This is a genomic window from Micromonospora sp. NPDC049004 (assembly GCF_040649315.1).
Taxonomy (GTDB): domain Bacteria; phylum Actinomycetota; class Actinomycetes; order Mycobacteriales; family Micromonosporaceae; genus Micromonospora.
Genome location: NZ_JBEZFG010000003.1, coordinates 516,839 through 632,181 on the forward strand (window position 1 = coordinate 516,839; position 115,343 = coordinate 632,181).

A 115,343-nucleotide genomic window follows, 5' to 3' on the forward strand; every position below is an offset into this window, starting at 1 on the left:
GACTGCTGAACTGGCGTACCGGCGATCTGCGCGCCGCCCGCGCCGAGTACGAGGCGGTCGCGGCGCTCGCCGCCCGAGCCGATTGGCAGGTCGGGGCCTCGGCGGCACACTGCAGCATCGGCATCGCACTGGCCCAGCTGGGCCGGCCCCGGGCCGCGATCAGCCGGTTCGAGCAGGCCCTGGTCATCGATCGGGAGATCGGCGACCGCCGAGCCGAGGCCGGCACGCTGGCAAACCTGGCGGCCGCCTGCGAGGAGGTGGGCGAACTGGCCGCGGCCGCGCGGCACGGCGAACTGGCGATGAGGTTGCTGCGTGCCACCGGCCAACATCTGGGCGCCGCAGTGGCCAGCGAGAACCTCGCGCTGGTGGCCCGCGAGCTCGGCCGGCTCGACGAGGCACGGACGGCAGCGGAGGAGGCGGTGCGCGTCGGCCGGTCGATCGGCGCCCGGCACGAGGAGGCCGCTTCGCTCACCACGCTCGGCCGCGTGCACGGTGACGCGGGACGCTACGCGGAGGCCGAGGAGGTGCTCCACCTCGGCCTCGACATCGTCCAGGGACTGCCGGACGGCCGGCTGGAGGTGGTCACCCAGGCCGCGCTCGCCGAGGTACTGCTGCGGCAGAACCGACTGGCGGAGGCGAGCAGCCGGCTCGATCTGGTGCGTGACCTGGCGGATCGGACCGGCAACGAGCGCGCCCGGGTCGAGGCGCTGATGCTGCTCTCCGATCTCAGCGCGGCCGCCAAGGAGTTCGACAGCGCCCACGAGCACGCCACAGGTGCGATAGCGGCGGCCCGCGCCGGCGGGTACCGGCTGGTGGCCGGTCAGGCGCGCAGTCGCCTCGCCGCCGCGAGACTGGGCCTCGGCGATCCCGAGGGGTGCCTCGTCGAGGGCCGCCAGGCGCTGCGCGTCCAACGCCGGGCAGGTCAACGTCTCGCGTACGCCCGCACGTTGATGACCGTCGGCAGCGCCTACGCGGCGCTGGGCCGTCCGTCGGCGGCTCAGACCCGGTGGCGGGCGGCACACGAGCTGTTCCGGGAGATCGGCGCCGCCGAGGCGGCACCGCTCGGCTAGCCGGGCCGCCGATCAAGACTCTCTCAAGTTCGATCGCGACGCCTCGACTGCGAGTCCGGCACCGAACAGTATTCCGTGCGGAGCAACCATGGCTCGCGCCCTCGACGTCCGCCCGTCCGATCGCCACCTCAGCGAGAAATCAGCGCCGGCTCAGCGCTGTCGGCTGTTATTCGCAGCGGAACGACCCCCCGTCGTTCGGGACTGACGAGATGCATCGACGACGTCGCCGGCCGCCCTGGCCGCCGGCGATCCCGCTCTCGCCCCCGCGGCGGGTGGGCACCGCGACGACGACAGGCGGGGCGATGCGGATCTTGCTCGTGGAGGACGACCGGTGGATCTTCGCGGTCATGGGTTCGACGCTGCGTCGGCAGGGTTATCAGGTGGAACAGGCGTCGAACGGTGCCGCGGCGCTCGTGGCAGCCCCCTGCGACCTCGTAGTACTGGATCTCGGTCTGCCGGACGGCGACGGTTTCGCCGTGTGCCGGGCACTGCGGGAACGCAGCGCCGAGCTGGGCATCATCGTGGTCACCGAACGGGGCGAGGAGCGCGGCGGCATCGTCGGCCTGCGGATGGGCGCCGACGACTACGTCGTCAAGCCGTTCGCGATGGACGAGCTTCAGGCGCGCATCGAGGCGTTGCTGCGGCGGACGGCGCGGCGGGGTCCGCAACCCTCCGACGTCATCGACGTCGGAGGGTTGCGGATCGACCTCTCGGCCCGAACGGTCCAGGTGGACGCCCGGCCGGTGTCGTTGACCCGCAAGGAATTCGACATCCTGGCCTCGCTCGCCCGCCGGCCGGGCCTCGCGCTCACACGCGAGCGCATCATGCTGGACGTGTGGCAGACCACCTGGTCGGGCCGGCACACCCTGGCGGTCCACGTGGCGGCGCTGCGCGCCAAACTGGGTCGGCCCGAGTTGATTCAGACGGTACGAGGGCTCGGCTACCGCCTCCCCGTCGAGTGAGGCCGCCCAGATCACGCGAACCGGACACCCAACGATCACCAGTTTTGCGTGACACGCATATTTGCGGGGTACGCAACTAGTGTTAGGGTGGCGACATGACGGGGCTGCGGGAGCGCAAGAAAGCCGAGACGCGGGCGGCGCTCGGCTGGGCCGCGATCCACCTCACCGCGGAGCGCGGCTACGACAACGTCCGCGTCGAGGACATCGCCGAGGCGGCCGGCGTCTCCCCGCGCACCTTCAACAACTACTTCTCCAGCAAGGCCGAGGCGATCGCCTCGCGTCACCTCGACCGCAGCCTGCGCACCGCCGCCGCGCTGCGCGAGCGCCCCGCCGACGAGCCGCTCTGGGCAGCTCTCACCCAGGCCTCGCTGGAGCAGTTCACCCGCGGCCCCGAGGTCGACGCCATGCCGTCTCCCGCGCACGCCCAGTGGGTGGCCGGCGTCCGCACCATGCTCGCCGAGCCCGCCCTGCAGGGCGAGCGACTGCGTGCCGTCGCGATCGCCGAGGCCGAGTTGGCGGCCGCGGTCGCCGAGCGCACCGGCACCGACCTCGCCACCGACATGTATCCGCGGCTCGTCGCGGCCGCCGCCAGCGCCGCCGTCGCCGTCGCCATGCAGCACTACCTCGACAGCCCCGACCCGCCCACCCCGATCGAGCACCTCATCACCGACGCCTTCACCCAGGTCGCCGCCGGCCTCCCCGCGCCACCCCGCTGAACCCCGACCCTCGCTCGGGGCACCGCCGCACTTACACGTCTCCAGAAGCAGCGTCCCACCCCACGGTGAGCCGGCCGCGTGCCGCGCCCGTCGGGGCGATGACGCACGCCCCGAAGGGATCACTGTCATGATCGACGTCCTCATCGTCGGAGCCGGCCCCAACGGCCTCATGCTCGCCTGCGAGCTGGCCCTGGCCGGCGTCCATCCCGTCGTCCTGGAACGCCACGTCACACCCACCGGCGAGCCCCGCGCCAACGGCGTCGTCGGCCAGGTCGTCCGCCTGCTCGACCGGCGCGGCCTCTACACGCGGCTCAGTGGCGAGAGCACCCCGCCGTCGCCCCAACCAGCCTTCGTCTTCGGTGCGTTCCCGCTGGACCTCACGATGCTCGCGGAGAACCCGCACTACGTGCTCGGCGTGCCGCAAGCCCAGCTGGAGGCCACCCTCGCCGCCCGGGCAACCGAGCTCGGAGTCGACCTGCGCCGCGGCCACGAGGTGGTCGACCTTCGCCAACGCCCCGACGCGGTAGAGGTCTGCCTTGCCGACGGTACGCAGCTCACCGCCCGCTTCGTCGTCGGTGCCGACGGCGGCCGCAGCGTGGTGCGCCGCCTCGCCGGCATCGACTTCCCCGGCGTCACGAACGACCGGTCGGTCTCGCGCACCGCCACGGTGACCGTCCCCTCCTCATCCCTCGATCCCGAGACCGGCGGCCTGTGCGTCCCCGGTCACGGCGTCGTCGCGCCGTTCCAGCACACCCGCACCGGGCGTGGCCTGATCGCGTGGGCCCCGTTCCCCGGCCGCCCGGCGATCCTGAGCACGACGGAGTGGCCCGACGTCCCGACGAGCGACGAGACCCCGATGAGCCTGGCGGAGCTCCGCGCCAGCGTCGCCCGGGTGCTCGGCGCCGACGTTCCGCTCGGCGAACCGGACGGACCCGGCCTGCTGCGGCGGCTGGCCGGCCAGAACACCCGCATCGCCGCCCGCTACCGCGCCGACCGGGTGCTGCTGGTGGGCGACGCCGCACACGTGCACCCGGCGATCGGCGGCCCCGGGCTCAACCTGGGCCTGCAGGATGCCGTCAACCTGGGTTGGAAGCTCGCCGCCACCGTGCGCGGCTGGGCGCCGCAGGGCCTGCTCGACACGTACGAGACCGAGCGCCGCCCCGTCGCCGAACGGGTGGTCATGTCCACCCAGGCGCAGTCCGCGCTCATCGGCCCCGGAGACGAGATCACCGGCCTGCGGGAACTCTTCGCCGAACTGCTGCGCAAGCCGGAGGTGACCGGGCACATCGCGGCGCTGATGTCCGGCGCGGACATCCACTACCCCGCCGACCCCGCCGATCCGTTGGCCGGCCGGTGCGCCCCCGATGTGGTCGTGCACGGCGACCACGGCGCGGTACGCCTCGCCGAGCTGACCCGCACCGCCCGGCCATTGCTCCTGGATTCCACGGGTGTCTACGCCGAGGTGGCCGCGCCCTGGCGCGACCGGGTCGACGTCGTCACCGGCGCGTTGCGGGGCACGACCGCGACCGCCCTGCTCGTACGCCCCGACTGCTTCGTCGCCTGGTCCGCCGGGGATGCGGACACGCTGCGCGCCTCGCTCACCCACCACTTCGGCCTGCCCGGGTGACCGGAGAACACAGTCCTTCGGCAGGCTGGGCTCCCGCTCTCGTGCGGCACGCCCGACGGGCCGTATCGTGGCACGCAGCGACGACGATCCGCGGTCTTCGATGAGACACCACCTGCGGCGGTCGAGGAGAACATGATGATCGGTGCGGCGACCATCGGTGCGATCGCGGCGGTCCTGCTCGTCGGTGTGGTGGTCGTCGTCGGCAGACCGGACGACGCTCGACGGGTCCTGCGCTGGTCGGCCCTGGCCATCACCGTGCTGGTCGCCGCAGTGCTGACCCCCTTCACCGTCGACGACTCCGGGGGCGCGGCCGGCTATCTGCTCGGGGTGCCTGTCGTCGCCGCGTCGCTGCCGGTCCTGGCACAGTGGATCGGCCGGCCGAGCCTGGTCGTCGACCTGACGGCCGCGCTGATCATCGTCGGGTGGGGGCTGCTGCTCGGGCTGGGCGTCGGCGGCGCGTTCCTGCCGGCCGCGGCGCTGCTCATCGCCTGCGCCGCGAGCGCCGGGGCATCCCGAGCGTCCACCACCGCCTGACCGCACGCGTCCCCGGGACGCCGTTGGCGTCGGTCGCGTCCATCGCCGAGTCCATGGCCAACCCGGCGACGTGGAGTGGCCGGGTGCCGGCAACGCTGTCGGGCGCTGGTTGCCGGCCACCGACCACACCGACGACGGATCAGCCGGTGATCACCGGCCAGGCGTAGGCGAGCAGGGCGCAGGCGGCGCCCAGCAGCGCGAACGAGACACCCCGAGTGGGCAGCGGCAGTGCGGCGAGCACGATCAGGATGACCGCGATGATGTAGAGGAATGCCTGGGCCGACATGTGACTCTCCTGGAATCGATGAGTTGGGGGGACCGACGGTGACCGCCGGGGTGACACCCCGCCCGTGCGCGAACGCCGCACGGGCGGGCCGGGCGTGCGGGCGTGATCAGCCGTCCGGCGTGAAGAGCCCCTGAATGCCGACGACGATCGCGATGAGACCGAAGATCGCGAGCAACAGGCGGACGCCTGTCGCGCCGTCCGACCGCTCCTCGCGGGACGCCGGCCGGCCGGTCAGCCGGCCCCACAACAAGGCGAGCCCCACACCGATCCCCACCACCTCGAAGTGGAACACCCGAGGGCCGGACACCAGGTGGACGATGAGGTAGTAGCCGCCGGTCACGAGCGCCACGAGGCCGACCACCCACGCGATCGGGGCCGCCCGACCAGCGAGGCGACCCAGGTCGTCACCGACGCGTGGCAACAGCCGCAGCACAGGGACGGCGAGCAGGAAACCGCCAACGATGTTGGCGAGGTCGAGCAGCAGAGCCATGATCACGAGGGTCTCCGTCGATCGGATGATCAGCCGGTGGGAGCGTACCCACGGACCCGGTCGGTTGAAACGAGATCGAGCGGCCGACGGCTGCCGGCGGTCGACGGGCCGGTGGCCGAAAGGCCCCGGTAGGATGGGTCCCGGTGCGCCGGGAAGTCTGGTCGGCAAATGGTTCCGACCCGTCTCTCGAAAGTTGGCCCGCCTGTGCCGTCGAACCCCCAGTCACCCCCTCGTGTCCTCGGCCGTGGTTCCTGGGCTGAGGCCCGGCGCATCGCCGACGTGCTGCGCAAGGAGACGATTGGCGGCGCGCTGCTGCTGATCGGTGCCGTCGTGGCGCTGATCTGGGCGAACTCACCCTGGGCGCACCGCTATGAGGCGATGACGGCGTTCACCGTCGGGCCGCACACGCTGCACCTCGACCTGTCGCTGGCGATGTGGGCTGCCGACGGGCTGCTGGCGATCTTCTTCTTCGTCGCCGGTCTCGAACTCAAGCGCGAGTTCGTCGCCGGCGACCTGCGTGATCCCCGCCGGGCCGCGGTCCCGGTCGCCGCCGCGGTCGGCGGCGTACTCGTGCCGGCCCTGCTGTACGCGGCGGTGAACTGGGGCGGCGCGGTGAAGGGGTGGGCGGTTCCGACCGCCACCGACATCGCGTTCGCCCTCGCCGTGCTGGCGGTGATCGGCAGGCATCTGCCGAGCGCGCTGCGCACCTTCCTGCTGACCCTGGCGGTGGTGGACGACCTGCTGGCGATCGTCATCATCGCGGTCTTCTACACCGCCCACCTGTCTCTGCTGCCGCTGCTGGCCGCAGTGGTGCCGCTGGGCCTGTTCGCTCTGCTGGTGCAGCGTCGGGTGCGCTCCTGGTGGCTGCTCCTGCCGCTGGCGTTCGCCACCTGGGCGCTGGTGCACGCCTCCGGCGTGCACGCCACCGTCGCCGGGGTGCTGCTCGCCTTCGCCGTGCCGGTGCTGCGCTCCACGGGGGCCGGCCCCGGGCCCGGCCTGGCCGAGCACTTCGAGCACCGGTTCCGGCCGATCTCCGCAGGCGTCGCGGTACCGGTGTTCGCGCTGATGTCCGCCGGGGTGGCCGTCGGCGGGCTCGACGGCCTGACGCAGGCATTCATGGACCCGATCGCCGTGGGCATCATGCTCGGCCTGGTCGTCGGCAAGCCGATCGGCATCCTGCTGGCAACCTGGCTCGTCGCCCGGTTCACCCGGGCCCGACTGGACTCGGGGCTGGCCTGGATCGACGTGGCCGGCTTGGCCGTGCTGGCCGGCATCGGGTTCACCGTCTCGCTGCTGATCGGCGAACTCGCCTTCGGCATCGGCACCGACGCCAACGGCCGGGTCAAGATCGCCGTGCTGGCGGGCTCCGTGATCGCCGCCGCGCTCGCCACGATCATCCTGCGGGCCCGCAATCGCGTGTACCGGCAGATCTACGAGGCCGAGCAGGTCGACAGTGACCGTGACGACGTTCCCGACGTCTACCAGCAATAGGCCCGCCGCCCCACGGGCTGCCAGGGCGCATCAGCGCGGGCGACGCGGCGTCCGGGCGTATCGTCGGTGCATGCGCGCGAGCGATGTGGCCATCCCGATGGAGACCGTCACCGAGGACATGCCGGCCCGCGAGGCCGCGCGGATCCTGGCGGCGCAGGACCTGCCCGGTCTGATCGTGGTGGACACCAAGGGCCGTCCGTCGACGGTGCTGGCCGGCACGCAGGTGCTGCGAATGGCACTGCCGTCCTACTGCCAGGACGATCCGACGTTGGCCCGGGTGATCGACGAGGCCGCTGCCGACGTGATCCTGGAGGGAATCGGCGACCGCACCGTCGCGGACCTGCTGCCCCGCAACCGCCCGGACCTGCCGGCCGTCGGCGCCGACGCCACCCTGCTCGAGGTCGCCTCGGTGATGGCCCGATCGAATGTGCCGCTGGTCGCGGTCGTCGACCGCGACCGGGTGATGACCGGCGCGATCACCCTGGACGGGCTGCTCGACCGGATGCTCGGCACCTGAGCGTCAGAAGAATCGCAGCCACAGGTACGGCACCGCGATCGCCACCGAGATCACTGTGACGATCAGACCGTACTTCGTGAATCCCCAGAACGTGATCTTGTGCCCGGCGCGTTCGGCGAGGCCGAGCACCACCACGTTCGCCGACGCGCCGACGGCAGTGGCGTTGCCGCCGAAGTCAGCCCCGATGGCGAGCGCCCACCACAGCACCTGAGCCTTGTCGAGCCCACCTTCGGCGTTCACCAGCTCGCTCACGATCGGGCTCAACGTCGCCACGTACGGGATGTTGTCCACGATCGCCGACAGCCCCGCCGACGCCCACAGCATCAACATGGTGGCCGGCCACAGTTTGCCCCCGACGGCCTCGGTCGCCGACCGGGCGATGCTGTCGATCACCCCGGTGGCGACCAGGGCTCCGACCATGATGAACAGGCCGGCGAAGAACACCAGCGTCGGCCACTCGACGTCCTTGACCACGTCTTCCGTGTCCAGCCGCGACAGCGCCAGCAACAGCAGGCCACCGAGTATGGCCACCACCGACGGCTCCAGGTGCAGCACCGTGTGCAGGCTGAACGCGAGCAGCACCGTGCCGAGCACCACCAGGCTGATCACCACGAGGCGGCGGTCGCGAATCGCGTCCGCCTCCCGCAGCGCCATCACCCGGGCCGCGCGCTCGGCGTCGTAGCGGAACGCCGTGCGGAACATGATCCGGCACAGGCCGATGAACACGACGAGCACGATCAGCACCAGCGGGGCCATGACGTTCAGGAAGTCGGTGAAACTCAGCCCCGACCGGCTGGCGATGATGATGTTCGGCGGGTCGCCGACCAGGGTGGCGGCACCGCCGATGTTGGACGCCATGACCTCGGCGATCAGAAACGGGATCGGCGGCACGCCGAGCCGCTCGCAGACCAGCAGCGTCACCGGGGCCACCAGCAGCACTGTGGTGACGTTGTCCAGCGCCGCCGACACCACGGCGGTCACCACGACCAGGATCACCATGATCGGGAACGGACGGCCCCGGGCCTTCTTCGCGCTCCAGATCGCCAGGTACTCGAACAGGCCGGTGCGTTTCAGCACGCCGACGATCAGCATCATCCCCAGCAGCAGGAAGATGACGTTCCAGTCGATGCCCGCCTCTTCGGAGAAGAACGCGTGCTCGGCATCGGTCGCCCCGATCGCCAACATGATCGATGCGCCGCCCAGGGCCACCGTCACCCGGTTGATCTTCTCGGTGGCGATCAGGACGTACGCGGCGACGAACACGGCCACCGCGATCCAGGCCAGGATGCTCATTCGGCGCTTCTCCGGTTCTGGTCAGCCGTCATCGCAACGCCGACCAGGCTTCCCGGCACACCTGAGATCAACCTATCAGCCTGGGCGATCAGCATCGGGCGTGGTGCCAGGCGGGCGATGCGCAGGGTGCACGACGGCTCACCGTGGGGTGATCAGCGGAGCATAGTCGGTGCGGGTGAGCGGCTGCTCGGACAGCGATCCGTCGGCGCGGGGCACTCCCAGCGGCCTGCCGTCGCGAAGGAACGTCACTGAGGTGACGTCGTCGCGGCTGGTGAGGGTGCAGACGATCTGTCCGAAGGCAAGGACCTCGTCGCTGCGGCCGGCGTCGTCGGCGGGTTCGTCGACCGCGACCCGGGCCTGGGTGCCGGTCACTGTCACACCGGCGGCATTGACCGCTCCCGGCAGCGCGCTGGTGAGGTCCGCGTCGCGTTCGACCCCGGTGGGCCCCGAGAGCAGATGCCGCAGCTGGTCCTCGATGCCGCGTGAGCGCTCGACGCGCCGGAGCACCGGGACGATCCGGTTGTCGCGGACCAGGCAGAGTGTCTCGGTGGCCGGGCCGACCGGCGCGGTCTCGGCGGGCGCGGAGGTCGGAAACGGCCCGCGTGGCGGTGCCACCGCGCGAGGCGCCTCGTCGGTGGGGATGCCACAGCCGGCCAGTAACGCGACAAGCCCTACGGCGAGCAGGTGACGGCGCTTCACGTCAGGCTCTCCGGCAGCGTGACGCGAAAGCGGGCACCCCCGCCGGGACGGTCGGTGACAGCGACGTGTCCGCCGTGCGCGGTGGCGTGCTGGACGACCAGCGCCAGACCGAGGCCGGTACCGTCGCCGGCACCCCGGGTGTGGGCAGCTCGCCCGCGGACGAAGCGATCGAAGATCGCTTCTCGGTCCTCGACGGGGACGCCCGGGCCGTCATCCTCGACCTCGATGACGCCCGCGCTGCCGTCGCGATCGAGCAGGACGGACGTCGGGCCACCCCCGTAGGTCACGGCGTTGTCCAACAGGTTCGCCAGCACCTGCGTGACGCGTCGCCGCTCGACCCGCCACGTCGCGGGCACCTCGGGTGCGAGGCGAACGACCGACGCGGGCAGGTCGAGAGCGTGGCAGGCGTCCCGGGCCAGCGCCACCACGTCCACGGGGGCGCGGTGGGCGGGCCGGTCGCTACGGGCCAGGTCGATCAGGTCGTTGACGAGCCGCTGGAAACGGTCTATCTCGTCGGCGACCAGCCCCGCCGCGATCGCCGTCCGCTCGTCCTGCTGTTCCCGACGGCGAGCCAGGACGCTGGCCGCGGCGGCGAGGGTCTGCAGCGGCGAGCGCAGTTCGTGACTGACGTCGGCGGCGAAACGGCGGTCGCGCTCGATGCGGTGGGCGAGCCGGTCGACCATCTGGTTGAACGAGGAGGACAACCGGGTCAGGTCGGGGTCGGTGGCCGGGTCCAGCCGGGCCGTGAAGTCACCAGCGGCGATTTTCTCCGCCGCGTCGGCGACCGCCGTCAGCGGGCGCAGTCCGTGCCGGGTGGCGTACCAGCCCAGCGCGGCGCCGGAACCGGCGATCATGATGGCCACCGTGGTCAGGGCGAGCGCCAGGACCTGGACCGTCTGCTCCAACTCGCGCAGCGAGTTGACCTCGAAGTACGTTGCTGTGGCCGACAGGGGGACGCCGACCACCAGGACGGGCTGGCCGTCCACCCGCACCCGCTGCACCGCCGGTTGCCCGGACGCCACGGTACGTCGCAGGTCGACGGGAATGGCGGTGGTGGGGCCAGGGTCGGCGGTGCGGGCGTACCACTCGCCGTTGAGGTGCAGCACCGGACGGCGACCGCCCCCTGTGTCCAGGGACCGCAGCACCGCCACGACGTCGGGAGTGTCGGTGTCGATCCCGGCACGAACGACTGTCGCATCGAAGTACGCGGCGCGCAGGGCCGTGCGTTCCCGCTCACCGATCAGGGAACGACGAGTCAGCTCGTAGGAGACCAGGGCCATTGAGGCGGCGAGCAGGAGCGCCCCGACGGCGAACGCCGCGGTGACCCTGGTCCGCAGTCCGAGGCGCCTCATCGCTGCAACTTGTAGCCCAGGCCCCGCAGGGTGACCAGATGCCGCGGGTTCGTCGGGTCCGGCTCGATCTTCTGCCGCAACCGGCCGACGTGCACGTCGACCAGTCGCTCATCACCGATGTCGTACCCCCAGACCCGCTGCAGCAACTGCTGGCGCGACAACACCCGGCCGGCGTGTTCGGCCAACTCGCACAACAGCCGGAACTCGGTGCGGGTCACGGCGACGGGCTGGCCTCCACGGCTTACCTCGCCCGCATCGGGACTGATCTCCAGCTCGCCGAAGGCCAGCACGGGCACCCGGTCCGATGCCGATTCCCCGAAGCCGGTGCGAGCGCGGCGGCGCAGTGCGCGCAGTCGCGCCGTCAGTTCCTTGATCGCCACCGGCTTGACGAGGTAGTCGTCGGCGCCGGCTTCGAGGGCGGCGACGATGTCGTGGGTGTCGTCGCGGGCGCTGATCACCACGATGGGTACGTCGTCGTCGCGGCGGAGCTGCCCGATGCACTCGAAACCGTCGAGTCCGGGCAGCATCAGGTCGACCAGCACGTAGTCGGCGGGGTCACGGCGCTGCGCGCGCAGACCCTCCTCGGCGGTGGCCGCGCCCACCGCGTCGTAGCCCTCGTCCTCGAGTGCGAGCAGCAGCGCCAAGCGGATCCGGTCGTCGTCCTCGATCACCAGTACGGCCGTCATGACCGGCATCATCCCCAGGGCACCGGCACCGCAGCCAATCGCGGCCGGTGGCCTGCTGATTTGTCACGCAACTGTCATAGATCCGCGCGGGAACCGCCAAGCCCGCCCGGCACGGTACAGGCGTCCAGGACCACGACGAGAGGGGTACGACCGTGACCGGCCCACTGCAACCGAGGTCGTACGCGCTGCCGCTGGTGGAGGTGTCCATCAACCAGCTCGACCTGGCCTGCCTGGCGGAGACCGGAGCCGCGTTGGACGAGCTGCTCGCGCTGCGCCCTCGGCGGGTCGTGGTCGACCTGGCCGGGTGCCGGTACATCGATGCCGCCGCCATCGGCCTGCTGCTCGACGTGCACCGACGGCTGACCCGCATGGACGGGGTCCTCGTCGTACGCAACCCGAACCACCGGATCCAACGCATTCTGCACCTTGCCCGTCTGGACCAGGTCCTGCCGATCGTCACCGGAACGTCGCCGGCACCGCGCGGCGGACCGACGCCACAGGACGAGTCGGGGCCCGCGGAGCCGACGCTTGTCGCTGTCGGCAGAGCCCGCGTCGACCACTCGGGCTCGTCGCGGTCCTGAGATTTCGTTCCCACCACCGCCGGCCAGACATCCCGGGCACAGGAAGGACCAGCAGCATGACAGTCGTCCCGGACGACCACCTGATGACACTGATCTGCGACACCTGCGGTGACAGCATCACGGCCGCCGCGTGCGTGCTCCCCGACGCGGAGGTGGTGTGGACGCTCGTGTCGGAGCACGGCTGGAGCGGCTCCCCGTTCGCCACCGGCCCGCACCGCTGCCCTCACTGCAGCCTGCTTCCGCCCGCCCGTCCCGGGCACTCGTGGGGCGAGGGCCACGGTTCCGGCGGGGTTCTCGGCATCGACCACCTCGACGACGCGACAGTCGTCACGACCACCGGTGACATCGACCTCCATACGGGCGAAGCGCTGCGCGCCGCACTCCGCGACGCGGTCGACGCGGACGGTCCCGTGGTCGTTGACCTCAGCCGGGTGCACGTCATCGACTCCACCGGCCTCGGTCTGCTGGTGCGGGCACACCTCGACGCCCGCGAGCGGGGTGTCACCCTCTGCCTCGCCGCGCCGTCGCGGTTCATCCGCACCGTCCTGCACACGATGCGCCTTGACGGGGTCTTCCCGATCTTCGACAGCCGCGACGACGCTCTCGCCCGAACGCCCCGGCCCGCGCTGTCCACGCCGACGGCCAGCGGAACCCAGGGCTGACGGGTCGTACGCGGACACGCTGAGCGCCAAACTCGGCCAACACGTCGGCCAGAGCGGCAGCGGGCGACCCGGAGCGTCGTAAGAGATCCGAAAGGGTTCGCGACCAGTTCGACGGCTGCGGCGGTCGTACGCTGCCGGTGTGGGAAAAAGGATCTTCCGGTCGCGCGTGGCCTGGACCGCTCTCGCCTCCGCTGTCCTCGTGACGGCTCTGGCCCTCTACTGGTTCCAGCCGTGGAAGCTGTTCACCGACACGTACGTCGACGAGGCGGTTCCCCCCGCGCCGACGACATCGACCACGCCGACGCCCACTCCCGCGTCCGCGGCTCCCGTGGCACCGACGGCGACACCGGCGGGCAACGAAATCCTGACCGCCGGCGAGTTCGTCACCCACGAGCACCGCACGACCGGCAGCGCCGAGATCCACCGGCTCGCCGACGGGCGCCACCAGCTCGTCCTGCGGGACCTGAGCACGTCGAGCGGGCCGGACCTGCGCGTGTGGCTGACCGACCAACCGGTCACCCTCGGCAGGGCCGGGTGGCGGGTGTTCGATGACGGCGAATGGGTCGAACTGGCCAGGCTCAAGGGCAATCAGGGCAACCAGGTGTACGAGATTCCGGCATCGGTCGACCCACGCGACTTCCGGAGCGTCTCCATCTGGTGCAAACGGTTCGCCGTCTCCTTCGGCGCGGCCGACCTCAGGGCCGTCTGACGCGCGGATCGCGAGGGCTCATCCGTTGCGACGCCCACGGGGGTGGCGTCGGTGCGGCACACCCCCGGCACCGGTCAGCTCGGTACCGGGGGTGCGGGCCACCGTGGGTCGGTAGTCCGGCGCAACGATTGTCAGACGGCCGTGCGCGACCACTGCTGGTTGGCGCCGGTGTTGCACGAGTACTGCTTGAGGACCACCCCGTCGGCGGTCGACGCGGCCGGTACGTCCACGCACTTGCCGCTGTGGCGGGCACGGAGTTGGAAGTAGCTGCCGTTGGCGACCATCTGGAACTGCTGGTTGGTGCCGGTGCCACAGGTGTACTGGACGAGTTCGGCGCCGTCGGCGGTCGAGGCGCTCACCACATCGAGGCACTTTCCGCTGTGTCGGCTGATGATGCGCCAGTAGCCGCTGCCGGCGTCCTGGAACTGCCACTGCTGCCACGCGTTGCCGCCGTACGTGTACTGGCCGACCCGCGCGCCGTTGTCGGTGTTCGGCTGCTGGACGTCCATGGCCTTGCCGCTGTGCCGCACGGTGAGCCGGTAGAACGTTCCCGTCGTGGGCGGAGGCGTCGTCGGGTCGCCGCCGCCGATGGTGTCGCCCCACGCGTACCGGATCCGGTCGGCGCCGGAGGTGTTGCGGATGGTCAGGGTGAGGTTGGTGCCGCTGCCACCGAGGGCGAACATCGAGTACCAGTCGTATCCGATGGTGCCCGGCTTGCCGCCGAGGGCGGGCCAGTAGGTGCCGCCCATCTGGTTGTCGCGCATGACCTGGGCCATCGCGCGGATGTAGCGCACGAAGTTGTCGGTGCTGCCCGCGTCGGCGTAGTTGCGGCCGTCGTTCATGGGAGCGCCGAACTCGGTGGCGACCGCGCGGGAGGCGCAATTGCCCAGGCGGGTCTGGATGTGGCTGCGGAAGGCGTCGTACGTCATCGCGCCGTAGAAGAACGCGTAGTAGTGAAAGGACAGCAGGGTCGAGTTGAAGCGGCTGTCGTTGCAGATGTCGCGCAGGTCCTGGCTGAAGCCGGTGCCACCGATGAGCACCCGGCCGGGCACCGCGGAGTAGTGGTAGCTCAGCCAGTTCGCGGCGACGGTGCGCCACTCGGCCGAGCTGTAGCCGTGCGGCTCGTTCATCGGTTCGAAGTAGACGTTGGGGTTCGAGCCGTACGTGTTGGTCACCGTGGACCACATCGCGTTCCACGCGGCGAGGTTCGTGATCCTGCCGCCGGAGGCCGCGCCGTCCTCCCAGTAGGCGAGGATGACTTTGAATCCGCGGGCGGTCGCGGCGTCGATGGCGCCGCGGTACGCCTCCCACCACGCCGTCCCCACGGTGTGGGTGTTGATGGGCAGCCGCACGGTGTTGACCCCCATGGTGGAGGCCATGGTGTCGTAGAGGGCGTTGGCCTTGGCCCGCACCGTCGCGTTGCTGTCGGACGAGCTGAGGCCCTGCACGACGAGCGGACCGGTGCTGAAGTTGTCACCCAGCACGGCCCAGTTCATTCCGCGGAACTGGCTGGTGGCGGCGGTGGCCGGCGACGACGTGACGACGACGACGCCAACCAGCGCGGTCATCGCGCTCACCAGCGCGACCAGGAGGCGGTGCAGGGACCGGGTGCTGACAGGCCCGTGTGACGGCCTTTTCCGTTTCATGACAGGTCCAATCGGTGGTGGGGAGACATCGGTGTTCAGTTGGTGATGCGGAAGGTGGCGTCGGCACGGCTCTGCGCATCGGAGAGCGGGTCGAGCCGGAGCAGGTAGTTGTAGTGCCGGATGTAGCGGTCCGGGTGGCTGTATGCCTGAAAGGACGTCCACGACGAGTCGGCGACACCGGCGACCTGCCGGAAGGTGCTGTCGGCGGCGAAGGTGGCGGTGCCGTCGTTGGCTTCCAGCCGGAAGTCGAACCCGTAGTGGCGCAGGTAGTAGCCCGGATAGTTGACCGACTGGATGGAGACGGTGCCGGAGCCGGCCAGGCCGGGCACCAGGCGCCACTGGCCGTCCGGGGCCGGGCTGACGTTCGGGTCGATGCGGACGTCGTAGTCGTAGTGCCGCACGAAGCGGTCCTGGAAGTTGTACGACTGGATCCGGTTGACCGCCGTGGCGGGCCAGCGGGCGAGCACGCGGTTCTGCTCGGCGGCGGTCAGGTTGAGGATCGAACCGTGCCGCTTCTTGGTGCCGCCCAGGTCGTACGAGCCGGACGCCGGCAGCCGGAAGCTGGCCGGGCTCGACGGATTGGTGGTCAGGACGGGCAGGTAGCCGCGCCCGCTGGCGTACTGGTCGAGGTAGAGGACCCACTCGTTGCGGGAGTTGAACCGCATCCACATCGGACCTTCGACCTGGGAGCCCGTCAGGCCGATGCCCGAGAGGTTCCCGAGCGTGGTCCAGGTGCCGAGGATGGAGTTGCTGCCTTCGAGGGTGATCTGGCCGTCGCGGGAGGCCCGGACGTAGCGGTAGGCGCCGACGCCGGCCGGCACCTCGACGATCTGGGTGTCGATGATCTCCTGGCTGCCGGGTCGGCTGAGGTAGACCTGCGGCGTGGTGATGCTGCGGAAGTCCGCCGTGCGCGCGTAGTAGATGCGGTGCTTGGTCACTCCGTTGAGCGGGACGTTCGTCGCCCAGTAGAGGACGTAGTCGCCGGTGGCCGGGTTCCAGATCGCCTCCGGAGCCCAGGCGTTACGTCCGTCCGGGATGGGGCCGGCGACGTTCAGCAGCCACGGCGCGGACCAGGTGACCAGATCGGTGGACTCCCACACGACGAGGTTGCGGCTGCCGTTGTTGACCGCGGTCGACCAGTCCTGGCCGCAGCCGATGCACAGGTCCGTGGCGATGATCCAGTAGCGGTCACCGGCGGGCGAGCGAACCAGGGCGGGGTCGCGGACGCCGCGGGTGCCGACGGTGGATCGCAGCACCAGCCCGCCGTTGTTGAGGTCCGTCCAGCGTAGGCCGTCGGTGCTGTGGGCCAGGTAGATCTGTTGACCGGTCGAGGACTCGCCGGTGAAGTGCGCCATCAGGTAACCGACGGCCGGGTCGAGCGCGAGGGCTTCCTTCGGCGTCGTCACCGACCAGGTGGTGAAGAGCAGGCACGCGGCGAGCGACACCGCGTAGAGCCGGGCGAGGACTCTCGACATGGTCCTTCTCCTTCGCGGAGGGGCGGGCGATCGACCTACATGTGAGCGTTAACAGCTCTGAGGGGACGCGTCCCAGGGCGGCGCGGTGGGGAGCGGTTCGCGACGTGCTGTGCCGGTATCGCCGACGAGGCAGACGCCATGTGTCCAGATCATTAAGTACGTGTTGCGGACAAGTGTTAGCGATCGCATCTGGGGTGTCAAGGCATCGAAGATGCTCGTTCGACCTGGCCGGACGGAGCACTCCGGAGGGTGAATCCACCCCGCGGGCACGCGCCGCCACAATCACGAACGTCATACGTCACACCATGATGCTAGTCTATGTGTTGCGTGGCTCATCGCCAGCCGTCGTCCCGGCGACCAGAACCGGCTGTCGCGGCATCGGCACCACCCTGGACGGCCTGCGAAGGACCGCCTCGCGGCTCCCTCGCCGGCCGGTGACGGCCCACGCCAACACCACCAATGGATCTTCGTCCACCACAAGGAGGCGCAACCGTGCCACTTCGCAGACTCTCCAGCCCCTGGATAGGGGCCGCGATGGCTGTCCTGGTTCTCGTCGCCGTCGGGGCGTACGTCGTCATGGCTGGCGGGCCGGCGACCGCCGCCACCACCGCCGGCTGCGGCAAGACGCCCGGACTGAACAGCGGCACCCACACGATCCAGAGCAGCGGAAAGAACCGCAGCTTCATCCTTCGGCTGCCCGACAGCTACAACAACACCTACGCCCACCGACTGGCCTTCGGGTTCCACTGGCTGGGTGGCACCGCCGATCAGGTCGCGTCGGGCGGCACCGACGGGGCTCCGTGGGCCTACTACGGCATGCTCTCCCAGTCGAACAACACCACGATCTTCGTTGCCCCGCAGGGCCTCAACAACGGCTGGGGCAACTCCAACGGCGAGGACGTGACCTTTACCGACGACATGGTCCGCGTCATCGAGAACGCTCTCTGTGTCGACACGACGCAACTCTTCTCGGTGGGATTCAGCTACGGCGGCGCGATGAGCTACTCGTTGGCGTGCTCCCGCCCCACCGTGTTCCGCGCGGTCGCGGCGATCGCGGCGCCCGGGGCGATCAGCGGTTGCAGCGGCGGCACCCAGCCGGTGGCGTACCTGGGGATTCACGGCATCAACGACAACATCCCCAACGGACGGGCGCTGCGCGACAGGTTCGTCCGCAACAACGGCTGCGCCGCGCAGAACCCGCCGGAACCGAGGGCGGGCAGTCTGACCCACATCACCACCGCCTACTCGTGTCAGGCCGGCTATCCGGTGGTCTGGGCCGCGTTCGACGGCGGCCACCAGCAAGGTCCGGTGGACGGCTGCGCCGGCTGTGAGAGCGGCGCGCGCAGCTGGGTCAAGCAGGAGGTGTGGCGGTTCTTCACCCAGTTCGGCTCGACGGTGCCGCCCACCAGCCCTCCGCCCAGCACTCCCCCGCCCAGCACTCCCCCGCCGTCCGGCCAGCAGAACGTGCTGATCGTGGGCAGCCAGTCCGGCCGCTGCATCGACATCCCCAACTCGAGCACCACCAACGGGACCCGCGCGCAGCTGTGGGACTGTCACGGTCGCACCAACCAGCGCTGGACCCATACGGCGAGCCGCACCCTGACCGTCTACGGCAACAAGTGCCTCGACGCCAGCGGGGCGGGAAGCAGCAACGGCACCGCGGTCATCATCTGGGACTGCAACGGCCAGCCCAACCAGCAGTGGAACCTGAACGCCAACGGCACCATCACCGGAGTCCAGTCGGGGCTCTGCCTCGATGCCGTCAGCTCCGGCACCGCCAACGGGACGCAAATGCACCTCTGGGCCTGCCACGGCGGCGCCAACCAGCAGTGGACAACGCGCACCTAGTACCGCTGAGCCTGTCGACGACGCGCCGCTCGGGTCAGGTCCCGGGCGGCGCGTCGCCGTCAGGCGGTGCGGATGGCCGAGCGGGGTGGCCATCGCTACAGGCCCACACTGCGCAGGGTCGGCACGGTCTGGCCCACCCAGGCGAGCGCGGCGTCCTCGCGGGCGCCCTGGGTGCGTTGTGCACCGGCCAGGAACCACAGGAAATAGGTGGTGTAGCCGGGCGCGCTGACCACTGTGTGGTACCCCTCGGGCATCATCTGCATCACGTGCTCGCGGATGGTGACGTTCTCCTCGTACCCCTCGTCGGTGTAGACCCGGCTGATGCCGAACCCGTCCGCCGGGTTGACGCGGTAGTAGTACATCTCCTCGTGCGCGGCCTCGGCGGGCAGGTCGTCGACCTTGTGCCGGTGCGGCGGGTACGTGCTCCAGTTGCCCGAGGGCGTGTAGGTCTCGCCGACGATGAGCCGGCGGGCGGGCAGGTCCGGTTGCGAGACCTCGGTGAGGATCTGGTGGTAGGTACGGCCGAAGTTGGCAGCTCCCCAGCGCCCGCTGACGACCTGGTCCGGCGAGATGACATAGGGGTCGGTGGCCAGCTCGCTGGGTGCGCTGGGGAGGGCTATCTCCACGGCGGTGACCGCCTCGACGGTCACCGCGGAGCCGGCCGGGATGTAGACCGAGTGCGGCTTGCCGGAGAAGACGTCCGGGCGTCGACCGACCTGCGGGAAGTGGCGGCCGGCGACGGTGAAGCTGGCCGTGCCTCCGAGGATGACGGCCAGGATCTCCCGGTCGCCGGACTCGCCGGTCCAGGACTCGCCGGCCGACAACCGCAGCAGGGTGAAGTCCAGCAGCCGGCAGGGATTGAAGGGCAGCGTGTTCCGGCCGTCGGCGGCGGGAATGGCGCAGTGGTAGCGGTAGTCCATGATCACCTTTCTTCAGGATGCGGACGGTGCGGGACGATCGCGGTGGTCACCAAGGGCTGGTCCAGCCAGGGATCGTGGCGCGGGTGAGGGCTTCCAGGTAGAAGTAGTCGCCCCACAGGGTTCCCTCGTCGACTCCGATGCCCTTGGGCTTGTCGTAGACGCCATGCAGGATCAGCGCGTTCGAGACCGGATGGCCGCCGGTGGAGTAGTGGCTGATGAGCGAGCGCAGGATCTCGGTGGCAGCTGTCCGGTACCGGTCGGCGCTGGCCGTGTCGGTGAGGCTGTCGGCGAGTTCGACCAGGCCGCAGGCGGCGATGGCCGCGGCCGAACTGTCCCGCTCCTGACCGCTGCCGTCGCCGAATTCCAGGTCCCAGTACGCGACGTGATCGTTCGGCAGGCGGGCGAGGAAGCGGTCCGCGCAGATCCTCGCGGCGGCGAGCAGCGCGGGGTCGCCCGTGTGTCGATGGTTGAGACTGAACCCGTAGATGCCCCATGCCTGCCCGCGGGCCCAGCAGGAGTGGTCGGCGTGGCCCTGCTCGGTTTCGCCCCGTAGCGGCACCCCACTGTCGGGGTCCCAGTAGAAGGTGTGGAACGTGGTGCCGTCCGGGCGCAGGAGGTGCCGGCGTAGCTGGGCAGCGTGCCGGCGGGCCGCCGCGGCGTAGCGGTCGTCGCCTGTCGTGTGGCTGGCCCAGAAGAGCAGCGGCGTGTTCATGAGGCTGTCGATGATGGTGCGGCCACGTTGCCGGGGGTCACTCAGGTCGCCCCAGGCCTGAATGATCCCGGCGGGTTCGAGGATGCGCGTCATCAGGTGGTCGGCGGCGGCGAGAGCCGCGCCCCGGGCCCGCGGATCGCCGGTACGGCGGGCCGAGGTGACGCAGGCGAGGGTATAGAGGAACCCGAGGTCGTGGGTGTCCAGGTCGATGCCGCGGGTCATCCGGGTCACGAAGCTGTCCACGTGGGACAGCGCGGCCCGCCGGTGGCTCTCCGCACCGGTCAGATCATGTGCCAGCCAGAGCATCCCGGGCCAGAAGCTGGTGGTCCAGCCGATGTTGGCGCCCTCGGGCTGGCCACCGCCCGCCGGCCGCAGCGGGTAGCGGTTGGCGGCGGTGGTGTCCGCGGGGTACCGGTCGCCGAAGGTGGCGATGTTCGCGTCGATGGTGCGTATCGCGGCGGCCACCGCGGCCGCCATGGCGTCTGCGTCGGAGCTGGGACGGACGTCGGTCGCCGTCATGGATGCTGTTCCCCCTCGTGGGTACGGGCCGGTGCCGGGCAGGTGTGCTGTCGGCGTCCCGGCTCGGTAGCCGGTACGTGGTGCTCAGGTGCTCTGCGGTGCGGTCGTCGGTGGGTCGAGGGCGGCGCGCATTGTGAAGCGGCTGTTGGCCCACACGACGTAGAGCAGTGGCGCGGCGGCGAGGCCGAGCGCGATCGCGGGGCGGGCCGCCAGGATCTGTGCGAGCAGCACGAGGACGAAAAGAGACACGGCGGTGAGGTACCACCGGCGCACCGCCAGATACACGCAGGCGCGGGCCACCTCACGCAACCGCGCGGTGGGTCGCTCGGCGACGGTCACCAACCCCAGCAACGTGGTGGCGACGGTGAGGACGATCAGGGTCGCCAGCACCGGCAGTGCGAGTGCCCCGACCCGGTGGCCCCACGCGGCGCGGGCGTCGACGGCGAGCACGACCAGGGCGGCCATGGCTGTCGCCGTCCAGAGCATCGCCGGCCGGGCGGTGGCTCGCCAGGCGCGGCGGTAGGTGCGCAGTACGCCGCCGGTGTCGCCGGCCGAATAGGCGGACATGACCGCGAAGACCGCACAGAGCCCGGGCGCGCAGAGCGGGGCGGTCAGCGCGTACAGCGGCCAGGAGCGCGCCGCCTCGGTGGTGAACGCGAGCGTCACCAGTGGCAGGCAACCGAGCACCAGCAGCAGGTTGCTGACGAGCGCGACGTAGAACCCGTCGAAGACGGCGGCGATGGTGTGGTGGCGCGAACGCATGGGCCTCAACCCTTCAGTCCGGTCGTGGCGATGCCCTCGATGAAGTGGCGCTGGCCGAGCAGGAAGATGACCGCGACGGGCAGCACGGACAGCACGGAGCCCGTCATGATCAGCGCGTACTCGGCGTTGTACTGCGAGATGAAGGTGTTGAGCCCCAACTGGATGGTGCGCAGCTCCGGGCTGCGCAGGTAGACCAGCGGGCCCAGGTAGTCGTTCCAGGTGGTCACGAACGTCAGCAGGGCGAGGCTGGCCAGCGCCGGTCGGGACAGCGGCAGCATGATCCGTCGGTAGATGCCGAACTCGCTGAGCCCGTCCACCCGCGCCGACTCGCTCAGCTCCTCGGGGATCGTCTCGTAGAACTGCTTCATCAGGAACACGCCGAACGCGCCGAACGCCTGCAGCGCGACGATCGACCACAGCGTGTTCGACAACTGCAACTTCGACATGAGGATGAACTGCGGAATCATGTACGACTGCCACGGCACCGCGATCGTCCCGACGTACGCCAGGAAGAGCGCGTTGCGGCCGGGAAAGCGGACGCGGGCGAAGCCGTACGCGGCGAAGCTGCCGGTCACCACCTGGAGGAAGCTGACGAGCACCGACAGCAGCAACGTGTTTCCCAGCCAGGTCGTCATGTCCGAGCGCTGCCAGATGTCGAGGTAGTTCCGCCACACCACCGGATCGGGGAGCCAGGTGATCGGGATGGTGAAGACGTCGCTGTTGGTCTTCAACGACGCCACCACCATCCAGTAGAACGGCAGCAGCAGCCCGGCCGCCGCGAGCACGAGGGCGGCGTACCCGACGAGCCGCCAGCCCCGGGACCGGGCCTGCCGGCCGGGTGCGCTGCGGTCTCCGGGCGCGGCGACGGCCGGGGTGGGCAGGGAGAGGTCGGTCGCGGTCATCAGCTGTTCCTCCGCTTGTTGACCATGAACTGGATCACCGTGATGCCGAAGCAGATGGCGAACAGGACGATGGAGACCGCCGATGCGTAGCCGAACTGGTTCTCCTCGAAGCCCTTCTGGTAGATGTACTGCGAGAGCACCAGCGTCGACTGGCCCGGTCCGCCGCCGGTCATCACGAGGATGAGGTCGAAGACCTTGAAACTCTCGATGGTGAGCAGCACCGTGACGAAGAACGTGGTGTGTCGCAGGCCGGGGACTGTCACGTGCACGAACCGCTGCCACGCTGAGGCGCCGTCGGTCTCGGCCGCTTCGTATAGCTGGGCCGGGATGGTCTGCAGGCCGGCCAGGAACAGCAGCATGTAGTAACCCATGTACCGCCAGGTGCCGACGATGATGACCGCCGGCATCGACCAGGTCGACGACGTGGTCCAGCCCGGGGCATCGTCCACCCCGACGGCACCGAGGAGAGCGTTGATCGGGCCGTACTCCGGGCTGAACAGCTGGTTCCAGACGATCGCGATCGCCACGATCGAGGTGATGTACGGAAAGAAGGCGACCGTGCGGAAGAACCGCACGCCACGCAGTTTGCGGTTGAGCAGCAGCGCCAGCCCGAGTGCCGCCGCGAGGGTCAGCGGGATGTGGAAGACCGTGTAGTAGACGGTGTTGCGCAGAGCGGTCCAGAAGCTCGAGTCGTCCCACATGCGCCGGAAATTGGCGGTGCCGGTCCACTCGGCCACCCCGAAGACGTTCCAGTTGGTGAAGGCCACGTAGAACAGCACGACGACGGGTAGCAGGGTGAACCCGGCGAAGCCGACGAAGTTGGGCAGGATGAACGACCAACCGGCGACCGTGTTGCGCGACACCAGCCGCCGGCGCCTGGGCCGCGTGCGCGGCAATGTTGTCATGGGCAGTCTCCGGGAGCGTTCGGCTCGGCGGCGGATCCGGCGCGCGGCGAAGGCGCGCGCCGGACCCGCCATCAGCTCACTGGTTGAGGACCTCGTTCTTGGCACGGGTCTGCGCCTTGCTCAGTTCCGCGTCGACGCCCTTGCCGTCGGAGAGGATCGCCGAGTGCGTCTCGTTGAGGAGGTTCTGCAGGCCGGCGGTGTGCTTCGACACCGGGTTCTCCGGCTTGACGGTGTGCTTCGCGTAGGCGAACTTCGACAGGTCGTCCTGCGGTACGCCGTCCAGCCCGAACAGCGTCGCGGTGACCGCGTCGGTGACCTGGGCCGGGGTGATGCCGATCCCGGCCAGCGCCTTTGCGGCGTCCGGGCCGCCCGCGTAGCGGAGGAAGGCCTTGGCCGCGGCGACCTTCGACTTGCTGATCTTCGGGTTGATCCCCAGGCCAGTCGGGTCGCCGAAGGTGACAGGAGTGGCGGAGGTGCCGGTGGTGGACTTGTCGAACTGCGGCGCCGGTGCCATGCCCCACCCGAACGTGTCGGCGTCTCCGCTCTTGCGCTGGTTGAGCAGCGTGGCCACGTACCAGGTGCCCATCAGCAGCATCGCCGACTGCTGCTTGCCGAACTGCGCCTGGTAGGTGAGTTTGTTGGTCTTCGCCGTGCCGAAGGTCGGCTGCGCGCCGGCCGCCTGCAGGTCCAGTGACCGCTCGTAGTACGGCTTCAGGTAGCCGAAGTCCCCGGAGAGCAGATCCGCGTTGGGGGTCTGGGCGAGCGCGAATCCCTGCACTGTCGACTGGAAGGTGTGCTGGTACGCGCCCGTCGCGTTCGAGCCGGCCCCCTTCAGCCCGGTGTGCAGCCGCTTCGCCGCGTCGGTGTAGTCGTCCCAGGTCCAGCTGCCGTCCGGCGGGGCCACCTTCGCCTTCGCGAACAGGTCCTTGTTGTAGAACAGCACCCACGAGTCCTGCCGGTACGGCACCGCGTACGCCTTGCCGTCCACCTGGTACGGCGTGAGCGCCGGGCTCGAGCCGAGACCGGAGGTGACGTCGGAGACGTCGAGCAGCTGACCACCGCTCTGGTACGTGTAGAAGTTCTTGAGGGTCTTCATGACGTAGACGTCCGGGGCGGTGCCGGCGGCCAGGTCCGTGATCATCTGGGTGTCGTAGTCGTTGCCTGCGGCGTACTCCTTGAGCTGCACCGTCACGTTCGGGTGGGTTGCCTTGAAGCCGTCGGCGAGCGTCTTGAACTCGGGCGTGGACGACAGGGTCCAGCCGGCCAGGGTGATGGTCACCGGGGCATTGGGGTCGACCGGCTCGTCTCCGCCGCCGCAACCGGCGAGAACAAGCGTCAGGGCCGTCGCAGCGCTGATGACGGCGGGTATCGCACGCTTCATCCCTTTCTCCTTAGGTCAGGGGCCCGGTCGGGCCCGCACTGCAACCAGGCCGCGTGGCTGGGCCTGGGGTGCTCCGTGTCCAGATGGGTCGACGTGCTGATCCCGTCGGGCCAGTCCACCGCCAGGTGGAGGCCCCGCGCGTCCTCGGTGATCACGGCCTGGCAGGCCTGCCCGACCCGGGACGCCGGCACCGTGGACAACTCGAGGAGGGCCGCGGCCCATGCGCCCGGCCGGACGGGGTGCTCCAGCCAGGGCACGACCAGCCCGCCGGCCAGGGGCCCGCCGTGCGCAAGGGTGGTGGCGCCGGCGGTTCCGCCGCCGTGCACGCTCTCGAGCCGACTGGTCAGGCCGGCGCCGGTCACGGCCGCCGCGTCGCCGCGAAGGGTTGCCGTCGCGTCCCCGGCAATGGCCCAGCCGCCGATCCGTAGCCGCAGCGCATCGGCCTCGATGCCGTCGGCGAGGTCGTCGACGCGGGTCAGACGCAGCTCCCAGGGGCCACGGACCACCGAGTACACGGTGAGGTGCCCGGCCGGTCGGGACCGGCCCGCCCGGCCGCCGCCATGATCGCGTTGGCCCGGGTCCGGGTCGACCCAGCGGGCGAGGCCACGTGACCCGGCCACGCCCACGCCGTCGGTGTCGACGTGCACGGTCAGCAGGCGCATTCCGGCGCGGTGGGTGGCCCGGCCCGCGCCGTCGACGAGAGTGACGGACTGGTCGAGTGGGCTGGCCCAGCCGCTGTCGTCGAGGACGGGGCTGGTGGCGGTGGAGTAGCCCAGTCGCGCGTAGAGCGGGGAGTCTCCGACAGTGGCGCCCTCTACGGCGTGGTCGGTGCCGTGGTTGACGACACGGACGATGCCGTCGGCACGGGTGCCGGAGACCAACCAGCCTGGCGCGCGCACCGCCCGCACCGCGTCCCGCTCCTCGACGGGCAGCGGCTCCTCGGGAGCTGTCCACACCGGATGTTCGGCGGGTAGCGCGATGCCGAGCAGGCCCTTGCTGGCCCAGTACGGCGAGCCCGGTCCGGAGTAGGACTGCGCCAGTCTCGGCCACGACCGGTGCCAGCCGGTGGTGAGCAGTCCTCGTTCGTCCGGGGCCCCGTTGGCGACGAAGTGGCGCACGATGCGGGTGGCCGCGCCACGCAACTGGCCGAGGCTGACCGAGGGCACGCCGGCGATCGCACCGACCCAGAACGGCGCCGCCGCGGCGAAGCGGTAGATCAGGCTTCGCCCCTGGATCAGCGGCGACCCGTCGGCGCCCACGAGCGCGACCGCGTCGCTCAGGAAGCGGTCGAGGCTGGCCAGGTCCCGATCGCGACGCTGCTCGGCCAGGTCCGCAGCGCCGGCCATCCGGGCCCACAGCGTCGGATACAGGTGCAGGGCCCAGCCCACATAGTGGTCGTACGCGCGGTGTGGCCCGTCGGACATCCAGCCGTCCCGGCGGGCGAAGCCGTCGTGCGTGCTCAGGTCCGCGGCCATCTCGTCGAGCGAGTGCGGCCCACCCACCGAACGCAGGAACGTCTGTACGACCAGCCGGAACCAGACCCAGTTGATCTGTGGATACGTGTCGTCGCCGACCGCCGGGCGCAGGTAGTCGACCACCCGCTCGTGCACCGCGGACGGCAGCCGGTCCCAGATCCACGGGCGGGTCAGGTCCAGGACCAGCGCGATGGAGGCGGCTTCCACCTTCGCCTGGGGGTGCTCGTCCAGGCGCACCCAGCGGTCCGGGGAGCCCGGATCGGTGCCGGCGGCGATGCCGGCCGCGTACCTGTCGACGAGCTCGTCCATGCCCACTCCCCTGGCCCCCGCGATGCGGAAGCCGGCCAGGAGGAAGGTGCGGGCGAAACCCTCGAGGCCGTCAACGGCCCGCCCGTAACCGCCCTCCGGCCCGGGAAGGTTGACGAGGGCGTGGCCGGGCGACGCGAACGGCCGGACCGCGGCGAGCATCCGGTCGGCCAGGCCCAGCCAGTCGTCCCGGCTCCAGGTCGCGGCCTCCGAGGCCGTCCCCGGCGTTGACCGGCCGGCCGTCCCGGACGTCATCCCAGATCCTGTCGCATCGATCCGTCTCCGTGGAATGTGGCGAGCGAGGGCGTTGCCAGGAATGTGACGCCCCGGCATCCGTAGGGTTTCCGAAGTAAAACGCTCACATCAGATCAAGTCAATGCTGTTCTCAAACCAGACGAACACATACGATCAAAAAGGCACACACCGTCACCGGGGTCGGCCTGGGCCGGAGCTACCAACATTTGCCCTCAATGTGGACAGAAAGCTCCCATTGGAGATCGTTCCACCGCCTGCGGCCCGGGCAACCCTGCCCGCACACTGATCCATCACCACTCTGGACGCCATAACCGCTCTGATACGATCACAATCGATCACAGCCGCTCGGGTCGACGGCGGGTCACGACCGTCGCGTTCCTCGGAGGTCCCCCATGACCAAGGACAGTCCTGTCATCGCCACGGCGGAGGCTTCCCGCGCACCGCTTCAGGTCGCCCGCCGCCAGCAACTGTTGGCAGCGCTGCAACGCGACGGCTCGATGCGCATCTCCGACCTGTCGCACGTGCTGGGCGCCGCGCCGGTCACCATCCGGCGCGACATCGCGGAACTCGCCGCCGAAGGGTTGGTTCGCCGGGTCCACGGCGGGGTCGCCCTGATCCTGCCGGACGACGTCCCGGCACCCGACGAACCGCCCGCCGCAGCTCGGAACCCGCTCGTCGGACGCGTGCTCGGCATGCTGGTGCCCTCATTGGACTACTACTGGCCGGACGTGGCGCGCGGCGTCGAGGGCGCCGCCCGCGAGCTGGACATGCGTGTGGTGCTCCGCGGCTCCTCGTACGACACCGAGGACGACCAGCCGCAACTGGCCCGCCTGGTGGAGCGGATGGACGTGGACGCGCTGATCATCGCGCCGAGCATGGACTCGCCGACCGCCGAGCGCACCATCGAGTGGCTCGACCAGGTCGGCGTCCCGGTCGTCCTGCTGGAACGCACCGCCACGGTGGGCAGTCATCACGCCGTCCTGGAGTCGGTGGTCACCGACCATGCGCTCGGCGCGGCCATGGCCGTACGCCACCTCACCTCGCTCGGTCACCGCAAGGTCGGCCTGGTGCTCGACGCCAACAGCCCCACCAGCCAGCACGTGCGGCGTGGCTGGCTCGACGCCACCACCGAGTGCGGCCTCGATTCGGACGCGACGGTGGTGGCCGTGGTGCCCGACACGCGGTCACCGGAGCGGGACACGGTGCTCGACGACGTGCTCGACCAGTGCCAGGCGACCGGGACGACGGCACTGCTGGTGCACGCCGACGCCGAGGCGATCGCGCTGGTGCAGCGCTGCGAGGAGCGGCACCTGTCCGTTCCCGGCGACCTCTCCATCGTGGCGTACGACGACGAGATCGCCGGGCTCTTCAGCCCGCCGCTGACCGCGGTCCGACCGCCGCGACGCTCGATCGGCCGGGCTGCCGTACGCCTCGTCGCCGACCGGCTCGCCGACCCCGACCGCCCCACCCACCGGATCGTCATCAGCCCGTCGCTGCGGGTCCGGGGGTCGACCGCGCCACCACCCGCGTAGGGGCTCTTCGCGTTCCCGCCTCGGGAACGTTCAGCCGGTCGAAGACGCGCCGCTCGGGTCAGGTCCCGAGCGGCGCGTCGTGTTGGGACCCGGCGGGGGCCGCGCGCCGCTCGATTGACCCGTAACAGGCCCGAAACTACCGGTTGAAAATCCTGGAACATTCTGCGAGCCTGAGAGCCATCGATCGCTGTGAACGTTAACATGATCCACTCAGCTCTGGAGGCCCGAGCGTGACCGTCGAGCCCACCCCCAGCGGATCAGCATGATTTCCCGGAACCGTCCCCCCGGGCGTACCGAATCCGGACGCCCACTGTTTCCGGAACAGCCGCGATAGTTGCCGCTCTGATTGCGTCGCTGCTGGCCAGTCTCAGCTCCCGCGGCGACTACGGCCTGCTGCCGTACCGGGCGGGTCGGCTGACGCTGCAACGCCGACGATCGGACAGCGTCGGGGCACTCATCCACCACCAGGAGGTACCGACAGTGCGAGGACCCGCAGACCACCCCCCGCCCCCGGGTGACACCCATGCCGACCGAACGTCCCCGCGTTCGCGCGGACGGCTCCTCAAGCTCGCCGCGGCCGGGATCGCCGCAGCGGTCGGGCTGCTCACCATCACCGTGGCGACGGGGTCGGCATCGGCCGCCGACAACCCGTACCAGCGCGGCCCGGACCCCACCGCGGCCAGCGTCACCGCAGTGAACGGCCCCTTCGCGAACACGTCGGTAAGCGTCCCGACCGGGTACGGCTTCAACGGTGGCCGGATCTACTACCCGACCGACACCAGCCAGGGCACCTTCGGGGCCATCGCGATCTCCCCGGGTTACACCGCGTTGTTCTCCGCCGAACTGGCCTGGATGGGCCCGTGGCTGGCCTCCCACGGCTTCGTCGTGATCGGCATCGAGACCAACAGCCGCAACGACTTCGACACGGCCCGCGGCACCCAGTTGCTCGCCGCGCTGGACTACCTGACGCAGCAGAGCCCGGTACGCGACCGGGTCGACCCCAACCGGTTGGCGGTCGCAGGCCACTCCATGGGCGGCGGCGGGGCGCTGAGCGCAGCCACCAGGCGTCCGTCGCTGAAGGCGGTCGTCGGCATCGCGCCGTACTCGCCGTCGTCGAACCTGGCCAACGACCGGGTGCCCACCATGATCTTCGCCGGCCAGGCGGACACGGTGGTCACCCCGTCCTACGCCACCGGCCTGTACAACAGCCTCCCGACCACGACCGAGAGCACGTACCTGGAGGTCGCCGGCGCGGACCACGGGTTCATGGTCGGACGGTCGAACCCCGTGCTGGTCCGGACCATGCTGCCGTTCGTCAAGATGTTCCTCGACAACGACGCCCGGTACAGCCAGTTCCTCTGCCCGCTGCTGGACAACAGCGGCGTGGTCACCTACCGCAGCACCTGCCCGCTGCTGCCGTCGACGCCGACCAGCCCGACGCCGACCACCACCCCGACGAGCACCCCGACACCGACGCCCACCGTCACACCCACCACACCGCCCGGCTCGGCCAGCCAGATCGTCGGCACGCAGTCCGGCCGGTGCGTCGACGTGCCCAACGCCTCGCGCACCAATGGCACGCGGGTGCACCTCTGGGACTGCAACAGGCAGACCAACCAGGCGTGGACCTACACCGCCAACAAACAACTACAGGTGTACGGCACCATGTGCCTGGACGCGGCGGGCACCGGTAACGGCGCGGCCGTGCAGATCTACAGCTGCCACGGCCAGACCAACCAGCAGTGGAACGTCAACTCCAACGGCACCATCAGCAGCGTCCAGTCCGGACGATGCCTGGACGTCTGGAGCACCGCCAACGGCGCCCAGGTCCAGCTCTACGACTGCCACGGCCAGACCAACCAGCAGTTCCGGCTCACCGCCCTGAACTAATGATCACGGTTGGACCGAACCGGGCGGGCTCGGCGTCACGCCGAGCCCGCTCGGGCGGGCGGCGGGTCACAGTCGCTCACGTGCCGCTCAGCGGCGCTGTGCTCGCACGCACCACGAGCTTGGGGACGACCAACGGCAGTGGCTGCGGCGCCGTGTCGTCGATGGCCTGGGTGACGGCAGTGATGGCCCGTTGACCTACCGCGCCGAAATCCTGCTGGATCGTGGTCAGCGGCGGAATCAGGTACGCCGCCTCGGGGACGTCGTCGAATCCGACGACGGAGATGTCCTCGGGCACTCGCCGTCCCCGTTCGTGCAGCGCGCGCAGCACCCCGATGGCCATCTGGTCGTTGGCGGCGAAGACCGCGGTGGTCCCGGGCATCTCGCAGATCCGCAGTCCGGCGACATAGCCGCTGTGGGCCATCCAGTCACCCTGGACCGGCTCGGGCGGGCGTAGGCCCGCCGCACTCATCGCCGCACGCCAGCCGTCGCGGCGGGCGCGAGCCTCCGCCCAGTTGAGCGGACCTGACACATGCACGATCTCCTGGTGCCCGAGGCCGAGCAGGTGGTCGGTCGCCATCCGGGCGCCGAGCACCTGGTCGACGCCGACGGTGACGCTGGCCCTGGACAGATCGCCCTCCACGACCACGAAGGGGACACCGGATCGGGTCATCCGCACCACCTCGAGAGCCTCGTCGTTGCCGGCGATCATCACGACGCCCTCCACGCCGACGCGCATGAGGTGTTCGGTGGCGTCGCTGAGCGCGCGTACCGTCACCTCCGAGAGGCTCACCGAGGTGGCGAAGTAGCCGGCGGCGCGGGCGGCATCCTCGACGCTGCGGTGAATACTCGTCGGACCGAACAGCGTCCTGGCCGTACCGATGATGCCGATCATCCCGGAGCGTCCGCGAACCAGCGCGCGGGCTGCGGTGTTGGGGCGGTAGTCGAGCCGTCGGATGGCCTCGAGAACCCGCTCCCGCGTCTCGCGCCTGATGGCGGGTGCCCCGTTGATGACCCGGGACACCGTCTGGTGCGACACGCCCGCCAGCCGGGCGACGTCCGCCATCACCGGTGGCCGATGGGCGGCGGTCACCGCTTTCTCCGTGTGAACTCGCACTGGCGGGCCGTCCGTTCTTCCATGAGTCGTTTCCTCGTACGTTCCGGGGCCGTCAGTGTGAGTGACGGGGCACTGCGCTGCCACTGCCACCGACGAGGAAGTCGAGGTCCGCGCCGCTGTCGGCCTGCAGAACATGCTCGCTGTACAGCCGCGTCCACCCTCGATCGGCCACCGGCGGTGGCGGTTCCCAGGCGGCACGGCGTTCGGCGAGTTCGGCATCGTCGACCAGGAGGTCCAGGCGACGCGTGGTGACGTCGACGTGGACCAGGTCGCCGGTGCGTACCAGCGCGAGAGGCCCGCCCACGGAGGCCTCCGGCGCCACGTGCAGGACGCACGTGCCGTAGCCGGTGCCGCTCATGCGGGCGTCCGAGATCCGCACCATGTCCGTGATGCCGTCGGCGAGCAACCGGCGGGGCATGGGCACGTTCCCCACCTCCGGGAAGCCCGGGTAGCCACGTGGGCCGGCATTGCGCACGACGATCACCGTGTCGGCTGTGACGTCGAGGTCCGGGTCGTCGGCGGCGACGACGTACTCCTCGATCCGGTCGAAGACGAGCGCCGGGCCGGTGTGCGTGAGGAGGTGGGCCGAGGCCGCGGAGACCTTCAGCACCGCCCCGGACGGCGCGAGCGACCCGCGCAGCACGACGGTCCCCGAACCGGCGGCCTGGAACGGCTCCTCCATGGTGGCGATGACGTCCCGGTTCCAGCACTGCGCGCCGTCGACGTTCTCCGCCACGCTCCTGCCACTGACGGTGATGTGGTTCGTGTGCAGCAGCGGCGCGAGCTCCTTCATCACCACCGGAAGGCCCCCCGCGTAGGCGAAGTCCTCCATCAGGTACGCCCCGGACGGCATCAGGTTGACCAGCAGCGGCACGTCTGCGGTGAGGGTGTCGAAGTCCTCCAACGACAGGGGCACGCCGAGGCGGCCGGCGATCGCGAGCAGGTGCACGACGGCGTTGGTGGAGCCACCGATCGCGGCGTTGACCCGGATCGCGTTCTCGAACGCCTCCCGGGTGAGCACCGAGGACAGCCGCTGGTCCTCGCCGACCATGGCGACGATCCGGCGGCCTGCGGCCTGGGCGAGCGCGTACCGCCGGGAGTCGACTGCCGGCACGGCGGCGGCCCCCGGCAGTTGCACGCCCAGCGCCTCGGTCACGCACGCCATCGTGGAGGCGGTGCCCATTGTCATGCAGTGGCCCCGGCTGCGGGACATGCCGACCTCCGCCTCGGCGCAGTCCGCGGCGGTCATCCGGCCGGCCCGCATCTCCTCCGTGAAGCGCCAGACGACGGTGCCCGAGCCGATGTCCTGACCGCGGAACTTGCCGTTGAGCATCGGCCCGCCGGTCATCATCAGCGTCGGCAGGTCGACGCTCGCCGCCCCCATCAGCAGGCCCGGAGTGGTCTTGTCGCAGCCGGAGAGGAGGACCACCCCGTCGAGCGGGTTGGCGCGGACCGACTCCTCCAACTCCATCGCCAGCAGGTTGCGGTAGAGCATGGTGGTGGGTCGCATGAGCGGCTCACCCAGGCTCATCGCGGGGAATTCCAGCGGCAGACCGCCGCTCTCCCACACGCCCCGCTTCACCGATTCGGCCAGGTCGCGCAGGTGGGCGTTGCAGGGCGTCAGCTCCGACCAGGTGGTGGCGATGCCGATCACCGGGCGACCGTCGAAGACGTCGTCCGCGAAACCCTGGTTGCGCATCCAGGACCGATGGATGAACCCGTTACGGCCTTCCGCGCCGAACCACTGCCCGCTACGCAGCGCTCGATCCGTCGTCGACATCAGCACACCTTTCTGTTCATCCGCCCGGGCTCCTGGTGGGAAGGGCGGCCTACCGGAGGCCTCCGACGGACAGTCCGCCGCGCCAGTGTCGTTGCAGGCTGAAGAACGCGATGACCAGTGGGATCACGGACACGAGCGAGCCCAGGATGATGAGGCTCCACAGCGAGGTGCCTCCCGAGTTGTTCGCCGACGCGATCCCCTGCCAGAGGCCTAGGCCGACGGTGACCGGGAAGAGCCGGTTGTCCGAGAGCATGGCCAGGGGCAGGAAGTAGTTGTTCCAGGACGCCACGGCCGACAGGAGCAGCACGGTGACCACCGCGGGGCGCATCAGCGGAAGGGCGATCTGGATGAACGTCCGCACCTCTCCCGCCCCGTCGACCCGCGCCGCGTCCAGGAGTTCGTCCGGCACCGCGTCGCGCGCGTACACGTGCATCAGGTAGACGCCGAACGGGTTGAGCAGCGACGGGAGGATCACCGCCCAGACCGTGTTCGTCATGCCGAGCCGGGAGAACATGATGAAGGTCGGGATGACCAGGGCGGTGGCGGGCACCATCAGCGCGCCGAGCACGACGGCGAAGCTGAAGCGCCGCGCGGCGAACCGGTACTTGGCGAAGCCGTAGCCAGCCATGACCGACAGGACCGTGGCGCCGATTCCGCCGGCGATGGCGTACAGGGTGGAGTTGAGGATCCACCGCAGGTAGATGCCACCGTCGTAGGTGAAGAGCTGCTTGAGGTTGCCGAGGTAGTCGATCTGGTCGGTGAACCAGAGGGTGTTGCCGCCACCGAACAGGCCCGGCGCGTCCTTGGAGCTGTTGACGATGACCCACCAGAACGGCACGAGGAAATAGATCACCAGGAAGCCGAGGAGGATCTGCAGAGGGAGATAGCGCTGCGGGCGGCGAGAGCCTGCGCGGACGCTTGTGTGGTCGGTCATCTACAGGAAGCTCCTCCGCTTGCGGGTGAAGAACAGGAAGGCGTACACGCAGATGAACACGATGCCGCCGAGGGCGAACGAGATCGCGGACCCGTAGTTGAAGTTGGCGAGCGAGAACGCCTGTTGGTACGCGTACATGTTGGGCGTGAAGTCGGAGCCGATCGTGCCCGCGGCGAGGTAGCGCAGGATCTGCGGTTCGTTGAAGAACTGCAGGGTGCCGATGAGCGAGAAGACCAGGATCAGGATCAACGCGGGCGCGATCAGCGGGATCTTGATGCGGGTCGCGATCTGCCATCGTCCGGCGCCGTCCATCCGGGCGGCCTCGTAGAGCGTCGGGTCGACTCCCTGCAACGCCGCGTACAGGATGATCATGTAGTAGCCCGCCCACTGCCAGGTGACGACGTTGAGCAGGCCATAGAAGATCAGGTTGCTGCCCAGGAAGTCGGGCGCGGTGGCGCCGAACAGACCGAAGATGTCGGTGAGCGGGCCGAAGCCCTTGCTGTAGAGGAACCCCCACATCACCGCCCCGATGACGGTGGGGATCGCGTACGGCAGAAAGATCATGAGGCGGGAGAAGCGCGCGAACAGCGTGGTCACCGAGTCCAGGATGAGGGCCATCACGAGCGCGAGGACGATCTGCAGCGGAATGGAGACGAGCGAGAAGCGGATGACGAACCACGCCCCGGACAGGAAGCTCGGGTCGGTGAACGCCTTCACGTAGTTGTCGAAGAGGACGAAGCTGGTGCCGCCGATCAGCTTCTTCTGAAAGAGGCTGAGGTACAGCGCGTACGCCAGCGGCGCGATGAGGAACGCCAGGAAGACGACAGCGAATGGCCCGACGAAGAGCCACCCCATCAGGTGCTCGCGGAGGTGCACCTTGCCACGGATCTTGCGCGTCTCATTCTGGGGACGCCGTGCGCGCTTCTCGGTCAGGAGTGTCATCTTTGGTCTCCGGGACGTGGACGCTGGGGACCGTGGGTGGGCCGGCCGGTGCCGGCCCACCCATCGGTGTCACTGAACGGTGAAGCCCTGTTCCTTGGCGTACTTCGCCACGTCCTCCTGGAGCTTGTCGGCAGCCTGCGACCCGGTGACGGAGCCCTTGATGATCTCGCTGACCTGCTTCGTCATGGCGTCGAGGTAGTACTGACCGAAGGGCGCGTAGGCGACACCCTTGTAGGCCTCGGCGGCGGGAAGGTAGACCTCCTTGTTCGCCTGCTGGCCGTCGAAGAACGCCACCTTCAGGTCGACGAACGCGGGATCCTTGAGCGCCGTGAGGTTCAGCGGGAAGATGATCTGGTTGGTCCAGCCGTCGGTGAGTGACTCCTTGTCGGCGTAGAGCCCGTAGGCGACCTTCGCCGCCAGCTCCGGCTTCTTCGCCTGCTTGGTCACCGAGAAGGCCGACCCACCCCAGTTCACCTGCACCGGGTTGGCCGGATCCCACTGCGGCAGCGGCGCCACCGCGAACTTGCCGGTGTCCTGACCCTTACCGACACCCGCGCCGGTGAGGTAGCCGGGCGCCCAGGCCGCCGAGATGTACGTCGCGTACTTGCCGTTGATCACGCCGGAGATGTACTCCGGGGTGAACTGGTCCTGCGTACCGACCAGGCCCTTGCGGGCGAGCCCGCCCCAGTAGTCGAGCACGTCCTTGGACGCCTGGTCGTTGAGCTTCACCCCGATCGACTTCGGCTGCGCCGGATCGAAGGTGAAGGGCGCGGCGCCCTTCTGGATCTGCAGCGCCATCAGGACCGCCGGGACGTTCGCGCCGAGGTCCCCGAACAGCGGACCACCGGCGTCCTTGACCTTCTGCGCGGCCTGCTCGTACTCGGCCCAGGTCTTCGGCGGACTGATCTTGTACTTGTCGAAGATGTCCTTCCGGTAGATCATGCCCATCGGGCCACCGTCGACCGGAACGCCGTAGACCGCGTCGCCGACCGACACGTCCTTCCAGGCGCCCTCGCCGTAGTTGGCCTTGACCGCGTCGTAGCCGTACTGCTTGATGTCGACGAGCGCGCCCTGGATCTGGAAGGTCGGGATTCGGTCCGCCTCGACCATGATCACGTCGGGAGCGCCGGTGCCCGCCGAGATGGCCGTCTGGAACTTGTCGTACTCGTCGCCGCCCTGCCCGACGTTGGTCCAGCAGACCTGCACGTCGTCGTGCAGCTTGTTGAAGTTGTCGACGACGAGCTGCGTGTTGGGGTACCACCCCCACATCGTCACGACCGGCACGTTCTGCTTGGTGATGGTGTTCGTGCAGTTGCTCGCGTCGCTGCCGCCCTCGTCCGAGGAGCAGGCGACCAGGCCGCTCCCGACCGCGAGCATGGCCACCGTGGCGAGTATGCGACTTCTCTTCATTGAGATGGTTCCCTTCGGTGGTGGCGGTGCACAGGCATCCGTGCGCTGGGCGGGCGCCACCGGGGCAGGAGAACCCTGCTCCCGGTGGCGTCGCCGGGGGGCTCCTAGCGCTTGAACAGACGCGGCGCCAGGTCGATGAGGTTCTTCTGCCACACGTCCCAGCCGTGCGGGCCGGGGGTGACGCCGTCGAACTCGTAGCGGATACCGAGGGTGTTCAGCGTGGTCAGCGAGGCCATGAAGCTCGGGTACACGAAGTCGGTCTGGTCGCCCACGTACAGGCGCAGCATCTTCGTCCCGTTGTTGATCGCGGCCACGTCGACGCCGGTGCCGCTGCCGAACCCGGCCGAGAGGGCCGCCACGTAGGCGAACTCCCCCGGGTAGGCCCGCAGCACGCCCAGCGCCTGCCCGCCGCCCATCGACAGGCCGGCGAGGGCCTGCTGGGACGGATCACTGGAGACGTGGTAGCGGGCCCTGGCCGTCGGCACGATGTTCTCCAACAGCTCCTTGTTGAAGTTCGACGAGTTGCCGTTGCCCATCACCACGACCATGGGCGTGAGGTCGCCGTCGAGGAACTGATGGTCGAGGATCTGCTTGGCGCGTCCCATCTCGACCCAGTCCGTGTAGCTCTGGCCGCTGCCGTGCTGGAGATAGAGGACGGGATACGGCTGTGCCCGGCCCGGGTCGTACCCCGGTGGGGTCCACACCAGCGCGGTGCGGTCCTGCCCCGCCACCGTGCTGGTGTAGGTCATGCTCTCGACCTTCCCGCCCTGGCCGGCGGGGACGTCCGACAGCAGTCGGGCGCCCGGCCCCGGGAGGAGGAAGGTGCTCCACATCGGTTCGGAGGTCACAGTCGTCGGGTTCGAGACGTCCTTGAACGGGACCCGGTCGACGATCAGCCGGTAGTAGTAGAACCAGGGCTTCAGCGGCCCCACTGTCGCCCGCCACCGGTCGCCGTCCCGCGTCATCGGCACGCGCAGCCAGCTGCCGCCCGGCGCGATGTTGGCCCACACCGTGACGTGCTGAGCGTCAGTGAAGTCCGTGGTCGTCTCGAAGGTGACGAACCCGCCCTCGCTGACGAAGGGCGTCGGGGTGGTGCCGGCCGGCGGCGGGTTGAACTCGCGCTTCAACGGCTGGTGACCGGCACTCGGGCCGTGATCCGCCACGTGCCGGAACAGCCGCGGCAGGAAGTCCACCAGGTTCTCCTGCCAGGTGGTCCAGTTCGCGCCGCCGTCCGGGTCGACCCCGTCGAACTCGAACCTGACGTCGGCTCGATCCAATGCCTTCATCAGCCGGTAGGTGGTGTTGTACGCGGGATCGGTGACGTTTCCGGTGTAGAGGCGCAGCAACCTGACGTCGCGGTTGATCGCCTTGGCGTCCCTGCGGTCGATCGCCGGAGCCGCCGTGCCCGAGAACGATCCGACGTAGCCGAACTGGCGTGGCGTGGCGAGCGCTGCCGCCAGCGCCTGCGTGCCCTCCTCGGACACTCCCGCGATGGCCTGGTGCGCGGGATCGCGAAGGACCCGGTAGTGGTCGGCGACCGCCTTGCGCAGATCCTTCAACTCCCGATCGTCCGCGCTGTCGGCGATCACCACCACCATCGGCTGCAGGACGCCGGCCGCCGAGAGATTGTCGAGAATCTGCTTCGTGCGCCCGAGGTCGAGCCAGTCGGTGGCGGCCACACCGTCGCCCGACTCCAGGAACAGCGTGGGGTAGCCCTTCGGTGTCCTGGCCGCGTACCCCGGCGGAGTCCAGACCAGGGCCGAGCGCTGCTCGCCGCGCACCCGGTAGGTCAACGTCCCGACCGCACCGCCGGTGCCGGCTGGGACGTCGGCCAGCCAGCGTGCCGAATCGCCCTCGACCAGGAAGGTGCTCAGGAGCGGGTCGGACGCCACGCTCGTGCCGTTCGTCGGGTCCTTGATGGTTTTGGTGTCGTCGGCGGTGAGCTGGTAGTGGTACAGCCCGGGCTTCAGCGCACCCAGCACACCGGACCACACGTCACCGCGCCGGGTCAGACCGAATTCCGCCCAGGCGGCGGACGGTCCAAAGTTTCCCTCGACGACGACCTGCGAGACAGTGCCCAGCTTCTCCTGGACGTACGCGGCCGGCACGGAGAACGAGGCGTAGCGGTCCGGGGAGACGGCCAGCCACGGCGTGTCCGCCGCTGCCGGTTGCGGCGCGAGGAGCACCGCCGCGGCGGCGATGACGCCTGCGGTGAACGCCGCCGACAGCCGTCGGCGTACGCCCGGGCGGCGTAAGCGCCCGTGATACTGTTCGGTAGTCACACTCCACTCCCTTCAAGGTGCCGGCAGCGGATGCGACCCGACTGACCGGCGCAACTCAACGGTGGATCTGACCGTGTGTGCTTCGTGCACCTCCTTCAGGCTGCTCCCACGGGCACACCTGACCTGCTCGCCCGGTCGGGAGCGATCAGGCTCGGGCACCCGTTGGCGGATGTCATTGTCGTGCCGCGCTCTTCGGTGCTGCGGTCGAGCTGCGGACCACGAGGCTGGTCGGTAGCACTAGTTGGTTCGGTTCGTCCCACTCGCCCGTCACCAGTGACTTGAGCATCCGCGCGGCCTCGTAGCCGAGCTGATACATCGACTGGTCCACTGTGGTCAGACCCGGCTCGGTCGACGCCGACTCGGGGATGTTGTCGAACCCGACGACGGACAGGTCCCCCGGGACGGAGAGCCCCAGCTCCCTGGCGACCTCCAGGACCTTGAGAGCCATCCCGTCGCTCGCCGCGAAGATCGCCGACGGCGGATCCGCTCGGCGCAGCAGCGCTCGCGCCAACGGAGTTGCGGACTCGGGGTTGAAATCCCCCCTGCCGATCAACGTCGGGTCGACCGGGACGCCGGCCTCGGCCAGCGCCGCCCGGTAGCCCTCCTCCCGCGACCACGCCGAGGCCAGACTGTCGCGACCCGCGATGAACCCGATGCGCCGGTGGCCCAGACCGAGCAGGTGCTCGACCGCGGTGGTCGCGCCCACGAGGTTGTCGGCGGTGACCGAGGGCGCCGTCGAGCCCCGTACCGGGTCGATGGCCACGACCGGCGTCCGGCTGCGCACCTCACCCCAGGGCGTGACGACGATGCACCCGTCGGTGAGGGTGCCCGACAGGCGGGTCAGGTGCCGCTGCTCCCAACCCTCCGAGTACGACCCGTAGAGGTCGCTGTTGGCGTAGATGATGAGGTCGAAGCCGGAGCGACTCAGGGCCTTCATGACCCCCTTGAGCACCTCCGCCGTGAACGACTGGAAGCTGTGCGCCACGAGGCCCAGAACGTTGGTGCGGCTGCGTCGGAGGCTCGACGCCACCAGGCTCGACTCGTAGCCGAGCTGCTCGATGGCGGTACGGACCCGAGCGATCGTCCGGGCGCTGACGCCGTAATGCCCGTTGACCACGCGCGAGACGGTGGCTGTGGAAACGCCTGCGACCCGGGCGACATCACTCATTGTTACCGGCGCATTGGCTTCAATCATGCGGCTCTCTCTGGACTGCAATCGTTATCGGTTACGTTTCCAGGATGTTGCCAACGTAACGGACACCGATTACGAACACAAGACCTCTTCGCCTCTTCGCGATGCGCGACCGGGACGTCCTAACGGGATGCTCGCAGGGTGCACTTCCCACTGTGGTAACCGATCGGGAGAACGCGATCGGCTGCCACCACCGGCGGTCGAAGCGGACCGCGATTTCCGCGCCCGCTCCACCCCGAACAACGAGACGGCACTCTCCGTCAGGAACCATTCCCGGACGTCGGTGAACGCCGACCGACATGAGGGTCGACGGTCCCCGGGCGGCAGCGCGCCGGGACGGGGCGTGCGGGCACGACAGCCGCACCCGCGGGGGGCGTGTTGCGGAGCCGCCCGGCGCGGACATTGACCACGGGCGCCGTGTTCCCTTGCGCAAACGTGATCGGTAACGTTTACATAGATCGAGAACGTAATCGACGATCATGGCGATGTCCAGAGCTCGCACCTACCCGCCACCCCCCGGGTCCCGCCGCCGCGATGCAGGTCTCGACGTCGGGGCCTCGCACGAAGGGAGCCCGCCCTGAACACCCCCCTCGACCATGGGCCGCAGCGCTCGGCCGGCCGCACGACCCCACTCCCCCACCGCGCCGCACCGCCGGTCCAGCACCCACGCGACAAGCAGGGAGGGCAGTCGTGAACGCCGCGCGCCTGCTCCTGGACCCCCGTCGACGCGTCGCACCGGTGCCACGACGGCTCTTCGGCTCGTTCGTCGAGCACCTGGGCCGCTGCGTCTACACCGGAATCTATGAGCCGGGCCACCCGAGCGCCGACGCGGACGGCTTCCGAGGCGACGTCCTCGCGCTCGTCCGAGAGCTGGGCGTCACCACGGTCCGATACCCGGGCGGCAACTTCGTCTCCTCCTACCGCTGGGAGGACGGCATCGGCCCGGTCGACAAACGACCGGCACGGCTCGACCTCGCCTGGCACAGCCTGGAGACCAACGCGTTCGGGCTGGACGAGTTCATGCGCTGGGTCGGCAAGGCGGGCGTCGACCCGATCATGGCGGTCAACCTCGGCACCCGCGGCACCGCTGAAGCCGTCGACCTGCTGGAGTACGCCAACCACCGCGCGGGGAGCCACCTCGCCGATCAACGCCGCGACAACGGCGCCGTCGACCCGTACGGGATCAGGCTGTGGTGCCTGGGCAACGAGATGGACGGCCCGTGGCAGGTGGGCCAGCGCAGCGCGACCGAGTACGGGCGACTCGCGGCGCAGACCGCGAAGGCGATGCGCCGCTTCGACCCCGATCTCGAACTCGTCGCCTGCGGCTCCTCCTACCTCGGCATGCCGACCTTCGGCAGCTGGGAGCGTGACGTGCTGACCGAGGCGTACGACGACGTCGACCTGATCTCGCTGCACGCCTACTACCAGCCGGTCGACGACGACCTGCCCAGCTTCCTCGCCTCGGGCGAGGACATGGACAGGTACATCGACGCGGTCACCGCGATCGCCGACTCGGTAGGTGCGATCCGCCGGTCGACCAAGAAGATCATGATCGCGTTCGACGAGTGGAACGTCTGGTACCAGTCGGCCGCGCCGTCCACACCGCCCAGCGGGGAGGACTGGCCTGTCGCGCCGCCCCTGCTGGAGGACCACTACAGCGTGGCCGACGCCGTCGTCGTCGGTGGCCTGCTGATCAGCCTGCTGCGGCACAGCGACCGGGTGACCGCCGCGTGCCAGGCCCAACTGGTCAACGTCATCGCACCGATCATGACCGAACCGGGCGGCTCGGCCTGGCGGCAGACCATCTTCCACCCCTTCGCCCGCACGGCCCGGCACGCCCAGGGCGCCGTCCTCGACGTGCTCCTGGACAGCAGCACGACGAGCACCGACCGCTACGGCGCGGTCAACGCGGTCGACGCGGCCTCCACCTGGGACGACGACACCGGGGAGATGACCGTCTTCCTCGTCAACCGGGTCGTCGACACCGCGGCCGAGGTGACGGTCGAGGTCGCCGGCGCCCAGGTCGGCGGGATCATCGAGTGCGTCACCGTCGGCGGCGCCGACCTCGACGCCAAGAACACCGCCGACGGTCCGGACCACGCCGAGCCGCGCGCCAACGACACGGTCCGGGGCAGCGGCGCCAGCGTCGAGCTGACTCTCCCGCCCGCGTCCTGGACCATGCTGCGACTCCGTGCCACCGACGTGACGTCGTGAGCCGCCCCGGCCGCGCAACCCTGGCTTTCACCAGGGGTGCGCGGCCGGGACTTCCCCAAAACCAGGAATTGCATTGACGGTCAGGATGGGCCCGGGAATGGGATCCGAAAGCGCCGTCGAAAACAATTCGGGCACGCGTCAGCGACGCCCCGGCGACCGGCGTGCGAATTCGGTGTCGGTTCCGTTTCCGCACGGAATTCGCGCGCCACCCACGGGTGGCCCACAAAAGCACCCGGGAGAGACCGGCAGGCGCGATTATTCGGCCGCCGGCGCCAACCTCCCGTCGACTCGCCGCGGAATGGCGGTGTACTCGTCGCGCAACTCCTCGGGAAGAACCCAGGCCGGGGCGTCCTGCCACGCCAACGGGCGCAGGAACCGTCGGATCGAGGTGGCGCCCACCGACGTGTGCACGGCGTTCGTCGACGGCCAGGGTCCACCGTGGTGCTGCGCCCACGACACCCGCACACCCGTGGGATAGCCGTCGAAGACGATGCGACCCGCGCGGGCGGCGAGCACGTCGACCAGCCGGCGTACGACATCGGCGTCGTCACCGGAGCCACGATGGACGGAGCCGGTCAGCGACGGGGGCACGGCGCCCAGCGCGGCGTCGAGTTCGGCGGCGTCGTGATACCGGACCACGACCATGAGCGGACCGAAGCACTCGTCGGCGATCTCGGCGGTCAGGCCCGGCAGATCGACCTCCAGGAGCCTCGGTGCGGCGGTGAAGCCCGCGCCGGCGTCGTCCTGGGCCCGTGCCGAGATCCGGGCACCGGCCCGCTCGAACTCCGTGGCCCGGCTCTCGTACGCGTCCCGGATGCGCTCGTTGAGCAGAACCGTGCCGCCCGAGTTGGCCACCTTCGACCGCAGGGCGTCGACCAACTGGTCACCGCCCTGGTCCGCCGGGATGAACGCCAGGCCGGGCTTGGTGCACAGTTGGCCGCCGGAGGCGGTGAAGGAGCCGAAGAGACCCTCGGCGATCCGGTCACCCCGTTCGGCGGCCGCGGCGGGCAGGACGACGATCGGGTTGACGCTGCTCAGTTCGGCGTACAGGGGAATGGGATCGGGTCGTTCGTCGATGGCCGCCTGGATGGCGCGGGCCGCGTTCACCGAGCCGGTCAGGGCGGCCGCGCGGATCGCGGGGTGACGCACCAGCGAGCGGCCCGCCGGCTCCCCGTACACGGTCGCGATGACACCGTCGGGCCCGCCCAGGTCGCGGACGGCCGAGGCGATCGCGGCGGCGGAGGCGTGCGACGTCAACGGGTGCGACGGGTGGGCCTTCAGGACCGTGGGACAGCCGGCGGCCAGCGCGGCGGCCGTGTCACCGCCGGCGACCGAGAAGGCGAACGGGAAGTTGCTGGCACCGAAGACGGCGACCGGCCCGAGGGGTACGAGCATCCGCCGCACGTCCGGGCCGGGTCCGAGCGGTGTGTCGGCGGCGTGGTCGATGGCCGCCTCGACGTACGCCCCGTCGCGCAGCACCTCGCCGAACATCCGGAACTGGACGGCGGCCCGGGTGAGTTCCCCGTCGAGGCGCGCGTGGCTCAGCCCGGTCTCCGCCTCGGCGGCAGCGACCAGATCCACCCGGTGGGCCTCCAGCGACGCGGCGATCGCGTCCAGCAGCTCGGCCCGGCCGAGCCTCCCGAGGTCGGCCAACCACCGCGTCGCCAGGGACGCCTGACCGGTGATCACCTCCAGCCGAGACTCGTCGGTCTCGGTGAGATCCGTCGCGCGACGCCTACCGTCGCGCGGATCGACAGTGCTGACCACGTTCACAGCAGTCCTCTCCTTACCAGATTGCCCATGAGGTCGCGGACGCCGAAGTGCCAGGGCTCGCACTCCTCCGCGTGCCGCACCCGGTTGACCAGGGTCCCGAGTGCCGGGCAGCTGATCCGTACCACGTCATCGACCTTGTGGGTGAAGCCCTCGCCGGGGCGGTCCCGGTCCTGGATGGGCGCGAACATGGTGCCGAGCATCAGGGCGGCCCCGTCGGGATAGCGGTGGTGCGGACCGATCAACTGCCGCACCAGCTCCTCCGGGTCGCGCGACATCCGGGTCATCTCCGAGACCGCCTCCAGCAGGAAGCCGTCCTGACCGTGGACCTCCAGGCGCACCTCGAGTTCGCGTACCCGATCCATTCCGAACCGGTCGTCGAAGAGCCGGATCAGCGGACCGAGCGCGCAGGAGGCGTTGTTGTCCTTGGCCAGGGGAAGCAGGAGCGCCGAGCGGCCCTCGATGTCGCGCAGGTTCACGTCGTTGCCGAGGGTGGCGCCGACGATCCGGCCGCTGGACTGGACGACGAGCGTGATCTCGGGTTCCGGGTTGTTCCAGGTCGACGCGGCGAGCACGCCTACCGGAACGCCGGTGCCGACGGCGCTGAGGATCTGGCCCTTGGTGAAGATCTCGGCGTCCGGGCCGATCCCCACCTCCAGGTACTGGCTCCACATGCCCTCGGCGACCAGCAGGCTCTTGAGCCGGTCCGCCTCGGCCGAGCCCGCCTCCAGGTTGTGCAGGTCGACACCGATGTCGGCGAACATCCGTTGCCGGATGTCGGCCGCGAGCGCCAGGTCACCCCGCGCCCGTTCCTCGATGACGCGTTCGATCATCGAGATGGGGAAGGTCACGCCGGCGGCCTTGAGCGCCTGGAGGTCCACCGGGGCGAGCAGCCAGGGCCGAGCACGGTCCCGGGTCGCAGCCCCCGTGTTGGCCAGGATCGCCCCGAAGTCGCCCACCCGCGCCCCGTCGAGCCCGGCCACGGTCGCGGCGGGGTCGGGCAGCTCGCAGATGTCCCGTACGGTCGGGAACCGGTGGCTGAGGTCGATGACCTCGCCGTTGCGCACAGCCACGGGCGTGGGACCGTCGACGGACGGATCCCAGATCCGGCCGATCAGAACCGCGTCCGCATCGTCCGGCAACGCCTCGGCGGCGGTCCCGGCCCAGTCCACGCCGGCGGCCCCACCCCGGGGCCGTGGGACCGTCATGATCCGCTCTCCAGGTTGAAGAAGGACCGCTCGTCCCGGGGACGGATGTCGTAGACGGCGTCCTGGAACATCCGCAGCGGGTGCGGTGTGAACGGGTGCTGTTCGATCGCGGCGAGATCGACCTCGATGCCCAGACCGACACCGGTCGGGATGAGGATGTCGCCGTCCGGGGTCAGCACCAGTCGCTCGTTGGTGATCTCCGGACGCCAGGGCACGTCCGTCGCCATGATCTCCAGGTACCGGAAGTTGGGCAGCGTCGCCCCGAGTTGCAGGGTCGCGGCGGTGCTCAGTGGCCCGCTCGGGTTGTGCGGTGCGAAGCCCACGTAGCTGGTCGCGGCGAGGGTCGAGATGAAGGCCAGCTCCGCGATCCCGCCGGCGTGCGTCACATCGGGCTGGACGAAGTCGACAGCCTGGCGGGCCAACGCCGGAGCGAAGCCCTGCCGGCCGTACCACCGCTCCCCAGCCGCGATCGGCACCGGCGACGCGCGGCGGATGTCGACGAGCGCGTCGAGGTTGTCCGGCGGGCAGGGTTCCTCGAACCACACCGGGTCGAACTGGGCGATCTCGTTGGCGACCTTTATCGCGTGGCGGACGTCGAAACGGCCGTGCCCCTCGACGAACAGCTCGACATCGCGGCCCACGGCCCCACGGACGGCGTCGATCTGGGCGAGCACCCGGTCCAGCTGAGCGGTGCTGATGGTGAGGTCGTAGTTCTCGAACGGGTCCCACTTGAGGCCCCGGAAACCGGACTCGACAGTCCTGCGCGCCGCTGCCGCGTAATCCTCCGGCGTGACGGCCCCGGAGAACCAGCCATTCGCGTACGCCCGGACCCGGTCGCGGGTCGCGCCGCCGAGCAGTCGGGAGACCGGGACGCCGAGCTCGCGCGCCGAGATGTCCCAGAGGGCCATCTCCAGCGAACTCAACGCGGTCATGATGACCGGCCCGCCCCGCCAGTACCAGTCCCGCGCGGTCTCGTAGAGGATCTTCGAGATGCCTGTGGGGTCCAGGCCCACCACCGCCTCGGCCAGCTCGGCGATGGCGCCCTGGACGGCCCGTTCCTTGCCCTCCAGGGTTGCCTCACCGAGCCCGACGATCCCCTCGTCGGTGTGGACGCGCACGATGACGAGATTCGTGCGGTAGAAGTCGACGACAAGCGTGTCGACAGAGGTGATCTTCATAGTTCGGCTCAACCCTTCACCGCGCCGGCGGTCATGCCGGAGACCACGTACTTCTGCACCAACAGGTAGAAGGCGACGGCGGGCAACGTGAACAGGAAGGCAACGGCCATCACCGTCTGGATCGGTGTACCCAGTTCGCCGATGAAGTTCGCGATGCCGACGGAGGCGGGTTGCAGGTCGGGGTTGAAGATGAACGTCACCGCGAACACGTACTCGTTCCAGGCGTGGAAGAAGGCGATGACCGCGGTGGCCGCGATCGACGGCGCGATGAGCGGCACGTTGATGCGGGTCAGGGTGGTGAAGGGCCGTGCGCCGTCGGCACGTGCGGCTTCCTCCAGCTCCTTCGGGATGCCGTCGATGGCGCCCTTGAGGATCAGCGCGACGATCGGCAGGACGAAGGCGGAGTTCACGAGGACGAGGCCGGTCAGCGAGTCGAGCAGTTCGAAGCGGCGGAACAGCGCGAACAGCGGCACCACCATGAGCGCCTCGGGAAGCATCTGCGTGAACAGCAGCACGACGGTCAGCACCGCCTTGCCCCCGAACGAGAACCGGGACAGCGCGTAGCCGAGCGGGATGCCCAGGCCGACGGAGACGACCATGGTGCCCACGGCGATGATCAGGCTGTTCAACAGCCACCCGGCCGCCTTGCCCTCGGCCAACGCGTCCACGAAGACCCCGAACTGGCCGAGGTCGGGCGTGAGCCGGGGCTGATCGGCGAAGAGGTCGCTGTTGCTGGACAGCGCCGTGACGAACATCCAGTACAGCGGGAACACCGCGACACCCAGCACGACGAGCACGGCGACGATCCGTGCGGTGACACCGAAACGGAAGCGCCTCATCGGACGTCCCCCTTCTCCACGGCACGGGCGACCAGGCGGCTGCCGATGACGACGATGAGCGAGATGACGACGCCGACCATTCCGATGGCCGCCGCCGATCCGAGTTCCTTCGAGTCGAACGCCTGCGAGTAGAGGTCGATGACCAGCGTCTCGGTGGCGCCGACCGGCCCACCCTTGGTCATCAGCCAGATCAGCTCGAACCTCCGCAACGACCAGATCGTCATCAGCAGCGCCAGCAGACCCACTGTCGGCTTGATGACCTGCCAGGTGACGGCGCGGAAGGTGGCCCATCGTCCCGCGCCGTCCACGGTCGCGGCCTCGTTGAGATCCTGCGGAACGGACTGCAACGCGGAGAGCAGCACCACCGAGGTGAACGGGAACAGCTGCCAGATCGTCGTCGCGAGCACCGCCGGCAGCGCGTAGCGCGGGCTGTCCAGGATGGCGCCACCGGGCACCCCGAGCCCGACCGCGTCGAGGAAGCGGTTCACGATGCCGTACTGCGCGTTGAGCATCCAGGTGGCGATGAGCGCGACCGCGATGCCGGGGGCGGCCCAGGGGACGGTCACGAGCGCACGCGCCACACCACGTCCCCGGAATTTCCCGTTGAGCAGGAGCGCGACGACGAGCCCGGCGCCGATGGCGACGACCACGCAGGTGATCACGTAGACGACGGTGATCAGCAGGGTGCGGTGGAAGTCCGAGTCGCCGAAGACGCGGTTGAAGTTGTCGAGCCCGACCCATTCACTCTGCGTGGGGTTGAGCAGCCTCGTCCTGGTGAAGCTGAGGTACACCTCCTGAACGAGGGGTACCGCCTGGAAGACGAGGATGAACAGGGCGGCGGGCGCCAGGAACAGGTACGGCGTCCACTTGCTGCCCAGCGGGCTGGGCCGACGCCAGGCCCGGGCTGGGGGTGTTGTCTTCGGTGTTCCGGTCTGCTCGACCACAGTCATCGGGTTCGATCCTCCTGAGGAAGGACGCCGCCGGCGCACGAACCGTCGCGCCGGCAGCGTCGCCGCGTCGAGCTGTCAGCGGACCAGTTCGGTCGCCTGCTGCTGGGCGCGATCCAGCGCCGACTTGAGGTCGGTCTTGCCCTGCAGTGCCGCGACCACGTTCTGCACGACCACCTTGCGGATGTCCGGCGTCTTGGCCTCGAACCCCAGGACGATCTGCGGCAGGCTGCTCTCGGTCAGCCCGTCGAAGACGGGAAGGAACGGGGTGGCCTTGAGCGTCTCCGCGCTGCGCTGCGTCGTGGTGGCGACGCTGCTCGCGCCGAGGATCTCCTGGAGCTTGACCTGGTTCTGCGGCTCCAGCGCCCACTTGATGAAGGTGGCCGCCTCGTCCTTGCCCTCGCTCGCCTCGTTGATCACGATCGGCGCGAGGATCGTGCCCTGCTTACGGACCGGGAACGGGATCGGCGCGACGCTGAAGTTCAGCTTCGCGTTCTGGCCGCGGGTGGCGGTCACGTACCCGCCGTTGTTGAGCTCCATCCCGACCTTGCCCTCGGCGAACATCCGCCGGAACGTCGCCGCGTCCGCACCGCGCGGGATCACGTTCGCGTCGTACAGGTCCTTGAACGCCTGCAGGCCCTTGAGGTTCTCGGGCGAGTTGATCGTCAGGTTCTTGCCGTCGGACCACGCGCCGCCGAAGCCGTAGACGTAGTTGAAGATGTCCTGCCAGACGCCCGCCTCCTCGGCCTCCGTCTGACGGAACGCCAGGCCGAAGACATCACCCTTGGTCAGCGACTTCGCGGTGGAGGCGAACTGCTCGTAGGTGGTCGGCGGCGTCGGGATGAGGTCCGCGTTGTAGAACATCGCGTAGTTGGACGCCTCGAAGATGACGCCGTGCCGGACACCGTCGTGGACCATGAACTGGTCCGGCTGCTTGAGCAGGTCGTACTTGCTGGCGTCGAGGAGCTTGTCCAGCGGCGCGACGAGGCCGGCGTCCGAGGCGGCCTCGAACTCGGGCATGTCGAAGCGGACCAGGTCGGGGCCCTTGCCGCTGCCCATCTGCGTGAGCACGGTCTGACCGAAGGTCGGGTACGGCACCGCGGCGGCCGAGACCTGGATCTTGGTCTGGCTCTGGTTGAACTCGTCGAGCCACTTCGTCAACTGGGGCCCCCGGCCGGGGTCGCCGAAGGTCGAGGCGGCGAAGGTCAGTTTGGTGACCCCGTCGCTGGAACCGCCGTCGGAGCCGCAACCGGTCAAGAAAGTGGCGGCCAGACCGAGGGCACATGCCGCCCTGGCGAAGCCGAAACGAGCGCGCTGCTTACCCATCGTTACTCCACTGTTACGAGTTGGCGTCGAGCTGATGAAATTGCAACGATCGTAGCGACATGTGCAACGGTGTCAAGTGGCGGTTGCGCATCTCGTCAACTACATTGCACATGATGCAATGACAGCGACGGTGCCGTACCGTCGTCCGAGGGGAGACAGAGCCTTGGCGCAATCGATTCGCCGCGCGATCGACCTCATCCGTCGATCGGCCGAGCACCCGCTGTCTCTCACCGAGGCTGCGGACGTGCTCGGCGTCCACAAGTCCACCGCCCTGCGGATCCTGCAGACACTGGAATCGGCGCGCTTCGTCCGCCGGACCGGAGCGGGCACCTACGTGCTCGGCAGTGGACTCATCGAGCTGTCCGAGCTCGCTCTGGGCTCAATGGACCTGCGCCAGCCCGCCGCCGCGCACCTCCGGGCGCTGCAACGCGAAACCGGCCACACCGTCCACCTGGCACAGTTGACCGGCGACGAGATCATCTACATCGACAAGGTGGACAGTCCCGCGTTCGACGCCGTCAAGCTGCCCTCGCGGATCGGGCGCGCGGTGTCCATCTACGCGAGCGCGGTGGGCAAGACGATCCTGGCCTACCTCCCTCGGGAGGAACGCGACCGTCTCCTGTCCCACGTCGTCTTCGAGAGATTCACCGCGACCACCTTCACCGACCACGACGCCCTCGAAGCCGAACTCGCCCGCATCCGCGAACGCGGCTGGGCCGTGGACAACGGCGAGCACGATGCCTACGTGATGTGCGTGGCCGCACCCATCAGGGATTCGCGGGGTCAGGTCATCGCCGCCGCCTCGATCACGGCCATCGAGGTCATCGCGAGCCTCGAGAAGCTCAAGAGCAACCTCCCGCTGCTGTTGGAGACCGCCAGTCAGATCTCGTACGAGCTCGGCTACCCGCGGCCCTCCGCGAACCCGGACGGTGACGGCCGGTCCACGACCTGACCGGGCGGTCACCACACCGAACCTTCCCGGGTGGCGCACCGCTGATTAGATGTGCTGATGGATCCCTGGGAAGGAACACTGCTCGTCATCGCCACGATCGGGGCGGTCGCGGCTGCGATCGGAGGCTGGTCCCAGGACAGACGCAGCTCGACCGCCCGGCTCGCGGCGATGGAGCGCAAGCTCGACCTGGTGATGGATCACCTGGGCATCGCCGAGCCAGTGGACCCGGACGTGCTCCGGCACCTGGAGAACGGCCGCACGATCGAGGCGGTTCGCGCCTACCGCAGGCAGACCGGCACGAGCCTGGTCGAGGCGAAGCAGGCGGTGGACCGTATCGCCGCCCACCTCCCCGTCGAGCGGTGACGCCCTGTCGCTCGGACCCGTCGCAGGCGGGACGTCCACGATGGCTGCCGCCGAAATCGCTGTCCGTTCACCGGAGCGCGGTGGTAGACAACCGGCGTGGACAAGAACCTCGAGTTCCCTGACCTGCTACGACTGATCGACGAACGGTCGGCCGCCTTCCGCGCCGCAGTCGCCGCCGCGCCCAGCCTCGACGCGCAGGTGCCCTCCTGCCCCGGGTGGACGCTGTTCGACCTGGTCAAGCACCTGGGTGGGGGAGATCGCTTCTGGGCCGCCATCGTCGGCGCGGGGCCTGCCGACGGTCCCCCGGCCGAGGCCGCCGCCGCGCGCGCCGGTCTGGACGTGCCGCGCGAGCGTACGGCCCTGCTGGCCTGGCTGGCCGGGTCGACGCAGCTTCTGCTCAGCACACTGCGCGAGGCGGGACCGGAGAGCGGTTGCTGGACGTGGTGGCCTGGGTCGCAGTCGCCGCAGACCGCCGGCGGTGTCGCCCGGCACCGGGTCCAGGAGACCGCGATGCACACGTACGACGTCCAGCTCACCGGGGGCGCACCCCAGCCGCTGCCGGTCGAGGTGGCACTCGACGGTGTGGAGGAGTTCCTGTTCACCGTCTGCGCAACGCCGAGCGCCTGGCCGCACAAGCCCACGGCCTTCGACTTCCACGCCGCCGAGGGCCGCTCCTGGCGCCTCACCGTGGACGGCGACGGCGCACGCGTCACCCGGATCCCCGCGGCGACCGGCGACGACCCGGACGACGCCGCCGGCGCCTCCATCCGCGGTACGGCCAGTGAGCTGGTCATCTACCTGTACGACCGGATCCCGGCCGACTCCCTGCACGTCGACGGGGACGCGGGGCTGCTCGACCTGCTCCGTGCCTGGGAGCCGGAGGAGTAGGGCGTAGCGGGGGCGGTCGGCCCGCCTCGATGTGGCCCCCGCAACGACGCACTTGTGTCCGAGCAGCGAAAAGAGAGATCATCACGCATGCTCGACCCCTCCCCCGAGGATGCCAGGACTTCACCAACCGTTTCCACGCCGCACTTCGTGGGTCGTGATCGGGAGATGGCGGCGCTCCGGGGCGCCCTGGCCCGGCCACCGGCGATCGTGCTGGTGGAGGGCGAGGCGGGAATCGGGAAGAGTCGACTCCTGCGGGAGTGGCTGGCCGCGCCGGACCAGCGCTCCGCCCTGGTGTCGGTGTGCCCGCCGCTTCGCGAGTCGCTGACGTTGGGGCCGATCGTCGACGCGTTCCGGGGGATCGACCGCCCGGTGTCCGGATTGCGGCTCACCGAACTCGCGGGCGCGTTGCGGCCCCTGTTCCCGGAATGGTCTGCGGACCTGCCACCCGCACCGCAGCCTTTGGACGACGCGAAGGCGGCACGCCACCGCCTGTTCCGCGCCCTGGACGAGCTGCTGCGGGCCCTGCGTGTCGACGTTCTCGTGCTCGAGGACGCGCACTGGGCCGACGAGGTGACCCTGGAGTTCCTGCTGTTCGTCACCTCCCGACAGCAAGCACACGGGCCGAGCCTCGTGATCTCCTATCGGCCGGAGGAGGTGGACGACGGATCGCTGCTGCTGCGGCTCACGTCCCGGTTGCCGGCCGGCGTGACCCAGTTGAGGATCGCCCTGGCGCCCATGCGGCCCGACGACACGGCGGCGCTGGTGTCCTCGATGCTGGACGGCAACCCGATCTCGCACGAGTTCACGACCTTCATGCACGAGCGGACCGGTGGCGTACCGCTGGCCCTGGAGGAATCGGTCCGCCTCATGTGCGACCGTGCCGACCTCGTCTTCCGCGACGGACAGTGGGTCCGGCTGAAGCTGCGCGAGCTCCAGGTGCCGCCGACGGTGCGGGACTCCACCCGGGAACGGGTGGGCCGTCTGTCGCCGACGGCGCAGCAGGTGCTGCGGGCGGCGGCCACGTTGGCTCAGCGGTCGTCGGTGGCCACGATCGCGATGACCGCCGGGCTGTCGCCAGCTGCGTGCCGAGGCGCTGTCGCGGAGGCCGCCTCCGCCGGTGTGCTGGACGGGGACGACCGCGGGTGGCGGTTCCGGCACGTACTGGCCGCCACCGCTGTCTACGAGGCGATCCCGTTGACCGACCGCAGGCACGTCCACCTGCTGGCCGGCCGGGCGTTGGAACACATCCAGCCGCCGCCGGTGGCACGCCTCGCCCACCACTTCCGCGAGGCGGGTGACACGCAGTCCTGGGCGCGGTACGCCGAGCAGAGCGCCGAGCTGGCGATGGCCTCGGGTGACCACACCAGGGCGGTCGACCTGCTTGTCGATCTGTTGACGTGGGCAGTGCTGGCGCCGGTGGATCGGGCGCGCGTCGCGCGCATCGCCGGAGTTGCCGCGCTGGGCCGTCGGGAAGCGGTCGACGAGGTCTACCACCGCGTGATCCGTACTCTGCGCTCGGTGCTGGAGACCCCCGGTCTCTCGGCCCGCCAGCAGGCCGAGATCCGCAATCCCCTGGGTCGGCTCCTGATCACCGGAGGTGAGGCGCAGGCCGCGCTGAGCGAGCTGGAGCAGGCGGTGACCAACCTCGACCATGACCCGGTCGAGGCGGCTCGGGCGATGACCTACCTCGGCTGGGCCTATGCGGGACCGTGGCCGGCGTCGACCCACAGGCGTTGGCTCGATCGCGCCGCGGAGCTCACCGCCGGATTCGACTCTCCCGCGGAGCGGCTGAACCTGGCCGGCAACCGAGCCGCGGCGTTGCTCATGCTCGGCGAGGAGGAGGCCTGGGACGTCGTCGCCGACCTGCCCATCGACGGCGCGACCCCGGCGGAGCGCCTCGACGTGGCCCGCATCCACGCGAATGTCGGCACCGGCGCGCTGATCTGGGGTCGGTACGCCGACGCCGAGGAACACCTGGCTGTGGCGATGCGCCTTGCCGACGCCGAGCAGGCGTCCCGGTTGCACCACAACGTCGAACTCGAACAGGCCAACCTGGCGTGGCTCACCGGCCGGTGGGAGGACCTCGCCCAGCGAAGCGCGGCACTCGCCGATGCCGACCGGGACCGGCCGGCCCACTACCTCGGCAGCATCCGCCTCGCCGCCCGGCTGGCAGCCGCGGCCGGCCGGCGCCGTGCCGCCGAGGAGCAGTTCCGGCTGGTCCTTGAGGAGTCCGCCCGTCTCGGCGCGGCCGACGACACGATGGAGGCCGCCGCCGCGCTGGCCAGACTGTGGCTGACGGACGGAAACAGCGGCCGGGCGCTGCAGATCACGAACGAGCCGATGGAGACCGTCCGGAGAAAGGGCATCTGGGTCTGGGCGACGGACCTCGTCCCCGCCCGGGTCGAGGCGCACCTCGCCGCGGGTGACCTGGTGGCCGCGACGCGCCTCTGCGACCAGTTCGCCAGGGGGCTGCGGGGCCGTACGGCGCCCGCGCCGCGCGCCGCGCTCACCGTATGCCGTGCGCTGCTGCTCGCCGCGGCCGGAGACCACACCCGCGCGGCGTCGGCATTCGATCGGGCGGCACGCGCCTGGAGTGCGTTGCCGCGCCCCTACGACGCCATGCTCGCCCGCGAGCGGCAGGCCGAGGCGCTCATCGCGCAGGGCCAGATCGAGCGGGGCCGGGAGCTGCTGGCGGCACAGTACGAGCAGTTGTTCAGGCTCGGCGCCCGTGGCGACGCGGACCGTGTCGCGCAGCGGCTCCGCGAACACGGCGCCGAGGTCCCGCGACTGTGGCGCGGCGGCCGACGCGGGTACGGCGACCAGCTCTCACCTCGCGAGCTCGACGTGGTCCAACTGGTTGTCGCCGGCAAGACGAACCGGGAGATCAGCCGGATCCTGGCCAAGTCACCAGCCACAGTGGATCAGCAACTGCGGGCGGCGATGCGCAAGTTGAAGGTGAGCTCGCGGACCGCCCTCGCGGTCAAGGCGGTGGAGGCCGGCGTGTTCGCGGAAGAGGACTCCCTCGACGACGCGTCGTGAAAATTGACGTATCCGCTGGATAGCGACGGCCTCTCGGCCCACCGAGCATGACTCCATGATTCATAGCCCTTGGGCAATGCGTGCCTGAGCGACCTGTCGCGCGCGGCGACGCCGCCACCGAGCAGCCCTCACCTCTCGATCTGTCGCGCGAGCCGCACGACGACGCCCACGACGCCCACGACGACGCCGGCGACCACGAGAGCCACGACCCCTACCAACCCCTGTAGGCGGAAGGACCCCCCATGAGATTGAAAGCCCTCGCGGCAACGCTTGCCGCGGTGGTCGGCCTGAGCCTGATCCAGGCACCACCGGCGTCCGCCGCGGAGCCCGACCCGGGCGCCGCCGCCAACAAGATCGCCCCGGACCTGAAGGACCGCTTCCGTACGTCTCCGGCGTCCGACTTCTGGATCACGTTCGAGACCAGGGCCGACCTCGGGCCGGCGAAGAAGATCGCCGACTGGGCCGCTCGTGGTCAGTTCGTCTACGACGCGCTGACCACGGCGGCGAAGGATTCCCTGGCCTCGGTCTCCACCGAACTCGACCGGGCGGGCGTCAAGTACACCTCCTACCCGATCGCCAACGCCGTGCTCGTCAAGGGGGGCACCGAGAAGCTCGCCCTCGACGTGGCCGCGCGGGTGCAGGTCGCCGAGATCCACGCGACGCCGCAGGTCGCGCTGGTCAAGCCGGTGGACGAGAAGGTCCCCACTGACCAGGCTGCCCGCCCCGCCGCGAAGGCGGGCAAGGACGGCACCGTGTCGTGGGGGCTGGACGCCATCCACGCACCCGAGGCGTGGGCCATGGGCGCCACCGGTGCGGGCATCACCGTGTCGAACCTCGACTCGGGCGTCCAGTTCGACCACCCCGCCCTGGCGCACCAGTACCGCGGCGCGAAGCCCGACGGCACCGTCGACCACAACTACAACTGGATGGCCACCCGGGGCTCGTGCACTGCAGCGCCGTGTGACGACAACGGACACGGCACGCACACCATGGGCACCATGGTCGGCGACGACGGCACCAACCACGTCGGTGTCGCTCCGGACGCGCAGTGGATCGCGACGAACGGCTGCTGCGACAACAGTGGCGTCGAGTCGCTGCTGCGGTCCGGCTGGTGGCTGCTCGCCCCGACCGACGTCCAGGGGAACAACCCCGACCCGTCCAAGCGCCCCCACGTCGTCAACAACTCGTGGGGTCAGACGGTCGAGCACAGCTTCGACGACTTCTTCCGGGCCATCGACGAGGCGTGGAGCGCCGCGGGCATGTTCAGCGTCTGGTCGTCGGGCAACACCACGCCGTACGCGGCCTGCGACACCGTCTCCTCGCCCGGCTCCGCCGAGAGTGCCTACTCGGTCGGCGCGTACGCCCAGGACGGGACGCTCGCGCTGTTTTCCCGCAAGGGCGAGGGTGAAGGTGGGCGGATCAAGCCGGAGATCTCCGCTCCGGGCGACGCGGTCCGTTCGTCCTACCCGAACAACAGCTACGTCGAGATGTCCGGCACCTCGATGGCGGCCCCCCACGTCGCCGGCGCGGTCGCGGCGCTGTGGAGCTACGACCCGACCCTCATCGGGCAGGTCGAGGAGACCCGCCGCCTGCTCGGCGAGTCGGCTGTCGACGTCGACGACACCGAGTGCGGCGGCACCGCCGAGATCAACAACAAGTACGGCGAAGGCCGCCTCGACCTCGTCCGCCTGCTCGAACTCGCGCCCCGCAAGGGCGGCACCCTCACCGGTGTGGTCACCGCCAACGGCGCCCCGGTCCCCGCTGCCGACGTGACGATCAGCGGGCCGTTCAGCCGGTCGATCGGAACCGACAAGGACGGCCGGTTCACGACGAACCTCCCGGTCGGCGACTATCAGCTCAGCACTAAGGTCTTCGGCTACCTGACGGCGACCGCCCAGGTCACGATCTCCCTCGGCCAGGACACGTCGGTCACGCTGCCGCTCACGGCCGCCGCGAGGCACGACATCAGCGGGAAGGTCGTCGACGACAAGAAGCGACCCGTCCCCAACGCGGACGTCTCGGTCACGGACACGCCGCTGAAGCCGGTACGCACCGACGCCAACGGCGCGTTCACGATCAGCGCCGTGCCCGAGGGCACGTACTCGCTGAACGTCAAGCCCAACGCCTGTTTCTCGCCCACCACCGTCCCGCTGACCGTCGGGGCGCAGAACGAGTCGCGGGAGATCCCCGTGGGGCTGGTCGTCGACAAGGGCGGCTACAGCTGTGCCGTCTCCGACGGCGAATACCTACGCGGCACCGACCCGGTCGCGTTCACCAGCGGCGTGTGGGCGACGGTGCGGCTGCCGTTCCCGATCGCGCTCTACAACGGCAGCCACGACAGCCTCGGGATCAGCCTGCGCGGCGTGATCTCCCCGGACACCAGCACCGGACCCGGCAGTGGCGGTGCCGGCGTTTTCCCGCTCTACGTCCAGACGCCCGTCGAGTTCGCCCCCGGCGGAGGAGTCTTCACGGCGGCCACCAAGGTCAACGGCGAGGACGCGTTCGTCGTCGAATTCCGCAAGGCCAGGCTCTGGGCCTATCCGGACCGGTCGGAGTACACGGAGCCGGTCAGCTACTCGGCCACGCTCACCCGCTCCGGCACCGTGATCTTCGGTTACGGCGACGGCATCGGGACCGACGACCCGGTGACCGCCGGCGCCCACGCCACCACGGGCATCCAGGGCTGGGCCGGCGTCGACGGCATCCGGTTCTCCGACAGCGCCCCGGTGCTGCGCGACGGGATGGTCGTCACCTACGACCTGCCTGACTTCGGGTACCTCGACGCGACGGTCGTGGACAAGAACGACGGACTGCCGGTGGCCGGAGCCAAGGTCTCCTTCAGCAACAAGAAGGGGCTCGTCGAGGCCGTCACGACCAACGGGACGGGCATCGTGCACCGCCAGCTCCCGGTCGACGACTACACCATGACTGTCGAGGCGCCGAACTACACGACCGGGACGTACCCCTTCTCGCTGGACAAGCTCTACGCGAAGGCGACGATCGACGCACGTCTGACCACTGGTGTCGCCGGCCTCAAGGCCGACGGCCTCGAGGCGCTGCTGGGTACCGACCAGAACGGCGCCGGCTCGCTGACGCTCACCAACAACGGCTCGGCCCCACTCACGTACGACCTGGGCGAGGCAGCACGCCACCCCGACCTCGACGCCGCCGGCGCCACCGCGCGCACCGGAAAGGGCGCGGCCAGCACGATCGACCTCGCCGCCTGGAAGGCCGGCGCGAGCGGCATGAAGCCGTCGAACGTCGACGGCAAGGCCGCGACGGCGAGCGCCGCGGAGGCACAGGCCGCTGCCAAGGTCGGCGCGACCTCCGGCGGAGACGTCATCACCCGGATCGCCATCCCGGGCACCATCGCGGAGAAGGAGCCCTCGGGGATCGGGTACGACGGCGACGTCTGGGTCCACGACTACAACGCGCGGACCAACACCGCCTACACGGTGACGGGCAAGCGGACCGGCAAGGTCTTCGACGCGTCGTGGAACCCCGCGTACCGGGCGTTCGACATGGCGCTCGACTCCAAGACCGGGGACATGTGCCAGATGGAGGACAGCCCGGCCAGCTACATCCACTGCTTCAACACCGGGACCGGAAAGGAGACGCGCCAGATCAAGGGTGACTGGTCGACGCTGCAGCTGACCGGCCTCGCGTACAACCCGACCCGGGACGTGTTCTACGTCGGCGGCCGGGCGAACGGCATGATCGGCACCGTCGCCGGCACGTCACACGACAACCCGGGCGCGCTGCTGTCCTTCTGCGCCCCGCCGCTGCCCGAGGTGATGGGCCTGGCGTACAACCAGGCGTCCGACACCATCTGGTACACCGACCTCACCTCGAACCGGCCCACCCGCCTGCTCCAGGTCGACCCCGACGACTGCTCGCTGGTCAACGCGTGGTGGTTCCCGGGCCAGAAGGCGGGCCAGGGCGGCGGCCTGGAGACCGACTCGACAGGTGCGCTGTGGGCGGCGGACCAGGTCGCCGACGACGTGGTGCTTGTCGACGTCGAGGATGACCTGATCACCGACCTGCCGTGGCTGTCGCTCTCCTCGACCGGCGGCACCCTCGCCCCCGGCCAGTCGACGACCGTCAAGGTCTCGATCTCCTCGAAGGGCGCGAAGCCCGGCGTGCTCGGCGCGAACATCGTGGTGCGTTCCGACTCCGGACGCCAGTCCAAGACGTATGTTCCGGTGACGCTCACGACCACGAAGTACCAGGTCGGCGTCAACGCCGGCGGCTCCAAGCTCACCGACGGCTCCGGCTACACCTGGGCCGCCGACCAGGCCGCCGGCAGGACGTCGTGGGGCTACGAGGGGAAGACGAAGGCCGCCTCCACGAAGGCCCCGATCTCCGGTACGACTGACGACGCCCTGTTCCAGTCGCAGCGCACCACCTCGGACAAGCAGCTGTTCTACCGCTTCCCGGACGCGCCCAAGGGCACCTACGCGATCGACTTCGGCTTCGCCGAGATCGACAAGGCAGCCAAGGGCAAGCGGGTGTTCGACGTCCTCGTGGACGGAGCGCTCACGGAGTACGCGTACGACCCGGCGGCGGCCGTGGGGTCGAACGCCGCCGACTGGCGCTCGGCAGTCGTGCAGCACGAGGGCGGTCCGCTGACCGTGGAGCTGCGCGGCTCGAAGGGCCTGAAGGCCCCGACCATCGCCGCGCTGCGGGTGACGCTCGATCCGCGCGCCGACGCGGTGGAGCCGGATCCCCAGCCCGAGCAGCCGGAGCCGGGCCCGGTGCCGGTGGCACCCGCCGGTCGCTCGTACGCGATGAAGGTGACCGACGGGCTCTACCGCCAGGGCACCCAGGAGTCCGGGTGGCACGGCGATGACGTGTGCGGCGTGCTGTGGTTCGACTCCAGCTTCCTGTTCCCGTTCTACGACACGGCCTGGGACGGCGTGTGCGTGACGACGAACGGCACGCTGGCCTTCGACCGCGCCAGCACGCTGGGGAACAATACGGCGCTGCCGTCGTCCGGTCCGATCGACGCGATCCATCCGCTCTGGGACGACCTCGTCGTCGACGACGAGGCAGGCATCTACTTCGGCCGGACCGAGGTGGACGGTCTGGCGGCGGAGGTCATCGAATGGCGCAACGTCGCCTTCTACGACGACCAGACGGCCCGCGTGAGCTTCTCGGTCACCCTGATCGCGGACGGCCGCATCCAGATCGGGTACGGCGACGGCGTCGGCGGCGACAACCCCCTCACGCGGGGGTCGTCGGCGACCGTCGGCGTGGAGAGCCTGACGCGCAACCCCGCGGGTCAGTACTCCTTCAACCAGCCCATCCTGAAGGCCGGCCTGGGGCTGGAGTACACGCTCCCGGCGGCGGGCACGATCGAGGGCACGGTCACCGACCGGAACGACGGCAAGCCGATCGAGGGCGCCATCGTCACGCTCAAGGGGCCGAACGGTGAGCGGGTCATCACCGCCGACGCCAAGGGTCGGTGGAAGGCCCAGGCGCTGGTCGGCGAGAACACCGTGGAGGTGTCGGCCCCGAACTACGTCACCGCCAGCCACCGGGTGATCATCGCCAGGAAGGATCAGGCCGAGGTGGTCGACACGGCGTTGACCACGGGCATCGCGACCGTCAGCGCGGGCAATCTCGACTGGCTCCTCGACCGGAACCAGAAGGCGACGGCCGACGTGGCCGTGACCAACACCGGCTCCGCCCCGCTCGAGGTGCGGATCAGCGAGCAGAAGCGCACCGGCGACGGCGGCCACGAGGCGGCCGACCTTCCGTGGCTGACCCTCACGGGCGCGGCCGCGACCGGCACGGTCACGCTCGCGGTCGGCGAGTCCACCACGGTCACCGCGACGGCCGACAACGCAGGCGTCCAGCCGGGCGTGCTCGTCGGGGACGTGCTCGTGGCGTCCAACGCCGGCAAGGGCGAGGCCCAGCTCACGCCGGTACGCCTGGCGACCTCCGCCTACGACAGGGGCGTCGACGTCGGCGGAACCGGGTTCGTCGGCACCGACGGCTTCGTCTGGTCCCCCGACCAGGAGCTCGGCTCGCGACAGTGGGGCTACGTCGGCGGCAGGACGCGTGCCACCAAGGCCGACATCGCCGGCACCGAGGACGACGCGCTGTTCCGCACCCAGCGGACCGGCGAGACGTTCAGCTACGTCTTCAAGAACGCTCCCGCCGGCACGTACCGGATCGCGCTCGACTTCGCGGAGATCGAGAAGGTCAAGGCCGGCAAGCGTGCCTTCGATGTCCTCATCGACGGCAAGGTCGTGCTCTACGACCACGACGTGCAGGCGAAGGTGAGTGCGCTGACCGCGGACATCAACACGGTCACCGTCACGCACACCGGTGGCGATCTGAGGATCCAACTCACCCGCGAGAAGGGTGAGAGCGATCCGATCCTCAATGCGCTGAAGGTGCAGGAGGACCCGCGCCTCTGAGCTGACCGACCAGGTCGGCTAAGTGGTCAGGGCCTCCTCGGAGAACGATCGCCGGGGAGGCCCTGACCATGACCACCCACGGTTGCCGGACGTGGTGGAGCGCGTCGACGGCACCGCGGACCTGCGGTGCCGTCGCCCGCTGTCCTCCGAACCCGTTACGAGCGAACGCGGATGATCGTCTTGCCGGTGATCCGCTCGGTCGGATTGAGAGCGGCGACGGCGTCGTCGAGGTCCGCGACGGTGCCGATGTTCGTCCGCAGCCGCCCGTCCCGTACCCGCCGGACGATCTCCCCCAGTTGGGCGCGGTCAGGCGTCACGACGAAGTCGATCGCCAGGCCCTCCGCGGGCCGCACCTCGGGCGGCCCGACGACGGAGACCAGGACTCCCCCGGCCCGAACCAGGCCCGCCGACCGCTTCCCGATGTCGCCGCCGATGACGTCGATGACCAGATCGAGTCCACCGACGGCTTCGAGGACGTCGTTCTCGAGGTCGACGAACTCCTGCGCGCCGAAGTCGAGCGCCTTTTGCCGGTCGGCAGCGCGCCCCGTGCCGATGACGTAGGCGCCGAACTCACGTGCGAGCTGCGTCACCATCGAACCGACCGCGCCGGCCGCGCCGTGCACGAGGACGCTCTGCCCCGTCTGAAGGCGGCCGTGCTCGAACAGTCCCTGCCAGGCGGTCAGGCCGGAGATCGGCAGGCTCGCGCCCACCGTGAAGTCGACGTCGCCGGGCAGCGGCGCGAGGTTGCGCGCCTCGACGGCCACGTACTCCGCCAGGGTGCCGTCCCGGGTCCAGTCCGTGAGGCCGAACACCCGCTGTCCCACCGACAGGCCCGTCGTGCCGTACCCGAGAGCGGTGACCACTCCGGCCAGCTCGTGCCCGGGAATCGACGGCGTCCGGTCACGTCCGAGGCGATCGGTCCAGGTCGAGGGCCACGCCATCTCGGTCGGGACGAACCCCGACGCGTGGACCCGGACGACGACGTCGTTGAGGGCCGGTTCCGGTTCAGGCCGGTCCACCAGCGTCATTCCGGCTGTTCCCGCAGCCTCGTCCGTCACCACAATCGCCTTCATCAGATACCTCCCTGTATCCAGCCCTCGTCTGCGCCGCACGAGGAGCGCATGTCCGTTTCCCAGCGTTGGCGGCGTCAAGCCCCGGCGCCGTACACCCACGGCTGATCGGTAGCGGTTGGGCGCGGGGATGGCGCCGGGAGCGGCGGGACCCGAACCTAGCCGCCTCAAAATGGTCCGTCAAGTCCAGTCTGGGGCTGCAACGACCGCTCGCGCTTCTGCAAGAGCTACCAGCTCAACAGCTTGTTTGAGGCAATCTCCGGGCGCTTTGTCAATGCAGCTTCCGGACTATACAGTCCAAGAAAGGTGAAGGCCGCGGGAATACCACCGCCCCGCAGAGCGTCTGTACGTGCGGGTCGAGGTGCGCTCCACCTGGCTCGCACTGCGCTTTGCACAAGAGACACCGGCACGACGACAGGCAGGGAGATGACATGAACACCGAAAAGGCGATCCTCGCCGGCGGCTGCTTCTGGGGCATGGAGGAGTTGTTCCGCCGCCAGCCCGGCGTCGTGTCCACGCGCGTCGGCTACAGCGGCGGCGACGTCCCGAACGCCACCTACCGCAACCACGGCACCCACGCGGAGTCCATCGAGGTCGTCTACGACACCGACAAGACCGACTTCCGCGCGCTGCTCGAGTTCTTCTTCCAGATCCACGACCCTTCGACGAAGAACCGCCAGGGCAACGACATCGGCCTCAGCTACCGCTCGGCGATCTTCTACACCAGCGACGAGCAGAAGCGGGTCGCCGAGGACACGATCGCCGACGTCGACGCCTCGGGCCTGTGGCCCGGCAAGGTCGTCACCGAGGTCACCGCGGCAGGAGACTTCTGGGAGGCCGAGCCCGAGCACCAGAACTACCTGCAGACCTACCCCGACGGGTACACCTGCCACTTCCCCCGCCCCGGGTGGAAGCTTCCCAAGCGGGCGACGGCCTGACCCCTCCGGCGCCGGCAGCGACGTCTGAGGAACAGGACCACATGGTCCAGCAACAAGTCCGTCAGCTCTTCGGCATTCGCACATAGGACAGGGCACCGGATGGACTGCGAGGTCCCATTCTCGCTGGATCATCCGGTGCGCTGGATACACTTGACAGATGAGCGAGGAGCAGGTTGCCGCGCCGAGAAACGGGCGGAGGATCAGTCAGCGGGGCATCGCGACCCGCGAGCGGATCCTCGATGCGGCGAACCGGCTGATGCTCGTACGCGGCGTGAACGCGACGACCCTTGACGACATCCGCGAGGCGAGCCAGACGAGCAAGTCCCAGCTCTACCACCACTTCGCCGACAAGCAGGAACTCGTGCGCGCCCTGGTCACCTATCGAGGCGCGCTCGTGCTCCAGCGTGAACGTGCGGGGCTCGAACGACTGAGATCGTTCTCCGGGCTGGTCCGTTGGCGCAACGCGCTGGTCCAGGCCAACTCGCTGAACAACGGCAAATACGGGTGCGGCCTCGGGTCGATGGCCCTCGAGCTGTCCGATCAGGATGAGCAGGCTCGATCGTCGCTGTCGGAGACGTTCGCGGCATGGGAAAAGCTGATCAGTGATGGTCTGCACCGGATGCGGGACAGCGGTCTACTCCGCCGGGACGCCGACCCGGAGAAGTTGGCCACGGGGTTGATGGCCGCTCTGCAGGGCGGCTACCTGCTGGCGAACGCCGCGCACGACGTCGCACCGATGGAAGTCGCCCTGGACATGGCGCTGGAACACATCAAGTCGTTCCTCGCGCAGCCGGCCGGTGAGCCGCCTCCGGTGACGTCTGCGCCGTCACCGGAGGCGGGTCAGGCCGGGTTCGCGCCGGCCTGACCGAAGCCCTCCTGGGCCGCCCCGCGTACCAGCCTGTTTGCCCTCTCCGGCTCGTACCCGCTCGCCCGGAGCAGGTCGCTCGCCGCCGTACGCAGCTGGGTCACCATGGCGGCACCGTACGGCCGCAGGCCCGTTGCGTCGGCTTGTCCGGCCAAGCGCCCGACGTCCAGGGCCGCCTGCTGGGTCTGCTCCGGGGCCTTACCCTTGCGGACGTCCTGCCGAAGCAACCGGAGCCCGTCGGCGAGTCGCTCCACGGCGATCGCGAGCTGTTTGGGCACCGGTTCGTCGTATTCCAGGCTCGTCGTGGCCCAACGGGCCAGTTCCTGGGACTCGATCGCCACCCGCTCGAAGTGCTGCATACCGCGCTTGTAGCGCTCCACATCGCGCCGGCGCCGCCACCGTGCCGGCGCCAGGATCACCACCTCGTCGGCGCCGGACAGCGCTTCGTGCAGCCGATCAAGGTCGGGTCCCACGCCCCGGAGCCGGTCGAGTGCGTGTCTCGCAAGGTTCGGGTCGCGTTGTCGCAGTGCCTGTGCGACCTGCCCCAGGTGTGCGCAGAGCCTCTCCGTCACCGGCGCGGCGGTGTGGTCGAGAACGCGCATCGGGTTGATCGGCAGCAACAACCCGACCACCGCCAGTCCGACGCCGCCGCCCACGACAGCGTCGAGGATCCGGGGCATCTCAAGGTCCCGCGTGGTCGGCGACAGGGTGGCGATCAGTACCGCGGTACCACCGGCATGTGCGACGAGCGCGCCACTGCGTCCGGTCAGCAGCAGCGCCACGGTGATGGCCAGTGTGACCACCAGACCGATCTGCCAGGGCCCGAACCCGATGGCGAGGATCAGGACATCACTGGTCAGCAGGCCCAGCGCGACGCCGACCATGAGTTCGGCCGTTCGCCTGGCGCGTTGCCCGAGGGCGGCGACGATCGTTCCGACCGCCGCGCTGGGCGCGAAGACCGGTGCCGACCTGTGCAGCAACTCGTGTGCGATCACCCAGGACAGCGCGGCGGCGAGTCCGGACTGGACGGCGAGAAGGAGCATGATTTCGAGTTGGCGTACCCGGGACCTGCCAACCGCACCGCCCTGGCGACGGGCTCGTTCCGCGATCTCCTGGGCCTGCGCACCGAGAGCGTCGTAGGCTGGCCGGCCCTTTCGGTCGGAGGACATCGCCGTGGTTACCCCGGTTGTTCCTCGCGAACCCCGACGGGATCGCCATCTTCGTCACCACTGCGACAGTTGTCCAGTTCACGGGACTTCCGGATGGGGCGCCGGCCAGCCGAGGCGCTGAACACGCCCGGGAGGGGCCGGCGAGTGACACCCCGCCGACCCCTCCCGGGTGAGATCACCGTCCGTACAGCTCGAATTCGTAGAGCGAGAAGCCGTACGAGGTGGCCCGCTTGACCCCGTACACCCGCACGTAGCGGGCGGTGACCGGCGCGAAGGTGGCGTTGTCGACGCCGCCGTTGCCGGTGGTGGTGGCGAACACCGGCGTCCAGGAACTGCCGTCGCCGGAGACCTCGATCCGGTACGAGGTGGCATACCCGGCCTCCCACCGCAGCACGGCCCGGCTGACCGTGCGGGCCGCGCCGAGGTCGACCCGCAGCCACTGGTTGTCGTTGTAACTGCTTGCCCATCGGCTGCCGAGGTTGCCGTCGACCGCCTTGTCTGGGGTGAAGCTGGTCAGGAACTGGGTGCTCGACGCGGTGGCCGGACGACCCTGCGCCAGGTTCGCGACGTCGTCGCCCCGACGTGCGGGGAACGAGACGACCTGCTGGTAGGTGGGGCGGTTCTGCCAGGCGATCAGGGGGTGGGTGATGCCGCCGAGCCCGGACTGGGCGATCGAGTCGGCGCACCACTGGTCGCCGGCCCCACAGGACTTGTCTCCGGGGTAGACAGTGGTGGCCGGCACCGCGGCGGCCTGGCCGAGCGCGCCGAGCAGGGCCTGCCGGCACGTGCCGAGGTTGCCGTTGCCGCAGTACGCGCGGCCCAGCCCACCGGCCACCGGCTCGCCGAGGACGGTACGCAGGTCCTTGTCGACGTAGCCCCACCAGCCGTACTGGAACGACGAGCCCTTGTGCGCCTGCCCCTGCAATGCCCAGCTCGCCGTGCCGTCGCGCGCGCCGTTCTGACCGCCCGACGGCGCCTCGTTCACCTCGATGGCGTCGACAAGCGCGGCGTAGAGGTCCGGCCCGAGGCCGGGGCGGAACTCCGCCGAGGCCAGCAGCGGCCACCAGGCGTCGAAGATCCGGATCGCGTCGGCGTGCTGGTAGACCTTGGAGCCGGGCGACATCTCCACCCGGCGGGTCCCGGCCTGCTGCCAGGCGCGCAGCTTGCCCACCGCGTCGGCCAACGCCGGGTCCGTGACCGGTGTGCTGTCCAGCACCCGCAGCAGGTCGCCGAGAACCTGCTGGCCGCGCAGGTCGGTCACCGCCGCATCCGCCATGATCTTGACGACGTCGGCGCGGCCGAGCTTGCGCTGGGCGATCGCGGCACGCACCGGGCCGTCGAGCAGCTGAGCCCGGTGTACGGAGCCGAAGCTGAAGTTGCCGTCGGCCGCCCCGAAGTCCCGCGCCTGCTTGTTGTTCCAGCTGACGTAGTAGTCCTGGTTGACCGACTGCGGGTGGGCCGACGCCGGAGCGTAGGTGGCGTCGTTGGTGTCCGGGTTCCAGCCGGCCCACTCGTACGCCGCTTCGGCCCTGGCCGGCAGGTTCGGGTCGGTGACGGACGACCGGACCGGGTTCGAGCCGGAGTTGAAGTACGCCGCCTCGGTCGAGTTGACGTAGAACCAGTTGAACGCGTACCCGACGCTGGCCGCGGACGCCTGGAACGCCGCCGCGCTGCCCATCGCCGACGGGTCGTTGAAGGCCTGGAAGCCGATCGCCGAGTCGGCCTCGTGCCGGTAGGTGGAGCGCAGCTTGGTGAACGCGGTCGGCTGCCCGTTCACCAGACCCCGGTAGGACACCAGCCCGTACTTCGTGCGCAGCGCGCGCAGCGTGTACGACCCGGCCGGGGTGGAGTCGGCAAGCGTCGGCGACCACGAGTTGCGCTGCTCCAGCGCCTCCATGGCGAGACACTGCCCGTGGTAGAGGTAGCGGTTGGTACGCAGCGTCGGGGCGCTGCCATCGGTGGTGCACAGCGTCAGCGCGTACGTGTCGGTGAGGTCCTGGGAGGCGGAGGTGGCGCTCCACGCGTAGTCCTGGCCCCGACCGAGCAGCACGTAGAGGTTGAGCCCGGCGAACGCGGCGCCGCGCGCGCTGATCCCCGGCCCCTGCAGCTCCTGGAGCATCAGCAGTTGCGGCGCGAAGTAGCCGGTCTGCGGCCCGAACACAGCGACCGGATTGCCGGTGGTGGTGTGCCGCCCGGACACCACCACGGCATTGGACATCCCGTGCGCGCGCAGGTTGGACAGGCCGCCGATCAGCTCCTGGGTGGCGGTGCTGGTGCCGGTGCGGGCGGCGGCCCCGCCGCTGGCGTCGTAGGCGAGCGGCTCGGCGACCACCGACCCGGCGTCGGGCAGTACGGCGCTGGTCGCGCCCGGCGGTGTCGCCCCGTACGGGAAGCTCTGCCCGTCGTGCAGGGTGAGCACTGTCTCCGGGTCGTTCTGCGACCGGAACGCCTGCCAGACCCGGTCACCTTCGGTGGCGCCGTACTTGGCCCGCGCGGCCACTCGGACCAGCGCGGACTGGATCTCGCTGCCGCCTCCCCCGCCGAAGAGCCCGCCGATCACCCCTGCGGTGGCGATGAGATCGGTCATGGTGAAGTGCGTCGGCTTACCGGCGCCAGCGAGCACGTACTCGCCCGGGTAGTTGTCGTCGGCGATCGACTTGTCGATGTACGCGTTGATGCCGGCGATGTAGTCGGCCACGTCGGTGTAGAGCTGCTGACCCCGGGCGCCCTTGGTGCGCAGCGCGTTCACCTGAGCCTGGAGGTCCGCCTCGGTGTAGGGCGAGTTGGCCCAGACGCTCTGCTCCAGTTCCCGGTTGCCGGGGGCGCCGCCGGCGAACGATGTGACGTTGCCGCGACCGACGTGCCGCAGCAGGTCCATCACCCAGAGTCGGTCCTGGGCACCTGCGTAGCCGGCGCCGAACATCGTGCCGCCGCGGGTGGTGCCGGTGACGTGCGGGACGCCGGTGGCCTTGTCCCGCACGATGGTGACGTCCGCGCGCGGCGAGACGGTGCTCTCCACCTGCGCGGCCGGGACGCCGAACGAGGCGTCGTTGTAGAAGTGGGCGATCTGCTCGTCGGTCAGCCCGGCGTAGTTGTAGACCAGGTTCGCGTACTCGTCGAGCTGGTCGCTGGAGTGCGCCGGGCGGGTGCCGAGCGCCTGGTGCGCCAGGATGGCGACAAGCGTGGCGTTGCCGTTCTGCCCGGGGGGCAGGATGTCGGCGCACTGGCCGAGGCAGTAGTCGTTGGCGGCGAACGTGCTGGCGGCGAGCGCCGGTGCTGGCGGTGTCACCGTCAGCACGCTCGCGGTCAGGGCGGCGGCGGTGAACGCCGCGAGCCGGTTTCGGAGAGCGGGACGAGGCATGGCGATCCTCCGGGGACGCGGAGTCGGGCCGTTCGGTACGCCCGGCTTCGGTGCCGACGTCTCGCCCTCCGCGCCCGGGCGTTACACCAGGAGGTGAGAGTGACTCATGTCTATCTCCGGGCAATGATCGACGCAGGAGCCCTGTTCGGGATACCCGTCGTTCACCACGCGCCAATGCCGACGTTTCGCCACCTTCCACTCCGGAGGCAGGCACGGCGGCACCTCGTCAGTGGCCGGCACGATCTGTCGGCGCGAATCGCGACAGACGGGCGCGTGGTCCCTCCCGTCCGCCTGTCGCGATCGAGCGAGCCGGCCTGATCAGGATTCGCGGGTGTTGGCGGCAGGTACGAGCACCTGCCGGCACCAGGTCCGGAAGTCGGTCGCCACGGGTTTCGCGCGCGCCCAGTCGGCGTCGTAGATGCCCTCGTCCTGGGCGGCGAACATCTCGGTCAGGTCCGTGATCGCCTGATCGGTCGCGCCCCGGGACCGCAGCATCGCCGCGAAGTCCTCCACTGTCGTCCGGCGGTAGGCGACCGGCCGGCCGAGCTCCTGACTGATCACCTCGGCCATGCCGTCCGGGGTGAGGCGGTCCGGCCCGAACACCGGGACGTCCTCCTGCCCGGTCCAGGACAGGTCCGTGAGGAGTTCGGCAGCCGCGCCGGCGATGTCGCGCGTCGCGACCGTGGCAAGCGGAAGGTGACCGGCGCAGGTCAGATAGAAGGCGCCCTGCCCGCGGATCGCATCGAGTTGTCCAAGCAGGTTCTCCAGGTAGAAGGGCATGGACAGGGCCCGGTAGGCCGCACCCGACTTCGCAAGCTCAGCATCCATGGCGAAGGCCGCGGAGAGAAGACCCGCCGGCTTGGGCCAGCCGTGCCCGGCACTGGACACGCCGACCACGTGGCCCACCCGGTGGCGGGCAATGGCGGCGGTGCCGGCCCGGGCGAAGCGCAGGTAGTGCTCCTCGGCACTCGGGGCGTGCGGATTCGGTGGGACCAGCCAGAACAACGCTTCGGCGCCCGGCAGCGCCCGGTCGAGCACGACGGGGTCGTCGTGGGAGCCCTCGACGGCCTCGACCTGCTCGCGGAGGGCGCGGTCCAGGCGCGTGACGTCGCGGGCGATCACTCGAACCCGGCGCCCCCGGTCGAGCAACTGCCGGACGAGTTGGCTGCCGATCTGTCCGGTCGGCGCGCTGACCACGATCATGAGGACCCCTAACCTGAAGGTGAATTCCGGTTCCGAATCTATCGTCGCCCGCCCTCGAACGTCAACTACGATGGAGCCGCCATGACTGCTCCCGACCGATCGCTGCGCGCCGACGCCCGACGCAACCGCGAAGCCGTTCTCGACGCCGCCAGTGAGCTGTTCGCCCAGCGGGGCGACGCGGTGCAGATGGACGAGATCGCCGAGCGCGCCGGCCTGGGCGTCGGAACCCTGTACCGGCATTTCGCCGACAAGAAGTCGCTGCTCGCGGCGATCATCGGTCGCCGGTTCGCGGCGATGACCACCCTGGCCCGCGCCGCCGAGGCCGTCGAGGACCCCTGGACCGCCTTCGAGACGCTGCTCCTGGACTATCTGGCAGCCGCGCAGACGGACGCCGCATTTCGCTTCGCGCTCCTCGGCCCGGCCGAGCCGCACTGGGCGGACATCGTCGCCGAGAAGAAGGAGTTCGCGGCGATCGCCGACCGCATCGCTCAACGCGCCGTTGCCGCCGGCCGCCTGCGCGCCGACTTCCTCGCTGACGACTTCGTCCTCATCACCCGTGGCGCGATGGCGAACATGACCGGTACCGGCGACTGGCGCCGGCACGTGGCACTCCTGCTCGACGGCATCCGCGGCCCCGTGCGCTGACGCGAGGCGCGCACATCGGGGTGCGCGGACGTCGCCCGACCGACCGACAAGCGGCCCGTGCCCGTGACGCCGCGGTGGTGTCAGTCACGTGGACTCGACCTGTCGGGTGGGGCGTACCCGACAGGTCGGGACCACGGCGAACCCTGCCCCTGCCTACGCCGCCAGCAGTTCCTCGCTCAGCTTCCAGAGGGCTTGTGCGGACCTCGGGTCGATGGCGTGCGGCACGACGGTGGCGGGGGGCACCTCCTCGGAGCCGAAGGTGATGGGCTGCGGGTTCTCGTCCAGTGGCGAGACGTCGTTGTCCTTGAGGTAGACGCCGCCGATGTCGGCCAGCAGCGGGCTGGTCGCGGCGAAGACGGTGGTGCTGGCGCCCTGCTGCGGCGTCTTGTGCTCGCGGTCAGGGTCGATGATCGGCTGGCCCGACTCGTCGATGAGCCTCATGGCCCGCAACTGCTCGTCGCTCAACATCGCCGTGCGTGGGGCGCCCTCGGTGATGTGGGGACCCAGATTCGTGCCGTGGATGATGCCCGGGTGCACGGCGTATCCCCGGATCCCGTCCGCGGCCCAGCGGCGGTCCAGCTCGACGGCGAACAGCACGTTGGCAGTCTTCGACTGACCGTATCCGAGCATCCCCATGGGGTCGTACCCACTGGTGAAGTGCGGGTCGTCCCAGCGGATGTCGGACAGGCGGTGCCCCCCGGAGGTCAGGTTGACCACCCGGGCGCCGTTCGCCGCCCGCAGGGCGGGCAGCAGACCGAGGGTCAGCTGGAAGTGACCGAGGTGGTTGGTGGCGAACTGCGACTCGTACCCGCGGGCGTCCCTGACCAGGGGGCCACCCATGATGCCCGCGTTGTTGATCAGAATGTGCAGCGGGCGTCCGGAGTCGAGGTACCGAGCGACGAAGGCGTCGATCGAGCCCGGGTCGAGAAGGTCGAGCCCGCCGGTGTCGACGCGCTCGATGCCCGTCAGGCTGGCCGCCGCCCGGTTCGGGTTACGCGAAGCCACTGTCACTGACGCGCCCGCCTTGCTCAGCGCGCGCGTCGCCTCCAGGCCGAGTCCGTGGTGACCGCCGGTGATGATGACGTTGATGCCGGACAGGTCGATGTCCGCGAGCACCTCGTCGGCCGTCGACGCGGCGGTGAAACCGGATCCGATGGGGTGCTGCCGGTGGGTCATGTTCGGTGTCATGACACCACTGTGCGCCAGCGCTTTCGAACTATGAATGGTTGTCGGTCCGGATTTCTTATGCAAGAGTACGGGAATGCCCGGTGACCAGTTGTCCGAGGTGTTGGACCTCGTCGAGGTGCGCGGGCTGCTGACCGGCGGGTTGACAGCCCGGGGTCGGTGGGTGTCGCGCGCACCGTTGCAGGATCTCCTGAAGTTCTTCGCGGTGGTGCGCGGCAGCGCCCGGCTGACCACCGACGGGGTCGACGGGTCGATCGAGCTCGGGCCGGGCGACGTCGCGATCGTGAACAGCCGGTCGTGGCTGGAGATCGCAGGTGGCGCCGGCGACGCTCCGCTCCGCGTGATCGCCCCGGAGGAGGCCGGCCACCACTTCGGCCTCGCCGGCGCCGACCGGGACGCCGACGACGTCGTCATCGGCGTACGCGTGGACCTGAACCAGGCTGGTCGGACACTGCTGCTGCAGGCGCTCCCCCCGGTCGCGCACGTACGGGCGTCCGCCGCGGCGGCCAGCAGCCTGCGCACAAGCCTCGACCGGCTGTTCGACGAGGCGACGGGCGCTCGCCTCGGCTCGGCGTTCGCGGTCCGGCAGCACGGCCAACTCCTGCTGCTGGAGGTGCTGCGCGCCTACGTCGACCAGGCCGAGCTGCCTCCCGGCTGGCTGCGGGCGCTGACCGACGAACGGCTGCGCCCGGCGATCACCCTCATGCACACCGAACCCGAAAAGCCCTGGGGCCTGCAAGAACTGGCGCGTGCCGCCGCGATGTCGCGCACGTCGTTCGCCGACCGCTTCCGGGCCGTCGCGGGGATGCCGCCGGTCACCTATCTCAACCGGTGGCGGATGCTGCTCGCGCAACGTGCCCTGCGCGACGACGATGTCCGCGTCGGATCGCTCGCCTCCCGCCTGGGCTACGCGTCCGAGAGCGCCTTCAGCACCGCTTTCAAGCGCGAGGTGGGCGTGTCACCGCTGCGCTACCGGTACCGGGTGCGCGCGGAGCAGGAGAACGTGACAGCCGTCGTCTGACCGCACCGCCGTCGAGCGCACTGCGGCGGCGCCGGTTGCCGGCGGATCTCGGGGGCGTTACGTTGGGATGCCATCGACGAACGTCTACACCTTTCGGGGTACGGGGGCCGCATGTCCACGTCTGTCACTCGCCGCAGCGTCCTGGCAGGTGGCGCCGGTGCCGCCATCGGCCTGGCGCTGCCCGGCCCCGCCGCCCACGCCGATGGCCACCACAGCACCAGCGTGAGCTTCACCCTCGACGCGAGGACGCTCGACGGCGGTGAGCAGGTCACTTCGGTCACCCTCGACACCAGCGGGCTCGGACCGATCGACCCCGCCGGGCTCACCCCCGGCACGTTCACCGTGCACGCCAAGGCCACCAGCCCGATCCCGATCGCTCCCGGCGATCTGATCTTCAGCGAGTACGACCTGGACCGCACCGTGACCGCCGCCCGGCTCGACCGGCACGGGAACATCGTGCTGGAGCTCAGCACCGCCGAGGGGCAACTCGGCGGTGGCACCCTCGGCTACATCGTGAGTAGGGGCCGCAACGTCCGGCTGGACCTCGTCTACACCATCACGCAGAACGCTCCGCTCGTGCGGCGACACGGCCCGCCGGTCACCATCGCGCGCTTCGTGCAGGGGCGGCTGTCGAACCCCGAGGTGGACGCCTTCAGCCACCACGTGTCGGGCTCGGGTCTGAAGTACCGGTTGTACTCGCCGGAGCGTTCACCCCGCCACGGCCGACGGCCACTGATCCTGTGGCTGCACGGCGGCGGCGAGGGCGCCTCGCTGCCCGACGACTACTACGACAACGAGACCACGTTGCGCGCCAACCGCGGCGCGCTGGGCTTCGCCACCCCGCAGGCTCAACGGATCTTCTCCGGCGCGTACGTCGTCGCTCCGCAGAGCACCTCCTACTGGATCCAGGACGGCCCCCGGTTCGCCCCGCTGATCCGCGAGATCGTCCAGGACCTCGTTCGCCGCAAGCGGGTCGACCCCGACCGGATCTACGTGGTCGGTTGCAGCAACGGCGGCTACATGTCCCTGGAGATGACAGTCGCCTATCCCGACCTGTTCGCCGCGTCGGTGCCGATCTGCGGGGTCGTCGAGCCGCTCGACGGGGCGGGCCCGCCGCTGATCACCGACGCGGAGTTGGCGAGGATCCACACCCCAACCTGGCTGGTCGCCTCGCGCGACGACGACACGGTGCCCCCCGAGACCAACACGATCCACGCCCACGACCTCATCGGAGGATCACTGATCAGCCTGTACGACCATGTCGTCTGGAACGGCTATCAGTTCCCCGGTCACTGGTCCTGGATCTACGTGGCCCGCAACGACCCGAGCCACAACGGCACCCACATCTGGCAGTGGATGGCCCGCCACCGTCGGTGATCCGCCGGCCGAGGTCGAGAGGACGCGTGGTGACCGTCCGCCGGTCGGCAGCAGGGAAACCGCACGGTTATCGGAGAGTGTCGCGGCTGCGTGCCGCGATGCGGATGGTGGTGCCTGCGGGGCCGCTGTCGACGAGGACGTAGTCGGCCATGCGTCCGACCACCCACAGGCCCATTCCTCCTGCGTCGGACAAGGGCGGTCGTTCGGCGCTGGGAACGTAACGAGCGGTGTTGAAGCCCCGCCCCTGGTCGGTGACCTCACAGGTGAGCTGCCCGTTCAGGAGCAGGCGTAGGCCACCCTGCCCACCCCCGTGCCGAATCACGTTGATCATCAGCTCGTTGACCGCGATGACCCAGTTCTCAATCTCGTCATGGGCGAGGCCGCACCGGCGACTGACCGCCTCGACCTCGTGTCGAACCCGGGTCAGATCCACGAGGGTGAACGCCGACGAGAACAAGGCCTTGCCGGCGCCAGGGGCATGCTGGTCCAGCGGTGGATCAGCCACTGCTTCCCTTCCCTGTCGGACGTGGAGCCGGTGACCTTACCGGTGGCACGAAGGCGGACAGCCTTCCAAGAACGACTTGCCGGACGATGAGCACGCCGGTGTTACATCAGAACGTACCCCGCGCCCAGGCGGTGTACTCCTGCTCTCCTCGGGGTGTGCCGTCGACGACGTGCCAGCGTCTAGGCTTCCTGCGTGGCCGATGCCGAGCTGATGACGAACGACGAGCGGCTGCGACGTATCGAGGCGATCACCGACGCCGCCCTGTCCGGGCTGAACATCACCGAGTTGCTCGACGAGCTACTCGACCGGGTCCGGGACCTGCTCGAGGTCGATACCGCCACCATCCTCCTGCTGGACGACCACACCGGCGAACTCGTCGCGACAGCGGCCAAGGGCCTGGAGGAGGAAGTGCGGCGCGGTTTCCGCATCCGGGTCGGACGCGGCTTCGCCGGCCGGGTGGCAGCGACACGCGCGCCAGTCACGATTCACAACGTCACGCCCGACGACGTCGTCAATCCCATCCTGCTCGCCACGGGGATACGAGCCCTGCTGGGCGTGCCCATGCTCGCCAACGGCAACCTCGTCGGCGTACTACACGTCGGTTCCCTGGCCCTGCGCGAGTTCGGCCCCGACGACGTGCAGCTGTTGCAGCTCGTCGCCGATCGCGCCAGCCTCGCGGGACAGGCCCGGGCGCGGGCCCTCGACCGGCAGGCGGCGCTGGCCCTGCAACACAGCCTGCTACCGGGCAAGCTACCCGACATTCCCGGCCTCGACCTGGCCGCCCGGTACGTACCCGGCCACGACCTGGGCATCGGCGGCGACTGGTACGACGTGTTCAGGTTGCCCTCCGGCTGGGTCGGCGCCGTCATCGGCGACGTCTCCGGCCACGGGCTGCCATCCGCGGTCGTCATGGGACGCATCCGCAGCGCGCTACGTGCCTACGCCCTCGATTCCGTCGATCCCGCCCAGGCACTGACCTCCCTCGACCGTAAGATCCACCACTTCGAGGCGGGCAACCTCACCACCGCCGTCTACGCCCTGATCACACCGGACGGCACGCGGGTGCACCTCTCCTCGGCAGGCCATCTGCCGCCGCTGCTGGCTGTCCCCGGCCAGCCCACCCAGCCCGTCAACCTGACGGTGGACCGGCCACTGGGTGTGGGCAGACCAGCAACCAACCGCCGCACCACAGTCGTGGACCTGCCGCCGGGCGCGGCGCTCGTCTTCTACACCGACGGACTGGTCGAGCGCCGCAGCGAACTGATCGACACCGGTATCGAGCGTCTCTCCGACGCTGTGCGGTCCAGGCCAGCCGAGGCGTTGTGCGACCACATCATGGCCACGGCGGCCCAGGAGCACCCGAACGACGACATCGCCCTCCTGGTCATCCGCCGCCAACCACCACCGGAACAGGCCCCGTAGGCAGCTGACTCGACAGGTGCGGCCGCACCGCCGGGAAGACGGTGCCTCCCCTCTCGGCCTGACCCGCCCTGCGACCCGCTGCCGGGGTGCGGCTTTGCCGCCGCACCCCGGCAGGGACGCCGATCGGGACCTACCTCGCGACGACAGGTGTCGAGAGCCTCCGAGCCGGGCTTCGGCTCAGCAGCCGAGCCGCTTGCTTGCGAGGGCGATGTCGTCGATCCAGAGGTCGAATTCGCCAGGTGTCGTGCCGCCCTGGTAAAGCTGCCAGCCGATCTTCACCGTGTCGACAGTCGGCAGGACGAAGGGAACATCGTTGCCACCGTGGTCGGTCGTGGAGGCGGTCAGCTCCGGGTTCGCCACGCCGTCGATCCACACCGCGACGCGGTTGTCCGCCGCGTCCATCTTCCACTCGAAGCACTGCCAGGTGTCCTCGACGACCGGCGCGGATTCGCGCCAGTTGGTCCAGTCGCCGGTCGGACCACCGTCGGCGCCGACCCCCCAGAACGTTCCGGGGACCGTGGGCGCGTACTGGCCACCGACCGGACGGACGACCTCCGCGCTGCCGGCGCCGGTGGCTTCCACAAGCGTGAAGTGCGCCCAGTCCGGTGCGGTGGGGAAGGCATCGACGCGCAGACGCATGCGGCCGTAGAAGCGGTTGCCCGGCGCGGCGAAGTCGTCGACGCGCAGGAAGGCGCGGCCGTTGTCCACCGTGTGGATGTGCAGCACCTGGTTGCCGCGACGGGCGCGTTCCACGGTGAGCGTGCCGTGGCGGGTGTCGACGCCCCAGCTCACCGTGCTGGCCCCTCCGGGAGGCAGTCGCTCGAAGTCCTCACAGAAGAGCAGGCCGCGGGGGCACGAGGACTGGGGGGCGCCCGATGCGCCGGCCGGAACGCTGCCGACTGCGGTGCCGAGGATCAGGGCGGCGCTGAGCGCCGCGAGAAGATTGCGCATGGTCATCCTCCATGACGGCTGGTCCCCCACCACACGGGCCGGGCCAGCAGGAACATTCGGCAGGTGCTTCGGTCGGCCGGCTGCCGACCGACCGAAGCACAGCGGGTTCGATCGACCACGACGGACCCGGGCCCGGAGCCGGTGGCTCCGGGCCGGGTCAGCGTCCTGAGGCGGCGGCGGGCTGGTACGTCTCGCCGATCAGGGGCTGATGCAGGAAAGACCGCCGGGCGCGGCGTTGCTGCTGCCGTTGACCAGGAAGCCGAACGTGGTCGAGGCGTTCGCGCCGAGGGACCCGTTGTAGTCGGCGTTACGGACGCTCACCGTCCCGCTGGTGCCGGTGTTGATGCCGTTCCAGACGTTGGCAATGCTCTGCCCACTGGCCAGCGTCAGCCGTACGGTCCAGCCGCTGAGGGCGGCGGAGGCGTTGTTGGCCACGGTGACCTCGCCCTGGAAGCCGCCGGCCCAGCTGTTGACCATGCGGTACGTCGCGGTACAGGCACCAGGCGGCGCCGTGGTCGGCGGAGCGGTCGTCGGCGGAGCAGTGGTCGGCGGAGCAGTGGTCGGCGGAGCGGTCGTCGGCGGAGCCGTCGTCGGTGGAGCGGTCGTCGGCGGCGTGCCCGGCACTGTCGTGGAGGCGGCGTTGAGAGCGTTGAGGACGGCGGTGTACGCCGCCTTGGGGTTGCTGTTGCGGTCGAACAGCAGCGGGTTCTCGCTGCCGCGCCAGGAGTCGCTGTCCCGGATGCCCCACGTCGTGATTCCGACGCAGCGGGGGACGTTCATGCAGGCCTGGGTCAGGCCCTGGTACTGGTTGGTCGAGGCATTGGTGACGTCGGCCTCGGTCAACGCCACGTCAACCCCGAGGGCCGCGAAACTGGACAGCGTCTGCTGGAAGTTGCCCGGCAGTGAACTGCCACCGGTGAAGTGGGTCTGGAGACCGACGCAGTCGACCGGTACGCCCCGGGCCTTGAAGTCCTTGATCATGTTGTAGACGCCCTGCGTCTTGGCGTACGTCCAGTTCTCGATGTTGTAGTCGTTGTAGCACAGCTTCACGCTCGGGTCCGCCGCGCGCGCGGTCCTGAACGCCACCTCGATCCAGTCGTTTCCGGTGGACTGCAGGTTCGACGAGCGCCGGCTGCCGTTCTCGGCGAAGGCCTCGTTCACCACGTCCCAGTAGGCGAATTTGCCCTTGTAGTGGGCCATCACGCCGTTGATGTGGCTGATCATCGCGGACCGCAGGGCGCTGCCGCTGAGGCTCCCCCAGAACCTCGGCTGCTGGGCGTGCCAGGCCAGGGTGTGGCCCCGGAACCGCATGCCGTGCTGGGTGGCCCAGTTGTAGATCGCGTCACCACGTTGGAAGTCGAACTGGCCGGGGTTCGGCTCGGTCGCGTCGGGCTTCATCTCGTTGACGGCCGTCATCATGTCGAACTCGCGGTCCGCGATGGCCAGGAAGCCCGAGTCGTTGAGACGGTCGGCGCCCATGGCGGCGCCGAAGTACCGGCCGCTGCGCTCGGCGGCGGCCTGCAGTGTGGTCCCGGGCGGGCCGCTGAGATCCGCTTGGGCGAAGGTCGCCACGGCCATCGAGGACACGATGACCGCCAGGGAGCAGGCCCCGCCCAGAAGCAGCCTGGCGGCACCTCTGGTTCGGTGTTTGGGTCGAGCGGGTACGTCGTTCATCTGCGTTTCTCCTCGGTGTGCCCACCGGCCGCTGCCCGGTCCGCCCGGTGGATGAAGTGCACCGGCGTCGTACGCCCGTGCGGAGTGACCCTGCCCTGCCGCGATGCTATATCGAATCAATTCGATCCGCGCATCCGGCGGTCGATGTATCGACGCGTCGTCGGGCGAGCGACGAGCGGGCGCTTGTGGAGGCCAGCCCACACTCGACCGACTCCGGGGTATCGACCTGGCTGCCAACCGGCGCCTCACCGCCACCCCGGCCCACCCGGGCCGAATCCACACTGACGCCTGTCAATGTTGCCAGAGTGGACACAGACGTGTTGGAATGGCTCATATCGCCGCAGCACGGGGGCAACCGTGCTGAGAACGGCCAGCACGGGAGCATCGCAGGGGTGGCAGCGCGTCCTGGTGACAGACGCCCGCATGCCCCCATCGCCGGGCCATCGTCAGGACGGCGGGCACTCTGCCGGGTAGGCATTTCCCCCGCCACTTTCCCGCCACAGGTATCCCCGGCACGCGACCCGATGGCCGGCGCGCTCGACCGCTGAGATGCCGGGCATCCGATTCGGCCTGCCACCACATCAGAACCGGCGACGAGGTGAAAAGCGATCATGGATTCCGGAGAGAGTTTCGCGGAGCGGTACGGCCGCCGTCCGCTCTGGGCGGCGGTGGTCCTACTGGCGGTGCTGGTCGGCGCGGTCGTCCTTGCCACTCGGGCCGACTCGGGGGCGGAGCCGGCCGATCTGCAGGTGCAGATCGTGGCCCGCATGCGGACCACGCTCGAACAGACGGACCCGGGGCAGCACAACCACGCCGGACACAGCGCCCAGCAGGGCGACGCCGCCGAGAAGCCACCGGTCATCTGCGGGGTGCGCGTCTACGGCTACGAACCGGCCGACGCCACCACCGTCGCCGAGGTGCAGAAGGTCTACGGCTTCCACCTCTGCGGAATCGCCGAGCAGAAGCGCCCCTGGGACGTGGCCGTCAAGCTGGCCGGCCCACTGATCATGGACATGTCCACCGACCCTCCCGGCATCCAGGTCGTCGAGGCGACGGCCGACGTCAGGTTCGTCGACCGGCTGCGCGAGATGTTCCCGGCCAAATACGCGACGTTGGCGCAGGAGGAGGCGCTGACCGCCGCGGAGATGGCCGACCAGCGGCGCCGGTACGACGCCGCCGCCGGGCTCTGACCACACCGGCGCCCCAGCAGGGTCCGTGGACCCGTCATCGATCCGGCGATCTCGGACAGCTTGCTTCACATCCACCTATAGATAGATCAGCATTGATATTTAAGTTAATAGATGAAACAGTGACTTTGGGAGCGTTCCCATGCTGATCTCTCGTACCGAGGAACGGAGGATGAACAGTGCGTTCACACACGTCCGATCAATCCGGCGGACGACCCAGGTCAACCGTCCGGCGGTCCCTCCAGGCGCTCGTTCTGATGTTCGCCATGGTGATCGGCACGCTGCCCTGGACCGGCGCAGCCCAGGCCCACGGCACCGTCATCAGTCCGGCGACCCGCGCGTACCAGTGCTGGAAGACCTGGGGCAACCAGCACACCAACCCGGCCATGCAGCAGCAGGACCCGATGTGCTGGCAGGCGTTCCAGGCGAACCCCGACACCATGTGGAACTGGATGAGCCAACTGCGGGACGGCCTCGCTGGTCAGTACCAGGCCCGCACGCCCGACGGGCAACTGTGCAGCAACGCCCTCTCCAGGAACGACGCGGTGAACCAGCCCGGACCGTGGAAGGCGACCACCGTCAGCCGCAACCTCACGGTCCAGATGTACGACCAGGCCAGCCACGGTGCTGACTACTTCCAGGTCTACGTCACCAAGCAGGGGTTCAACCCGGCCACCCAGCGACTCGGGTGGGGCAACCTCGACCTGATCGCGACGACCGGGCGCTACGCGCCAGCGCAGAACATCTCGTTCAACGTCTCGCTGCCCGCACGCAGCGGGAACCAGATCCTGTTCGTGATCTGGAGGGCGTCACACCTGGACCAGACCTACATGTGGTGCAGCGACATCACCATCACCTGATCGGCAGGTCCGACCGGCACGGCACCACTTCGGCCCAGGGCGCGTTGGCACCCTGGGCCGGAGCGCCCTCCCGATAGTGCCGTGAGCCGATGTTCTGTGGAACGTTCCCCGACCGCGCCTCCATCCACCTGCTCGAGGAGCTGAACATGCAGCGACGGCGTTATCGCCCGGCCACCATGCTGGTCGGGCTGCTCACCCTGGCCCTGTCCGCGCTTCTGATGCCATCGGCGTCGGTGGCCAGCACCGCGACGGCCGGCGCATCCCACACCCGTGCGGCGCCACTCGCCGAGCTGACAGTGGTATCCGAACGGGTCGCGTTCGGCCTGCAGCGTCCGATCGCGATCACCGGACTGCCCGACGGCCGGATGCTGATCGCCGAGAAGAACGGCACCGTCCGCGCCTACCACCCCGACACCGGCCTGGCGGCGGAGCCGGTGCTCGACCTGACCGCCCGCGTCGACACGTCGGACAACGAGCGTGGCCTCCTCGGCATCACGCCTGCGCCGAACTTCGCGCGGACCGGGATCCTGTACGTGGCCTACACGAGCCTGCCGGCCGGCACGCTGACCCTGGCGCGAGTGCCCCTCGGCGCTCCCGACCGGCTGCAGGTGCTGCTCACCCAGGAGCACGCCCAGTTCGGCAACCACAACGGCGGACAGGTGGCCTTCGGCCGCGACGGCTACCTCTACTGGTCCACCGGCGACGGCGGCGACGCGAACGACCCCTTCAAGAGCGGCCAGAACCTCGGCACCCTGCTCGGCAAGATCGTGCGGATAGACGTCAACCGCAGCTGCGGAGGCAAGCCCTACTGCGTACCCTTCGACAACCCGTTCGTCCGCACGGCCGACGCGCGGCCGGAGATCTGGGTCTACGGGCTGCGCAACCCGTGGAAGTTCTCCATCGACCCGGTCGACAACTCACTGTGGATCGGCGACGTCGGCCAGGGCCTGATCGAGGAGATCAACCACATCCGCCCGTCGCAGCGCGGCGCGAACCTGGGCTGGTCCTGCAAGGAGGGCACGCCGGTCTTCGACCAGACGCAGTGCCGGCCGGGCGTACGGCTCACCGACCCGGTCGTCGAGTACGAGCACTACCTGACGGAGAACTGCTCCATCATCGGCGGCCTGGTGTACCGGGGGTCCGTCACCCCGGAGGCGCAGGGGACCTACATCGCGAGCGACTACTGCTCGACCCGCGCGTTCGCCGTGCGTCAAACGTCCACGGGTGGCTACGAGTCCGCCGAGATCGGCACCTTCCCCACCCAGCCGACGGCGTTCGCCGCCGATGTGCACGGCGAGCTGTACGTGCTCAGCGACCTCCCGGGATGGCTGAGCAAGGTGCGGTTCGAGCGGGTCCCACCGGCCTCGCCCAGCGCGGTGGCGAGCCGCTGAGCACTGGGGGCGGTTCGCTCCGCATCCGCCCCAACCTGGTGGACGGCCGCGCACCGGGCGGCCGTCCACACCGGTTCCGGCCCTCACCGCTTCGCCTACCGCCCCACCGGCATTCGACACGCGCGCGGATCGCCCGCACCTCGTCACCGGCTGGCCACGGTGGTGCGAGCCAAAAGAGCGCCTTCCGCTGAATCCGCTGCACCCCTCGGGGTGGTCTCTTAGGCTGCGTGGGCGGGCACCCGGCTCGATGAGGGCGTCGCAGTGACGCTGTCCGGGCTCGTCGGGGTGCTTCCCTCGGCGCCCGGGCTCCACCACTACGTCAGTCGGCACAGAAGCTGCCGCTTCGGCGCGCGACGCCCCCGGTTTTCGCGGTCGACGGCCGGGCCCGGCTACCGGTGAGGAGCAGGAGCACCGATGACCCCCAGCGAACAGCAGCACCCGGAGATCATCGTCGGGCTGGTGGCGACCCCGCCGGACCAGCCCGCCCGGGTGGCCGCGCCGCTCGCCGCCGAGTTGGCCGCCCAGCTCGCCGAGCGGGTCAACGCGGACGTGCGGTGGACCGTCCGGGAGGGCTGGGGCGAGGTGGCGCCACGTCGCAACGGCGGCGTTGAGGCACTGCTCGACGATCTTGCCCAGCGGCGTGCCGACGACCAGTGGGACATCGCAATCTGCCTGACCGACCTGCCACTGCACGCCGAGCGGATGCCGCTGGTCGCGCAGACCTCGGCCCGGCGCCGAGCCGTGATGGTGTCCCTGCCCGCGCTGGGACTGCAACAGCTGCGAGCGGTCCGCTCGGCCATCCCGGATCTGGTGAGCAGGCTGCTGACCGACGCTTCCGACCAGCGAATACCGCCGGCCGGCTGCGCACCGGCCGAGTTGGCACGCCGGGTTCCCGCCGTACACCGGGTGATCGGCGAGGCCGACACCGGCGAGCGGCGCTACGTCGCCTCCGGGTTGATCGGCCGGGCACGGCTGGTGGCCGGCATGGTCCGCGCCAACCGCCCGGGGCGTGCCCTGCTGGGCCTGTCCAAGCTGCTGGTCGGCGCGTTCGGCACGGCCGCGTTCGCGCTCACCACGGACACCATCTGGCAGATGGGCGATGCGCTCGGCGGACTCCGGCTCGCCGTGATCATGCTACTCGGACTGGCCGCGCTGGTGGCCTGGCTGATCGTCGCGCACGACCTGTGGGAGAAGCCAGACCGCGAGACACCGGCTGAGCTGGCCCGCCTCTTCAACCTGGGGACGGTCCTCACCCTCACGCTGGCCACGGCAGTGTCCTACGTGGTGTTGTTCGTGGGAACGGTGCTCGTCGGAGCGCTGTTGATCGACACATCCGTGCTGCAACAGACCTTGCAGCGACCGGTCGGTTTCACCGACTATCTGACGCTCGCCTGGATCACCAGCTCGCTGGCCACCGTCGGCGGGGCGATTGGCTCCGGACTGGAGAACGAGGAGACGGTGCGGGCCGCCGCGTACGGCTACCATCCCGAACCCGATGGCTGGCGGGACGAGACGGCCCGTCCATCGCGGGCGGGATGAGCGGTCAGGTGCGACCGAACCGCTGATGATCCAAGGGCGATCTCGATGCAGCGGCCGATCGGCGGATTCGGGTGGTTCCCAGGGGGTAACCGGGCCGCGATGAGTCGTGCCCCGGGGCACCGTGAATCGGGCTGCCCGGGCGGGCGCGACCGGATACGGAGGCTACCCGTGACCGGACTGGCGACCCGAGAGGCGACCAAGGCCAGGCAGGACGAGGTACAGCGGCGAGGGCGCGGGCTCGGCTGGATGAGCCTCGGCCTGGGCGTGGCACAACTGGCGGCATCGGACACGGTACGCCGGATCAGCGGCGTGGACGACTCCCCGACGTCCCGGGCGGTGGTGCCACTCGTCGGGGCGCGGGAGCTGATACACGCGGCCGGGCTCCTGACGAGCCGGCGCAAGAGCATGTGGGCCTGGACCCGGGTCGCGGGCGACGCGATGGACCTGGCCTCGCTCGGACTGGCCATCGCCCACCGCGGCGGGCGCCGCCGTCGGCGGCTCCTCGTTGTCACCGGCGCCATCGTCGGGATCACGGTGGTGGACCTGTTGACCGCCGTACAGGCCACGCGGGCGAAGGAGGTCGGCGCGGTACGAGGCTCACGCAGAGGAGGACCCATGGAGCTGACAGCCACGACAACCATTCGCAAACCGCCGCCCAAGGTCTACGCGTTCTGGCGCGATCTGGACAACCTGCCGACGTTCATGGCTCATCTCGAAAAGATCCGCTCCACCGGTAACCGTACGAGCCACTGGTCCGCCAGCGCCCCGTTCGGCACGAACGTCGAGTGGGACGCGGAGATCGTCGACGACACGCCCGGCGAGAAGATCGCGTGGCGGTCGACCGGCAACGCCGACGTGCCGAACGCCGGTACGGTCCGGTTCGTGCCCGCCCCGGATGGCCTGAGCACGGAGGTGCACGTCGTTCTGTCGTACGACATCCCGGGCGGGGCGATCGGCAAGGCGGTCGCCAGGTACTTCGGCGAGGAACCGCACCAGCAGCTCGACGACGACCTGCGCCGGCTCAAGCAGGTGCTGGAGACCGGCGAGGTGGTCCGGTCCGACGGCGCCCCGTGGGGCAAACGGGCCCGCAAGGAGTTCCCGCAGCGTCCGGCGCAGCCGCTGTCGGATGCCGAGTTCGCGAAGGGGGCCCAGGCATGAGGGCGAACACCTGGGCCGGCCGGAACAAGGTCAAGGTCCGTGACGTGCCGGACCCGAGGATCCTGAACGAGCGCGATGCCATCGTACGGATCACCTCCACCGCGATCTGTGGCTCGGACCTGCACCTCGTCGACGGGTATGTGCCCACGATGCAGAACGGCGACGTCATGGGTCACGAGTTCATGGGTGAGGTGATCGAGGTCGGCCGGGGCGTCGATCCAGGTCGGCTGCGTAAGGGTGACCGGGTCGTCGTGCCGTTCCCGATCGCCTGCGGCGCGTGCGGCGCCTGCGCCGCCGAGCTGTACTCCTGCTGCGAGAACTCCAACCCCAACGCGGGGATCGCGGAGAAGATGTTCGGTCATCCGGTCGCCGGGATCTTCGGCTATTCGCATCTGACCGGCGGCTTCGCGGGCGGTCAGGCGCAGTACGCGCGGGTGCCGTTCGCCGACGTCGGTCCGCTGAAGATCGAGTCCGACCTGACCGACGAGCAGGTGCTGTTCCTCTCGGACATCCTGCCCACCGGCTACATGGGTGCCGATATGTGCGACATCCAGTCCACCGACGTGGTGGCGGTGTGGGGCGCCGGCCCGGTCGGCCAGTTCGCGATGGACAGCGCCCGGATGCTCGGCGCCGCGAAGGTCATCGCCATCGACAAGGAGCCGTACCGGCTGCAGATGGCCGAGCGGGCGGGCTATACGCCGGTGAACTTCGAGGAGGTGGACGTGCGGTCCCGGCTGCTGGAGCTGACCGGTGGGCGGGGACCGGACAAGTGCATCGACGCGGTCGGCATGGAGGCCACCCACGGCAGCGCGGCCCTCTACGCCTATGACCGGGTCAAGCAGGCGGTCCGCTCGGAGTCCGAGCGCCCGCACGCGCTGCGGCAGGCGATCCTGTCGTGCCGCAGCGGCGGCATCGTGTCGGTGATCGGTGTGTACGGCGGCTTCCTCGACAAGTTCCCGGCCGGGGCGTGGATGAATCGGGCGCTGACCCTGCGTACCGGCCAATGCCACGTGCAGCGCTACATGAAGCCGCTGCTACAGCACATCGAACGCGGGGAGATCGATCCGACCCGGGTCATCACCCACACCCTGCCGCTCGACCAGGCAGAACGCGGCTTCGAAATGTTCAAGAACAAGCAAGACCACTGCGAGAAGGTCGTTCTCAAACCGTGAGCCACCACCCACATCCGGCCACCGCCGCCCGCGCGGTGGCCGGATGCGCCACATCAAGAGGCGTCGACCTGCGGGCACCAGGCATCCGCAACCGAGCCGCCCACCTGTTTGCCGCAGACGGCCCCGGGTAGACGCAGTCGGTGAGCGGGCCAGACACGGACCTAGGCACCCGATCGGACACCAGCCGCGCCGTCGCGTTCAGCGATGCCATCTTCGCCATCATCATCACACTGCTGGTCCTGGACCTCCGGGTACCGGACGTCCCGCCCGGCCACCTCCTGTCCGGCCTGCTCAGCCAGTGGCCGTCGTATGCCGCGTATCTCGCCTCCTACTCGTACGTGGCGGTCGTCTGGCTCAATCACAAGGCGGCGTTCAACCGCATTCAGCAGGTCGATCGCGGCCTGCACTGGATGAACCTGTTTGTGTTGTTCAGCACGGCGCTGCTGCCGTTTCCGACAATCGTCGTGTCGCACGCGTTGCAGGAGCACGACAACGCGGACCAGCGGGTGGCTATCGGCTTCTACGCGCTGATCGGCGCGTTGCTGTGTGCGACGTGGCTGGCGTTCTACCACTACCTGGCCCGAAACCCGGACTTGCTGAAGGACCAGGTGAGGGACGGCTTCTTTCACGTCGAGCGATTCCGGGCCCTCGCCGGGGTCGTCCTGTACGTCCTCGCGGGGATAGTCGGCTACCTGGTGGCGCCGTTGCTCGGCCTCGCCATCTTTCTCCTTCTACCCGTCTTCTACGCGATCACCAGCGCCGGCCTCTACCAGTCGCGGGTGATCCGCCGGATCACTCACGAACCTGACCCACCAAGAGGCTGAGGCGGGCGATCGGCGGTTTCACCAGGCGGGCGCCGCTACAAGATCTCGAGCGGTTGCGGACCGGTCGGCGGCGGGAACGCCGTGTCGAGTGCCGCTACGTCCTCCTCGGTCAGCTGCAGGTTTCGCGCTTCCGCGTTTTCCCGGGTGTGTTCGGGATTGGACGATCGCGGGATGGCCCCAACCATCTCCTGCCGCAGCACCCAGGCCAGCGCCACCTGGGCCGGGGTGGCCCGGTGCCGGGCGGCGATCTCCGCGATCTGGGAGTGGCCGAGCAGTCGGCCCTGCTCGATCGGCGAGTAGGCCATCGCCGGAATCCCGTGCTCGCGTAGCCACGGCAGCAGGTCGTATTCCGGGCCGCGGCGGGTGAGGTTGTACAGGATCTGATTGGTCGCGCAGTCTTGCCCGCCCGCTGCCTCGAATAGCTCCGTCATGTCGGAAAGATCGAAGTTGCTGACGCCCCACTGCCCAATGTCACCGGCGTCGACGAGTTCGGCGAACGCCTCGATGGTCTCCGCGAGTGGATGCGAGCCGCGCCAGTGCAGCAGGTAGAGGTCGATGTGGTCGACGCCGAGTCGTTGCAGGCTGCGGCGGCAGGCCTGCACGGTTCCCCGTCGGCTGGCGTTGGACGGCAGCACCTTGTCGACCAGAAAGACATCGGCGCGTCGTCCGGTGATCGCTTCGCCGACGAGTTCCTCGGAAGCGCCGTCACCGTACATCTCCGCAGTGTCGATCATGGTCAAGCCCAGGTCGAGCCCGGTGTGCAGGGCGGCGATCTCGTCCCGCCGCCGTGCGGGGCGCTCACCCAGGTACCAGGTCCCCTGACCGAGTACGGGCATGGTCTGGCCGGACGGCAGCTCGATCATTTGTCGACCTTCCTGAGCCTGGGTACCAGTAGATTGCCTGGGTTACCCACTGCGGCAGGCGGCACACGCGAGGTCCGCACCGGGGAACCGCCCCCGCCCGCCACTGACGGAGTGGAGGACGTGGAGACATACCCGCCGGTCAGGGCTGGTACTGGCTGCGGGTTCGGGGCAGCCACTGGGGGTGTTGGTCACGCAGGTAGCGGATCAGTCCCTCGCGTAGGTCGCAGCTCAGGTCCCAGGCGCTGGCACCGTCGGCAGCAGAGGCCTGCACCTGGACGATCACGGTCTGCGCGGTGGCGTCGACCATCTGGAGCACCCACTGGCTGCGATCCCACAGCAGTGCGGACTCGACCAGTCGGCGTGCCTCCCGGCGCAGGTCGTCCAGGTCCGCGGTGTGGTCGACGTGGATCTGGATCTTGCCGATCACCCGCGACTCGTTCCGGGTCCAGTTCTGGAACGGCCGCTCGGTGAAGTACGTGGTCGGCAGGATGAGAATCCGTTCGTCCCAGAGCCGGATCACCACGTTGGTCAGCTTCACCTCCTCGACCCGGCCCCATTCGCCCTCCACCACCAGCACGTCGCCGACGTGCAGCCCGTCGGCGAAGGCGACCTGGATGCCGGCGAACGCATTGGCGAGCGCGGTTCGGGCGGAGAGGCCGATCAGCGCGCCGACCACCCCGGCCGAGGTCAGAATCGAGACGCCGAAGAGGCGTACCGGCCGGAAGGTGATCAGGATCAGGCCGATCGCGAGGACCGTGACAACAGCCACCGTGAGCCGCCGCACCGGACGGATCTGGGTCCGGGCCCGCCGGACCCGCCGGTTCGTTGCCAAATTACTCGGCAGTCGACTGAACGCGACCGCTTCGGCCACGTGCAATGCCCTGACCACCAGCCACGCACCGACGGCGATCAGGACCAGCAGGGCGGCATGCCGCAGATAACGCCCCCACCCGGCCAGTTCAGGCGGCAGCGCGTAGTACAGCGCCCCGACCAGCAGAGCCGTGGCTGCCGGGCGGCGGCAGGCGAGCCGCAGGGGCTCCAGCAGCCACCTGTAGCGGCCCCGGGCAACCCGGCGCACCAGCACGCCGGAGACCAGGTCGACGACCACAGCCGTCGCCAGCGCGGCCAACACGATCAACGCGGTATGCATCAGAAGCCGTTCACCGTGATCCTGATGCCACCCTCCCCCGGGCTCGCTGCCCGGTCCACGGGCCCAGGGTGCCATCCGATCCGGTGGCGGGCGGCAACATCGGCAAACAGGCGCTGAACGAGCCTGCCGCAAACGCCCGACAGTGGGTGCCGGTCTGCCTGCCTGGTTGCCACGCCTCTCGCCGCGAACGTCGCGACCGCCTCCCCGGCACGCTCGACCGGCCGGTGCCCGCGCCACGGGTCGGGCGTTGGTCCGCACCGAAGACGTGTTGCGGCCGGCCCTCGTTCAGGGTGTCGGCGATGCTGTGGGCGTGGAGTATGTGTCCAGACTGCCGCGGCCACCGCTGGACCGACTGATCGACGACGTCTACTACCTGGAAGGTACGCCGCCGTACGCCCGGCTGATGCTGCCGCCGATGCCGGGGGCGTTGCTGATCGTGAACCTCGGAGCGCCGTTCCGCATCCGCGGCGGCACCGACATCGAGGCGGCCGACTACGCCGACGGCTGCGTGGTCACCACGCCCACCCGCGCGCTGGAGTTCGGCTACCCACTCCCGACCCGTTCCGTCGGCGTACACGTCAAGCCGTGGGGGCTGGCGCCGTTCCTGCCGATGCCCGCGGCCGAGCTGTGTGACCGGCCGGTGACGATGGAACAGGTGTGGGGCCGGCCCGCCGTTGCTGAGCTGCGCGACCGGCTGGCCGCGTCGGCCGGACCGCACGAGATGCTGACGCTGCTTGAGGACGAGCTGATGCGGCGGCTGTGCGAGACCGCCGGCCTGGGGCTGGTCAGGCACACGAGCAGTCTCATCGCGACGACCAGCGGGAGCGTGGCGATCGGCGACCTGAGCGTGGCAGCCGGTGTCAGCAGCACCCATCTGGCACGGCGTTTCAAGGAGCTCATCGGCGTCACACCGAAGCGACTGGCCCGCACCCACCGCTTCGCCGCCACCGTGCTCTCGATCGATCCCGCCGGACCGATCGACTGGGGCCACCTCGCCGGCGGCGCGGGCTACTTCGACCAGGCCCACTTCGGCCACGAGTTCCGGGCGTTCACCGGCCTCACGCCGACCCGGTACGTCGAAGTCCGGCGGCGGTTCCTCCGCGACCATCCCGGCCACGTGCTGGACGGCTGGCCGCTGCCAATCGATTGATTTCTTACAAGAACGACGGCTCACGGCACGCTAATTTGAGGGCCCCCAGGCAGAGGAGAGCCCCGTGGGCACTGTCGTCATGTACAGCTCGGTGTCGGTGGACGGCTTCGTCGCGGACGAGAACGACCAGCCCGGCCCGCTGTTCGACTGGTTGTCCAGCGGTGACGTCCCGTTGGACGACAGCGGCGCGCTGATGGTGTCACAGACGTCCTACGACTACACCCGGCCCTACTGGGACCAGATCGGGGTGACAGTCGTCGGCCGCCACGTCTTCGACATGACTGACGGCTGGGACGGTAAGCCTCCGGGCGGGATCGACCACGTGGTCGTCGTGACGCACCGGCCGGCACCCGAGGGTTGGGACCCGGAGGCGCCGTTTCACTTCGTCGGCGGCGTCGAGGCGGCCATGGCCAGGGCGCAGGAACTCGCGGGTGACCGCGTGGTCGAGGTGGCCGCTGGCGACGTCGGTGGCCAGGTGCTCGCCGCGGGCCTGATCGACGAGGTGCGCATGGACGTCGTACCCGTCGTGTTCGGGTCCGGCAAGCGCTACTTCGGGTCGGTCGACGCGCAGCATCTGTTGGAGGACCCTGACGTGGTGATTCCGGGCAACCGGGTGCTTCACCTGCGCTACCGGGTGCGTCGCTGACGGTGCGCGGTGGGCGGGTTGCGATGGCGACGCGTCCGTCGGAGGTGGATCGCGCAGCCCGTGCCGGACAGGGCATAGTGACCCGCGGCACCATCGACCGATATTGCCTGCCCTTGGAATAGGTGGTTGGAAGTGACGACGCGCTTACGTGTCCGATGGACCCGAGCGGCCGCATTGATCATGCTGACCGGGGGGACGCTCGCCGTGTCGGCGGCGCCTGCGGCGGCCGCCCCGGAGACCGTCAGCATCCTGAGCGTTTCGGCGGAGAACGTGAAACCCAACGAGACGGTACGCGTGCGCTACCGCGTCACCAACAGCGCAAGCCGGGCCGAAAAGGCCATCGTGGTGGTCGGTGGCGGCTTGCGGTGCACCTCCGGATGCCGGGCGGAGCCGAACCTCAAACCCGGCCAGAGCCAGAGCTTCGAGGCGACGCTGGTCGCCCCCGCGGCTCGCCCGGGTGAGATCACCGGCCTCAACATCTCGATCGGCGTACGGCTTGCCGAGCAGAACAGCTATGCGTACAAGATGGTCTACGTCCACGGCCCCGGCGCGTCGTCGTCCGCCAGCGGCAAGCCGGCGGCCGGGGTGAGCGGGGTCTCCGGCCGGGTCCGCGACTCCGACGGGAAGGCGATCGCCGGCGTGGCCCTGACCATCCAGGACAGCGCCGGGCACGAATACCGGACGACCAGCGGCCCCAGTGGCCAGTTCTCGATCACGTCGAGCGCCGGCAGGACGATCGCCGCGGGAGCCATCACCGTCCGCGCGACCAAGGACGGCTACCGCGCCGCTCGCACGACGGTACGCGGCAGCGCCGGTGACGCCGCGACCGTGCGGCTGACCCTCTCGGCGGTTGCAGCGCCCACCAGGACGTCGGCGTCGCCGACGGTAGAGGAGAGCCCTCTCGCCGCGGCAGGCGACGGCACCCCCGAGGCCGCCCCGCCCACCCTCAAGGCCGTCAGCGACGAGGGAAGCAGTTCGTCGCCGTTCTTCCTCCTGGGCGGCGTGCTTGTCGCCGCGGGCCTGGGCGCGCTCGCACTGGTGGTGATGCGCCGCAGGAGCGCACCGGAGGAGGACGTTCCCTCGACGACCCAGCCGTTGGCGCCGGCCGGTGGGGGCATGGTCGATGCTCCGACGGTTGTCCTGCGTCCCGTCAGCAGGTCGCCCTTCCAGGAGGGCTGAGCCGACAGTTACCACCTCCGAGACGCAGCGGTGCGGTCGCTCGGCGACCGGCCGCGATGGTGTCCGGTCTCACCGATGGTTCTCCGGGCGGATCGCGCCAGGGGCCCGGTACTCTTGATCGAGTACAGACTGTCCCCATATGTCCGCCATCCCAGGGGGGACCCCATGCCCGCTCACGAGACCAGCCGGATCGACCTCGCACACCTGCGGGAAGTGCTCGACGGGCCATGGGCCGAGGTTCGCAAGGCACACCGGGATCACCTCGACGAGCGCTTCCTCCCGGTGTACGGCGAAACCGGTGACCAGGCACGGGAGCGGATCACCCGGCTGCTCACCCAGCTCCCCGTCGAGCTGGGCATGGCGTCGGGCTTCCCCACCGAGTACGGCGGCAGGGGCGACGTCGGCGGCTCGATCATCGCCAGCGAGATGCTGGCGCAGGTCGACCTGTCACTGATGGTCAAGGCGGGCGTGCAGTGGGGCCTTTTCGGCGGCGCGGTCGCCGCCCTGGGCACCCGGCGCCACCACGACGCCTATCTGCGGGACATCGCCTCGGGCAAGATCTTCGGCTGTTTCGCGATGACCGAGACCGGCCATGGATCCGACGTCCAGCAGCTGCGCACCACCTGCACGTACGACCCGCAGACGCAGACCTTCGATCTGCACACCCCGCACCAGGCGGCCCGCAAGGACTACATCGGCAACGCGGCCCGGGACGGGCGGATGGCGGTGGTCTTCGCGCAGCTGATCAGCGGTGGGCAGCGGCACGGCGTACACGCGTGGCTGGTGCCGATCCGCGACGAGCGGGGCCACCCGCTGCCCGGCGTGACCATCGGCGACGCCGGCCCCAAGGCCGGCCTGCTCGGCGTGGACAACGGGCGGCTCAGCTTCGAGCACGTCGAGGTGCCGCGGGACATGCTGCTGGACCGGTACGGGCAGGTCGCGGAGGACGGGACGTACGCCAGCCCGATCGAGAACGACTCCCGGCGCTTCTTCACGATGCTCGGCACCCTGGTCCGTGGCCGGGTCAGCGTGGGCGGCGCCGCGTCGGCAGCCACGAAGTCGGCGCTGACCATCGCGGTGCGCTACGGCGATATCCGCCGCCAGTTCGGCACGCCGGACGCCGACCGGGAGGTGCTGCTCAACGACTACCTGGCCCACCAGCGCAAGCTCCTGCCCGCCCTGGCCACCACGTACGCGCTGCACTTCGCCCAGACCGAGCTGGTCGCCGCGCTCAGTTCGGTGCAGGGCGGCGACGGGCCGGTCGACGAGCGCCGGCAGCGGGAGTTGGAGTCCCGGGCCGCGGGCCTCAAAGCGGCGCAGACCTGGCACGCGACGCGCACCATCCAGATGTGCCGCGAGGCGTGCGGCGGCGCCGGTTACCTCGCCGAGAACCGGCTACCCAGCCTCAAGGCCGACACCGACGTCTTCACCACGTTCGAGGGCGACAACACGGTGCTGTTGCAACTGGTGGCCAAGGGACTGCTGACCGGCTATCGGGACGAGTTCGGCTCGTTGGACGGCTGGGGTCGTGCCTCCTTCGTCGCCGAACAGGTCCGCGAGATGGTGCTGGAGCGCACCGCCGCGCGGTCGCTCATCGAGCGGCTGATCAGTGCGGTGCCCGGACGCGACGACGAGGTCGCCCTCACCGACCGCGGCTGGCAGCTCAAGGCCTTCGAGGACCGCGAGAGGCATCTCCTGGAGGGCGCGGTCCGCCGCCTGCGCGGTGGCGCGGCCACGAAGAAGGACCATCCCTTCGACATCTTCAACGACGTCCAGGATCATGTCCTCGCTGTTGCCGCCGCGCACGTCGACCGGGTCACCCTGGAGGCGTTCGTCGCCGGCATCGAGGGTGTCGCCGACCCGACGTTGCGGGATCTGCTGTCCCGAGTCTGCGACCTGTACGCGCTCAGCGTCATCGAGGCCAACAAGGGCTGGTACCTGGAGCACGGCCGTCTCACCCCGGCCCGATCCAAGGCGATCACCGGTGTGGTGAACAGCCTGCTCAAGGAGCTACGCCCGCACATGCGGACGCTCGTGGACGGTTTCGCGATTCCGGATTCGTGGCTGCACTGCGCGATCCTGCGCGAGGAACCCGGCCGGCAGGAGACGATGGCCGCCCATGACACCGCCGGGGAGCCGCAGGTGGTCCCGGCGTAGTCCGCGGCTCGCGGCGTTCCGAACCGGGCCCACCCCGACTGCCCCTCTATTGCCGCTCATCGATTCATGGTAGAAATCCTCCACAGTGGCTGCCAGAGGCCAAGGATTTCTTCACATGTGGAGGCGGCGTGCGGGCATTCGCCGGGTGGCTTGTCGTTCTCACCGTTGCCGCAGGTGTCGTGGCACCGGCTGGCCCGGTCGCGGGTGCCGCGACAACCGCGCCAGCACCGACTGCCGTGGTGCCGCTGGCCACCGGCCCGCAGCCCGGCACCTTCACCGGCCGCGGGTTCGACACCTGCACGGCGCCGGCACAGGCCGCCATGGACACGTGGCGGGCCAGCTCGCCCTACGGCGCGATCGGCATCTACATCAGCGGGGACAGCCGCACCTGCTCCCAGCCCAACCTCACGCCGACGTGGGTGGCCAACCAGACGAACAACGGATGGCGACTGCTCCCCATCGAGCTGGGCTACCAGGCACCCTGCGGCACTCGCGCTCCGAAGATGTCCGCCGACCCCACCACCGCCCGGTCACAGGGCGTCTCCGCGGCGAACCGGTCCGCGAACGCCGCTCAGGCACTGGGCATCGGCAGTGCGAGCACCATCTACAACGACATCGAGCAGTACCCGACGAACGCGTCGTGCCGGGCCGCCGTGCTGTCGTTCCTGTCCGGCTGGACCGAGCAACTGCACGTGCGCGGCTACCTCGCCGGCATGTACTCCAGCGGCTCGTCCGGCATCAAGGACGTCTGCGACGCGTACGGCAACCCGAGCTACACCCGACTCGACCAGATCTGGATCGGTTGGTGGAACGGGGTGGCCGACACGCGGGCCGGCAGCTACTGCGCCGACGCCTACTACGCGAACCAGCAGCGGGTCCACCAGTACGCCGGCGACGTCACCGAGACGTGGGGCGGCGTGACGATGAAGATCGACCGCAACTACCTCGACCTGAGGGTCACCCAGACGCCGCCGCAGCAGTGGACCGCGACCATCGACAACAGCACCTCGGGCGGGTTCACGGCGAGCACCGCGTGGGGCACCTCGACCTACTCCGGCCAGCGGTACGGCACCGACTACCGGTTCGCGAGCCCGGTGTCGTCCAGCGACGTCGCCTGGTTCCGGTCGACGATTCCGGCAACGGGAAACTACGAGATCTCGGTCTGGTACCCGGCCGACGCCGGCTACAACGATCAGACGCCGTACCTGGTGGCGACCACCACCGGAAACCTGTCGGTGCCCGTCAACCAGCGGGCCAACGGCGGCCGATGGGTCTCGATCGGTGTGTTCACCTTAGCCGCCGGCACGGGCAACACCGTCGGCGTGAGCCGCTGGACCGGTGGCACCGGACTCGTGATCGCCGACGCGGTACGGATCACGCGGGTCTGAACCCTCACGTCGGGGCGAGGCGCCTTTTCACCGGGCCGACCACGCCCGCGCCGCCGACAACGGCTACGGCCTCGGCTCTTGCCCGGCGGCGGCCGCATCGACGACCGCGACGGGAGTGCCAAGCTCGACGGTACGGGAGACGGTGCACAGGCGATCGTGGGACTGCTGCAACGACCGGGGCAGCGCCTCACGCGCCCGGTCCCCCTCCGGCCCCGCCGGGAACGTCACGGTGAACTCGACCCTGATGTTCTGCATCCGGTTTCCACCGACCTCGTCCCGGATCTTGTCGCCGCTGACCTCGACGGAGAACCCGGTCGGCTCGGCACGCCGGCTGGTGATGTGGTCGACGTCCACCGCGCTGCAACCACCGATGGCGGCCAGGAGCAGCTCCACAGGCGTGAAACTGGCGTCCTCGCCCGTGCCCATGGACAAGGAACCGCCGCGGACGTTCCGCGCGACGTAGTTTCCCACGCTGGTGCGCTCGATCTCCACCGAGCGGAAGGTGTCGTCACTCATGACAGGGAAACTACCGTGTCATCCGTCGAGCGATCTGGTGGTGGCGCGCGCCCCCGCAAGGAAGGCGGTGGCAACGTCCCCTTCGGTCGGGGAGGCCGCCCCTCTTGGACGTACACTCGGTACACCATCTGGATGCCCGGGCCTGTCGAGCGACGTGTATAAGTTGTCCAATGGTTGAAAGTGCCTCATGTTCCGGCGCGTCACCCGCCGCACCCGACGGCGCTGACGTTGCCGCGCTGCGCTACCTGCAGCAGGTTCACGGCCCGGTGCTCCTCAACTTTCTGACCCGGCTGACCAACGGCGACGTGCACCGGGCCGAGGACATCGTGCAGGAGGCGCTGCTGCGGGCCTGGCGTAACCCGGAAGCCCGCAACGCCGACGGACGGTGGAGCCGCGCCTGGATCTTCACGGTGGCGAAGCGCATCTTTATCGACCAGGTTCGCGCCGCGCAGGCGCGGCCCGCCGAGCTCTCGGACGAGCACATCGACGCCCACGCCCACTTCGAGGACCCGATCGAGCAGGCACTTGACGCACAGGAGGTCCGCGCGGCGCTCAACTCGCTGCCCGAGCGACTCCGGATCACGCTCGTCGAGATCTACTTCCAGGAACGGTCGGTGGCCGAGGTCGCCGAGATCCTGGACGTTCCCGCCGGAACGGTGAAATCCCGCACCTTCTACGCGCTTCGGGCACTGCGCGAAGCTCTCGCCGGACGTGGTTTCATGATCCGTCCGGACGACAGCTCGATGCGCGCGGGTGCCGCAAAGAAGCCCACCGAATCGTGAACCGGCGACGACCGGGATCCGTCTTCGTTGCGCACGAACCTCTGATCCAGGCTCAACCGAGCAGATGGGTGGACTGATGACTCAACGCGCTACCTTACGGTCGCGATGGCGGCGGGTGATGGCGACGACCCGGGGCCAGGCGGAAGTGGTGGCCTTGACGCTCACCATCGTCCTGTGTGGCGCACTGGCCCTCGATGTCGTCCCGGCGGTCGCCGACAACGAGAAGCTGGTGGGGCGCCCGGTAGCCGACGAGGACGTGCCGTCCCTCGTCGCCGCCGCCCTGTCCTGCCCTGCCCTGACCCCGCCGAAGATGGCGGCCCAGGTGATGGCCGCTACCGCGTTCGGCTCCGACGGCGCCAACAAGGGCCTGGCCGGGATGGACGACGCGACGTGGTCGAAGTGGCGGCCGTCGGCCGACGCCAATCGCACCGACCCTGCGGCAAGTGTCCTGGCCATGGCCCACCGCACGTGCGAGGTAGTTGGCCAGTTGCGCGCGGCCGACGTCGACGGCGACCTCTGGGCCGCTGCCATGGCCGCGGACAAGGTGGGCCTGCAGGCAGTGATCAAGGCGAAGGGCGTACCGAAGACTGCCGAGGACCACGTCGACAAGGTCACCGCCTACGCCAACTGGTACGCCGATCAGCCGCAGTTCCGCCTCGGCAGGACCGCCGAGGTGATGGTCTCCCCGTCGGCCGATCAAACCGTGGCCGTACCAGCCACACTGGTCAGCGCCGTCAACGCAGCCGGGCGGGTCTGCCCCACCGTCACCCCCGCCCGGATCGCCGCGCAGCTACGTGCCCTGTCCGGCTTCAACACGAACCTGCGCTCGCCCTCAGGTGCCGCCGGAATCGCCCAGTTCTCCGACAGCATGTGGGATCAGTACAAGCCGGGAACGGCGGCCTCCGTCTGGAACCCGGACGACGCGATCCTCGCCATGGGCGCCGCCATGTGCGACATGACCAACCAGTTCGTCGGGCTCAGCGGCGGGGACGCGTACACGCTGGCACTCGGGGCGTACCAGTGGGGCATCGACGTGATCCGGCGGGCCAACGGCCTGCCCCGCGCCAACGTCCCGCAGTTGGCCGACGAGGTCGTCACCTACATCAGCGTGTACGAGAAGGACAGTCGGCTGACCACCGCGGTGGTCAAACCGACGCCGAGCGCCTCGCCCAGCAAGGCATCGCCCTCGGCCTCGCCATCGGCATCGGCATCGGCACCCGCACCGAAGGTGACCACGAAGGCGCCGGCGAAGCCCGCGACGTTCCCGTTCGATCCGAATGCCCGTTACCAGATCCGCAGTGCCTGGGCAGCAGCCACGCTCGATCTGCCGGGCGACAGTGTCAAGCCGGATTCTGGGACCCGGGTTCAGCTCTGGAACAACCAGAACGCGAAAGACCAGTACTGGCGAATCCAGAAGGCGAAGACCGACGGGTACGTCATGTTCCTCAATGACTTCACCGGGCAGGCGCTCGCCATCGAGAACGGGTCCACCGACAACTACGCGAAGGTGGTCGTCGCCACCAAGGACGTCAACTCCACGACGCAGCAGTGGAAGATCACCGACGCCGGCGACGGCAAGGTGTCCATCGAGAACCGGAAGTCCGGCAGGGTGATGGAGCTGCTCGGCGACGATCTCGGCCCGCAGAACGCCGGCACCTGGAACGGCTACTTCGTCGAACAGTACGACCGGATGCCGACGGTCAACCGAGACCAGTTCTGGATGCTCGTCAAGTAATCGCCCGGAGGGAGGGATGACGGTGTCGGACGAACACGTCGGGGACGATCTCCTCGGCTTGCATCACCTGGGTGAACTGGACCCGGCGCAGAGCGACGTCATCCATCGCCACCTGGCGGCATGCGCCGAGTGCCGGGCCAGGGCGGACGGGGTCGTCGAGACCCTGGCCGCCCTGGCCCTGCTCGCTGACGTCGGCGGCGAGGCTCCGGTCAGCGCCGACGACCGATCGACGGCTCACGTCGTCGCCCGGCCGCACCCGACCGGCGGCGACCGGAGTGCTGTCCCGCCGGACACGCGCCCGACGGGCCGCTCCGAAAGGCCCGGCAGCCGCCCCGGCAGGCCGCGGACTGCCGCACGCCGGCTGCGGCTGATCCGCGCGAGCGGCCTGCTCGTTCTCGTGTTGGTCCTCGCCGGGCTCGGGCTCGGCGCGATCGTGCGCGGTCCCGAGACAGACGACGCGACGACCGTGGCGACAGTCGCGGCCAAGGCCAGCGACACGAGATCCGGCGCCTCGGCATCCGTCTTCCTCACCGAAGACGAGGACGGTGTCACGGTCCGGGCCACGGTCAGCGGGCTGCGCTCCGGCACGCGGTACGTGCTCTATGCGGTCACCTCCGACGGGGACAGCCAACCGGTGGGCCGCTGGGCGGGCACCTCGCCCGTGCACGAGGTCACCGGCGAGCTGGACGGCGTACGTCTGAAGGAGCTGTCGTTCTTCACTGTCTCGCCGGAGGCCGGCGGGGTGGTGGTGTCGGTCTACCTGCCCGGCGTCGCCGGCGCCCCGGTCTCCGGGCAACCCGACTGACCCGCCGACCCGCAGGTGACCGGTGAGTGGGTCGGAGGCGCCGTCGTCAGTGCTGTAGGTGCCGAACTGCATAGGTACGCCCCGGAAGCCGGTCCCTGAGATGCCCGGCGACACCATCCGATTCAATCCCGGACGGCTACGACAAAGGTGAGACGCATGTCCTTGATCACTCGGTCGGCACTTCGTGCGGGCTTGGCCGTGAGCGCGGTGGTAGCACTGCTCGGCCTCACCGCGACCGCCGCGCAGGCCGACGAGGATTACGTGAAGTACTACACGGTGACCTCGTCGCAGAACGGTGCGAAGGAGAACCTCAGCGAGATCGCCAAGCGCTTTGTCGGCGACAGTGCCCGCTCCGCCGAGTTGTTCAACCTCAACTCCGGACGGCCACAGCCCGACGGCGGCGTGCTCGTGGACCCCGCGCGGCTCAACCCCGGCTGGATCCTGATCCTGCCCTGGGACGCGGTCGGCGGCGGCGTGCAATACGGCGTCCTGCCCGACAAGTCGCCGACGGCCAAAGTGATCCCCAAGCCGGGCGTGACGCCCACGCCACAGGCATCGCGTACGACCCCCCAGCCCGGCGGGACCGCGACGGCGACCACAAAGCCCACCCCGAGCAAGAGCCCGTCGAAGGGCGGCCAGACGGGCAAGCCCGGCAAGGGAGGGCCGTGTGCGACAGCTGCCGCGTCCAGCGGCACCTCCAGCTGGGCCCAGCTACGACTCGCCGCCGACCAGGCCTGGCCGCAGAGCCGGGGCAAGGGGCAGCTCGTCGCCGTTGTCGATTCCGGAGCGGACGGCAGCCTGCCGCAGCTGACCGGGCACATCGCCGTCGGCTCGGACATCGTCACCGGCAGCGGCCGTGGTGACACCGACTGTCTCGGCACCGGGACCGCCATGGCCGGGCTCATCGCCGCACAGCCCAGCTCCGGTGGAGGTATCACAGGGGTTGCGCCGGACTCCACGGTCCTGCCGATCCGGATAGCGGGCACCAGCACGAAGGTGCGGGCCGCCGACGCCGCCGCCGGAATCAACGCGGCAGTCGGGGCCGGCGCCACGGTCATCGCGCTCGGACCCTATGTGGACGCCGCCGACAAGGGCGTCGCGGACGCCATCGCTGACGCTCTGAAGCACGACGTCGTCGTCGTACTCGGGGCCGCCCCCCGTCCGACCCCGGCTGAGGCGGACGCCGCTACCGGCGACGGCCGACTGCGCGTCGGCGGCGTGGGTGTGGACGGCCAGGGCGCCGACGACTATCGCAAGGGCGGCGTGGACGTCGTGGCGCCGGGCGTCAACGTCACGAGCACCGGCATCACAGGTACCGGCTCGATGACGGGCAGCGGCACCCACTATGCCGTGGCCTTCGTCGCGGGCACCGCCGCACTCGTCCGGAGCGCGTACCCGGAGTTGACAGCTCAGCAGGTTGCCCATCGGCTCCAGGCGACCGCCGACAAGATCGGCAGCGGAACGGCCCTCGACGGCCGCTTCGGCGCGGGAATGATCAATCCTGCCGAGTCGGTCACCAAGGTGCTCCCGGAGGAGGCCGTGTCCCCCGAATCCGACGAGCAGAGTCTGGCCCGGATCACCTCCGGAGCAACCGGCGGCCGGTCGGCGCTGCTCATCGTGGTGACGCTTGTCGCCCTTGCCGCGGCAGTCCTGCTGGTCGTCCGCATCCGCAGGCTGCTGCGGGACGAGGCGGTGCCCGAGGAGGAAGCCGTCGATCCGCCGGCCGGCGACGACACTCCGCCACCTGCCACGCGTCCGCCGGCGGTCAGGCCGGGCGCCCAGCGGGACACGACCCTCATCACCCCGGGAGCACGGCCGGGCACGAGGGACGGCGACCCCGCGACGCCTACCTCACCAACTCCGACCTCGTTCAGTCCCGACGCGAAGGCCGGCGTCCCGGTCTCGCCCGGGTCGTCCGAGCGGGGCACTGGCACTCCACAGGCGTCGACCGCGGACCGCGAGGCATCGGTGGGAGCGAAGTCGGACAAGAGCGCGGAATGACCACCGCCATGCCTGGAGGCCCACGACAGGCAGTAGGCGAACCGTGGATGTGAGGCGGGTGGCCGACGATGCCGGGCACGTCGAGGAGTTGCTGGGCCTCTATCACCTCGACGTGCTCGACGCGACGTCGGCAGCGCGGGTACGTGAGCACCTCGACGCGTGCGCCGCCTGCCGGGTCGAGGCGGACCGGCTGTGCGAGGTGCTCGGCGTGCTGGCGCTGCTGACCGACCAACGGGAGACGCTTGTCAACGCGTACGGGGCCCTCGGCACCGCAACACCGCCGGCGTTCCCGGAACACTTCGCGCCGATCGAGGAACCGGAGGACGAGTCCCGTCGCCCGCGGCGTCTGCCCTGGACGCACCGGCTCGGCCGCGTAGAGGCGGCGGACACGTCTGCCGCAAGCCCTCCGGCCGTCGCCGCAGCGCCCGAAGCGCGGTCCGCTGTCGCACCGGCCGGTTCACCTGCGGCTCCGGGACACCCTGCGGTGACAGGATCCCCGCACGGCACGGCGACGCCACAGCCTTCCACGCCTGCCCCCGAACCGGCCGGGCGCCACGACTCCGCCGCACCGCCTACCCGATCCGCCGCACCGCCTACCCGATCCGCCGCACCGCCTACCCGATCCGCCGCACCGCCTGCCCGATCCGCCCCGCCGGCTGCTGGCCTGCCCGCCTCGTCACCGGCCCGGCCCGCACCAGCACCGGGCCGATTTGCCGCATCGCCCGCCGGCATGCCCGCCGCGCCTTTCCTGCCGTCAGCTGCCGTTGCCGCGTGCCCGGCAGCGAGCCCGACCGCCCCGGCGACGCGTGTGTCGCGTCCCCAGCCGTCGCTTCCGGCAGTTGGGCCCGCACCCGCCGCGACTGTCGCTCCGGGTGCGCGGCCCGCGCCTGTGGTCGACGCTGCTCCCGCCGCCGAGGTGCCGGCACCCGCCGCGCCCAGGCCCGCGGTGGTCAGGCAGCCCCGGCCAGCCGGGCGTACGCGAGCGTTGGTGGTCTCCATCGGGATGCTGGCCACCACCGTGACGCTGGGGGGTCTGGCCGTGGGTGCGCTGCTGCGCGACGGCAATGAGTCGACCTCGCCCGGCGTGCCGATCGTCGTCAGCGCCGCGGCCTCGGCGACGGACGTGGACAGTCACGCCGAGTTGGCCGTATCGCTTACTCAGGCGAACGGGTCGGTGCAGGTGCGGGCGACGGTGACCGGCCTGCAGAAGGATGTCGGCTACCGGCTGTACGGCTACAGCCTCGACGGCACCCGGTGGCCCGTCGTCAACTGGACCGGCGGGGCCGGCAAGGTGCAGGAGGTCACCGGCACGGCGCCCGTCGCGATCGCCGACGTGTCGCACTTCGTGGTGCTGCGCAGTGACCGGACCACAGTGGTGACCGTGTACCTGTCGAAGAGCGAGAGCGCGAACCTCGGGCCGAACGGCAGCTGACCGGGGTCCGAGCCGCCGCGTGACGGCCCGGACTCCGCCGCTCAACAGTCGTAGACCGCCCCGAGGACACGTTCGAGCTGCTGCGCCTCGCCCGCCTTCCCGGCGGTACCCAGATCCTTGATGACGTCGCCCAGCGCGTCGACCCAGGTGCGCTTCATCGTGGCGTCGAGGCGGGGCTTGTTCTCGGCGACCCACGCCCCGACGTCGGTGAACCGCCCGGCACGGGCCAGGTCGACGGCCTTGAGCAGTGCCGAGGTGAAGTCGAACTGGTTACGCGCGCTGACGTCGGTAGCGCCGCGGCCGGTGGCCTCGACGAGCGTCTGGAACTTCTCGGTGATGGGGACGTCGGCCTTGACCCCCGCGTCTGCCAGCTCGTAGACGCTCGAGATCACCGCCTTCGGGCGTTCCTCGATTGTCGCCTCGTGGTAGCGCGGCACCACGTCGGTCTCGGGACCGAACGTCAGCAGCGGGTCCACGATGCCGGCTCGCATGCTGGTCTTGACCCGCTGCGCCATCCCTTCGGCAAGCGCCTTGTTGGCCTGGGTGAGATAGGTCGCGGGTGCCGACCGGAGACGGTCGTACTGTTCGCGGACGGACAGGCCCCCCCAGACGAACTCGCCGAACTCCTCGTCGGCGCGCGGAATCCGCGGGTCCCGGTGCAGCTTCGCGGCGGTTGCCGCAAGCTTGTCGTCGAGCTTGGGGCTGGGCTGGTCGGGGCGCTGACTACGGGGCACCGTGCGATCCGCGGGCTGGACGTGCCAGGGATTGTCCAGGCTGACGCTGAGCCCACCGGCCGCGGCCGGCGCCGAGTTGGCAAGTGCGCCGCCGTAGGGTGCTATCGCGTCGAGCAGCTCGTCGCTGACCACGCCCTTCGTGAAGACAGTGACCTGGGTGCGGCCCTGCGCGAACTGTTCGAGCACCTCATTGAGTTCGGTGATCTGCGTCGACGTGGGGGCCTGGCGGGCCGGGGTGCTGAGCCAGAAGTAGACCTGCCCCGGATTGTTCTCGGCCAGTTTGAGCAGATCCCGGGGCGGCGCGCCCTTGGCGACCAGGGCGCCGGTGTCGCTGACCAGGTTCGCGGGGGCATTCTGCGGGTGCGGCATCTTCTCCTGGGCGTCTGCCAGCCAGTTCGGCTTGGCGTCCAGGTCGGACTCGTGGAACGAGGAGCCGAGGCTGCTCTGTGCCGACGCGGGCGAACCGGGCGCGGCGACAGTGAGCTCTTCGAACCACACCCGGGTCTGCCGGTGCAGGGCGTCGTCGTCGAGACCGACGGCCGGCTTCAGCAGGCCGTCGGGCAGCTGCGAGGCGTCCAACCGCGAGCCGCGGGTCGAGGCCGAGGCGACCAGATCCTCGGCGGTGGGCAGCTGGTCGGCCTGCCCCGGGTGCAGGTAGCGGAAGCGGGCGAGCGCTTCGCCCAACATGGTGACGAGCGGCGCACGCACCGCCTCGGCACGCGTCAGACCGGCGGCGACGGCCTGCTCGGGTAGGCCGTTGAGCTTGTCGATTCCGGCTCGCAGCGCGTTGTGGCCGTTACTACCGCCCTCTACGTGGATCTTCAGGGGAACGCGCGGCCCGTAGGTGCGCGACAGATCCGCGGCCTTCCATGCGACGTTGTCGACGAATTGCCGCAGCGCCCCCGAGTTCAGCGTCGGCTCGAGTTTGCGTGCCCCGAAGTCGACGGCGAGCGCTGCGGGCGGCTCGAACGTGAAGGGCTTGAGCCACTGCTGGTTGCGGTCGAACTCGGCCCTGAGGCTGAACTCGTCGCTGTCGAGTCGACCGGTCGGCGAGAAGGCGTGCGCCCACTCCCACGTTCCGTCCTCGGAATGCACGAACAGGTAGTGGTGCTTGTCCGCCCACGGTTTGTGCCACGTGCCGTCCACCCGCGTGCGCTCTCCGACGCTTCCGGTGTCGGGGTCGCGGAGCGTTTCGATGTAGTGGTCGTTACCGATCACCCGGTCGCGCCAGGTCTGCCTGGGCACGAACGCGCCGGCGTCCGGCTCCTGCGGCGTGAAACGCGTGCCGGTGAGAGTGCCCCAGAGGTTGGTGCCGTGGACGTTGATCTTCACGTAGGGCGCATCGGGCTTCGACATCGACGCCTTGTAGGCGAGAATCGACCGTCCACGCGCGTCGGTCTGCGGCACCGAGGCGGGTATGGCCTCGTCCGGCACCAGGGGGGTGGAGGTCGACGGAACGATCTTGTCGGCCGGGTTCCGGTTGCCGATCACGTCCAGAATGACGTTGCGCAGGTCCTCACCGTCGATCTTCACTGCGGGTTTCGGCGGGAACAGGACGAACGCCACGCCAAGGCCGAGCTGGACGGCGAAGTCGGTGCCGATGTTGATCAGTCCCATCAACTCCGGCTCGCCCTTGGCGGCGGTGACGATCTGCTGGACGGTGCCGACGTTCTTGAGCTTCTGCTTGAGTTCGTTACGCAGCTCCGTCCAGAGCCGATCGCCGAGCCGGCGGTAGATCTCCTTTTCCGGGATCGTCGCCCCGTGCTGAGCCGCCTTCATCTCGGCGATCTGCTTCTCGAGCATCTTGGTGCGTTCCTCGAAGAAGCCCTGGAAGATCTTGGTGAGACCTGCGGAGATCACCGGCCAGCCCGGGACGTACGCGCCGGCGAAGCCCGCCGCCGCCAGGAAGAGCTCGAAGCCCCTCTGGTACGAGGCGGCGATGGACTTCGCCATGAGGGCAGGCTGGATGTCCGCCAGCAGGAGCGCTTTCGTGCTGCTGTTCTTCTTCTGGAACTCGTTCGCCTGATACTTCTCGAACTCCCGCAGGGCGATGATGCCGGCGCCCTTGCCGACGAAGCCGACCGCCGCCGGAACCGCGGCCAGTCCGGTGGGCACGAAGACGCTTGCGGTCCACCCGAGCGAGCCCTCGACCATGCCGATCACCTGTTGCAGGGCCTTCCTGGTGTTGCTGGCCTCGCCTCGCACGGCGGCCTTCACCGCGGCGTCGGTCACGAGGTCGCGCATGTGCTTCGCGATCTCCTCCGCGACGTGCGCGTAGCCCTCGATCGCTCTGGCGATGTCCGCGACCCGTTCCTCGGCCGCCCGCCGGTCCAGCACCGGGTTGACGGTGGCGCCGGTACGGGGAGCGGGGATGCTCGCGAGCGCCCCGTGCAGACCGCTGATCGCGTGGTGCAGTTCGATGCGGTGTTTGCGCACATGCAGGCGGTCGCCCAGCGTCGCCTTGACGAAGCCCAGCTTGCCGAGGTTCTTCAGGGAGCCGGCCAGATGCTCACCGTGGTCGATCTGCCGCTCCAGCAGCGCGCGCAGGTCGCGGTTGAAGACTATGTTGTCGTCGACCAGCGGGCGGGCTCGCTTCAAGCCCGGCTTCGGGTCCTCCAACCCGGTGGTCGTCAAGGTCCGTACGATCTGGTCGACCGGGGACTCCGACGGGCCGAGGTGCAGCGCGACGCCCGAGGGCAACCTGTGGAAGGCCCGCGATACCTCCACCGCACGGGCCATCTCCTCCCTGGTCGGCACACCGGTGCCCGGCAGGTAGTGGCCGAGCGCCTCCGGTTCCGCGTCGGGCGACATTCCCGGTCGGTAGGCCCGGAACTGGTTCGCGCCGGTCTGCACCAGCTGGGGCCGTCCGTCCACCCAGACGGTCTCGGCCGTGAACACCTTCGCCAGCGCGGTGGAGCCCTCTGGCGCCTGCACGACGAAAACCTCGGTGTCGGCGCCCACGACCGTCATCTCGGGCCGTTGGCGGAACAGCTCCCGCAGCGTCCCGGTGCTGACGATCTCGCAGGCGATGATGTCGGCCGCGGCCGTGCCCGCCGGGATCTGCGCGCTGATCGTGCCGGACGTGGCGTAGGCGGTGCCAGTGCTGCGGATGCCGCCACGAACGGTGTCGCCGGCATCGTTGCGGTAGCCCTCTCCGAGGACGACGAAACCGCCCTCCGGCAGCCGCACCTCCGACAGATCCCGAACGAGTTCCGACCCGGGCACGCCGAACACCACTCCGTTGCCCTGCGCCAGCGGTGTCGTGGTGGGCTCGCCGACCAGCGGCTCCAAGGTGGTGGCCGGGGCGGCGAGGTGCTTGACGAAGTAGTTGCCGTTCTTGCCGACCTTGAAGAGCTGCCACCGATTGCTCCCGCTCTCGCGCAGCTGATAGTAGTTGCTCCTGCCCAGGATCGGCCGGTAGCGCCGACCGGGACGGTCGGGGCGGGTGTACGTCTGCTCCCACGCGTTCACCTGCGGGCCGCGAGCGACCCAGTTGTCGCCGACGTAGTAGTCGCGGCCCCGGACATACTGCGGCGCCGGGGCCTGGGTGGCCTGTTGAGTGGCGACAGGCCCGGTCGTGGTGGTACCGCCGTGCTCGGAGCTGGTGTCGGAACCGGCGACATACCCGGTATCGGCTACCCCCGTCGTGTCTCGCACGCTCAACGGCTCAGACATCTGGTACGGCGACGCGGTGACCGGCTGCGCCGTCATGCGCAGGCCGGAAGAGGCGGTGGTCACCGGCCCACGACCGGCGCTGACGGATGCGGCAGGGAAGGACCGGGTGTAACCGGAGCCGTTCCCGGTAGCGGAGCCCGAGCCGGAAGCGTTGCCGAAGCGGGCCGCCCCCATGGCTGACGACTCCGCCTGTTGGCCATCGAGGACCTGGCGGATCCGGGCAGCCTGTGCGCTGGTGGCCCATCGAGACTCCGTCTGGCCGGTGGTGCCGACGACGTGCTGGTAGTACTGGCCCTCCCACTCGTACCAGCGGATGCCGTCGACCTCGTAGAAGTCGGTGAGCTGCCGCTCGAACTGCTCCTGGGCAGCGATCTCGGACGCGCTCGGGGCAGGACGGTAGGCCAGGGTGGTGCGCAGCCCTTCCTGGGCCACCGGGGCGGCAGTGGTGTCCTCCCGCAGCGCCGTCGGCGTGCGCCGCTCGACGTCGGGAAGGTGGCCCCAGAGCCGGGTGGCCGAAGTCCCCGAGAGGCCGAGTTCGGCGCTCTTGCCGGCCTGGGCGGCCTTGACGCCCCAGGCCTTCATCTGAGCCAGAATCTCCGTCATCGCCGGCGTGACGTTCCTGGGCTTACGGCGCGTCGGATCATTGCGCCATTCGCTCGGGATCACGTCCCGCAGTTCCTGCCAGAGTGCCCCCTCGATGGCGGGCGTGAGGTCACCGCCGGGAGCCTGGAGCAGCCGCTCAGCCTGCTTGGCGTGCTTGAGGACGGTGGCCTCACTGATCCCGGGCGTGTACTCGCTGATCGCCCGGGCGTTCTCCAGACGGGTGTTGAGCCGCTGGACGATCTCGGTCCATTCGCGCGGTAGCTGGGTGTTCGGCTTGCGGGTGGCCGCATACTGCTCGCTCAGCTCCCTGAGCCGCAGCGCGTCCGGGTCGTTGCGCAGATCCTGGCGTACGGTGCGGACGTCACCGGCCACTGTCGGCTCGAAATCCACGAACGTGCGCTCGTCACCGCTTGTCGACGGGGTCTCGTAGTTGCGGCGGTCGTGTGGCCGCTCGCCCACGCTCTGGAGGCCGTACTGCGGTGCCGGGCCTTGGACGGACCCCTCCGGCGCCTGCTCGTTGGACCAGGCGGAGTAGTTGGTGCGGAAGTCCCCGGCGAGCATTTCCTCGAGCCGGCTCAGCACCCAGTGCCCCTGCGCCTGCGGCTGATATGGATCGGTGGCGACCTGTGGCCGGTGACGCAGCAAGCTCTCGAAGGCCGCGTCGTAGGCCGCACCCGGATTGGTGTTGTGCTGCACGCCGTGCGTGCCGTTCAGGTGCTCCAAGCCGAGCAGGCAGGCGAGACAGGGCCGCATACGCCCATGGATCGCGAAGTCGCCCCAGATCGTCTCGCTGGTCAGTCCGGATCGGTCGACAGCGATCATGAGCTTCTGTTCAGCGTGCATGTTGGGCTCGGGGCTGTGCCGCAGGAGGATGATCGCGTTCTGGAGGTCCGGCGAGGTGAGCGCGTGTCGGACCGCCTCGCGGTCCGACGCGTCCACAGTCACGGTCGGCCCATCGGAGGAGAGGATGTCGGTGACCGCATTCGCGGGGCGCGGATGTGCCACGTCGGCGGACCCGTCGAGCTTGTCGACCGCGGCGTTGAGACGGCGTTGCGCCTCGATGCGCTCCTGTCCCTTGTAACGGGCCCGACCACGTTCGTGGATCAGGGTGCGGATCGGGTGTTGGGGCAGGTCTCTGGCCCGCTCGTCCAGCAGTCGCGTCGTCGTGTCGCTGTTCGAGGCGATGACCAGCCGGCCGTTGATGATCATCGCCTGCATTTCGAAGTCGCGGTCGCTGGACGCGATGGTGGCTTTGTTCGCGTCGCGCAGTTGTTGTCCGGCGTCGTGGAGCGCCAGTGACAGGTGCCGCAGCGACTGGCCAACCGCGTCGGCTGGCGAGTTCTTGTAGGAGCGGGGGTACCTGAAATTCACCTGGTCCGTCGAGCGCCCTTGCTGCGGCAGCCTGCCGAAGTCCAGGGAGAAGCGGGTCAAAATGGCCCGGATCTGCGCCATGACATTGGCGTCGACTGTCGCCGGGCGCTTGGTGGCGGCCTTCTGCCCGTCGCTGTCGGACTCGTGCCGCCGCTTGTTACGGTCACCGCCGCCCTTGTCTTCCCGGCCACCGCTGCCGCTGCTTCTGCCGTGTTTCGTCGACTGCCGGCCCGCGTAACGGACGCCGCCGGGGTCGACGAGGCCGGGGTCGACCAGCGCCCGCACCGTCGACCCCGACTCCACAGCGGTCGCGACGGCGGTGACCTGTCCGTTGCCGTCCACGAGCAGCATGCGCGCGTCGACGAGGTCGCTGGCGACCTCGTCGGCGGGACGGACGGCGCCCACCTCACCAGCCCGAAAATCGACAGCCTGCAGACCGTCGGCGGTGTCTCGGAAGGCCACCGCGTGGCCGATCGAGCCGGGACGCCCCACCAGGGCGAACACCGTCGCTCCCCGGCTCCCCGCCGGTGCGCCGCGCAGTGCCTGCGACACGGTCGAGAGCGAGTCGAACGCGCCCCACTGCCTGTCGGTCACCGCGGCGAAGGGGTCGGGCGACGGGTCGGGGGAACGGGTAAGCGTGCCGGGGAGCGTCGCCAGGTCGTCGGCCGCCTGCCCGGTGCGGACACTGCCGTACAGATCGCGGGCGAGGTTGCGGACGCCTGTGACGCAGGCGGCGAGGTCGGCCAGTTTGATCGGCGGCAGCTGCGCGACAAGCGTGGCGAGGCTCGCCGCCGAACGGCCGAGCTGCCCCGGCATGGTGACCGTCATCGTGTCGAAGGTGCGGGGAAGCGGCTCGGCGGTAGCGGCCCCGTCGGAGAACCGCAGCACGGACAGGCCGTCCGCGGCCGCGATCACGTGGTAGGCCTGCGGCGGCGCCCCGGCCGCGGATGTCACGTCCACGACGGCGCGCTCCCCCGGCCGCAGCGTCTCAAGGTGGGTGAGCAGGGCCGGGAGGCTGGTGACCCGGCCGGCCTCACCGGTGGGGCGTACCTCGGTAAGGTCGGCGTGGCGGGGGTTCACCATCGCGGCAGGTAGGCCGATCCAGGCGACGTCGCCGTCGAAGCGCAGTTGCCCGGACATCGCGGGGTGAACCGGCCCGACACCGGTGCGGACCGCAGTGGTGAGGGTGTCCGCGAGGTGCTGCTTCGGCAGCACGACCACGCCCGTCGCGAGGAGCGGATCCGTCGTCCGGCCGGCGGCGTCGACCGGCAGCACGCACTGATCGGCTGGATCGAGCAGGTCCGTACGGCCGGGCAGCCGCACGGGGAGCCCGAGCCCCGTCCAGGCGTCGACCCCGGCACGGGTGACAGACCTCGTCATATCCGGGGCGAGGGTCTGCACCATCCGGGCGAGAGTCCCCACGTGCTCCCGGGCCAGGGCGTCACCGATGCGGGTGGCGCCCAGGGAACCCTCACCGAGGTGCACCTGGACGATGCCGGGCAGCTCCGGCGTTTCGAGCACCCGGGTGGGTACCTCGGCGGTGGGGTCGATGCCGAGGTGCAGGCCCGAGGGGACGGGGGTGTAGCCCTCGAGACAGATCGCCGGAATGTTGCCAGCCATCAGGCGTACTCCTGCCAAAGGTCGTGGTGCCGGATCCGTGCGTCAGTAGCAGGTGGCGATGTCCTCAAGGAGGTGCTTGAGGCTTTCCTGCGCGGAGGCCGGGACACGCGGCTGCACCTCCTCCTTGATGATGTAGTGCCAGCCGACCCGGTCCTGGCCGGTCAGGCAGTCGATAGCGGTGACCAGGTCGTGCGGCGAGACGCCGCCACCCCAGCGAACCGGGTCGATGGTGCGCAGGAGCGCCTCGGCGACCGTGGCGTGCGCGCGGTACAGCTCGGGTGCGCCAGGCTTACGCGCGGCCCGCTCCCCCTCCAGCTCGCCCTTGCCGGCCAGCACGTCGAGGACGGCGCCGGGGGCGAGCCGGGTGACGCCCTCGTCGAGCATCGCCTGGACGAGCTGACGCAGCCACAGCAGACCGTCCTGGAAGGGGCCCTGCGACCCGAGCACCTGCCGGTTGCTGAGATAGCCGAACAGCAGCGACTCGTCAGCGGGCGTCGCTTGCGGCACCCGCTCGGCAAGCAGCGAAGGATCCGTCGGGGCGATCGGCGCGGCATGGAGATCGGTGGACGCGCGCGATGCCACCTCCAGTACGACGCCGAACGCCGGCAGCGCTCGATCCGGCACGAAGAACGGATGGTCCTTGAGCAGGAGACCGTCCGGGCCGACGGCGGTGGCCCGCGCCCGGTACGCGTCGACAAGCGCCCGCATGGCGTCGAGCGACTCGGGCATCAGCAGCTCGACCCGGTTCTCCCGGAAGTAGCGTTCGGCGTCCGGCCAGCTCGGCGACGCGAGAAATTCGCGCAGCACCTGAGGCGCCTGCGCCACGGGCGTCCTGGAGGCAAGCTGACCGGCGTGGTCGAGGGCACCGCTGGACAACACCGAGTAGCGCTCCGGCAGGCCATCGCCGTGCACCGTCCAGCCCTCGAGATCACCGAGCTTGTTGATACCCGGCACGACGGTCACGCCGCCGTACTGGTTGCGGACCAACCACATCAACTCGTCGTTGTGCTCGGTCGCCACCACGACCGGAGGGCCCGCGGAACGCTTCAGCGACTCGTTCAGTGCCGTCTTCAGCTCGGCGTCCAGCGTGGAACGGCCCTCGTGGGCCCGCCCGCGGCGTACGTCCACGGCGACGACCGGACCGTCGTAGCCGCCGACCACCTCAAGGATCTGCCGGCGGATGGCCGTGCGGGCGCCCTCCGGCCAGGCGCCGACGAGCAGTGACGCCCCCTGCGGCCGGGCGTGCATGGAGACGAGCGGTGCGGTCTCGGTCGCTGCCTCGACCACCGGCAGGTACGGGTTGCCGAGATTGTCGACAAGCAGCGCCGTGGACCGCTGTCGCTCCAGGATCGCGGTGTGCTCGTTCAGAGAGCCGTCCGGGTGGGCGGGCAGGAGAGTTCCGTGCGCCAGCGGGTCCGCCCAGTACATCTGGCCGTCGGCCGGAGAGCGGACGAGCCAGAAGGCGCGCGGGTGCGCGTCGCCGTCGGCCCAGCCGTTGATCAGCGCCGCGGCGGCGCGTCCCTCGGCCACCTCGGACCACACCGTGTCCGCACCCAGGTGCGTCAGCCGGCTCTGCAGCAGGTCCTCGAGCATGCCGAGCGAGACCGGGCGGGGCGAGTCCAGCAACCCGTCGATCTCACCGCTGGGCAGCGTGCCGAAGAGGGCGTAGTGAGCGGCGGCGACAGTGGAGAGGTCGCCCGGCCAGGAGCCGGCAGGTGCCGGATTGTTCGCCAGCCACTCCCCCAACCGCTCGATCGACGCCGGGACCAGCGACGTCTCCAGGTTCTCCAGGGCGGTCCGCTGAGCCGTGGTGCTCTCCGGCATGAGCCGGTAGGTCTCGGCGATCGCGCCGACCGGGGCCTCCCGGCCGTCCGGGCCGGACGCGAAGATCCGCTCCTCCGGCAACCGGCCCAGCGCGACGGCGTCCAGCGGCGCGTGCAGCGCCACACCCAGGTCACTCTGCACGTTGAGCAACGTCTCGGGGTCGGTGACCAGTGTCGCGGTCCCAGGATCGACCAACGCCACCACCACGTCCAGGCCCTTGTTCACAAGGCCGCGCAGGTGCTCGCGTACGCCGGCCGACGACGCCTGGTCGATCGGCAGGAAGACCGAGACGTCGCCGGAGGTCACCGTCGTTGCGATCAGGTCGGTCAGCCGCGCGTCCAGCGGGGCCGCCGCCGAGCCGGTCCGTAGCAGCACCTTGCCCGGACCCGCCACGTTGAAGAACTGGAGACAGTCCTCGAGCACACCCATGCCGGTCTTCCCTCCGCTGCCCTTTGCTTCGCCGCTACTGGCCGAGCACCGAGAGCGCCTCGGTCAGTTGGCCCATTCGCTCCTCGGTGAGTTGGCGCAGCTGCGCACCGGCGTCCTTGAGGGCCTCCAGCACGAGTTCCTCGATCTCCTCGTGGCCGCCGCGCTCCAGCAGGTCCGGGGCGAGCCGAACGTTGCGGAACTCGGCACTGGCGGTCATGGTCACGGCCACCGCACCGTCATGGGAGGTGCCGACGACCTCACTTTCCGTGAGGCGGTCCCGCATGCTCGCCATCTGCTCCGAGACTGTCCGCGCCCGCTCAAGCATCAGATCCAGCTCGTTCGACGCCATCACGTTCCTCCTTCGGCAAGGTTCACGGCACGCTCCCACGAGACGCGGGATCAGCTGCCAGGTCCCCGAAGGGGGACATGCGAAGGCCGCCGCCGGATCCCGGCGGCGGCCTCGCGTCAGGCTCAGCTTTTCCAGGTACGCACGTTGGCCCACTCGCTGTCGGCGTAGTTGTTCCACGACACGTTCATCGCCGCGGCGATCTGGCCCAGCACGCCGGTCGGGCCGAAGAGGCCGTCCGCGGCGATGTTCCACTCGTTCTGCAGGCCCTGGTAGTACGACTGCGCGGGGCCCTCCCAGGTGTCCTGCAGGGGTGACAGCTTGCTGATGAGAGCATCCAGCTGACCGACGATCTCCGTCGCCTTGGTGTTGAGCTGCCGGCCGGCGAGCTCAAGCTCCGCGGGGACGCGAAGGTTGCTGGTGGTGGGGTCTGCCATTGTTCGCTCCTGATCCTGGGTCTCTTAGAGGCGGGCGCCGGGGATGTCGCCGTTGACCGCGACCAGGCTGGCGACGTTGGCCTGCTCCGCGTCGACGTAGTTGGTGAAGTTGCCACGCAGGCCGGACGCGATGTCGGTGAGCGCGTCGTGCAGCATCTTGCCGAACACGTCGAAGTCGTGCATCAGGATGTTGAACTGATCCGACGCCACGCCGTGCCAGGTCGCTTGGAGGTTCACGACGTACGAGCGCAGCGCCGCCAGCTCGCCATCGATGTCGGAAGCGGTGCTGTCGCAGCTCACCGCCGCGTCGGAAATCATCTCCGGTGTTACGAGAATGTGGTCCATTGCCATTCCTTCCGTCGGCTCTCGTCTGTCAGGACTTGGTGTTCGTCAGGTTCTGGGTGTTCGTTCCCTCGGCGCCGACATAGTTGTCGTACGACTTCTGCATCGCCAGGATCGCGTCGTCCAACAAGCCCTTGGTGTCGGTCGTCAGCTTGCCCATGTCCTTGACGAGCTCCTGGTACTTGGCTCCGGACGGGCTCACCCAGACGGTGCCGATCATCTCCTCGAAGAACAACTTCATGGTTCTGAGATTGCTCTCGATCATGTCCCGCTCTCCCGCGATCGTCTTGATCGCGGCACCGAGCTTCGGGATCTCGACGGCGTAGTCCGCCCGCTCCCCGTTGACGATCTGATAGATCGGCTTGCCGTCCTTGTCGGTGCCGACCACTGTGCCGTCGCCGAACTTCGACTCGATGATCCCGTCGGCCTTGTACGTGATGTCGACGGTGTTGCCCTTGCCGTCGTACCCGTGCGTCGGGCGACCGCCGGCGTCGAACTCGTCGTAGGTCCAGCCGTTCGACTGCATCGTCTTCACGTCGCCGTTGGCGTCGCGGGTGACGATCGTGCCGTCGCTGTAGGTCCACACCGCGCTGCCGTCCTGGGCGTAGACGATCTTCACCGTGTTGTCGCCGTCGTCCTCCTTGCCCGCGGTCGGCCGGCCCTGGGAGTCGAAGGCGGCGAACGTCCAACCACCGGACTGCATCAACGTCACGTCACCCGCGCCGTTGCGCTTGAGAACCGTGCCGTCGCCGTACTTCCAGGTGCTCGACCCGTCCGGGGCATAGATGACGGACACCTCTTGCGCCGGCTGGCCGTCCCTGGCCGGGACCGTGCCGTGAACCGGCCGCCCGTCGGCGTCGAAACTGTCGTACGTCGTCCCGTCGGCCAGAATCTGCTTCGTGACGTTGCCGTCGGGATCGCGGTAGACCCTGGTGCCGTCGCCCTCGTACGTCCAGATGCCGGTGCCGTCGCTTGCGTAGCTGATGCTGACGGCCTGGCCGCCGACGGTGCCGTGGGTGGGTTTGCCGTCGGGGTTGAACTGGTCGTAGACCGAGCCGTCGGCCAGCTCCTGCCGGACGACGGTTCCGTCCGCGCTCCGAAAGACCTTGGCGCCGTCACCCGCGTACGTCCAGACGCTGCTGCCGTCGCCGTTGTAGGCGATGTCGACGCCCTGACCACCCACCGTGCCGTGCGTCGGCTTCCCATCCGCGGTGAACCGGTCGAACACCGCACCATCAGCCGTCACCTGACGCACCACATCGCCATCGGCGTTACGGGTCACCGTGGTGCCATCACCGTACGTCCAGACGCTGCCACCGTCGCCGCTGTAGGCGATGTCGACGCCCTGACCACCCACCGTGCCGTGCGTCGGCTTCCCATCCGCGGTAAACCGATCGAACACCGCACCATCAGCCGTCACCTGACGCACCACATCGCCATCGGCGTTACGGGTCACCGTGGTGCCATCACCGTACGTCCAGACGCTGCCGCCATCACCGCTGTAAGCGACTTCGACCGACTGACCACCCACCGTGCCGTGCGTCGGCTTCCCATCCGCGGTAAACCGATCAAAGACCGCCCCCTCGGGGGTGGTCATCCGCACCACGTCGCCGGCGGCGTTGCGATCGACGCTGC

The 115,343-nt window shown here is 69.8% G+C and carries 87 protein-coding genes and 2 pseudogenes (2 of these 89 running past the window's edge); 44 read left to right on the forward strand and 45 right to left on the reverse strand.

All coding sequences use genetic code 11. The features are described from left to right. The 5 genes from AB0B97_RS11630 to AB0B97_RS11650 form a co-directional block, all read left to right on the forward strand. A protein-coding gene (locus AB0B97_RS11630) for a BTAD domain-containing putative transcriptional regulator (protein ID WP_357492859.1) crosses the window boundary here: on the forward strand, positions 1-1,070 show its 3' end. It extends 2,194 nt beyond the left edge of the window; the window shows 1,070 of its 3,264 coding nt (coding positions 2,195-3,264); its start codon lies beyond the left edge, outside the window; its stop codon occupies positions 1,068-1,070. Positions 1,071-1,372: 302 nt separating this feature from the next. Beyond that, positions 1,373-2,032 carry a response regulator transcription factor gene (locus tag AB0B97_RS11635; protein WP_357492861.1) on the forward strand — a complete coding sequence of 220 codons (660 nt, stop codon included), beginning with the start codon at positions 1,373-1,375 and terminating at the stop codon, positions 2,030-2,032. A 95-nt stretch (positions 2,033-2,127) separates the two neighbouring features. Continuing rightward, positions 2,128-2,748: a TetR family transcriptional regulator gene (locus tag AB0B97_RS11640; protein WP_234581106.1), complete on the forward strand. Its 621-nt coding sequence runs from the start codon at positions 2,128-2,130 to the stop codon at positions 2,746-2,748. A 127-nt stretch (positions 2,749-2,875) separates the two neighbouring features. Next, positions 2,876-4,375 carry an FAD-dependent monooxygenase gene (locus AB0B97_RS11645; protein ID WP_357492863.1) on the forward strand — a complete coding sequence of 500 codons (1,500 nt, stop codon included), beginning with the start codon at positions 2,876-2,878 and terminating at the stop codon, positions 4,373-4,375. A 135-nt stretch (positions 4,376-4,510) separates the two neighbouring features. Further along, positions 4,511-4,909: a hypothetical protein gene (locus AB0B97_RS11650; protein ID WP_357492865.1), complete on the forward strand. Its 399-nt coding sequence runs from the start codon at positions 4,511-4,513 to the stop codon at positions 4,907-4,909. Positions 4,910-5,048: 139 nt separating this feature from the next. Here the strand turns inward: AB0B97_RS11650 and AB0B97_RS11655 are convergent, their stop codons facing one another. Continuing rightward, on the reverse strand, positions 5,049-5,195 hold the full coding sequence (locus tag AB0B97_RS11655; protein WP_234581098.1) for a hypothetical protein: 147 nt from the start codon (positions 5,193-5,195) through the stop codon (positions 5,049-5,051). A 106-nt stretch (positions 5,196-5,301) separates the two neighbouring features. Further along, the gene (locus AB0B97_RS11660) at positions 5,302-5,685 is read right to left on the reverse strand and encodes a hypothetical protein (RefSeq protein WP_234581096.1); all 384 of its coding nucleotides are present in this window, start codon (positions 5,683-5,685) and stop codon (positions 5,302-5,304) included. A 168-nt stretch (positions 5,686-5,853) separates the two neighbouring features. On the opposite strand from AB0B97_RS11660, the gene nhaA reads away from it, so the two are divergent. Both nhaA and AB0B97_RS11670 read left to right on the forward strand, forming a co-directional pair. Then, positions 5,854-7,176: a Na+/H+ antiporter NhaA gene (gene nhaA, locus AB0B97_RS11665; RefSeq protein WP_357492867.1), complete on the forward strand. Its 1,323-nt coding sequence runs from the start codon at positions 5,854-5,856 to the stop codon at positions 7,174-7,176. A 70-nt stretch (positions 7,177-7,246) separates the two neighbouring features. After that, positions 7,247-7,693 (forward strand): CBS domain-containing protein, encoded by a 447-nt coding sequence (locus tag AB0B97_RS11670; RefSeq protein ID WP_234581093.1) that lies wholly within the window; start codon positions 7,247-7,249, stop codon positions 7,691-7,693. 3 nt (positions 7,694-7,696) lie between these two features. Here the strand turns inward: AB0B97_RS11670 and AB0B97_RS11675 are convergent, their stop codons facing one another. The 4 genes from AB0B97_RS11675 to AB0B97_RS11690 all read right to left on the reverse strand — a co-directional run bounded on the left by AB0B97_RS11675 (position 7,697) and on the right by AB0B97_RS11690 (position 11,723). Then, complete coding sequence (locus AB0B97_RS11675) at positions 7,697-8,986, reverse strand: ArsB/NhaD family transporter (RefSeq protein WP_357492870.1); 1,290 nt, start codon at positions 8,984-8,986, stop codon at positions 7,697-7,699. Positions 8,987-9,124: 138 nt separating this feature from the next. Beyond that, complete coding sequence (locus AB0B97_RS11680) at positions 9,125-9,685, reverse strand: GerMN domain-containing protein (protein WP_357492872.1); 561 nt, start codon at positions 9,683-9,685, stop codon at positions 9,125-9,127. After that, positions 9,682-11,037 (reverse strand): HAMP domain-containing sensor histidine kinase, encoded by a 1,356-nt coding sequence (locus AB0B97_RS11685; protein WP_357492874.1) that lies wholly within the window; start codon positions 11,035-11,037, stop codon positions 9,682-9,684. The genes AB0B97_RS11680 and AB0B97_RS11685 overlap by 4 nt, the downstream gene beginning before the upstream one ends. Beyond that, positions 11,034-11,723 (reverse strand): response regulator transcription factor, encoded by a 690-nt coding sequence (locus AB0B97_RS11690; RefSeq protein WP_234581085.1) that lies wholly within the window; start codon positions 11,721-11,723, stop codon positions 11,034-11,036. Before AB0B97_RS11690 ends, AB0B97_RS11685 begins: the two co-directional genes overlap by 4 nt. Before the next feature lie 152 nt (positions 11,724-11,875). Here AB0B97_RS11690 and AB0B97_RS11695 point away from each other — a divergent pair, with 152 nt between their 5' ends. The 3 genes from AB0B97_RS11695 to AB0B97_RS11705 all read left to right on the forward strand — a co-directional run bounded on the left by AB0B97_RS11695 (position 11,876) and on the right by AB0B97_RS11705 (position 13,675). After that, positions 11,876-12,304, forward strand: coding sequence for an STAS domain-containing protein (locus AB0B97_RS11695; protein ID WP_357492876.1), 429 nt, complete (start codon positions 11,876-11,878; stop codon positions 12,302-12,304). 56 nt (positions 12,305-12,360) lie between these two features. Further along, entirely contained in the window at positions 12,361-12,966 is a 606-nt protein-coding gene (locus tag AB0B97_RS11700) for an STAS domain-containing protein (RefSeq protein ID WP_357492878.1), read from the forward strand. Positions 12,967-13,132: 166 nt separating this feature from the next. Next, positions 13,133-13,675 (forward strand): DM13 domain-containing protein, encoded by a 543-nt coding sequence (locus AB0B97_RS11705; RefSeq protein WP_357493427.1) that lies wholly within the window; start codon positions 13,133-13,135, stop codon positions 13,673-13,675. A 131-nt stretch (positions 13,676-13,806) separates the two neighbouring features. Here the strand turns inward: AB0B97_RS11705 and AB0B97_RS11710 are convergent, their stop codons facing one another. After that, positions 13,807-15,243: an RICIN domain-containing protein gene (locus AB0B97_RS11710; RefSeq protein WP_357492880.1), complete on the reverse strand. Its 1,437-nt coding sequence runs from the start codon at positions 15,241-15,243 to the stop codon at positions 13,807-13,809. 113 nt (positions 15,244-15,356) lie between these two features. After that, positions 15,357-16,796 carry a glycoside hydrolase family 43 protein gene (locus AB0B97_RS11715; RefSeq protein ID WP_357492882.1) on the reverse strand — a complete coding sequence of 480 codons (1,440 nt, stop codon included), beginning with the start codon at positions 16,794-16,796 and terminating at the stop codon, positions 15,357-15,359. A gap of 534 nt (positions 16,797-17,330) precedes the next feature. Here AB0B97_RS11715 and AB0B97_RS11720 point away from each other — a divergent pair. Then, complete coding sequence (locus AB0B97_RS11720) at positions 17,331-18,644, forward strand: RICIN domain-containing protein (RefSeq protein ID WP_357492884.1); 1,314 nt, start codon at positions 17,331-17,333, stop codon at positions 18,642-18,644. Between the two features lie 95 nt (positions 18,645-18,739). Here the strand turns inward: AB0B97_RS11720 and iolB are convergent, their stop codons facing one another. The 7 genes from iolB to AB0B97_RS11755 all read right to left on the reverse strand — a co-directional run bounded on the left by iolB (position 18,740) and on the right by AB0B97_RS11755 (position 26,781). Then, positions 18,740-19,564 carry a 5-deoxy-glucuronate isomerase gene (iolB, locus tag AB0B97_RS11725; RefSeq protein WP_357493429.1) on the reverse strand — a complete coding sequence of 275 codons (825 nt, stop codon included), beginning with the start codon at positions 19,562-19,564 and terminating at the stop codon, positions 18,740-18,742. A 46-nt stretch (positions 19,565-19,610) separates the two neighbouring features. After that, positions 19,611-20,795, reverse strand: coding sequence for a glycoside hydrolase family 88 protein (locus AB0B97_RS11730; protein ID WP_357492886.1), 1,185 nt, complete (start codon positions 20,793-20,795; stop codon positions 19,611-19,613). An 84-nt stretch (positions 20,796-20,879) separates the two neighbouring features. Then, a complete protein-coding gene (locus tag AB0B97_RS11735) occupies positions 20,880-21,557 on the reverse strand; it encodes a hypothetical protein (RefSeq protein WP_357492888.1) in 678 nt (225 codons plus the stop codon). Between the two features lie 5 nt (positions 21,558-21,562). After that, complete coding sequence (locus tag AB0B97_RS11740; protein ID WP_357492890.1) at positions 21,563-22,459, reverse strand: carbohydrate ABC transporter permease; 897 nt, start codon at positions 22,457-22,459, stop codon at positions 21,563-21,565. Next, positions 22,459-23,364, reverse strand: coding sequence for a sugar ABC transporter permease (locus tag AB0B97_RS11745; RefSeq protein WP_357492892.1), 906 nt, complete (start codon positions 23,362-23,364; stop codon positions 22,459-22,461). The genes AB0B97_RS11740 and AB0B97_RS11745 overlap by 1 nt, the downstream gene beginning before the upstream one ends. Before the next feature lie 76 nt (positions 23,365-23,440). Continuing rightward, on the reverse strand, positions 23,441-24,745 hold the full coding sequence (locus tag AB0B97_RS11750; RefSeq protein ID WP_357492894.1) for an extracellular solute-binding protein: 1,305 nt from the start codon (positions 24,743-24,745) through the stop codon (positions 23,441-23,443). After that, positions 24,742-26,781 (reverse strand): DUF2264 domain-containing protein, encoded by a 2,040-nt coding sequence (locus AB0B97_RS11755; protein ID WP_357492896.1) that lies wholly within the window; start codon positions 26,779-26,781, stop codon positions 24,742-24,744. Before AB0B97_RS11755 ends, AB0B97_RS11750 begins: the two co-directional genes overlap by 4 nt. A gap of 392 nt (positions 26,782-27,173) precedes the next feature. Between AB0B97_RS11755 and AB0B97_RS11760 the strand changes: the two genes are divergently transcribed. Together AB0B97_RS11760 and AB0B97_RS11765 are read left to right on the forward strand one after the other, a co-directional pair. Next, complete coding sequence (locus AB0B97_RS11760; protein ID WP_357492898.1) at positions 27,174-28,313, forward strand: substrate-binding domain-containing protein; 1,140 nt, start codon at positions 27,174-27,176, stop codon at positions 28,311-28,313. A gap of 480 nt (positions 28,314-28,793) precedes the next feature. Next, a complete protein-coding gene (locus tag AB0B97_RS11765; RefSeq protein ID WP_357492900.1) occupies positions 28,794-30,203 on the forward strand; it encodes a ricin-type beta-trefoil lectin domain protein in 1,410 nt (469 codons plus the stop codon). Positions 30,204-30,279: 76 nt separating this feature from the next. Here AB0B97_RS11765 and AB0B97_RS11770 read toward each other — a convergent pair whose 3' ends face one another. From AB0B97_RS11770 to AB0B97_RS11800, 7 genes are all read right to left on the reverse strand, one after another. Then, positions 30,280-31,293 carry a LacI family DNA-binding transcriptional regulator gene (locus tag AB0B97_RS11770; protein ID WP_357492902.1) on the reverse strand — a complete coding sequence of 338 codons (1,014 nt, stop codon included), beginning with the start codon at positions 31,291-31,293 and terminating at the stop codon, positions 30,280-30,282. Positions 31,294-31,369: 76 nt separating this feature from the next. Continuing rightward, complete coding sequence (locus AB0B97_RS11775) at positions 31,370-33,097, reverse strand: IlvD/Edd family dehydratase (protein WP_357492904.1); 1,728 nt, start codon at positions 33,095-33,097, stop codon at positions 31,370-31,372. Between the two features lie 49 nt (positions 33,098-33,146). Then, the gene (locus tag AB0B97_RS11780) at positions 33,147-34,031 is read right to left on the reverse strand and encodes a carbohydrate ABC transporter permease (RefSeq protein ID WP_234581062.1); all 885 of its coding nucleotides are present in this window, start codon (positions 34,029-34,031) and stop codon (positions 33,147-33,149) included. Further along, positions 34,032-34,973 (reverse strand): sugar ABC transporter permease, encoded by a 942-nt coding sequence (locus AB0B97_RS11785; RefSeq protein WP_357492906.1) that lies wholly within the window; start codon positions 34,971-34,973, stop codon positions 34,032-34,034. Positions 34,974-35,042: 69 nt separating this feature from the next. Then, positions 35,043-36,383 (reverse strand): extracellular solute-binding protein, encoded by a 1,341-nt coding sequence (locus tag AB0B97_RS11790; RefSeq protein WP_357492908.1) that lies wholly within the window; start codon positions 36,381-36,383, stop codon positions 35,043-35,045. 104 nt (positions 36,384-36,487) lie between these two features. Continuing rightward, positions 36,488-38,665: an alpha/beta hydrolase-fold protein gene (locus AB0B97_RS11795; protein ID WP_357492910.1), complete on the reverse strand. Its 2,178-nt coding sequence runs from the start codon at positions 38,663-38,665 to the stop codon at positions 36,488-36,490. A 172-nt stretch (positions 38,666-38,837) separates the two neighbouring features. Next, the gene (locus tag AB0B97_RS11800) at positions 38,838-39,860 is read right to left on the reverse strand and encodes a LacI family DNA-binding transcriptional regulator (protein ID WP_357492912.1); all 1,023 of its coding nucleotides are present in this window, start codon (positions 39,858-39,860) and stop codon (positions 38,838-38,840) included. A gap of 687 nt (positions 39,861-40,547) precedes the next feature. Between AB0B97_RS11800 and AB0B97_RS11805 the strand changes: the two genes are divergently transcribed. After that, the gene (locus AB0B97_RS11805; RefSeq protein ID WP_357492914.1) at positions 40,548-42,071 is read left to right on the forward strand and encodes an alpha-N-arabinofuranosidase; all 1,524 of its coding nucleotides are present in this window, start codon (positions 40,548-40,550) and stop codon (positions 42,069-42,071) included. Between the two features lie 255 nt (positions 42,072-42,326). Here the strand turns inward: AB0B97_RS11805 and AB0B97_RS11810 are convergent, their stop codons facing one another. The 6 genes from AB0B97_RS11810 to AB0B97_RS11835 all read right to left on the reverse strand — a co-directional run bounded on the left by AB0B97_RS11810 (position 42,327) and on the right by AB0B97_RS11835 (position 49,339). Next, positions 42,327-43,844: an aldehyde dehydrogenase family protein gene (locus AB0B97_RS11810; protein ID WP_357492916.1), complete on the reverse strand. Its 1,518-nt coding sequence runs from the start codon at positions 43,842-43,844 to the stop codon at positions 42,327-42,329. Beyond that, a complete protein-coding gene (locus AB0B97_RS11815; protein ID WP_357492918.1) occupies positions 43,841-45,049 on the reverse strand; it encodes a fumarylacetoacetate hydrolase family protein in 1,209 nt (402 codons plus the stop codon). The genes AB0B97_RS11810 and AB0B97_RS11815 overlap by 4 nt, the downstream gene beginning before the upstream one ends. Continuing rightward, complete coding sequence (locus tag AB0B97_RS11820) at positions 45,046-46,227, reverse strand: mandelate racemase/muconate lactonizing enzyme family protein (RefSeq protein ID WP_357492920.1); 1,182 nt, start codon at positions 46,225-46,227, stop codon at positions 45,046-45,048. The genes AB0B97_RS11815 and AB0B97_RS11820 overlap by 4 nt, the downstream gene beginning before the upstream one ends. A gap of 8 nt (positions 46,228-46,235) precedes the next feature. Further along, on the reverse strand, positions 46,236-47,066 hold the full coding sequence (locus AB0B97_RS11825; protein ID WP_357492922.1) for a carbohydrate ABC transporter permease: 831 nt from the start codon (positions 47,064-47,066) through the stop codon (positions 46,236-46,238). Then, complete coding sequence (locus AB0B97_RS11830) at positions 47,063-48,016, reverse strand: sugar ABC transporter permease (protein WP_357492924.1); 954 nt, start codon at positions 48,014-48,016, stop codon at positions 47,063-47,065. Before AB0B97_RS11830 ends, AB0B97_RS11825 begins: the two co-directional genes overlap by 4 nt. 75 nt (positions 48,017-48,091) lie before the next feature. Then, on the reverse strand, positions 48,092-49,339 hold the full coding sequence (locus AB0B97_RS11835; protein ID WP_357492926.1) for a sugar ABC transporter substrate-binding protein: 1,248 nt from the start codon (positions 49,337-49,339) through the stop codon (positions 48,092-48,094). 76 nt (positions 49,340-49,415) lie between these two features. On the opposite strand from AB0B97_RS11835, the gene AB0B97_RS11840 reads away from it, so the two are divergent. From AB0B97_RS11840 to AB0B97_RS11865, 6 genes are all read left to right on the forward strand, one after another. Then, positions 49,416-50,291, forward strand: coding sequence for an IclR family transcriptional regulator (locus AB0B97_RS11840; RefSeq protein WP_357492928.1), 876 nt, complete (start codon positions 49,416-49,418; stop codon positions 50,289-50,291). Between the two features lie 57 nt (positions 50,292-50,348). After that, positions 50,349-50,654: a hypothetical protein gene (locus AB0B97_RS11845; RefSeq protein ID WP_357492930.1), complete on the forward strand. Its 306-nt coding sequence runs from the start codon at positions 50,349-50,351 to the stop codon at positions 50,652-50,654. A gap of 96 nt (positions 50,655-50,750) precedes the next feature. Continuing rightward, positions 50,751-51,542, forward strand: coding sequence for a maleylpyruvate isomerase family mycothiol-dependent enzyme (locus AB0B97_RS11850; RefSeq protein WP_357492932.1), 792 nt, complete (start codon positions 50,751-50,753; stop codon positions 51,540-51,542). 87 nt (positions 51,543-51,629) lie between these two features. Continuing rightward, complete coding sequence (locus AB0B97_RS11855) at positions 51,630-54,581, forward strand: AAA family ATPase (RefSeq protein WP_357492934.1); 2,952 nt, start codon at positions 51,630-51,632, stop codon at positions 54,579-54,581. Positions 54,582-54,661: 80 nt separating this feature from the next. After that, positions 54,662-54,808 carry a hypothetical protein gene (locus AB0B97_RS11860; protein WP_357492936.1) on the forward strand — a complete coding sequence of 49 codons (147 nt, stop codon included), beginning with the start codon at positions 54,662-54,664 and terminating at the stop codon, positions 54,806-54,808. A gap of 15 nt (positions 54,809-54,823) precedes the next feature. Further along, a complete protein-coding gene (locus AB0B97_RS11865) occupies positions 54,824-61,006 on the forward strand; it encodes a S8 family serine peptidase (RefSeq protein ID WP_357492938.1) in 6,183 nt (2,060 codons plus the stop codon). A 155-nt stretch (positions 61,007-61,161) separates the two neighbouring features. On the opposite strand, the gene AB0B97_RS11870 is transcribed toward AB0B97_RS11865, so the two are convergent. Then, positions 61,162-62,079 (reverse strand): NADP-dependent oxidoreductase, encoded by a 918-nt coding sequence (locus AB0B97_RS11870; protein ID WP_357493431.1) that lies wholly within the window; start codon positions 62,077-62,079, stop codon positions 61,162-61,164. Between the two features lie 428 nt (positions 62,080-62,507). Here AB0B97_RS11870 and msrA point away from each other — a divergent pair, with 428 nt between their 5' ends. Together msrA and AB0B97_RS11880 are read left to right on the forward strand one after the other, a co-directional pair. After that, positions 62,508-63,014, forward strand: a complete 507-nt coding sequence (gene msrA, locus AB0B97_RS11875) for a peptide-methionine (S)-S-oxide reductase MsrA (RefSeq protein WP_357492940.1) — start codon at positions 62,508-62,510, stop codon at positions 63,012-63,014. A gap of 157 nt (positions 63,015-63,171) precedes the next feature. Continuing rightward, positions 63,172-63,879 carry a TetR/AcrR family transcriptional regulator gene (locus AB0B97_RS11880; protein ID WP_357492942.1) on the forward strand — a complete coding sequence of 236 codons (708 nt, stop codon included), beginning with the start codon at positions 63,172-63,174 and terminating at the stop codon, positions 63,877-63,879. Here the strand turns inward: AB0B97_RS11880 and AB0B97_RS11885 are convergent. The 3 genes from AB0B97_RS11885 to AB0B97_RS11895 all read right to left on the reverse strand — a co-directional run bounded on the left by AB0B97_RS11885 (position 63,855) and on the right by AB0B97_RS11895 (position 69,612). Then, positions 63,855-65,048 (reverse strand): FUSC family protein, encoded by a 1,194-nt coding sequence (locus tag AB0B97_RS11885; protein WP_357492944.1) that lies wholly within the window; start codon positions 65,046-65,048, stop codon positions 63,855-63,857. The genes AB0B97_RS11880 and AB0B97_RS11885 overlap by 25 nt on opposite strands. A gap of 175 nt (positions 65,049-65,223) precedes the next feature. Then, positions 65,224-68,409, reverse strand: a complete 3,186-nt coding sequence (locus AB0B97_RS11890; protein ID WP_357492946.1) for a penicillin acylase family protein — start codon at positions 68,407-68,409, stop codon at positions 65,224-65,226. Between the two features lie 318 nt (positions 68,410-68,727). After that, on the reverse strand, positions 68,728-69,612 hold the full coding sequence (locus AB0B97_RS11895; protein WP_357492948.1) for an NAD(P)H-binding protein: 885 nt from the start codon (positions 69,610-69,612) through the stop codon (positions 68,728-68,730). 81 nt (positions 69,613-69,693) lie between these two features. Between AB0B97_RS11895 and AB0B97_RS11900 the strand changes: the two genes are divergently transcribed. After that, positions 69,694-70,257 carry a helix-turn-helix domain-containing protein gene (locus AB0B97_RS11900; RefSeq protein WP_357492950.1) on the forward strand — a complete coding sequence of 188 codons (564 nt, stop codon included), beginning with the start codon at positions 69,694-69,696 and terminating at the stop codon, positions 70,255-70,257. 153 nt (positions 70,258-70,410) lie between these two features. On the opposite strand, the gene AB0B97_RS11905 is transcribed toward AB0B97_RS11900, so the two are convergent. Beyond that, positions 70,411-71,445, reverse strand: coding sequence for an SDR family NAD(P)-dependent oxidoreductase (locus AB0B97_RS11905; protein ID WP_357492952.1), 1,035 nt, complete (start codon positions 71,443-71,445; stop codon positions 70,411-70,413). Positions 71,446-71,518: 73 nt separating this feature from the next. Here AB0B97_RS11905 and AB0B97_RS11910 point away from each other — a divergent pair, with 73 nt between their 5' ends. Beyond that, positions 71,519-72,463, forward strand: a complete 945-nt coding sequence (locus AB0B97_RS11910; RefSeq protein ID WP_357492954.1) for an AraC family transcriptional regulator — start codon at positions 71,519-71,521, stop codon at positions 72,461-72,463. Positions 72,464-72,574: 111 nt separating this feature from the next. Further along, positions 72,575-73,840, forward strand: coding sequence for a PHB depolymerase family esterase (locus tag AB0B97_RS11915; protein WP_357492956.1), 1,266 nt, complete (start codon positions 72,575-72,577; stop codon positions 73,838-73,840). Between the two features lie 67 nt (positions 73,841-73,907). On the opposite strand, the gene AB0B97_RS11920 is transcribed toward AB0B97_RS11915, so the two are convergent. Continuing rightward, entirely contained in the window at positions 73,908-74,345 is a 438-nt protein-coding gene (locus AB0B97_RS11920; RefSeq protein WP_357492958.1) for an ATP-binding protein, read from the reverse strand. 192 nt (positions 74,346-74,537) lie between these two features. Between AB0B97_RS11920 and AB0B97_RS11925 the strand changes: the two genes are divergently transcribed. Next, positions 74,538-75,767, forward strand: coding sequence for a GAF domain-containing SpoIIE family protein phosphatase (locus AB0B97_RS11925; RefSeq protein ID WP_357492960.1), 1,230 nt, complete (start codon positions 74,538-74,540; stop codon positions 75,765-75,767). A gap of 177 nt (positions 75,768-75,944) precedes the next feature. Here AB0B97_RS11925 and AB0B97_RS11930 read toward each other — a convergent pair whose 3' ends face one another. Together AB0B97_RS11930 and AB0B97_RS11935 are read right to left on the reverse strand one after the other, a co-directional pair. After that, positions 75,945-76,718 (reverse strand): hypothetical protein, encoded by a 774-nt coding sequence (locus tag AB0B97_RS11930; RefSeq protein WP_357492962.1) that lies wholly within the window; start codon positions 76,716-76,718, stop codon positions 75,945-75,947. A 198-nt stretch (positions 76,719-76,916) separates the two neighbouring features. Beyond that, entirely contained in the window at positions 76,917-78,296 is a 1,380-nt protein-coding gene (locus AB0B97_RS11935; RefSeq protein WP_357492964.1) for an endo-1,4-beta-xylanase, read from the reverse strand. Positions 78,297-79,003: 707 nt separating this feature from the next. On the opposite strand from AB0B97_RS11935, the gene AB0B97_RS11940 reads away from it, so the two are divergent. The 7 genes from AB0B97_RS11940 (at position 79,004) to AB0B97_RS11970 (ending at position 86,523) form a co-directional block, all read left to right on the forward strand. Beyond that, positions 79,004-79,582, forward strand: coding sequence for a hypothetical protein (locus tag AB0B97_RS11940; RefSeq protein ID WP_357492966.1), 579 nt, complete (start codon positions 79,004-79,006; stop codon positions 79,580-79,582). Positions 79,583-79,845: 263 nt separating this feature from the next. Further along, positions 79,846-80,439 (forward strand): lytic polysaccharide monooxygenase, encoded by a 594-nt coding sequence (locus AB0B97_RS11945; RefSeq protein ID WP_357492968.1) that lies wholly within the window; start codon positions 79,846-79,848, stop codon positions 80,437-80,439. Positions 80,440-80,528: 89 nt separating this feature from the next. Next, on the forward strand, positions 80,529-81,830 hold the full coding sequence (locus tag AB0B97_RS11950; RefSeq protein WP_357492970.1) for a PQQ-dependent sugar dehydrogenase: 1,302 nt from the start codon (positions 80,529-80,531) through the stop codon (positions 81,828-81,830). A gap of 414 nt (positions 81,831-82,244) precedes the next feature. Next, positions 82,245-83,369, forward strand: a complete 1,125-nt coding sequence (locus tag AB0B97_RS11955; RefSeq protein WP_357492972.1) for a hypothetical protein — start codon at positions 82,245-82,247, stop codon at positions 83,367-83,369. A 168-nt stretch (positions 83,370-83,537) separates the two neighbouring features. Continuing rightward, positions 83,538-84,527, forward strand: a complete 990-nt coding sequence (locus tag AB0B97_RS11960; RefSeq protein WP_357492974.1) for an SRPBCC family protein — start codon at positions 83,538-83,540, stop codon at positions 84,525-84,527. Beyond that, the gene (locus AB0B97_RS11965) at positions 84,524-85,699 is read left to right on the forward strand and encodes a zinc-dependent alcohol dehydrogenase (protein ID WP_234581000.1); all 1,176 of its coding nucleotides are present in this window, start codon (positions 84,524-84,526) and stop codon (positions 85,697-85,699) included. The genes AB0B97_RS11960 and AB0B97_RS11965 overlap by 4 nt, the downstream gene beginning before the upstream one ends. A 140-nt stretch (positions 85,700-85,839) precedes the next feature. Then, positions 85,840-86,523, forward strand: a complete 684-nt coding sequence (locus AB0B97_RS11970) for a TMEM175 family protein (protein WP_357492977.1) — start codon at positions 85,840-85,842, stop codon at positions 86,521-86,523. Between the two features lie 35 nt (positions 86,524-86,558). Here the strand turns inward: AB0B97_RS11970 and AB0B97_RS11975 are convergent, their stop codons facing one another. Together AB0B97_RS11975 and AB0B97_RS11980 are read right to left on the reverse strand one after the other, a co-directional pair. Further along, positions 86,559-87,386, reverse strand: a complete 828-nt coding sequence (locus AB0B97_RS11975; RefSeq protein ID WP_357492979.1) for an aldo/keto reductase — start codon at positions 87,384-87,386, stop codon at positions 86,559-86,561. Positions 87,387-87,525: 139 nt separating this feature from the next. Beyond that, positions 87,526-88,536, reverse strand: a complete 1,011-nt coding sequence (locus AB0B97_RS11980) for a mechanosensitive ion channel domain-containing protein (RefSeq protein WP_357492981.1) — start codon at positions 88,534-88,536, stop codon at positions 87,526-87,528. 319 nt (positions 88,537-88,855) lie between these two features. On the opposite strand from AB0B97_RS11980, the gene AB0B97_RS11985 reads away from it, so the two are divergent. From AB0B97_RS11985 to AB0B97_RS12005, 5 genes are all read left to right on the forward strand, one after another. Continuing rightward, the gene (locus AB0B97_RS11985) at positions 88,856-89,686 is read left to right on the forward strand and encodes a helix-turn-helix domain-containing protein (RefSeq protein WP_357492983.1); all 831 of its coding nucleotides are present in this window, start codon (positions 88,856-88,858) and stop codon (positions 89,684-89,686) included. A 64-nt stretch (positions 89,687-89,750) separates the two neighbouring features. After that, complete coding sequence (locus AB0B97_RS11990) at positions 89,751-90,332, forward strand: dihydrofolate reductase family protein (RefSeq protein WP_357492985.1); 582 nt, start codon at positions 89,751-89,753, stop codon at positions 90,330-90,332. A gap of 180 nt (positions 90,333-90,512) precedes the next feature. Then, entirely contained in the window at positions 90,513-91,511 is a 999-nt protein-coding gene (locus AB0B97_RS11995; RefSeq protein WP_357492987.1) for a carboxypeptidase regulatory-like domain-containing protein, read from the forward strand. 165 nt (positions 91,512-91,676) lie between these two features. Then, entirely contained in the window at positions 91,677-93,668 is a 1,992-nt protein-coding gene (locus tag AB0B97_RS12000) for an acyl-CoA dehydrogenase (RefSeq protein ID WP_357492989.1), read from the forward strand. A gap of 128 nt (positions 93,669-93,796) precedes the next feature. Further along, positions 93,797-95,056, forward strand: a complete 1,260-nt coding sequence (locus AB0B97_RS12005; protein ID WP_357492991.1) for a glycoside hydrolase domain-containing protein — start codon at positions 93,797-93,799, stop codon at positions 95,054-95,056. Positions 95,057-95,119: 63 nt separating this feature from the next. On the opposite strand, the gene AB0B97_RS12010 is transcribed toward AB0B97_RS12005, so the two are convergent. Next, positions 95,120-95,572, reverse strand: coding sequence for an OsmC family protein (locus AB0B97_RS12010; protein WP_357492993.1), 453 nt, complete (start codon positions 95,570-95,572; stop codon positions 95,120-95,122). Between the two features lie 170 nt (positions 95,573-95,742). Here AB0B97_RS12010 and AB0B97_RS12015 point away from each other — a divergent pair, with 170 nt between their 5' ends. From AB0B97_RS12015 to AB0B97_RS12040, 6 genes and pseudogenes are all read left to right on the forward strand, one after another. Continuing rightward, the gene (locus AB0B97_RS12015; RefSeq protein WP_357492995.1) at positions 95,743-96,354 is read left to right on the forward strand and encodes a sigma-70 family RNA polymerase sigma factor; all 612 of its coding nucleotides are present in this window, start codon (positions 95,743-95,745) and stop codon (positions 96,352-96,354) included. A gap of 118 nt (positions 96,355-96,472) precedes the next feature. Beyond that, positions 96,473-98,089, forward strand: coding sequence for an RICIN domain-containing protein (locus tag AB0B97_RS12020; RefSeq protein ID WP_357492997.1), 1,617 nt, complete (start codon positions 96,473-96,475; stop codon positions 98,087-98,089). A gap of 22 nt (positions 98,090-98,111) precedes the next feature. Further along, the gene (locus tag AB0B97_RS12025; protein WP_357492999.1) at positions 98,112-98,894 is read left to right on the forward strand and encodes a zf-HC2 domain-containing protein; all 783 of its coding nucleotides are present in this window, start codon (positions 98,112-98,114) and stop codon (positions 98,892-98,894) included. A gap of 156 nt (positions 98,895-99,050) precedes the next feature. After that, the gene (locus tag AB0B97_RS12030) at positions 99,051-100,895 is read left to right on the forward strand and encodes a S8 family serine peptidase (protein WP_357493001.1); all 1,845 of its coding nucleotides are present in this window, start codon (positions 99,051-99,053) and stop codon (positions 100,893-100,895) included. Positions 100,896-100,953: 58 nt separating this feature from the next. Further along, positions 100,954-101,058 (forward strand): annotated as a pseudogene (locus AB0B97_RS12035) (zf-HC2 domain-containing protein); the annotation flags it as partial. Positions 101,059-101,883: 825 nt separating this feature from the next. Beyond that, positions 101,884-102,327 (forward strand): hypothetical protein, encoded by a 444-nt coding sequence (locus AB0B97_RS12040; RefSeq protein ID WP_357493460.1) that lies wholly within the window; start codon positions 101,884-101,886, stop codon positions 102,325-102,327. A gap of 41 nt (positions 102,328-102,368) precedes the next feature. On the opposite strand, the gene AB0B97_RS12045 is transcribed toward AB0B97_RS12040, so the two are convergent. From AB0B97_RS12045 to AB0B97_RS12070, 6 genes and pseudogenes are all read right to left on the reverse strand, one after another. Continuing rightward, positions 102,369-110,330 carry a hypothetical protein gene (locus tag AB0B97_RS12045; RefSeq protein WP_357493003.1) on the reverse strand — a complete coding sequence of 2,654 codons (7,962 nt, stop codon included), beginning with the start codon at positions 110,328-110,330 and terminating at the stop codon, positions 102,369-102,371. A gap of 42 nt (positions 110,331-110,372) precedes the next feature. Continuing rightward, a complete protein-coding gene (locus AB0B97_RS12050) occupies positions 110,373-112,583 on the reverse strand; it encodes a hypothetical protein (RefSeq protein ID WP_357493005.1) in 2,211 nt (736 codons plus the stop codon). A 34-nt stretch (positions 112,584-112,617) separates the two neighbouring features. Next, positions 112,618-112,932 carry a YbaB/EbfC family nucleoid-associated protein gene (locus AB0B97_RS12055; protein WP_357493007.1) on the reverse strand — a complete coding sequence of 105 codons (315 nt, stop codon included), beginning with the start codon at positions 112,930-112,932 and terminating at the stop codon, positions 112,618-112,620. A 122-nt stretch (positions 112,933-113,054) separates the two neighbouring features. Further along, entirely contained in the window at positions 113,055-113,366 is a 312-nt protein-coding gene (locus AB0B97_RS12060; RefSeq protein ID WP_357493009.1) for a WXG100 family type VII secretion target, read from the reverse strand. A 24-nt stretch (positions 113,367-113,390) separates the two neighbouring features. Continuing rightward, positions 113,391-113,711 (reverse strand): WXG100 family type VII secretion target, encoded by a 321-nt coding sequence (locus tag AB0B97_RS12065; RefSeq protein WP_272616656.1) that lies wholly within the window; start codon positions 113,709-113,711, stop codon positions 113,391-113,393. Positions 113,712-113,739: 28 nt separating this feature from the next. Then, positions 113,740-115,343 (reverse strand): annotated as a pseudogene (locus tag AB0B97_RS12070) (hypothetical protein) (its annotated part continues 1,814 nt past the right edge of the window); the annotation flags it as partial.

Coding starts and splice junctions, on each gene's coding strand:
- AB0B97_RS11635 (WP_357492861.1), top strand. CDS start 1,373: ATGCGGATCTTGCTCGTGGAGGACGACCGGTGGATCTTCGCGGTCATG.
- AB0B97_RS11640 (WP_234581106.1), top strand. CDS start 2,128: ATGACGGGGCTGCGGGAGCGCAAGAAAGCCGAGACGCGGGCGGCGCTC.
- AB0B97_RS11645 (WP_357492863.1), top strand. CDS start 2,876: ATGATCGACGTCCTCATCGTCGGAGCCGGCCCCAACGGCCTCATGCTC.
- AB0B97_RS11650 (WP_357492865.1), top strand. CDS start 4,511: ATGATCGGTGCGGCGACCATCGGTGCGATCGCGGCGGTCCTGCTCGTC.
- AB0B97_RS11655 (WP_234581098.1), bottom strand. CDS start 5,195: ATGTCGGCCCAGGCATTCCTCTACATCATCGCGGTCATCCTGATCGTG.
- AB0B97_RS11660 (WP_234581096.1), bottom strand. CDS start 5,685: ATGGCTCTGCTGCTCGACCTCGCCAACATCGTTGGCGGTTTCCTGCTC.
- nhaA (WP_357492867.1), top strand. CDS start 5,854: ATGGTTCCGACCCGTCTCTCGAAAGTTGGCCCGCCTGTGCCGTCGAAC.
- AB0B97_RS11670 (WP_234581093.1), top strand. CDS start 7,247: ATGCGCGCGAGCGATGTGGCCATCCCGATGGAGACCGTCACCGAGGAC.
- AB0B97_RS11675 (WP_357492870.1), bottom strand. CDS start 8,986: ATGAGCATCCTGGCCTGGATCGCGGTGGCCGTGTTCGTCGCCGCGTAC.
- AB0B97_RS11685 (WP_357492874.1), bottom strand. CDS start 11,037: ATGAGGCGCCTCGGACTGCGGACCAGGGTCACCGCGGCGTTCGCCGTC.
- AB0B97_RS11690 (WP_234581085.1), bottom strand. CDS start 11,723: ATGACGGCCGTACTGGTGATCGAGGACGACGACCGGATCCGCTTGGCG.
- AB0B97_RS11700 (WP_357492878.1), top strand. CDS start 12,361: ATGACAGTCGTCCCGGACGACCACCTGATGACACTGATCTGCGACACC.
- AB0B97_RS11710 (WP_357492880.1), bottom strand. CDS start 15,243: ATGACCGCGCTGGTTGGCGTCGTCGTCGTCACGTCGTCGCCGGCCACC.
- AB0B97_RS11715 (WP_357492882.1), bottom strand. CDS start 16,796: ATGTCGAGAGTCCTCGCCCGGCTCTACGCGGTGTCGCTCGCCGCGTGC.
- AB0B97_RS11720 (WP_357492884.1), top strand. CDS start 17,331: ATGGCTGTCCTGGTTCTCGTCGCCGTCGGGGCGTACGTCGTCATGGCT.
- iolB (WP_357493429.1), bottom strand. CDS start 19,564: ATGGACTACCGCTACCACTGCGCCATTCCCGCCGCCGACGGCCGGAAC.
- AB0B97_RS11730 (WP_357492886.1), bottom strand. CDS start 20,795: ATGACGGCGACCGACGTCCGTCCCAGCTCCGACGCAGACGCCATGGCG.
- AB0B97_RS11735 (WP_357492888.1), bottom strand. CDS start 21,557: ATGCGTTCGCGCCACCACACCATCGCCGCCGTCTTCGACGGGTTCTAC.
- AB0B97_RS11740 (WP_357492890.1), bottom strand. CDS start 22,459: ATGACCGCGACCGACCTCTCCCTGCCCACCCCGGCCGTCGCCGCGCCC.
- AB0B97_RS11745 (WP_357492892.1), bottom strand. CDS start 23,364: ATGACAACATTGCCGCGCACGCGGCCCAGGCGCCGGCGGCTGGTGTCG.
- AB0B97_RS11750 (WP_357492894.1), bottom strand. CDS start 24,745: ATGAAGCGTGCGATACCCGCCGTCATCAGCGCTGCGACGGCCCTGACG.
- AB0B97_RS11755 (WP_357492896.1), bottom strand. CDS start 26,781: ATGACGTCCGGGACGGCCGGCCGGTCAACGCCGGGGACGGCCTCGGAG.
- AB0B97_RS11760 (WP_357492898.1), top strand. CDS start 27,174: ATGACCAAGGACAGTCCTGTCATCGCCACGGCGGAGGCTTCCCGCGCA.
- AB0B97_RS11775 (WP_357492904.1), bottom strand. CDS start 33,097: ATGTCGACGACGGATCGAGCGCTGCGTAGCGGGCAGTGGTTCGGCGCG.
- AB0B97_RS11780 (WP_234581062.1), bottom strand. CDS start 34,031: ATGACCGACCACACAAGCGTCCGCGCAGGCTCTCGCCGCCCGCAGCGC.
- AB0B97_RS11785 (WP_357492906.1), bottom strand. CDS start 34,973: ATGACACTCCTGACCGAGAAGCGCGCACGGCGTCCCCAGAATGAGACG.
- AB0B97_RS11790 (WP_357492908.1), bottom strand. CDS start 36,383: ATGAAGAGAAGTCGCATACTCGCCACGGTGGCCATGCTCGCGGTCGGG.
- AB0B97_RS11800 (WP_357492912.1), bottom strand. CDS start 39,860: ATGATTGAAGCCAATGCGCCGGTAACAATGAGTGATGTCGCCCGGGTC.
- AB0B97_RS11815 (WP_357492918.1), bottom strand. CDS start 45,049: ATGACGGTCCCACGGCCCCGGGGTGGGGCCGCCGGCGTGGACTGGGCC.
- AB0B97_RS11820 (WP_357492920.1), bottom strand. CDS start 46,227: ATGAAGATCACCTCTGTCGACACGCTTGTCGTCGACTTCTACCGCACG.
- AB0B97_RS11825 (WP_357492922.1), bottom strand. CDS start 47,066: ATGAGGCGCTTCCGTTTCGGTGTCACCGCACGGATCGTCGCCGTGCTC.
- AB0B97_RS11830 (WP_357492924.1), bottom strand. CDS start 48,016: ATGACTGTGGTCGAGCAGACCGGAACACCGAAGACAACACCCCCAGCC.
- AB0B97_RS11835 (WP_357492926.1), bottom strand. CDS start 49,339: ATGGGTAAGCAGCGCGCTCGTTTCGGCTTCGCCAGGGCGGCATGTGCC.
- AB0B97_RS11845 (WP_357492930.1), top strand. CDS start 50,349: ATGGATCCCTGGGAAGGAACACTGCTCGTCATCGCCACGATCGGGGCG.
- AB0B97_RS11855 (WP_357492934.1), top strand. CDS start 51,630: ATGCTCGACCCCTCCCCCGAGGATGCCAGGACTTCACCAACCGTTTCC.
- AB0B97_RS11865 (WP_357492938.1), top strand. CDS start 54,824: ATGAGATTGAAAGCCCTCGCGGCAACGCTTGCCGCGGTGGTCGGCCTG.
- AB0B97_RS11870 (WP_357493431.1), bottom strand. CDS start 62,079: ATGAAGGCGATTGTGGTGACGGACGAGGCTGCGGGAACAGCCGGAATG.
- msrA (WP_357492940.1), top strand. CDS start 62,508: ATGAACACCGAAAAGGCGATCCTCGCCGGCGGCTGCTTCTGGGGCATG.
- AB0B97_RS11880 (WP_357492942.1), top strand. CDS start 63,172: ATGAGCGAGGAGCAGGTTGCCGCGCCGAGAAACGGGCGGAGGATCAGT.
- AB0B97_RS11885 (WP_357492944.1), bottom strand. CDS start 65,048: ATGTCCTCCGACCGAAAGGGCCGGCCAGCCTACGACGCTCTCGGTGCG.
- AB0B97_RS11890 (WP_357492946.1), bottom strand. CDS start 68,409: ATGCCTCGTCCCGCTCTCCGAAACCGGCTCGCGGCGTTCACCGCCGCC.
- AB0B97_RS11895 (WP_357492948.1), bottom strand. CDS start 69,612: ATGATCGTGGTCAGCGCGCCGACCGGACAGATCGGCAGCCAACTCGTC.
- AB0B97_RS11900 (WP_357492950.1), top strand. CDS start 69,694: ATGACTGCTCCCGACCGATCGCTGCGCGCCGACGCCCGACGCAACCGC.
- AB0B97_RS11905 (WP_357492952.1), bottom strand. CDS start 71,445: ATGACACCGAACATGACCCACCGGCAGCACCCCATCGGATCCGGTTTC.
- AB0B97_RS11910 (WP_357492954.1), top strand. CDS start 71,519: ATGCCCGGTGACCAGTTGTCCGAGGTGTTGGACCTCGTCGAGGTGCGC.
- AB0B97_RS11915 (WP_357492956.1), top strand. CDS start 72,575: ATGTCCACGTCTGTCACTCGCCGCAGCGTCCTGGCAGGTGGCGCCGGT.
- AB0B97_RS11930 (WP_357492962.1), bottom strand. CDS start 76,718: ATGCGCAATCTTCTCGCGGCGCTCAGCGCCGCCCTGATCCTCGGCACC.
- AB0B97_RS11935 (WP_357492964.1), bottom strand. CDS start 78,296: ATGGCCGTGGCGACCTTCGCCCAAGCGGATCTCAGCGGCCCGCCCGGG.
- AB0B97_RS11940 (WP_357492966.1), top strand. CDS start 79,004: ATGGATTCCGGAGAGAGTTTCGCGGAGCGGTACGGCCGCCGTCCGCTC.
- AB0B97_RS11945 (WP_357492968.1), top strand. CDS start 79,846: ATGGTGATCGGCACGCTGCCCTGGACCGGCGCAGCCCAGGCCCACGGC.
- AB0B97_RS11950 (WP_357492970.1), top strand. CDS start 80,529: ATGTTCTGTGGAACGTTCCCCGACCGCGCCTCCATCCACCTGCTCGAG.
- AB0B97_RS11955 (WP_357492972.1), top strand. CDS start 82,245: ATGACCCCCAGCGAACAGCAGCACCCGGAGATCATCGTCGGGCTGGTG.
- AB0B97_RS11965 (WP_234581000.1), top strand. CDS start 84,524: ATGAGGGCGAACACCTGGGCCGGCCGGAACAAGGTCAAGGTCCGTGAC.
- AB0B97_RS11975 (WP_357492979.1), bottom strand. CDS start 87,386: ATGATCGAGCTGCCGTCCGGCCAGACCATGCCCGTACTCGGTCAGGGG.
- AB0B97_RS11980 (WP_357492981.1), bottom strand. CDS start 88,536: ATGCATACCGCGTTGATCGTGTTGGCCGCGCTGGCGACGGCTGTGGTC.
- AB0B97_RS11995 (WP_357492987.1), top strand. CDS start 90,513: ATGCTGACCGGGGGGACGCTCGCCGTGTCGGCGGCGCCTGCGGCGGCC.
- AB0B97_RS12000 (WP_357492989.1), top strand. CDS start 91,677: ATGCCCGCTCACGAGACCAGCCGGATCGACCTCGCACACCTGCGGGAA.
- AB0B97_RS12010 (WP_357492993.1), bottom strand. CDS start 95,572: ATGAGTGACGACACCTTCCGCTCGGTGGAGATCGAGCGCACCAGCGTG.
- AB0B97_RS12015 (WP_357492995.1), top strand. CDS start 95,743: ATGGTTGAAAGTGCCTCATGTTCCGGCGCGTCACCCGCCGCACCCGAC.
- AB0B97_RS12020 (WP_357492997.1), top strand. CDS start 96,473: ATGGCGACGACCCGGGGCCAGGCGGAAGTGGTGGCCTTGACGCTCACC.
- AB0B97_RS12030 (WP_357493001.1), top strand. CDS start 99,051: ATGTCCTTGATCACTCGGTCGGCACTTCGTGCGGGCTTGGCCGTGAGC.
- AB0B97_RS12045 (WP_357493003.1), bottom strand. CDS start 110,330: ATGGCTGGCAACATTCCGGCGATCTGTCTCGAGGGCTACACCCCCGTC.
- AB0B97_RS12050 (WP_357493005.1), bottom strand. CDS start 112,583: ATGGGTGTGCTCGAGGACTGTCTCCAGTTCTTCAACGTGGCGGGTCCG.
- AB0B97_RS12055 (WP_357493007.1), bottom strand. CDS start 112,932: ATGGCGTCGAACGAGCTGGATCTGATGCTTGAGCGGGCGCGGACAGTC.
- AB0B97_RS12060 (WP_357493009.1), bottom strand. CDS start 113,366: ATGGCAGACCCCACCACCAGCAACCTTCGCGTCCCCGCGGAGCTTGAG.
- AB0B97_RS12065 (WP_272616656.1), bottom strand. CDS start 113,711: ATGGACCACATTCTCGTAACACCGGAGATGATTTCCGACGCGGCGGTG.